Origin of the sequence: Paenibacillus shenyangensis, from assembly GCF_000346635.1 — a bacterium.
Classification (GTDB): domain Bacteria; phylum Bacillota; class Bacilli; order Paenibacillales; family Paenibacillaceae; genus Saccharibacillus; species Saccharibacillus dauci.
This window is the reverse complement of the sequence record NZ_AOIG01000003.1, coordinates 1-115,343: the sequence shown is the minus strand read 5'-3', so window position 1 is coordinate 115,343 and position 115,343 is coordinate 1. Positions and strand designations below refer to the sequence as shown.

96 protein-coding genes, 1 pseudogene and 1 riboswitch (1 of these 98 running past the window's edge) are annotated in these 115,343 nt (G+C 47.1%); of the genes and pseudogenes, 75 read left to right on the top strand and 22 right to left on the bottom strand.

The features are described from left to right. The 5 genes from aroF to H065_RS0101925 all read left to right on the top strand — a co-directional run. Positions 1-163: the 3' end of a 3-deoxy-7-phosphoheptulonate synthase gene (gene aroF / locus H065_RS0101945; protein ID WP_017811323.1), read on the top strand. The gene continues 902 nt to the left of window position 1, outside the view; only the last 163 of its 1,065 coding nucleotides appear in the window; its start codon lies off the left edge, out of view; it ends in the stop codon at positions 161-163. A gap of 519 nt (positions 164-682) precedes the next feature. Continuing rightward, a complete protein-coding gene (gene glnA, locus H065_RS0101940) occupies positions 683-2,107 on the top strand; it encodes a type I glutamate--ammonia ligase (protein WP_017811322.1) in 1,425 nt (474 codons plus the stop codon). Positions 2,108-2,362: 255 nt separating this feature from the next. Further along, the gene (serC, locus tag H065_RS0101935; protein ID WP_017811321.1) at positions 2,363-3,451 is read left to right on the top strand and encodes a 3-phosphoserine/phosphohydroxythreonine transaminase; all 1,089 of its coding nucleotides are present in this window, start codon (positions 2,363-2,365) and stop codon (positions 3,449-3,451) included. A gap of 161 nt (positions 3,452-3,612) precedes the next feature. Further along, positions 3,613-4,077, top strand: a complete 465-nt coding sequence (gene trmL, locus H065_RS0101930) for a tRNA (uridine(34)/cytosine(34)/5-carboxymethylaminomethyluridine(34)-2'-O)-methyltransferase TrmL (RefSeq protein ID WP_017811320.1) — start codon at positions 3,613-3,615, stop codon at positions 4,075-4,077. 222 nt (positions 4,078-4,299) lie between these two features. Next, positions 4,300-4,554 (top strand): AbrB/MazE/SpoVT family DNA-binding domain-containing protein, encoded by a 255-nt coding sequence (locus H065_RS0101925; RefSeq protein ID WP_017811319.1) that lies wholly within the window; start codon positions 4,300-4,302, stop codon positions 4,552-4,554. A gap of 177 nt (positions 4,555-4,731) precedes the next feature. Here H065_RS0101925 and H065_RS0101920 read toward each other — a convergent pair whose 3' ends face one another. Both H065_RS0101920 and H065_RS0101915 read right to left on the bottom strand, forming a co-directional pair. Then, the gene (locus H065_RS0101920; protein WP_017811318.1) at positions 4,732-5,799 is read right to left on the bottom strand and encodes a phosphodiester glycosidase family protein; all 1,068 of its coding nucleotides are present in this window, start codon (positions 5,797-5,799) and stop codon (positions 4,732-4,734) included. After that, a complete protein-coding gene (locus H065_RS0101915) occupies positions 5,796-6,203 on the bottom strand; it encodes a hypothetical protein (RefSeq protein WP_017811317.1) in 408 nt (135 codons plus the stop codon). Before H065_RS0101915 ends, H065_RS0101920 begins: the two co-directional genes overlap by 4 nt. A 326-nt stretch (positions 6,204-6,529) precedes the next feature. On the opposite strand from H065_RS0101915, the gene H065_RS0101910 reads away from it, so the two are divergent. Together H065_RS0101910 and H065_RS0101905 are read left to right on the top strand one after the other, a co-directional pair. Further along, positions 6,530-7,288: a response regulator transcription factor gene (locus H065_RS0101910; RefSeq protein WP_017811316.1), complete on the top strand. Its 759-nt coding sequence runs from the start codon at positions 6,530-6,532 to the stop codon at positions 7,286-7,288. Positions 7,289-7,336: 48 nt separating this feature from the next. Then, positions 7,337-8,563, top strand: a complete 1,227-nt coding sequence (locus H065_RS0101905) for an aminotransferase-like domain-containing protein (protein WP_017811315.1) — start codon at positions 7,337-7,339, stop codon at positions 8,561-8,563. Between the two features lie 32 nt (positions 8,564-8,595). Here H065_RS0101905 and H065_RS0101900 read toward each other — a convergent pair whose 3' ends face one another. After that, positions 8,596-9,336 (bottom strand): DUF2161 family putative PD-(D/E)XK-type phosphodiesterase, encoded by a 741-nt coding sequence (locus tag H065_RS0101900; protein WP_017811314.1) that lies wholly within the window; start codon positions 9,334-9,336, stop codon positions 8,596-8,598. Between the two features lie 166 nt (positions 9,337-9,502). On the opposite strand from H065_RS0101900, the gene H065_RS0101895 reads away from it, so the two are divergent. From H065_RS0101895 to H065_RS0101885, 3 genes are all read left to right on the top strand, one after another. Beyond that, positions 9,503-10,522: a globin-coupled sensor protein gene (locus H065_RS0101895; protein ID WP_017811313.1), complete on the top strand. Its 1,020-nt coding sequence runs from the start codon at positions 9,503-9,505 to the stop codon at positions 10,520-10,522. Between the two features lie 132 nt (positions 10,523-10,654). After that, positions 10,655-10,903 (top strand): type B 50S ribosomal protein L31, encoded by a 249-nt coding sequence (locus tag H065_RS0101890; protein WP_017811312.1) that lies wholly within the window; start codon positions 10,655-10,657, stop codon positions 10,901-10,903. Between the two features lie 337 nt (positions 10,904-11,240). Beyond that, entirely contained in the window at positions 11,241-12,572 is a 1,332-nt protein-coding gene (locus tag H065_RS0101885; protein ID WP_017811311.1) for an MBL fold metallo-hydrolase, read from the top strand. A 236-nt stretch (positions 12,573-12,808) separates the two neighbouring features. Here the strand turns inward: H065_RS0101885 and H065_RS0101880 are convergent, their stop codons facing one another. Beyond that, a complete protein-coding gene (locus H065_RS0101880; protein WP_017811310.1) occupies positions 12,809-13,693 on the bottom strand; it encodes a LysR substrate-binding domain-containing protein in 885 nt (294 codons plus the stop codon). Between the two features lie 282 nt (positions 13,694-13,975). On the opposite strand from H065_RS0101880, the gene H065_RS0101875 reads away from it, so the two are divergent. From H065_RS0101875 to H065_RS0101855, 5 genes are all read left to right on the top strand, one after another. Next, on the top strand, positions 13,976-14,995 hold the full coding sequence (locus tag H065_RS0101875; RefSeq protein ID WP_017811309.1) for an ABC transporter ATP-binding protein: 1,020 nt from the start codon (positions 13,976-13,978) through the stop codon (positions 14,993-14,995). Positions 14,996-15,159: 164 nt separating this feature from the next. Beyond that, on the top strand, positions 15,160-16,197 hold the full coding sequence (locus H065_RS0101870) for an ABC transporter substrate-binding protein (RefSeq protein WP_017811308.1): 1,038 nt from the start codon (positions 15,160-15,162) through the stop codon (positions 16,195-16,197). A 30-nt stretch (positions 16,198-16,227) separates the two neighbouring features. Next, positions 16,228-17,889 carry an ABC transporter permease gene (locus H065_RS0101865; RefSeq protein ID WP_017811307.1) on the top strand — a complete coding sequence of 554 codons (1,662 nt, stop codon included), beginning with the start codon at positions 16,228-16,230 and terminating at the stop codon, positions 17,887-17,889. After that, positions 17,889-19,211, top strand: a complete 1,323-nt coding sequence (locus tag H065_RS0101860; protein WP_017811306.1) for an MBL fold metallo-hydrolase — start codon at positions 17,889-17,891, stop codon at positions 19,209-19,211. The genes H065_RS0101865 and H065_RS0101860 overlap by 1 nt, the downstream gene beginning before the upstream one ends. A gap of 155 nt (positions 19,212-19,366) precedes the next feature. Continuing rightward, complete coding sequence (locus H065_RS0101855) at positions 19,367-20,242, top strand: CYTH domain-containing protein (protein WP_017811305.1); 876 nt, start codon at positions 19,367-19,369, stop codon at positions 20,240-20,242. A 101-nt stretch (positions 20,243-20,343) separates the two neighbouring features. On the opposite strand, the gene H065_RS0101850 is transcribed toward H065_RS0101855, so the two are convergent. Further along, complete coding sequence (locus H065_RS0101850) at positions 20,344-21,177, bottom strand: carbonic anhydrase (protein WP_017811304.1); 834 nt, start codon at positions 21,175-21,177, stop codon at positions 20,344-20,346. A 192-nt stretch (positions 21,178-21,369) separates the two neighbouring features. Then, positions 21,370-21,663, bottom strand: coding sequence for a hypothetical protein (locus H065_RS0101845; RefSeq protein WP_017811303.1), 294 nt, complete (start codon positions 21,661-21,663; stop codon positions 21,370-21,372). 437 nt (positions 21,664-22,100) lie between these two features. Further along, positions 22,101-22,254: riboswitch (FMN riboswitch) on the top strand. A 139-nt stretch (positions 22,255-22,393) separates the two neighbouring features. On the opposite strand from H065_RS0101845, the gene H065_RS0101840 reads away from it, so the two are divergent. Continuing rightward, a complete protein-coding gene (locus tag H065_RS0101840; RefSeq protein WP_017811302.1) occupies positions 22,394-23,374 on the top strand; it encodes a DMT family transporter in 981 nt (326 codons plus the stop codon). Between the two features lie 235 nt (positions 23,375-23,609). Here H065_RS0101840 and H065_RS0101835 read toward each other — a convergent pair whose 3' ends face one another. Continuing rightward, a complete protein-coding gene (locus H065_RS0101835) occupies positions 23,610-25,004 on the bottom strand; it encodes a family 43 glycosylhydrolase (RefSeq protein ID WP_017811301.1) in 1,395 nt (464 codons plus the stop codon). A 345-nt stretch (positions 25,005-25,349) separates the two neighbouring features. Here H065_RS0101835 and H065_RS0101830 point away from each other — a divergent pair, with 345 nt between their 5' ends. From H065_RS0101830 to H065_RS0101775, 12 genes are all read left to right on the top strand, one after another. Beyond that, positions 25,350-26,693, top strand: a complete 1,344-nt coding sequence (locus H065_RS0101830) for an extracellular solute-binding protein (protein WP_017811300.1) — start codon at positions 25,350-25,352, stop codon at positions 26,691-26,693. Positions 26,694-26,696: 3 nt separating this feature from the next. Then, a complete protein-coding gene (locus tag H065_RS0101825; RefSeq protein ID WP_017811299.1) occupies positions 26,697-28,463 on the top strand; it encodes a cache domain-containing sensor histidine kinase in 1,767 nt (588 codons plus the stop codon). A gap of 138 nt (positions 28,464-28,601) precedes the next feature. Further along, complete coding sequence (locus tag H065_RS0101820; protein WP_017811298.1) at positions 28,602-30,206, top strand: response regulator; 1,605 nt, start codon at positions 28,602-28,604, stop codon at positions 30,204-30,206. 216 nt (positions 30,207-30,422) lie between these two features. Then, the gene (locus H065_RS0101815) at positions 30,423-31,715 is read left to right on the top strand and encodes an ABC transporter substrate-binding protein (RefSeq protein ID WP_017811297.1); all 1,293 of its coding nucleotides are present in this window, start codon (positions 30,423-30,425) and stop codon (positions 31,713-31,715) included. Between the two features lie 145 nt (positions 31,716-31,860). Next, positions 31,861-32,784, top strand: a complete 924-nt coding sequence (locus H065_RS0101810) for a carbohydrate ABC transporter permease (protein ID WP_017811296.1) — start codon at positions 31,861-31,863, stop codon at positions 32,782-32,784. Between the two features lie 14 nt (positions 32,785-32,798). After that, entirely contained in the window at positions 32,799-33,617 is an 819-nt protein-coding gene (locus tag H065_RS0101805; RefSeq protein WP_017811295.1) for a carbohydrate ABC transporter permease, read from the top strand. 616 nt (positions 33,618-34,233) lie between these two features. Next, positions 34,234-36,054, top strand: a complete 1,821-nt coding sequence (locus tag H065_RS0101800) for a glycoside hydrolase family 2 protein (RefSeq protein ID WP_017811294.1) — start codon at positions 34,234-34,236, stop codon at positions 36,052-36,054. A gap of 208 nt (positions 36,055-36,262) precedes the next feature. Beyond that, on the top strand, positions 36,263-37,192 hold the full coding sequence (locus H065_RS0101795) for a copper amine oxidase N-terminal domain-containing protein (RefSeq protein WP_017811293.1): 930 nt from the start codon (positions 36,263-36,265) through the stop codon (positions 37,190-37,192). A gap of 199 nt (positions 37,193-37,391) precedes the next feature. Next, positions 37,392-37,928 carry an RNA polymerase sigma factor gene (locus H065_RS0101790; RefSeq protein ID WP_017811292.1) on the top strand — a complete coding sequence of 179 codons (537 nt, stop codon included), beginning with the start codon at positions 37,392-37,394 and terminating at the stop codon, positions 37,926-37,928. Beyond that, positions 37,912-38,925, top strand: coding sequence for a hypothetical protein (locus H065_RS0101785; RefSeq protein WP_017811291.1), 1,014 nt, complete (start codon positions 37,912-37,914; stop codon positions 38,923-38,925). Before H065_RS0101790 ends, H065_RS0101785 begins: the two co-directional genes overlap by 17 nt. Before the next feature lie 183 nt (positions 38,926-39,108). Continuing rightward, a complete protein-coding gene (locus H065_RS0101780) occupies positions 39,109-40,170 on the top strand; it encodes a Kiwa anti-phage protein KwaB-like domain-containing protein (protein ID WP_017811290.1) in 1,062 nt (353 codons plus the stop codon). A 19-nt stretch (positions 40,171-40,189) separates the two neighbouring features. Further along, positions 40,190-40,858, top strand: a complete 669-nt coding sequence (locus H065_RS0101775; protein WP_017811289.1) for a KwaA family protein — start codon at positions 40,190-40,192, stop codon at positions 40,856-40,858. A gap of 31 nt (positions 40,859-40,889) precedes the next feature. On the opposite strand, the gene H065_RS27625 is transcribed toward H065_RS0101775, so the two are convergent. Continuing rightward, entirely contained in the window at positions 40,890-41,438 is a 549-nt protein-coding gene (locus H065_RS27625) for a hypothetical protein (protein ID WP_152425777.1), read from the bottom strand. 211 nt (positions 41,439-41,649) lie between these two features. Between H065_RS27625 and H065_RS28095 the strand changes: the two genes are divergently transcribed. Beyond that, positions 41,650-41,856 carry a hypothetical protein gene (locus H065_RS28095; protein WP_238557860.1) on the top strand — a complete coding sequence of 69 codons (207 nt, stop codon included), beginning with the start codon at positions 41,650-41,652 and terminating at the stop codon, positions 41,854-41,856. 53 nt (positions 41,857-41,909) lie between these two features. On the opposite strand, the gene hepT is transcribed toward H065_RS28095, so the two are convergent. Further along, complete coding sequence (gene hepT / locus H065_RS28055; protein WP_026135983.1) at positions 41,910-42,326, bottom strand: type VII toxin-antitoxin system HepT family RNase toxin; 417 nt, start codon at positions 42,324-42,326, stop codon at positions 41,910-41,912. Between the two features lie 51 nt (positions 42,327-42,377). Beyond that, a pseudogene (mntA, locus tag H065_RS28050) lies at positions 42,378-42,731 on the bottom strand (type VII toxin-antitoxin system MntA family adenylyltransferase antitoxin); the annotation flags it as partial. Between the two features lie 319 nt (positions 42,732-43,050). On the opposite strand from mntA, the gene H065_RS24970 reads away from it, so the two are divergent. From H065_RS24970 to levB, 4 genes are all read left to right on the top strand, one after another. Further along, on the top strand, positions 43,051-44,724 hold the full coding sequence (locus H065_RS24970) for a PTS transporter subunit EIIC (protein ID WP_017811286.1): 1,674 nt from the start codon (positions 43,051-43,053) through the stop codon (positions 44,722-44,724). Continuing rightward, positions 44,696-45,544: a PRD domain-containing protein gene (locus tag H065_RS0101755; RefSeq protein ID WP_017811285.1), complete on the top strand. Its 849-nt coding sequence runs from the start codon at positions 44,696-44,698 to the stop codon at positions 45,542-45,544. Before H065_RS24970 ends, H065_RS0101755 begins: the two co-directional genes overlap by 29 nt. A gap of 485 nt (positions 45,545-46,029) precedes the next feature. After that, complete coding sequence (sacB, locus tag H065_RS0101750) at positions 46,030-47,550, top strand: levansucrase (RefSeq protein ID WP_017811284.1); 1,521 nt, start codon at positions 46,030-46,032, stop codon at positions 47,548-47,550. Positions 47,551-47,811: 261 nt separating this feature from the next. Then, entirely contained in the window at positions 47,812-49,329 is a 1,518-nt protein-coding gene (gene levB / locus H065_RS0101745) for a 2,6-beta-fructan 6-levanbiohydrolase (RefSeq protein ID WP_051058677.1), read from the top strand. Positions 49,330-49,524: 195 nt separating this feature from the next. Here levB and H065_RS0101740 read toward each other — a convergent pair whose 3' ends face one another. Beyond that, the gene (locus H065_RS0101740; protein ID WP_026135981.1) at positions 49,525-49,959 is read right to left on the bottom strand and encodes a GNAT family N-acetyltransferase; all 435 of its coding nucleotides are present in this window, start codon (positions 49,957-49,959) and stop codon (positions 49,525-49,527) included. A gap of 231 nt (positions 49,960-50,190) precedes the next feature. Here H065_RS0101740 and H065_RS0101735 point away from each other — a divergent pair, with 231 nt between their 5' ends. The 8 genes from H065_RS0101735 to H065_RS0101700 all read left to right on the top strand — a co-directional run bounded on the left by H065_RS0101735 (position 50,191) and on the right by H065_RS0101700 (position 60,745). Further along, on the top strand, positions 50,191-51,621 hold the full coding sequence (locus H065_RS0101735) for an amidase family protein (RefSeq protein WP_017811281.1): 1,431 nt from the start codon (positions 50,191-50,193) through the stop codon (positions 51,619-51,621). A gap of 372 nt (positions 51,622-51,993) precedes the next feature. Next, a complete protein-coding gene (locus H065_RS24965; protein ID WP_017811280.1) occupies positions 51,994-53,526 on the top strand; it encodes a methyl-accepting chemotaxis protein in 1,533 nt (510 codons plus the stop codon). A 437-nt stretch (positions 53,527-53,963) separates the two neighbouring features. Continuing rightward, positions 53,964-54,248 carry an acyl carrier protein gene (locus H065_RS0101725; protein ID WP_017811279.1) on the top strand — a complete coding sequence of 95 codons (285 nt, stop codon included), beginning with the start codon at positions 53,964-53,966 and terminating at the stop codon, positions 54,246-54,248. Positions 54,249-54,518: 270 nt separating this feature from the next. Continuing rightward, entirely contained in the window at positions 54,519-55,721 is a 1,203-nt protein-coding gene (locus H065_RS0101720; RefSeq protein WP_017811278.1) for a radical SAM/SPASM domain-containing protein, read from the top strand. Between the two features lie 19 nt (positions 55,722-55,740). Beyond that, positions 55,741-56,871, top strand: coding sequence for a BtrH N-terminal domain-containing protein (locus H065_RS0101715; protein ID WP_017811277.1), 1,131 nt, complete (start codon positions 55,741-55,743; stop codon positions 56,869-56,871). Positions 56,872-57,021: 150 nt separating this feature from the next. Continuing rightward, complete coding sequence (locus H065_RS0101710) at positions 57,022-58,449, top strand: ATP-grasp domain-containing protein (RefSeq protein WP_017811276.1); 1,428 nt, start codon at positions 57,022-57,024, stop codon at positions 58,447-58,449. A 65-nt stretch (positions 58,450-58,514) separates the two neighbouring features. Next, entirely contained in the window at positions 58,515-59,651 is a 1,137-nt protein-coding gene (locus tag H065_RS0101705) for a hypothetical protein (protein WP_017811275.1), read from the top strand. Further along, complete coding sequence (locus tag H065_RS0101700; protein WP_017811274.1) at positions 59,648-60,745, top strand: Gfo/Idh/MocA family oxidoreductase; 1,098 nt, start codon at positions 59,648-59,650, stop codon at positions 60,743-60,745. Before H065_RS0101705 ends, H065_RS0101700 begins: the two co-directional genes overlap by 4 nt. Before the next feature lie 92 nt (positions 60,746-60,837). Here H065_RS0101700 and H065_RS0101695 read toward each other — a convergent pair whose 3' ends face one another. Further along, positions 60,838-61,551 (bottom strand): 4'-phosphopantetheinyl transferase family protein, encoded by a 714-nt coding sequence (locus tag H065_RS0101695; protein ID WP_238557866.1) that lies wholly within the window; start codon positions 61,549-61,551, stop codon positions 60,838-60,840. 322 nt (positions 61,552-61,873) lie between these two features. On the opposite strand from H065_RS0101695, the gene H065_RS0101690 reads away from it, so the two are divergent. Together H065_RS0101690 and H065_RS24960 are read left to right on the top strand one after the other, a co-directional pair. Continuing rightward, complete coding sequence (locus H065_RS0101690; RefSeq protein WP_017811272.1) at positions 61,874-62,728, top strand: alpha/beta hydrolase; 855 nt, start codon at positions 61,874-61,876, stop codon at positions 62,726-62,728. Between the two features lie 73 nt (positions 62,729-62,801). Next, entirely contained in the window at positions 62,802-65,471 is a 2,670-nt protein-coding gene (locus H065_RS24960) for a PAS domain S-box protein (RefSeq protein ID WP_017811271.1), read from the top strand. 134 nt (positions 65,472-65,605) lie between these two features. On the opposite strand, the gene H065_RS0101680 is transcribed toward H065_RS24960, so the two are convergent. After that, positions 65,606-66,460 carry a DegV family protein gene (locus H065_RS0101680; RefSeq protein WP_017811270.1) on the bottom strand — a complete coding sequence of 285 codons (855 nt, stop codon included), beginning with the start codon at positions 66,458-66,460 and terminating at the stop codon, positions 65,606-65,608. 238 nt (positions 66,461-66,698) lie between these two features. On the opposite strand from H065_RS0101680, the gene H065_RS0101675 reads away from it, so the two are divergent. After that, positions 66,699-67,082 (top strand): DUF423 domain-containing protein, encoded by a 384-nt coding sequence (locus tag H065_RS0101675; RefSeq protein WP_017811269.1) that lies wholly within the window; start codon positions 66,699-66,701, stop codon positions 67,080-67,082. A gap of 213 nt (positions 67,083-67,295) precedes the next feature. Here H065_RS0101675 and H065_RS0101670 read toward each other — a convergent pair whose 3' ends face one another. Further along, positions 67,296-67,835 (bottom strand): hypothetical protein, encoded by a 540-nt coding sequence (locus H065_RS0101670; protein ID WP_017811268.1) that lies wholly within the window; start codon positions 67,833-67,835, stop codon positions 67,296-67,298. Between the two features lie 314 nt (positions 67,836-68,149). Beyond that, positions 68,150-69,244 carry an S-methyl-5-thioribose-1-phosphate isomerase gene (gene mtnA / locus H065_RS0101665; protein ID WP_017811267.1) on the bottom strand — a complete coding sequence of 365 codons (1,095 nt, stop codon included), beginning with the start codon at positions 69,242-69,244 and terminating at the stop codon, positions 68,150-68,152. 254 nt (positions 69,245-69,498) lie between these two features. On the opposite strand from mtnA, the gene H065_RS0101660 reads away from it, so the two are divergent. The 11 genes from H065_RS0101660 to paiA all read left to right on the top strand — a co-directional run bounded on the left by H065_RS0101660 (position 69,499) and on the right by paiA (position 79,771). Continuing rightward, positions 69,499-69,966: a Dps family protein gene (locus H065_RS0101660; RefSeq protein WP_017811266.1), complete on the top strand. Its 468-nt coding sequence runs from the start codon at positions 69,499-69,501 to the stop codon at positions 69,964-69,966. Positions 69,967-70,374: 408 nt separating this feature from the next. Next, positions 70,375-70,872: a hypothetical protein gene (locus tag H065_RS0101655; RefSeq protein WP_017811265.1), complete on the top strand. Its 498-nt coding sequence runs from the start codon at positions 70,375-70,377 to the stop codon at positions 70,870-70,872. A 264-nt stretch (positions 70,873-71,136) separates the two neighbouring features. Next, on the top strand, positions 71,137-71,397 hold the full coding sequence (locus H065_RS0101650; RefSeq protein WP_017811264.1) for a hypothetical protein: 261 nt from the start codon (positions 71,137-71,139) through the stop codon (positions 71,395-71,397). Next, positions 71,397-71,996 carry a DUF1802 family protein gene (locus tag H065_RS0101645; RefSeq protein ID WP_017811263.1) on the top strand — a complete coding sequence of 200 codons (600 nt, stop codon included), beginning with the start codon at positions 71,397-71,399 and terminating at the stop codon, positions 71,994-71,996. Before H065_RS0101650 ends, H065_RS0101645 begins: the two co-directional genes overlap by 1 nt. Before the next feature lie 1,265 nt (positions 71,997-73,261). After that, a complete protein-coding gene (sufC, locus tag H065_RS0101640) occupies positions 73,262-74,044 on the top strand; it encodes a Fe-S cluster assembly ATPase SufC (protein ID WP_017811262.1) in 783 nt (260 codons plus the stop codon). 28 nt (positions 74,045-74,072) lie between these two features. Continuing rightward, entirely contained in the window at positions 74,073-75,374 is a 1,302-nt protein-coding gene (gene sufD / locus H065_RS0101635) for a Fe-S cluster assembly protein SufD (RefSeq protein WP_017811261.1), read from the top strand. After that, positions 75,371-76,591 (top strand): cysteine desulfurase, encoded by a 1,221-nt coding sequence (locus H065_RS0101630; protein ID WP_017811260.1) that lies wholly within the window; start codon positions 75,371-75,373, stop codon positions 76,589-76,591. Before sufD ends, H065_RS0101630 begins: the two co-directional genes overlap by 4 nt. Continuing rightward, a complete protein-coding gene (sufU, locus tag H065_RS0101625; RefSeq protein ID WP_017811259.1) occupies positions 76,581-77,012 on the top strand; it encodes a Fe-S cluster assembly sulfur transfer protein SufU in 432 nt (143 codons plus the stop codon). The genes H065_RS0101630 and sufU overlap by 11 nt, the downstream gene beginning before the upstream one ends. 18 nt (positions 77,013-77,030) lie before the next feature. Next, positions 77,031-78,428 (top strand): Fe-S cluster assembly protein SufB, encoded by a 1,398-nt coding sequence (gene sufB / locus H065_RS0101620; RefSeq protein ID WP_017811258.1) that lies wholly within the window; start codon positions 77,031-77,033, stop codon positions 78,426-78,428. A 289-nt stretch (positions 78,429-78,717) separates the two neighbouring features. Next, the gene (locus H065_RS0101615) at positions 78,718-79,170 is read left to right on the top strand and encodes a MarR family winged helix-turn-helix transcriptional regulator (protein ID WP_017811257.1); all 453 of its coding nucleotides are present in this window, start codon (positions 78,718-78,720) and stop codon (positions 79,168-79,170) included. Between the two features lie 73 nt (positions 79,171-79,243). Further along, positions 79,244-79,771, top strand: a complete 528-nt coding sequence (gene paiA / locus H065_RS0101610) for a spermidine/spermine N(1)-acetyltransferase (RefSeq protein WP_017811256.1) — start codon at positions 79,244-79,246, stop codon at positions 79,769-79,771. A 139-nt stretch (positions 79,772-79,910) separates the two neighbouring features. Here the strand turns inward: paiA and H065_RS0101605 are convergent, their stop codons facing one another. The 3 genes from H065_RS0101605 to H065_RS0101595 form a co-directional block, all read right to left on the bottom strand. Beyond that, positions 79,911-81,239, bottom strand: coding sequence for a methyl-accepting chemotaxis protein (locus H065_RS0101605; RefSeq protein WP_238557859.1), 1,329 nt, complete (start codon positions 81,237-81,239; stop codon positions 79,911-79,913). A gap of 75 nt (positions 81,240-81,314) precedes the next feature. Then, on the bottom strand, positions 81,315-81,644 hold the full coding sequence (locus H065_RS0101600; protein ID WP_017811254.1) for a hypothetical protein: 330 nt from the start codon (positions 81,642-81,644) through the stop codon (positions 81,315-81,317). Positions 81,645-81,865: 221 nt separating this feature from the next. Then, positions 81,866-82,504, bottom strand: a complete 639-nt coding sequence (locus H065_RS0101595; protein ID WP_017811253.1) for a 3'-5' exonuclease — start codon at positions 82,502-82,504, stop codon at positions 81,866-81,868. A 297-nt stretch (positions 82,505-82,801) separates the two neighbouring features. Between H065_RS0101595 and H065_RS0101590 the strand changes: the two genes are divergently transcribed. Next, entirely contained in the window at positions 82,802-84,388 is a 1,587-nt protein-coding gene (locus H065_RS0101590; RefSeq protein ID WP_238557858.1) for an FAD-dependent oxidoreductase, read from the top strand. A gap of 177 nt (positions 84,389-84,565) precedes the next feature. Here H065_RS0101590 and H065_RS0101585 read toward each other — a convergent pair whose 3' ends face one another. Both H065_RS0101585 and H065_RS0101580 read right to left on the bottom strand, forming a co-directional pair. Further along, entirely contained in the window at positions 84,566-85,600 is a 1,035-nt protein-coding gene (locus tag H065_RS0101585; protein ID WP_017811251.1) for an HD-GYP domain-containing protein, read from the bottom strand. Between the two features lie 84 nt (positions 85,601-85,684). Further along, positions 85,685-86,437 (bottom strand): molybdenum cofactor biosynthesis protein, encoded by a 753-nt coding sequence (locus tag H065_RS0101580; RefSeq protein WP_017811250.1) that lies wholly within the window; start codon positions 86,435-86,437, stop codon positions 85,685-85,687. 225 nt (positions 86,438-86,662) lie between these two features. Here H065_RS0101580 and H065_RS0101575 point away from each other — a divergent pair, with 225 nt between their 5' ends. The 6 genes from H065_RS0101575 (at position 86,663) to H065_RS0101550 (ending at position 93,644) form a co-directional block, all read left to right on the top strand. Beyond that, positions 86,663-88,105, top strand: a complete 1,443-nt coding sequence (locus H065_RS0101575) for a bifunctional metallophosphatase/5'-nucleotidase (protein WP_017811249.1) — start codon at positions 86,663-86,665, stop codon at positions 88,103-88,105. 98 nt (positions 88,106-88,203) lie between these two features. Beyond that, positions 88,204-89,337, top strand: coding sequence for a radical SAM/CxCxxxxC motif protein YfkAB (gene yfkAB, locus H065_RS0101570; RefSeq protein WP_017811248.1), 1,134 nt, complete (start codon positions 88,204-88,206; stop codon positions 89,335-89,337). A gap of 89 nt (positions 89,338-89,426) precedes the next feature. Continuing rightward, complete coding sequence (locus H065_RS0101565; RefSeq protein ID WP_017811247.1) at positions 89,427-90,791, top strand: hemolysin family protein; 1,365 nt, start codon at positions 89,427-89,429, stop codon at positions 90,789-90,791. A 117-nt stretch (positions 90,792-90,908) separates the two neighbouring features. Continuing rightward, positions 90,909-91,595, top strand: coding sequence for an HAD hydrolase-like protein (locus H065_RS0101560; protein ID WP_017811246.1), 687 nt, complete (start codon positions 90,909-90,911; stop codon positions 91,593-91,595). 142 nt (positions 91,596-91,737) lie between these two features. After that, a complete protein-coding gene (locus H065_RS0101555; protein ID WP_017811245.1) occupies positions 91,738-92,085 on the top strand; it encodes a YlbF/YmcA family competence regulator in 348 nt (115 codons plus the stop codon). A gap of 218 nt (positions 92,086-92,303) precedes the next feature. Then, positions 92,304-93,644 carry a DRTGG domain-containing protein gene (locus H065_RS0101550; RefSeq protein ID WP_017811244.1) on the top strand — a complete coding sequence of 447 codons (1,341 nt, stop codon included), beginning with the start codon at positions 92,304-92,306 and terminating at the stop codon, positions 93,642-93,644. A gap of 137 nt (positions 93,645-93,781) precedes the next feature. On the opposite strand, the gene H065_RS0101545 is transcribed toward H065_RS0101550, so the two are convergent. Further along, positions 93,782-95,734, bottom strand: a complete 1,953-nt coding sequence (locus H065_RS0101545) for a methyl-accepting chemotaxis protein (RefSeq protein WP_017811243.1) — start codon at positions 95,732-95,734, stop codon at positions 93,782-93,784. Positions 95,735-95,959: 225 nt separating this feature from the next. On the opposite strand from H065_RS0101545, the gene H065_RS0101540 reads away from it, so the two are divergent. The 6 genes from H065_RS0101540 (at position 95,960) to H065_RS0101515 (ending at position 104,719) form a co-directional block, all read left to right on the top strand. Then, positions 95,960-99,742 carry a DNA polymerase III subunit alpha gene (locus H065_RS0101540; protein WP_017811242.1) on the top strand — a complete coding sequence of 1,261 codons (3,783 nt, stop codon included), beginning with the start codon at positions 95,960-95,962 and terminating at the stop codon, positions 99,740-99,742. 222 nt (positions 99,743-99,964) lie between these two features. Further along, a complete protein-coding gene (gene accD, locus H065_RS0101535) occupies positions 99,965-100,864 on the top strand; it encodes an acetyl-CoA carboxylase, carboxyltransferase subunit beta (protein ID WP_017811241.1) in 900 nt (299 codons plus the stop codon). Next, complete coding sequence (locus H065_RS0101530; protein ID WP_017811240.1) at positions 100,865-101,983, top strand: acetyl-CoA carboxylase carboxyltransferase subunit alpha; 1,119 nt, start codon at positions 100,865-100,867, stop codon at positions 101,981-101,983. Between the two features lie 238 nt (positions 101,984-102,221). After that, positions 102,222-103,646, top strand: a complete 1,425-nt coding sequence (gene pyk, locus H065_RS0101525; protein WP_017811239.1) for a pyruvate kinase — start codon at positions 102,222-102,224, stop codon at positions 103,644-103,646. Between the two features lie 145 nt (positions 103,647-103,791). Next, complete coding sequence (locus H065_RS0101520) at positions 103,792-104,310, top strand: acyl-CoA thioesterase (RefSeq protein WP_017811238.1); 519 nt, start codon at positions 103,792-103,794, stop codon at positions 104,308-104,310. A gap of 16 nt (positions 104,311-104,326) precedes the next feature. Next, the gene (locus tag H065_RS0101515; RefSeq protein ID WP_017811237.1) at positions 104,327-104,719 is read left to right on the top strand and encodes an FxsA family protein; all 393 of its coding nucleotides are present in this window, start codon (positions 104,327-104,329) and stop codon (positions 104,717-104,719) included. Positions 104,720-104,902: 183 nt separating this feature from the next. Here the strand turns inward: H065_RS0101515 and ytvI are convergent, their stop codons facing one another. Continuing rightward, positions 104,903-106,018: a sporulation integral membrane protein YtvI gene (gene ytvI, locus H065_RS0101510; protein WP_017811236.1), complete on the bottom strand. Its 1,116-nt coding sequence runs from the start codon at positions 106,016-106,018 to the stop codon at positions 104,903-104,905. Positions 106,019-106,200: 182 nt separating this feature from the next. Between ytvI and H065_RS0101505 the strand changes: the two genes are divergently transcribed. The 7 genes from H065_RS0101505 (at position 106,201) to H065_RS0101475 (ending at position 115,179) form a co-directional block, all read left to right on the top strand. Continuing rightward, positions 106,201-107,184, top strand: a complete 984-nt coding sequence (locus H065_RS0101505) for a LacI family DNA-binding transcriptional regulator (protein ID WP_017811235.1) — start codon at positions 106,201-106,203, stop codon at positions 107,182-107,184. A 205-nt stretch (positions 107,185-107,389) separates the two neighbouring features. Continuing rightward, entirely contained in the window at positions 107,390-108,631 is a 1,242-nt protein-coding gene (locus H065_RS0101500) for an MFS transporter (RefSeq protein WP_017811234.1), read from the top strand. A gap of 90 nt (positions 108,632-108,721) precedes the next feature. Beyond that, entirely contained in the window at positions 108,722-110,224 is a 1,503-nt protein-coding gene (locus H065_RS0101495) for a glycoside hydrolase family 32 protein (RefSeq protein ID WP_017811233.1), read from the top strand. 483 nt (positions 110,225-110,707) lie between these two features. Then, positions 110,708-111,820 carry a citrate synthase gene (citZ, locus tag H065_RS0101490; RefSeq protein ID WP_017811232.1) on the top strand — a complete coding sequence of 371 codons (1,113 nt, stop codon included), beginning with the start codon at positions 110,708-110,710 and terminating at the stop codon, positions 111,818-111,820. A 351-nt stretch (positions 111,821-112,171) separates the two neighbouring features. After that, positions 112,172-113,467 (top strand): NADP-dependent isocitrate dehydrogenase, encoded by a 1,296-nt coding sequence (gene icd / locus H065_RS0101485; protein WP_017811231.1) that lies wholly within the window; start codon positions 112,172-112,174, stop codon positions 113,465-113,467. Between the two features lie 27 nt (positions 113,468-113,494). Then, positions 113,495-114,439: a malate dehydrogenase gene (gene mdh, locus H065_RS0101480; protein WP_017811230.1), complete on the top strand. Its 945-nt coding sequence runs from the start codon at positions 113,495-113,497 to the stop codon at positions 114,437-114,439. A 314-nt stretch (positions 114,440-114,753) separates the two neighbouring features. Continuing rightward, a complete protein-coding gene (locus H065_RS0101475) occupies positions 114,754-115,179 on the top strand; it encodes a hypothetical protein (RefSeq protein ID WP_017811229.1) in 426 nt (141 codons plus the stop codon). The last annotated feature ends 164 nt before the right edge of the window (positions 115,180-115,343 follow it).

The window sequence follows — 115,343 nt, the reverse complement described above, 5'->3', positions numbered from 1 at the left end:
CGACCCAGATAATTCCATGACCGGAGATGGTGTACAGTCCCTGTTCCCGGATCAGTTTGCCCGTCTGCTGCGTGAGCTGGAGCAGCTGTCTCCGATTATCGGGAAAAGCTTTGCTACGCCAAAAGCGCCAGCAGAATCTTTTGCTCCACAGCTGCAGCGTTAAGCTGTATTTAGATAGACTATTTTGTGCTGCACAATATATTTGACGATCCTTTTGAAAGACCGGTCTCTACGTAGAACCGGTCTTTTTGTTATACCTTATACCGGAATTCTGCTAGGCAATAAGCAAATAATCCGCTGCTGGAATACCTGTCAAAAGTCCGCATACAGAGCGGAATGACGCCTTTATAAAGCTGGGAACGAACAGGCATTGACAAAAAAATATTCAAAAGCGGCACTTGTAGTTTCTGTGCAGATGAAGTATGATGCCATTTAAACATTGATTCGACGCGTTAAAGCATGGTGGTATTATCGTATTTCTGGAGTAGAATTGACGAGCCAATTTCTTTTTTGGTAAGCTATAATGTGTAAGCATATCTTACATTCCGATCAGAAATATCTAACATGGCTATTGACGATGTCAGGTTTTACGTTTTATAATGACGAAAGAAAAAAAACGAGAAAATGAACATTGTACATCAGAAAAGTTGTAATGTTCGGAAATTTGGGGAGGAAAGTACAAATGCCGGTAGAAAATGTATTGAAACTCGCACAAGAAAACAATATTGAGTGGTTCGATTTCCGTTTTGTGGATTTGTCTGGTCGTGCACACCATATCTCTTTGCCAGCTACTGAAGTGGATGAGGATACGTTTGTAAATGGTGTAGCTTTTGATGGTTCTTCCATTCCTGGTTTCCGTGGAATTGAAGAGTCGGATATGGTTATGATGCCAGATCCCGAGTCCGTATTCGTTGATCCGTTTACCGCTCACCCAACACTGAACGTTATGTGCAACATCTACACTCCGGACGGAGAGCGCTATGAGCGTGACCCTCGCGGTATCGCCGAGAAAGCAGAAGAATATCTGCAATCCAGCGGTGTAGGTACGGCGGCGTTCTTTGCCCCTGAATCCGAATTTTTCATCTTTGACGATGTTCGTTATCATAGCGGAATGAATGAATCCACATACTCTGTGGACTCCAACGAAGCTTTCTGGAACAGCAACCGTGCTGAAGAAGGCGGCAACATGGGCTTCAAAATCCGTAAAAAAGGCGGATATGTACCGGTAGCTCCTGTAGATTCCCAGCAAGATATCCGCAGCGAAATGTGTCGCCTGCTTGAAGAAGCCGGCCTCAAAATCGAGCGTCATCACCATGAAGTAGCAACTGCCGGTCAGGCAGAAATCAACTTCCGTTTTGATACGCTGCGCTGCACAGCGGATAATCTGCTGAAATACAAATACATCGTGCACAATACTGCACATCAATACGGCAAAACAGCAACATTCATGCCAAAACCGCTGTTTGGCGACAATGGTAGCGGAATGCACGTTCACCAATCGATCTTCGATGGTGACACACCACTGTTCTATGAAAAAGGTTCTTATGCCAACCTGAGTGAAATGGCAATGCACTATCTGGGCGGTATTCTGTACCATGCTCCAGCGCTGATCGCTCTGACCAACCCGAGCACGAACTCTTTCAAACGTTTGGTTCCTGGTTATGAAGCACCGGTTAACCTTGTATTCTCCAAAGGTAACCGTTCTGCAGCAGTTCGTATTCCAATCGCATCCGTTACACCAAAAGGCTGTCGTATCGAGTTCCGTACACCGGACTCCACAGCTAACCCTTATCTGGCATTCTCCGCAATGCTGATGGCTGGCCTAGATGGAATCAAAAAGAAAATGGACCCACGTGAACTGGGTTATGGACCTTTTGACAAAAACATCTATGAACTGTCTGACGAAGACAAAGCAGGCATCCGCAGTGTACCGGCTTCCCTCGAAGAAGCACTGGACGAGCTGGAGAAAAATCATGAATTCCTGACAGAAGGCGGCGTATTTAGCAAAGACTTTATCGCCAACTATATTGCATTCAAACGTGCTGAAGCCAAAGATGTAGCTATTCGCGTACATCCGCACGAGTTCAGCCTGTACTACGACTGCTAATCCGCTGTATACCAGCGAAGCAGATCAATCCTGTAATCCCACGATCCTCCGGAACTGCGACTCCGGAGGATTTTTTAAATGAAATTAATACTATTGAAATAAAATAAAGATAGCTGTCGACTAGATACCATAGTGACAAAAAGCACTTGCTCGTCCTGGCAATTGCTGATATCATATCGATAATTATCACAAACCTGACATCATCGTATTAACGGATTAAAGGTATAACGCTGAATTGAAAGGGTGGAGAAAGAGATGACCAAGAGAGCTTATAATTTTAATGCCGGCCCGGCAGCACTGCCGCTGGAAGTGCTGGAACGTGCCCAGAAGGAATTTGTAGACTATCAGGGTAACGGAATGTCTATTATGGAGATGTCGCACCGTGGTGCCGTCTACGAAGCTGTACATAATGAAGCACAGCAGCGTCTGTTATCCCTGCTGGGTAATCCGGAAGGATACAAGGTTCTGTTCCTGCAAGGTGGAGCAAGCACACAATTTGCCATGCTGCCCCTGAACCTGCTGGGTGAAGGCCAGGTAGCCAGTTATGTAGCGACTGGCAGCTGGGCAGATAAAGCGATCAGTGAGGCCAAGCTGATCGGTGAGGCGCACGTAGCAGCTTCCTCCGAAGCTCAGGACTTCATGCAGATTCCTGCTCTGGAAGATATCCAGATCCCGGACAATGCAGCCTACCTGCATGTGACTTCCAATGAGACGATTGGTGGTATCCAGTACAAAGAGTTCCCGGATACCGGCAATGTTCCACTCATTGTAGATATGTCCAGTGATATTCTGAGCCGTCCGCTGGATATGAGCCAGTTTGGCATGATCTATGCCGGCGCACAGAAAAATCTGGGTCCATCCGGAGTAACGGTAGTCGTAGCTCGTGAAGAGCTTCTTGCCAATTCGCCAAAAAGTATTCCGACCATTATGCGCTACAGCACCTATCTGAAAAATAATTCTCTCTATAATACACCGCCTTCATTTGCCATCTATATGGTCAACGAAGTACTCAAATGGATCGAGGAGCAAGGTGGACTTGAAGGTGTAGCCCGTAATAATGAGCGTAAGGCTGCTCTGATTTACGATGCGATTGATGAGAGTGGAGGCTTCTACAAGGGAGCTGCAGAAGTGTCCAGCCGCTCCAATATGAATATTACATTCCGCTTGTCTTCCGAGGAACTGGACAAAGCATTTGCCAAAGCGTCCGAGCAGGCCGGATTTGTCGGTCTCAAAGGTCATCGTAGCGTTGGCGGATTGCGTGCATCGATCTACAATGCTGTTCCTTATGAGAGCTGTGAAGCACTGGTCGAATTCATGAAAGATTTCCAGACAAAAAATAGCTAAACAGAGCAACTTTTACCTCTATATTAGCGTAAATATTTAAAGCCTTCCCGCAAGGGGAGGCTTTTTTAAAAAAAATTCAACTATTTTTTGTCAAAAGCTGTCGCAATTTACCGAGATAGGTTATAATCAAAAAGTACTATAAAAAAGGTGGAAACAGAACTATGGCACTACACATCGTATTGGTGGAACCAGAGATACCAGCTAACACCGGAAATATTGCCAGAACATGCGCAGCTACAGGAATTTACCTGCATCTTGTACGTCCTTTAGGCTTCAGAACAGACGATGCTACCCTAAAAAGAGCAGGACTCGATTACTGGCATGCTGTCAATATTGAGTATCATGACTCATTCGAAGAAGTACAAAAGTCCTATACTGGACATCGCTTTTTCTATGCAACTACAAAAGCTAAAAACAGATACTCTGATTTTAAGTTTCAAGATGGTGACTTTTTTGTATTTGGCAAAGAAACCAAGGGCTTACCACCCGAGCTGATCGCAGCTAATCCGGAGACAGCCATGAAAATGCCAATGACCGATAATGTACGTTCGCTGAATCTTTCTAACTCGGCAGCTATTATTGTATATGAGGCGCTTCGTCAATTGGATTTCCCTGGGATGAAATAATCATAGCTCCCGGTGAGAAAAGCACGGTTTCTAAAAGAAAGAATAGAAATTAGTAAAAGTTAGCAGGATTCGAGAAGTAAGCGGAGAATATTTAAGAAAAGCGGAATTAAGTGAATATATAGCTGATATTCCAAATTTTGTGATTCTTTTATTTTCCTTTACTTCTACAAGCAGCATTAGCAATAATGCGACAGAATGAATAACAGAGAGGTGTATATTAGTATGAAACCGGCAGGCGTTGTACGTAAAGTAGATCAATTGGGAAGAATCGTATTACCAAAATCATTGCGCAAAAGATATCAAATGAATGAAGGAGATCCTGTAGAAATCCTCGTTCAAGGCGACCATATCATTTTGGAGAGATACCGTCCAAAATGCGTGTTCTGCGGATCCATGGAAGAAGTTAGCGAATTCAAAGAACGTTATATCTGTGGTCAGTGCGTAACAGAAATGAATTTGATTCCCAAAAATGCCTAATTCATTTAATGAGTAACATTTATGGTCAGCTTGGATTGCGAGTAGAATGTGCTGCATCAGGCTGACCATAAATGAATGATTATAAGCAATAACATCAAAGCCCCCGCTTCCTTGATCTGCTGGTACGGAACCAGTAGCGAGGAAGTGGGGGCTTTTGATATGTTTATAGGATTCGGATTATTTGAAAAACAAAAAGTTGGTAGCTACCGGGCGCAGATTGCCATCCGAAGGTCTATTGACTACACGTCCGTTCAGAATAAGCGAAGTAGAACCTCCACCATCCAGATTATAGGCATCGGTCACGCCCATGTTGTACATTTTGTCCTGAAGCTCCTTGAGAGTAGCGCCGGAGCTGCCATTTTCATTATAACCGTCTGCAGTCATAATAATAATCTGATCGTCCTTGTACTTGCCAATCACTGTACGCGGAGCACGCAGCGGTGTTTTTTGCCATTTGGACGGAATAGGGGTCTTTTTGCCGTTCTGAATCAATACAGGTACAAAGGAAGCGCCAAAGGAAGGACTAAGTGCATCCAATTTGGCTTTGCTGGTGAATTTGCCGCCAATCAGCTTGCCTGAATCATTCAATCCTACAAAGAACAGATCTTTGAAGGTCGCTTCGAATCCATTCACATATCTTCCGTTCAATACCGTTGTACTAAGCGGATAACGCTTGCCACCTGCGTCTGCAAATCCACCGGCGTTAATGCCTGCGATTGCTCCGTACCGCTGTACAGCAGTCAAGGTAGTCTCTGCACCGCCGTAAGCATCTTTACCAAGAGTCATTTTCATGGCATGCGGGTCTTTGAGCTTGATCTTCATGGCGTAGGCTTTGTAGGTTCCGGGATTCAGCCGGTACAATTCGATATGAATTTTGTTGCTGTTGACCCGTTCACTCGCTGCACCCAGTTTGGAAGTAATACGCCGATTATAGATTTGCTCCGGCTTGGCCGCCTGGGTAGAGGCTGCTTTGACGATAGAAGACATGGCTGTGGTGGTCTTGTTATACAGCCGGGTTGTCTTCTCGATCGAAGCGGATGTCTGAACAGCAATCTTTTCCGCTTGATCCAGTGTGTTCAAAATCTTGCCGGATTGCGCATCCAGGCTGGCAGCAGGTGCATATTCCTCCAGATGCAGTGGTACAGTCATAGATTTGGATTGCAGCAGCATCACTAACAGCAATCCGATAAAGGGAGCAGTTGCCAGCATAAAAAAACGATTTATTCTTTTGACATTCCTGTTCATTTGAGCAGCTCCATTTTCTTTTGCAGGGTATTCAGCTGCTTTTGTACTTCATTGAGCTGGGTGTATAATTTATTGCTGTTGTCTGTTTTGCTGCTGGCGTTATCCTTGGTAAAGGTAAGCAGCTCGTTAAAGGACTCCACTTTGCTCTGAAGTGCATTCATATCCTTGGACATATCTTTGAACCGGGCATCATAATCCTGATGCAGAGCAGCAATCTGACGTTGTGTATCGGCCTGGATCGCTGTGATCATCTGCTGCTTCATATGATTGCTGTATAGGTAGGCTGCGGTAGCACCGAGCGCGATAATCAATATCCAGAACACCAAAAACCAGTTGGCAGAGGACCCTCTAGGGGGCTGGAAACGTGATCGTACACGCGGATTATTCTCTGCTTTGGACTCCATTCAGAATCACCTCAATAATACGATTATTTGTCGAACAGACTACATTCTAACATGTACGTTCCGACCCGTCTAATTTGCCAAAAAGGCAGCTTGTTCTGCGCTTTTGTAGAACTTATCGGCGGTATAGGCTGCTTTTTTATACCTGAAAAGAAAATAAAAAAAACAGTTGGGATTTGGACATTTCTATCGTCTTCTATCGGTATAAATACCAAACATAATCTGAAATAAATGCAAAATATGGCATAAAAAATTATTGGTTGCTGGCCGATATGTAACTATACGGTAATAAAAGAAACAACCATGATAAACAGGAAGGAAGTGTCCAAGTGGAGAGTATTTGGAAGGTTATCATTATCGATAATCATCCGGCATTGATGCTGGGTACCAAACTAATACTGGAAGAAACGGCTGATCTGAGTGTCGTGGCAACTGCCAGTTCCGTCAAGGAAGGTGTTCAGCTTACTGCACGTATCAAGCCGGATCTGATTCTGCTCGATGACTCACTGCCAGAGGGCAATGCCGAACATTATTTGCGTCAAGTGAAACGCAGCAGTACAGAGAGTCATGTGATTGTGCTGACAGGCGATAATAATTTATCCTTATTTGCTGGTCTGATGAGTATGGGGGCAAGCGGTGTATTATCCAAGGAATCTTCACCTGCGCAGCTGCTGCATCTTATTAATGGTCTCAGACAGGGACTGACTGTTATTCCATTATCATGGCTGAATCAGGGCGTGGTACCGGTGCCTGCCGAGATTCCGACAGATGGTTATTTTGAATTATCCCAAATCGAGCACACGATCATGATTCAAATTACACAAGGGCTTACATATGACAAGATCGCTGATGTGATCCGTGTAAGCCGGCGTTCTGTCGATAATTATTTGCGTAAAATCTATGACAAGCTGGGCGTAAACAGCCGTGCGCAAGCGATTGAGAAATATACATTATACTCCCATACCGCTTCATTCAAGGGAGCTCTGGAGTCTCATCCGAGCATTGTAGCTGTAGAATCGGCTGTAGCTATCGAACCGGTAATCAAAGTAGAACGCTCTGCTCCCGTAAAAAAGGTTGCCCTGGATTGAAGTTCAGGTGTATGATCTTGAAAAAGCATCGTACAGGAGGCTGGAACGGTGAAATTCTTATTTGCATCAAGGGTCAGCAATATGCCTGCATTCTCGGTTCGTTCGGAGGATAGTCGGCAGCGTCATGAATCGTGGATTTCACTGGCGGAAGAACTGCCGGCCGAAGAGCTGTTTCCGCTCTCTCAGCTGGGAGAAGCCGCTGGTACCGTGTTCTCTGCCGGCCCGCGTGTATTACAGTATGGAGAGGTAGCCGGATCACTGGCATTGCGTCAGTGGCTGCATGCCCGCTGGAAGCAGGATCAGCGATTGTTGGTAGATCCCGCCAATATTCTGTTAACGTCAGGCAGTCAGCAGACGATTGATTTGCTGGTACGTATCTATGTGAATAGTGGAGAGACTGTACTGGTGGAATCTCCAGCGCCGCCCGGCTGTCTGCAGGTACTTCATTTGCAGGGAGCGCGGGTTATTCATGTTGCTTGTGATGAGCAGGGGATAATCCCGGAAAGTCTGGATGAGATGATTCGTCTGCATCGCCCCAAACTGCTGTTCGTTTCGCCCAATTTTGGCAATCCGACTGGCAGAGTATGGAGTCTGGAGCGCAGACAGGCTGTGCTGGCATTATGTATGCAGCATGAACTGCTGATCGCCGAAGATGATGCCTATGGCGATCTGCATTTTGGCTCGGAGCCGGTTAGTTCTTTTCGGCAGCGTTATCCTACCCTTTTCAAGCTGGATCGGGATCAGGGTGGCAATCATGTACTGTATATTGGTTCATTCAGCAAGACCATTGTACCCGCACTGCGGATTGGATGGGCTGCCGGTGATGAACATCTGATTCAGGTGATGTCCGCTGCCAAGCAGACTGCCGACTGGCAATCCAGCACGATGAACCAGACCATACTGCTTCGTCTGCTGCAGTCGCAGCGTTTTGACTGGAGCAGTCATATCACCATGCTCAACCGTGAATATGATATCCGTCTCAAACTGATGCTCGAGCTGCTCAAGCGTCCCAACTGGCGAGGCACCGAGGTAGAGGTTCCCATCGGAGGCATGTTCCTGTGGGCCCAGCTGCCTGACCAGCTGGATGGTGAAGCGCTACTGAGCAGAGCCCTGGAAAAAGGAGTATCGTTTTTGCCGGGGGCGCGTTGTTATGCCAGCGGTGAAGGCAGTAGTTCGATCCGGCTTAACTTTACACACCCCGGCCGTGATGAGCTGCTGTTAGGGATGAATCTGATTTCCGAAGTGATCGCAGAGATGAGGCAGGATGGTAAATAAGCTCCGTATTGCTGAAGCGGTAAGTTGTCTAGTTATGATTGATGTTCGCTGGACTCGATAGCATCTATCGGCTGCAGGACATGAGCATAATCGATCAATGCCTGGCGACCTGCCGAAGTGAGGCGATAGCGTCCGCGGGAGACACGTTCAAACCAGCGGTAGTAGTTGTTTTGCAAAATATCTGCAGCTGTACCAATACCGGTCAGATCACGCAGCTGACGAGGCGATAGCGTCTCCTGTTCGCCAAAGGCATTCGCTATACGCAGTGCCTTCTCACGATAGGCAGTAATAAGGGGGACTCCGGTACTGCCACCCAGATTATAATCGCCACTGCGCTCGGCCAATTCTTTGAGCAGTCGCTGTTTTCGGCTGCCTTTGCGTGGTTGTCGTGCAGGAGCACTGCTATGGATCGGTTCACATAGTATTTCAATAAATGGGGATTTGGTTTTATATAATGTCACTGTCAGGAGGCCAAGGCCCAGACGGCGGCAAAGATCGGTCAGATCTCCCCAGCGCTGATTATGCGCGCCCTTTTTGGCGCGGTTGCGCTCGACCGCTACATAAACATTGCTACTCAGTTTGAGACGTTCAACTCCCTGCAACAGAAGCGGGAGATTGAACGTTTTTTTGATTTCGACAATTAGAGGCTCGGTGTCACCCGCTCGCAGACCCACCAGATCGCAGTGCCGGACTTCGCTCTTGATATCGTATCCCTGACGGGCAAAAAAATCCTTGATCGGTAAATATAATTCGGTCTCGTGCTGTACAGCCATGGTTCTAGTTCTCCTTCAATTAAGCTGCTGAAAGTATACCATATTTGAACTACTCTAAACTAAAACGGTTTATTCTCCGATGTAAATTACATGTTATCTGTTAGTAAATAGAAGATTAAGCAATATTTATAGCAGAATCACAATATACCGCACAGGGGGATTCATAATGATAGAGGTTTCATCTCAGCGCCGGCGGCAGCTCGAATACATCCGATTGACGGATAAAGACGTGCAGCTGCTGGCTTCATATCGCGCAATTTTTGAAAAAGTGGTTGATGAAGTAGTCGACTATTTTTATGATCATATCGATAAGTATCCGGATCTGAAGCGTGTTATCCAGAGCAATGGATCATCGGTGCATCGTCTTAAGCAGACACAGCGGGATTACTGGCTTTCGCTTGCCGGCGGCGTTATTAATGAGGAATTTATTGAGCATCGTCTCAAAATTGGAAAAATTCATTCACGGATCGGACTGAATCTGGATTATTATCTGGGTACGTACATGACCTACACGGATATTGCCACACGGGTATTGGAACGGGAACTGCCGGATCAGTGGATGCCTGTACTCAATGCACTGACACGCATGTTCAATCTGGATTCCCAGCTTGTACTGGAGGCATATGGAGAACGAGAGCAGGAGCAAATTCAGGAAATGGCAGATCAGAAGCAGCATATGCTGACATCGGTAACCGAAGTAGTCGACCGGATGAGCAGCATGATTGTAAGGCTGAATGAGAATGCGCGTGATATTTCCGATTCGGCAGGACATATTGCTGCTTCTCAGGAATTGTCCCTGCAGGAGATGAACAGTCTGGGACATGAAGTGAAGCAGATCAGTACAGTAGGATCCATCATGAGGGAGCTGTCGGATCAGACGCATCTGCTCGGTCTTAACGCTTCTATTGAAGCAGCGCATGCCGGAGAATATGGACGCGGATTCAGCATTGTCGCACAGGAAGTACGCAAGCTGGCAGGTTCCTCGCAGAATGCATTAAAAGATATTAACGGTACGCTTCAAGTCATTATGTCACGGCTGAATCAGGTAGAAGAGAGCTTCAAGCATAATGTGGAATTATCCCGTCAACAGGCAGGCAGTTCACAGGAACTGGCGACTTTTGCCCAGATGATTGAACAGGTGGCTCGTGAGCTGGAGGAACTCCAACAGGCAGAATGCAGCAGCTGATTCACCCCGGAATAGAACAGAAATAATGGGCAAAAAAAAGTTTGATAAAAAAACAGAAGTTCTTTGACTTTTTGAGGTATGAGTGTATAATAGGAAGAGCGTGATTAATTTTATGAACGAAGGTGATTACTCATGAAAAAAGAAGGACATCCTAAATTCCAACAGGCTATTTTCTTGGATCCAAGCTGCGGATATAAGTTCCTGAGTGGAACAACTAAAACTTCCGGCGAAACAATGGAATGGGAAGACGGCAACACTTATCAAGTAATTCGTGTTGATACTAGCTCTGCTTCTCATCCGTTCTACACTGGTAAACAAAGAAACGCAGACGTTGGTGGCCGCGTAGACAAGTTCAACAAAAAATATGGCTTGAAAAACTAAGACGTATCTATTGTGAGCTTATCTTCACAACCATTTGCGTTGTGAACCGTCATAAAAAGCGTACCGAGTGCATAATTATTATGCATACGGTACGCTTTTTTTGTGCTTTTTAGCAAATTCGTAAACCGGATGTACATAAGTGTATGCGTATGATTAAAACGAATACTGGTATGTGATGGAAAAGTTTATACTGCGTTTACATTAACCACACACTGCATACAAATTCGACAGATATACTGTTCAAGAAACCATTATCTCATCCGATCGAACTGGCAAAGTAAATACGAACGAAATCTGCTTCTGCTGAAAAATGGTTAAAACAGGTGGAGTGAATATCATGATGGAGCTTACTATTCTAGGTGGAGCAGGCGAGCAGAGCCGTTCCAGTTATCTGCTCCGGCAGGAAGAGCAGTATGTACTGCTGGATTGTGGAATGGATATAGCAGAGGAATCCGGGAATTCTTCAGACAAACTGACGCATATCATGTCCCGGCTGCAGGCTGTTTTTTTGTCACATGCGCATGAAGATCACAGTATCGGACTGCCGCTGCTGGAGCGTTATGGATATACCGGTGAGGTATGGACGACCCGGGCGACGATCCGGCAGCTGCCGGTTTGTCTCAAGGCGCTGGAAGAACATCAATATGCTGTTGCTGATCGTCAATCTGCTTCAATGCCGGCTGGCGAAGAGACGATATCCAGTATCCGTTTCCGCTATCTTGAGGATACCGCGCCACGCGGAGAGTGGACCTGGCTTCAGCCGAATCTGGAAATATGCTGGGGAAGAGCAGGTCATTTGCCGGGTTCTATCTGGATTGCTATCCATTGGCAGGGTAAAACGATTCTCTATACCGGCGACTACAGTGCTGAATCCAGGCTGCTGGAAGCCGATCGGCCCTTGCATCATTCTCGTATCCTGTCGCGTGCCTATCCTGCTCCAGGTCAAATCCGGGATCTGGATCTTGCTATTGTGGATGCAGCCTATGGAGTGGATACCGATCGCCAGGGCAACAAGCTGTCCCAGCTGAATCGCTATATGAAGGAAACACTGAAGCAGGGAGGGGCTATTTTACTGCCGGTTCCCGTGTACGGAAGAGGACAGGAGTTGATGATCTGGGCGAGTGAACAGTACGGAGAGATCCCGATTCTGGTCGAATCGGATCTGCTGGATGCGCTGGAATTGTTCGCAGCAGACCCACATTGGCTGCGTGCTGAAGGGATGGCGCGTATTGAGCGATTACTGCATCATCCACGGCTGCACCGGATGTATGACGATGATTCCAGAGAAGAGCTATTTCTGCGTTATCCCCGTTCGATAGTGTTTACCGACGATGGTATGATGCAATCGGTCAAAGCTCAGCAGCATTATACCCGAATGGCTGCAGGCTCGGCGAATCGTGTTATTTTCACCGGTGATCTGGCTTATGGATCATTCGGACGTGCGCTGCTTATGGATATGGAACGGCGTGGTTGCCAGATTCATCATGTACGGTACAAGGTACATCAGGGACTGCCGGATGTACGCCAGATGCTGCTCGATCTCAAAAGTCCACGCACTCTGCTGGTACATGCGACCCGGCCCCGTACAGATGGATTGGCGCTTCGGCTGCAGCAGGAAGGATTCCAGCAGGTACATGCTCTGCAGCCGGAAGACCAGCTTTACTTTTAGACCATGCAAGCAGAGGAATTGGGGAATCGGACTTGCAGATGTCTAATAGAAAGAGCTGGTAAAGACTCATAACGATAAAAGCGTACCGCAGAGAAGAGATTTCTCAGCGGTACGCTTTTTGTATATTTACTCTATTTTATTGTTCGCTCTCTAGATATCTAGACCCCTGAACCCTCTCAACCTCTGAATCCCTCATCTGCATAAGTTTGTTCTAAGCAACACCTTGTCTGTTTCGATTAGTTGGTATGGGTAAGACAGGCGGCAAAACGATGGATCAGACCGGAATAATGACGCTCCTTATTGTAGGCATAATACAGATACCGTCGCTGATCCAAGCCAGGTAGTGCTTTCATTTGCAGACGATGCTGACGTACTTCCTCTTCAACAGCCATTTTGGAAAGAAAAGCCACAGAGCCGCCCAGCATTACCGAGCGTTTGATCGCTTCGGCAGAGTCCAGCTCCATATAGTGAAGGGGTTGCAGCCCGATATCGTTCATCCAGCGATCGCTCAGCTGGCGTGTGCTGGATTCGCCGCTGTGCAGTACCAGTCGGCTCTGTTGCAGCAGGTCCAGACGAAGTTTTTCTTCTGCCGCCAGCGGATGATCCGGCGAGAAAATGGCAACCAGCTGATCTTCGCCGATCAGTCCTTTGACAAGGGCCGGATGTTCAAAAGGTTCAGTCAGCATAATCCCCAAATCGATCTCATGATTAATCAGCATCTCTCGTGTTACCGGTGACGTCTGCACTGCAATCGAGATGCTTACACCCGGATGCTGCAGGCTAAACTGGTGAATAATTTCCGGCAGCAGATAGGTAGCTGGTACATAGCTGGCTCCAATACGCAGCTGTCCACGCTCCAGCGCGCCAAATTCCTGTACGATTCGTCTGGATTCTGCCGCAAGTGCATTGATTTTGACAGCATAATGCAGCAGCGCTTTTCCCGGTTCGCGCAGGATGACTTTGCCGCCGCGCGATTCGAACAGGCTAACACCCAATTCTTTTTCCAGACTTTTCATATGAAAGGTAACTGTAGGTTGCTTGAGTCCCAGCTCATCTGCAACCGCAGTAATTTTCTGATGCCTGTTCAGCAGTTCTACAATTTGCAGCTTGATCAGATTCATGATTGATTTCCTCCATGACCCGCTTCGCTATGGAATGGGGTCTGATTTGTTATCCTCTGTTCAATCTAGCATAGATTTATTCGATGACTGTCAAAAGACAGCATAGTTAAAATTGATACTTCGTTTACATTATCCGCATATAATACATAAACTCCGTAGCTATACTGAATTCAGAGAGCAATTATCTGATTGAATGACAGGCACCATTACCTTTACAGCCTAACTGAATAATCATGAAACAAGCACAATCATGGAACAATGAGTTAAAAGGGGAATACACCAATGACACAAATTACGCTTCAGGGAGTAAGCAAGAGCTACGGGAATGTGCAGGCGCTCAAGCCTGTGGATCTAATAATTCCTGCAGGCAAATTCACCACACTGCTGGGACCTTCCGGCTGTGGTAAAACAACGTTGCTGCGTCTGATCGCCGGGCTGGAGACACCGGATACCGGGGAAGTACTCGCTGATGGCAAACCGGTCTTCTCGCAGCAAAAACGCATTAATATGCCATCGCATCGACGTGAATTTGGCATGGTATTTCAGGAGTTTGCCTTATGGCCGCATATGACCGTATATGAAAATGTTGCCTTCAGCCTGAAAGCAGCTGGCCAGAAAAAGCAGATTCGCGAGTCGGTGGAGCGGGCGCTGGAGCAGGTACGGCTGACAGGCATGGAGCAGCGGCAGCCGCATCAGCTGTCAGGTGGACAGCAGCAGCGGGTCGCTTTTGCCCGGGCTATAGTCATGCAGCCTGGACTCATTCTGTTCGATGAGCCGCTCAGTGCATTGGATGCGCTGCTGAGAGAAGAGATGCGGCATGAGCTGATGAATCTGGTACGGGAACTGGGCATTACAGCTTTGTATGTTACGCATGATCAGACAGAGGCGATGTCGATGTCCGATGAGATTATCGTCATGCAGGGAGGCAGCATTCTGCAGCGTGGTACGCCGGAAGACATTTACCGGAATCCTGCGGATTCGTTTGTCGCGAGGTTCATCGGACGCTCCAACTGGATCGAATCGGGGCAATCCCTGTTCCGGCCGGAGCATGGATGCTGGGAGACTACCCGTGAAGCTGGCGAGCATACCTATCGCGCTATAATTCGCAGGGTCAGTTATATGGGAGACCGGTATGAAATAGAGATCGACGCCGGACAGGAGAGAATCTGGACCGCCTATCATACCCAGCGGCTGCAGCCGGGCGAGGAAGTACAGATCCATGTCGCTCCTCAGCATGTATGCAGTGTAGATAGTAGAGAAGCCGCAGATACGTTGCACAGTGGTCGTCAGCATATTTCCTGAATGAAGGATTGAATACTATCGAAACGGCGAATTGATCGCCGCTTGAATGCGTGAATATCTGAATATCTGAATAGCCAAATATTTGAACGCAGCAGTAGAATCAGTAATTTATGGATAGCCGGTCATTTACCAATAATACGTTCATATACAGGAGGAATTATCAAATGAAATGGAATCAGACATGGAAAAAGGCAAGCTTACTCGCTATTACAGCAGTAATGGGAACTGCACTGGCAGGCTGCGGTACAACCGGCAGCAGTGTAAGTCAGGCCGCCAACGGCAAAACAGAAAATAGCGGGACTCTGGTCGTATATAGTGCGGGACCCGAAGGACTGGCCAAAAAGATCGAAGAAGGCTTTGAAGCGAAGACCGGTATTCAGGTCGAAATGTTCCAGGGGACAACCGGCAAGATTCTGTCCCGAATGGAAGCGGAAAAATCCAATCCAGTCGTGGACGTTGTGGTACTGGCCTCATTGCCTTCCATGCAGTCGATGGCCAAAGACGGTCTGACACTTCCTTATACAGGTGCACCCAACAGCGACAAGCTGGTCAAAGACTGGTCTGATCCGAACGGTAATTACTTTAGCTACAGTGCATCGGCACTGGGTATCGTCTACAACACCGGTCAGGTGAAGACACCGCCGACTTCCTGGGCGGATCTGGCCAAACCGGAATGGAAAGACAAAGTCAATATTCCCGATCCTTCCCTGTCCGGCTCGGCACTGGACTTTATCACCGGCTATCTGAGCGCCAAGGGAGATAACGGCTGGTCGCTATTTGAGCAGTACCGACAAAATGGTGTAGCCATGGCAGGAGCCAATCAGGAAGCACTTGATCCGGTTATTACCGGTGCTAAAGATGTAGTGGCAGCCGGTGTCGACTATATGGCTTACAAAGCCAAAGCGGATGGAGAGCCTGTCGATATCGTGTATCCGGCAGAGGGTACTGTGATCAGTCCGCGTCCGGCAGCTATTATCAAGACGACCAAGCATGAGGAGCAGGCCAAGCAGTTTATCGATTATCTGCTGTCCGATGATGGACAGAAGTTGGTAGCGGGTGCTTATCTGCTGCCAGGACGGACCGATATTCAGGCAGAGAATCGCACCAATCTGGCTGATATTCCGACCTACCCGGTGAAGTGGGACTGGATGGATGAACATGGTGAAGAAGTGGCTACTCGTTTTACCGGACTGTACCAGTAATATCTATCAATCCATCTGAGGGTGAATCTTATGATCCATTATCGTAAATGGAGTACGGCTGCAGCGTTTCTGCTGCTGACCGTACTCATTGTTTTTCCACTGCTGCTGATTTTCTATACGGCGATCGAGCGAGACGGGCATATTGATCTCGCTGCTCCGCTGGAGATCATTGCTGGCAGCAATTTGGCTTCTGTGCTTTTTAATTCACTATGGCTCGGCGTACTGGTTATTCTTGTAACGACAGCTCTTGCCCTGCCTTTGGCATGGATTATGGCACGTTCGCCGCTTGGACGACAGCGCTGGCTCGATGTGGTGCTGCTGATTCCTTTTATGACACCACCGTATATCGGCTCGATGGGCTGGATGCTGTTTATGCAGAAGAAGGGTTATATGGAACAGCTGCTGCCAGCTGCAGCTGCATGGACACCGGCCTTTTTCAGTCTGGGCGGAATGGTCATGATTATGAGTCTGCATCTGTTTCCTTTTCTGTACCTGATTCTGCGCAATACTCTGCTGCAGATCAGCGGCAGTATGGAAGAAGCGGGCGCTATCCATGGCGGTTCACCGGGCTACCGGTTCCGGCGGATTATTCTGCCGCTGCTGCTGTCCAGTTATGCGATGGGCGTCCTATTGATTTTCGTCAAAACGATTGCCGAATTCGGTACGCCGGCTACATTTGGCCGCCGGATTGGTTACTATGTAATGACTTCGGAGATTCACAAATACATTTCCAGCTGGCCGATTGATTTTGGCAAAGCTACTGCGCTGGCGTCCCTGCTGCTGAGTGCCTGTCTGGTGATGTGGTACATACAGAGCATTCTAAGCAGTCGTTATTCGTACCGATTGACCGGAGGCAAAGGCTCTCGCAAAAAGGGCTATACGCTGACCGGCTGGAAAGGGTTGCTGAGCTGGCTGTATATTGCTCTGCTGCTGCTGGTCTCGATTGGAATTCCGTATTTCTCCGTTATTACGGCTTCGCTGCTGAAGCTGCGCGGTGCGGGGATAGCTGCCGGCAACTGGACGTTCAAGCACTATGCAGAGCTGCTGCAGCCGGGATCAGACAGTCTGGAAGCGCTACTGAACAGCTTTACACTGTCCCTGGCCGCTTCGACAATCGCTGTGATCATTGGTACATTTCTGGCTTTGAAAGTAAGCCGTGGACAACGCATGTCGCAGAAGTGGATCGATCTGTTCAGTCTGATGCCCAATACTGTACCGGGTATTGTGATTGTTGTCGGTCTGATTCTGTTCTGGAATTCGCCCTGGATGCCGGTCCCTCTGTATAACTCGTACGGTATGGTGGTACTGACCTATGTTATTCTGTTTCTTCCCTATACGGTGCAATACGTCAAAGCCAATTATGGTCAGATTGATTCGGTGCTGCTTCAGGCAGGAGCGATGGCTGGCGGCAGACCGCTGTATGTATTCCGGCGTATTCTGCTGCCGCTGCTGATCCCCGGCATTATTGCCGGTTGGATGATGACATTTACTATTTCCAATCGTGAGCTAGTCGCTTCCCTGTTGATTCTTCCGCCATCCATGCAGACGTCAGCTACGTATATTTTTGCCCAGTTTGAGCAGGGAGCCGTCTCGATGGGAATGGCGATGGCTGTTGTCTCGGTCGGAATTACGACGATCCTGCTGCTTATTCTGAATGTACTGCCTTCGGCGCGTGGAGGACAAAAGGTCTGATGGAACTGACAGTACTCGGCGGCGCGGGAGAACATGGACGATCAAGCTATCTGCTGACAGCGGATCAGCAGCATGTGTTATTGGATTATGGGGTCAAAAAGGAAAACGGCGGTGTGTATCCGCTGATGGAACATATGGATGAATGGATCGGTGGACTGAAGGCGGTATTTCTGTCCCATGCTCATGAAGATCACTGTATTGCTTTGCCGGTATTGTACCGTAACGGATATCAGGGAGAGGTATGGACCACAAGAGCGACAGCGAATCAGCTGCCGACCTATTTTGAAGCCTGGAAAAGGTATACGGACAAGCATGCAGCAGCGCGTCCATATGATGATCGTGACGTGCAGAGTATCCGTTACCGTTATCTGGAAGATGTGATTCCGTCAGGGCAGTGGGGCATCCTGCTGCCGGAGCTGGAAGTATGCTGGGGACGCTCGGGCCATCTACCCGGCTCGATCTGGATCGCACTGTCCTGGAAAGGAAAACGAATCTTTTTCTCCGGCGATTACACGAGTGAATCCCAGCTGCTGGATGCCGATCGTCCGCTTCATTATGCACGAGGATCTTCGAATCCAATGGCACAGGGGATATTGCCTGATCTGGATCTGGCCATTATGGATGCAGCCTATGGTGATGATCCGGAACAGCAGCGCAGCAAGCTGTCGCACTTGCAGCAGCATATGGATCATGCTCTGGACAGAGGCGGCTCTGTATTACTGCCGGTTCCACTCTATGGAAGAGGGCAAGAGCTCATGCTGTGGGCAAGCGAACAATATCCGGGTATCCCGGTACTGGTCGAGGAAGTGTTACTGCAGGGGATCGAACTATTTGCCAATTATTCAGGCTGGCTGCATAGCAATGCTCCCCAGCGGCTGAAGCGGATACTCTGTTCTCCCAATCTGCACCGGATCAATAGTGATCAATCGGTTGAACAGTTGTATTCCCGATATCCGCAGGCGATCGTGCTGGTAACCGATGGCATGATGCAGTCCATAATTGCCCGGCAGCATTATGAATATCTGTCCAAACAGTCCCATCATACGATTATTCTAACTGGTCATCTGGCTGCAGGTTCACTTGGACGAAGACTACTGGATCAGTATAAAGTAGAGCAGACCGGCTGTGCTGTACATCATGTACGCTATAAGGTTCACCAGGGGCTGCCGGATGTACGTCAGATGCTGCACGATCTGAATGATCCGCCTACTGTACTTGTACATGCACCCAAATCCCGTACCGACCGTCTGGTGGAGAGGTTGGAACAGGAAGGATTCCGTCATATTCATTCTCTTATACCCTCTGCCAGACTGAGTATCTGACAGGTATTGAATAATTGATGGTTGGCATATAGAGATTATGGATATAATTAATCATTTGGCATAGAAAGAATGAATCCCCTTTAATCGACAGTCGATACAATGAATGGGTAAGGACATTCCTTACACCAATCCATGAATAAGGGGAGAACAACAGCGTGAACAATAATGTGTTGAAGAACTGGAAAAAGACGGTCGCAGTATGGGTAAGCAGTACAGTGATGGCAGGATCATTCATTATGATTCAGCCTTCTACACCAGTGGAAGCCGCTGCCAATATGACACCCGGTTACGAAGTGAAATTTGTACTGAATCAGAACGTGCTTGATCCCGATTCTACTCCGGATGCAGAATTGACAAGTGCCTTCGCACTGCCGGGCACTGCACAGAAAATTGCCGTCGAGTACTTTGACACAGATGAACAAAGCCTGAATGAGCAGGGCTGGAATGTACGTCTGCGCAAAAAAGAAGATAAAAAGAATTACGAAATTACTTATAAAAAGCGTTACGCTGTAGCCAATGGAGATATCAATGCTGCGCTGAACCTGGCCAATAAGGAAGGATTTGATGCAGACGATACCAACTATGAAGCAGAGATCGACTGGGGATATAGCAAACAGACACTGAGCCTGTCCAATGACAAGGATGTCAAAGCATCGGACTCCAAAGCCACGCTACCATCGGATTCCAAAGCACTGGGTATGATCCTGGATAAACTTCCGGGCAAATTGGATGATTGGAACGATCAATCCCACTGGGGGAAGCAGCAGATGGAAGATTCGCGTGCCTATGGTCCGATTATGGCCAGCAAATACAAAGGTACATGGAACGGTCTTGAGGTGGATGTAGAAGTATGGCCTATCCGCAGTGCAGACGGTTCCACTACAGAACCGGTTATCGAAATCTCCTTTAAGGCAGATGAGTATGCAGATGCTGCGACCAATCGTCAGAAGCTGATGGATTATCTGAACAAGGAAGGCTGGCTTGTGCCACAGGATTCACTCAAAACACAGCTTGTACTGGATCGTTACTGATTGTAAGCGGATGATCGTTTTATGAGAATCATATAAGTACTTAAAATAAATAAACAGGCAGGAATTCCGCATAGGAGCATCCTGCCTGTTTATTTTTATAGTTATTGTTCGGTATATAGTTGCCGGGAGCCAATGGATTGAACCGGACGGTGGTTATCGGGGAAAATAGTCGCAAAACGCTCAATCTGTTCCTTGGATAGCTGAATCGGCTGTTGCAGGACGGTCCAGCTGACATGTTCGGTACAGGGCGGGGTAGTGAGCGAGCCGGTATAATGAACCGCATGATGATCTGCAGGCAGCAGATGGGACAGCTCTATGGGCTCGGTCAAAGGAACGGCCTCTTCGCTTGCTTGCTCCGGTAGATGCTCCCACAGCTGGCGGAAGGCACTGTTATCACTGCCAGGCTGGATCAGAACCCCGAGAACTGCGCTTTGACCATCTGCGCTTTTATGTACCAGATGCAGCTCCATGGCTGCATTTTTGCCATCAATCTGATGTTCGCTTGGATGATGGAAATGGAACTGGACCAGCGTATATTTTTGACCTTCGATCGTGATATAGTTATCTGTATTCTGTACATTGACTTGAATGGTATGACCGTTATTAATCACGGTCACTGGTGTGGTGCCATAATGAATCTTGACCGGATGTACAGTAGCAGAAGGTACCAACTGGGCATCTTCGATATCAATAGGGGACTGCTGCTGACCGGTACGACAGGTGGAGAAGCCCGTCTCAAGTTCTGCCCAGTGGGCGGGTCCGTGCTCCTGATCGTAAGACCAGTGAGGAGCTGCTGTGGGAGAGATAGCTGAATGGGCAGCAGATGCAGAGGCACCGGGCGTGGTCACGGAGGAGGCAGCCTGATGAGTCTGGCCGCAGCCAGCGAGCAGCAGAACAGCTGCCGATAATGTAGTGTATTGCCATTTTCGATTCATTATGATCCTTCTTTCGAATAGAATAGTAATAGATTCACATTGTAAAATAATACATATTATGAATTAAATGAGAAATGAGAACCGTCACATTCTATAATGAATCGATAAAAATGAAAGAAAGAGGGAAGGATCAAGAAGAGAATAGACATAAAAAAAGAAGCTCCTCTGCGAAAGGAGCTTCTTTGGCTATAATTAGTAGCTGGATTCTGTAGAATATTGGCTCAGACCTGCGATTGCTGCGCCGAACAGAACAGAAAAGATAACCGACACGACGATACCGATAACTATCCAGATCAATGCTGCTTTGGCATAGTTGGATTTGGAAAGATTAGTGTTACCACCAAAAGCCCATACAAACAGCATAACAAGGTTTACGATAGGAATAGCCATCAGCAGCATAGTGATCATCCATTCCTTGAAGCTTACTACTCCTGTGTTATATCCTTGTTGACCTGGTGGATAGTTGTCTTGCGGCAAATTACTCATAAAAAAATACCCCTCTCAAATATGTATATTGTGAACTAAATCTATAGAACGTTTACCATTATACAAGAGGTTACCTAAAAATGACAACTAAGTAACTTTAAGATATTCATGGTAATACAGTTACTATATCTTAATACCACAAGCAGTGGTTTAAAAATATTTAAAAAATTTGGAATAATATTACTCGGTTTCAATATGACTACTTGTGATCATTTTCTTCCAGCTCTTTTCTTTACAAAACGAAAAGGGTAAGCGATACTATAACTAAGTTTTTTGATCGGAATTAAAAGAAAAAGCTCATATATGCCAATATCCGTATAAAAACTATTGCAAGTTACTAAAAGTATCTTTATAATGAGACATATTGAAAGATTGACTTGTGGAAATTTCAAAAAGGATTTTCAGGGTTAATAAGAAACGTATTCTACTAATCGAATAGAGATCTTCGGGGTAAGGTGAAATTCCTGACCGGCGGTGATTGCTGACAATAGTCAGCAGCAGCCCGCGACTCACTGCTTTGTTTGTGAAGCAGATGACTGATCTGGTGCAAATCCAGAGCCGACGGTAAAGTCCGGATGGGAGAAGATCAATAAATAGGCTTATGCCGGTTTCTTTACTGATGCCGCATACGTTTATTTGATCAAGCCCCTGACTGTCGAATTTTCGATATCAGGGGCTTTCCGCATTAAGATCTCCTATTCAAATTCTAATCATACGAGGAGTTTGAATTATGGAAAATGCCAATGTACGTATCCAATCTGCATCATCTGCCAAACAACGTCATATTAAAAGCGGGTTCTGGCTTGTATTTATCGGGGCAGCTTTATGGGGTATTGATCCGCTGTTCCGGATTATTCTGCTGGATTCCTTTACCTCTACCCAGATTGTTCTGCTCGAGCATCTGGTTGCACTGCTATTCGCCGCACCGATCCTGTGGATCAACCGGCATGAACTGCGCGGCCTGAAATGGCAGCATGTAGGTGCGCTACTGTTCCTTTCCTGGGGCGGCTCGGCGCTCGCCACAGTCCTGTTTACAATGGGACTTGCACATGGTGATCTGAATGCCGTGCTGCTGCTGCAAAAGCTTCAGCCGATCTTCGCGATCGTACTGGCTCGCCTGCTGCTCAAGGAAATGCTGCCGCGTGGATTTGGCTGGTTGTTCGTACTGGCACTCGGCGGTACGTATCTGTTGACATTCGGATTTGCCATTCCAATCGGTCATATGGGTGATTTTGCGCAGGTCGGTTCGCTGCTGGCACTCGGTGCAGCAGCCCTGTGGGGCGGATCGACTGTAATGGGTCGTCTGATGGTCGGCAAGATGAAATACGAAACGGTCACTTCTCTGCGCTTTATTCTGGCGATTCCATTGCTGCTGTTCATGACACTGAACGAAAATGCAGCGTGGAGCCTGCCTGCCGGTGCGCTGCCGGTTACACTGGTTATCGTCAACCTGCTCGGTCAGGCACTGCTGCCGGGTCTGCTCAGCCTGCTGATGTACTACAAAGGATTGTCTACGACCAAGGCATCGGTAGCTACACTGGCAGAACTCAGCTTCCCGATGGTAGGTGTACTGATCAACTGGATCGTCTATAAGCAGATTGTAACCTGGTCGCAGCTGCTCGGCTTCTTGCTGATCTGGGGGGTACTGTTCGTGATTTCCCGTCAACAACAGCCTTCCGAAGCGAAAAATACCGTTCCCATGGCTTCCTGAACCGCCAAGTAAAGTGGAAAGCTATGGAAGCAGCCGCTTTCTGTAGAGGATAAACATGCTTTTGCGAATATATAAAATAAAAAGCTGCTGTCTCATTCGCCTGATGCGGATGTGAGACAGCAGCTTTTTTCTGTTTTATAGACGTATTCTGCATTTCTTGTTGTGAAATAATCTGCCTTGCTATACAGCAGATAGCTCGTTAGCATAACCTGTACGCGCAAGGTTTTTCAATCCCTTATTTACGGCCGGAGACAGGTGCGATATCAAAAAAGTCGATCTCTCCATATCCGTCTCCTTTGGAGAAACGAATCGTATGCTGACCACGATCCAGTTCCAGTAGCTGAGTGGAGAGTCCCCAGTTTTCCCAGCCCTTATTGGTAATATAAAAAGGAGTGGGAGCAGCGCCATCCACCGATAGCATCAATGTGGACCAGTCCATTCCTGTCGTACCATTAGCAGTGCGGGCAGAGAGGATATACGAACCATCTGCCGGAATCTTGATCGTATATTCTGCATAGCTGTCCGGCTGATCGATATGACCGGCTTTGGAACCACGTGAGCCATTTTCGCTGGAAGAAGCATAAGCACCACCGCCGAATACAGCATTTTCCGCTTCATAACGGGTGTGCTTGGGCTCTCCGGAAGGCAAGCTGACCTGCTCGTTGGCAGCTGTCGGTTCATCCAGATCCGGTGTACCATCTCGATTCCAGTCAAATTCCTGTGCACGGATTTCGCGATTCCATCCAGAGCCGTCAAATTTGGCAGCATGGTAGATAATCCAGTCTTCACGCCCATCCGGGGAAGTGGTGAGAGAGGCATGGCCGGGACCATACACACCATTGGCAGAAGCGAATACCGGTTTGTCCCGCTTGTTCCAGGAAGCAGGTTTGAGCAGATCGCTTCGGGTATCAGCAGTGATCAGACCGAGTGAATAGTCATTGGTCCAGCTACCGCTCGCAGAGTAGAGCAGATTGATCGTGCGGCCTTTGACATAGACCTGCGGGCCTTCATTAACATTGGGTTGATGATTGGTCTCCCAGGCATATTCCGGGTGGGCAATTTCTACCCTTTCCGAACTGATCGTCCATGGATTGCTCATCCGGGCGATATACAGACGCTGGCTGACATTTTCACTGCCTTCCCAGCCGGACCAGATATAGTACAACTGGCCTTTGACTTCGAATGCGGTACCATCAATGCCCCAGCGGTTGGTAGTATCGGTGATCTGTCCTTTGTCTGTCCAGGTACCCTGCATTGGATCGGCAGAGGTATTTTCCATGACATACATGCGATGATTGGCATTGTCGCCGTCATCCTTGGCGTAATAGATATACCAGGCACCCTGCAGATAATGAATCTCGGGAGCCCATACATTTTGTCCACCGGTCGCAATCTCGCGCTTCTCGGCGTCGTCGATACCTGTAATCGTAGAGGACTTCCAGATGGTCACGTTATTGCCGGTGGTTTTGGTAAAATAATAAAATCCGTCGCTGTGTTTGTACATCCATGGATCTGCGCCATCCTGCATAATGACGGAATAGAATTTTTTGGTCGAATTGGACTTGCTCGTATGTGCTTTGTCAGCGGATGCCATGCCTGTGTAACTGCTGCTAAGTATCAATACAGCCATTATAAATAGGAAGCCCCCTTTAATAATAAGTCGATGCGATTTCATTCAGCCAACCCCTCTCTTCAATTATTAAAACGCTTACATTTAGAACTCTACAGTAGACCTCTTCCAGCGAACAGGACAATATTTTGGAAGAATGGACATTCCATTGGAGATTATTGCGCAGCACATTCCCAAAAAGGAAAGAAGAGGTTATACTTCCTTGCCAACAGGCAGATGTTGTTGAACGATATCGACATCAGTCCATCTCTCATCTACAGAATTGTACAAGAATTAGGATAACCGTTATTCAGACAGAAACAGTGTATACGATATATATATTTTATTTGATAAAGGAGGCAGCCGATGCGGCAGCAACGGAAATATTATGGAAGTCTCGGACGCAGGCTGTGGATACTGGCGGTAGCAGCAGTGCTGCTTTTGCTGCTGGCTTATAGTGTGTATGCACTGGAATCCAACCGCAGGCATGATACGATCAGCCCGTCAGCAGCAGAGGGAGAAATTGAAAAAACAATATCAATTACATTCTGGACACCATTTAGCGGCGGAGATATTTCATTTATGCAAGAGCTGGTTCAGCAGTATAACGATCAGAATCCCGATCATATCCGGGTAACGATGAAAAATAACAAGCTGGACGATTATTATACCAAGCTATCTACAGCGATTGTGACCGAGGAAGCGCCGGATGTGGCGGTCGTCCATGCTTCGATGTATGCGCAGTATGTACCTGCCCGGTTTATCACGGATATCAGCTCTGCTGCTTCATCTGCCGGTGTACAGTGGGAGCGTTATAATCCATCGATTCTGCAGCGTACAGTCATCAAGGGCAATCATTATGGTCTGCCACTGGATACTCATTTTAGCGTGCTGTATTACAACAAAAAATGGCTGCAGCAGGCAGGCGTCTACAAGGACGGACAGGTGATTATGAAGCCCGGAGAAAAAGGGTTTATGGAATTCCTGCAGACGATACAGCGTAAGGTACCTGATGATGTAGCACCGCTGGCGGTACCGAATGTGCGGATTGATTCGCTCTGGCTATGGTGGTCACTCTATGCACAGATGCAGGACGGGGGTGTATTGTATACTCCGGATGGCAGCCGGGCAGCATTGAATATGCCGGCTGCGCGCCAGTCGCTGGAGCTGGTCGCTTCCTTGTATGATCAGAAGTTGATCCCGCCGGATATTAGCAATGCGACCAGCCAGTTTGCCCAGGGACGCGCGGCACTACTATTTCTCGGTGTATGGTCGATCGGCTCGTTTGAGCAGGTAGACGGATTGGATTTTGGGGTGATGCCTTTTCCACAAATTTATGATCAGTCTGGTTCCTGGGGAGATGCGCATACACTGGCATTTCCGGCACACAGTGCACAGAATCCCGAGCGTCTTGCTGCAGCGCTGAAATTTGCACAGTGGCTGACAGAGCATGGGGCAGTATGGGGCAAGGCTGGACATGTACCTGCTGTACGCGACCAGGCAGCATCGGAAGCTTATCTATCGCTGCCTTATCGGCGGGAATATGCAGGAGCCGCGAATAGTGTGGAATATTTCCCGGAGCATCCCAAGCAGAGCGAAGTCAGCGATGCACTCGTCAATGAACTGGAGAAGCTCTGGTATGGCAAGCAGACGGTCGATCAGATGCTGAATCGGCTGGAGCCTCTGATCAATGGCATTTTAAAGGAGTAAATCATGAGAAAATGGCTGAAACGATGGAAAAATATGCGGCTGGTCAATCGCCTGATTCTGATGAATACCGTACTAATCTCTATACCACTCATTATCTCGTCCTGGATCAGCAGTATCGGATATTCCAATTCCATTCAGGCGAATGTCGGCAGATATCAGGCTGATGTGGTACGGGAATTTACAGCCAATACGGATGCTTTTATGAATGAGCTGGTTCTGCTGTCAGTAACACCGTATCAGTCGCCGGAACTGCTGAATTATCTGGAGCAGAGCGGTACAGATCATCTGAACGGGGATATATATGATCAGAGGCTGCTGCTGGAAAGCTTTGTCCGACGGATTCTGGTGAATGGACGAGTCGATGTGGCCGGAGTCTCGCTATTATCATCGCATGCCCGCTCCTATGTGGAGCTGCCGGATAGTCCAGGACGATTTGCCGAAGCTGCGGATCAAGATCGTGTCGTGCCAGCTGGAGCCGAAGTGACGGGTAAAGGGTATTTTGCCGCTCCTCATTCTCTCTTGTCGGATAATGGCTCAACCTACGAAGTGTTCTCTATTATTCGCCAGATCCGCAGTCTGGAGAATGGTCGTCCGCTTGGCACGCTGGTGATTGATGTACCGAAGGAAGCGCTGATCCAGCGTATACGCAATCTGGAGAGTTCGCAGACTTCCGCATTTGCAATGGTGGATCAGCAGGGAAATTACATTTATCGCAGTCCTTCATTTGCATTAACCAATCAGGTACTTGCCAGCTATAGAGGAGAGGGCACGCTCACGCTGGACAACAATGGTCAGCCTGTACTGTTGACCTATCAGACTTCGCCGGTCACCGGCTGGACCGTGCTGCAGGCAGTTCCCCTATCGGTACTACTGCAGGATGCGAGCCGGATCAATCAGCAAATGATCTGGCTGGGCGGCCTGTGTCTGATTCTGTCTGTACTGCTGTCGGTCATTCATTCGATGCGTATTACCCGTCCGCTCAGCCGACTGCGCGATTCGATGAAGCTAGTGGAGCGAGGGCAGTTTGATATCGAACTGCCGGCGAGAAATACGGATGAAATCGGCCACCTTAGTCGTGCCTTTAATATGATGGTCTCCCGGCTGGGACAATTAACCTACCGACTGTACGAAACAGAGATTCGGGAGAAAAATGCACAGATTGCCTCGCTGCAAAGTCAGATCAATCCGCATTTTCTGTATAATACCCTTGGATCGATCAGTATGTATGCCGAGCTGGAAGATAATCGGGAGATTGTGCAGATGACCGGTCATCTCAGTGCACTGCTGCGTTATAGTATCGGCGGCGAGCATACGGACGTGACGATTGCGCAGGAGCTGGATCATGTACAGGGTTATCTGGCGATACAGCAGATTCGCTATGGAGAACGTCTGTCTTATGAAGTGAATGCACCGGAAGAGTGGCTGAACTGTCCTATCATACGGCTGACGCTGCAGCCGGTTGTAGAAAATGCAATCGTTCACGGACTGGAAAGAGGACGCGGAGATGTGCACATCATCATCGCTGTTCGCCGGGAAGCAGGCAGCATGCAGATTATCGTGCAGGACAATGGACCAGGGATGGAAAAGCAGGAGCTTGCCGATCAGTATGACAAAATGAACAAGGGAGTACTGCCGGAAGGGCCGGGTGGACATGGACTGGTCAATGTACATCGCCGGATTGTGCTGCGCTATGGCCAGGAATATGGGCTGCGTCTGTACAATCTGGAGCAAGGCGGTCTGCAGGTGAAGATATGCATTCCATTTTCCTGATACGAGCAGTAAAGGGACGGCATCCAACGTGATAAATCCAGTGGATAGATAAATAGATATAAAATAAATAAGTATATAAATCGGTCACTCGAATAGTAGAGAAAGATTACGAGTTATCAAGAGAAAGGGGCATATGTAATGTATAAAGTACTCGTTGTAGACGATGAGATGATTTTCCGTAAAGGAATACGCCATCTGATTCAGGGATTTGATCTGAAATGGGAAGTATGCGGCGAAGCCAGGGATGGTATGGAAGCATTGGAGATGATCCGGGAGCACCAACCCGAGCTGGTCATTACCGATATTCGTATGCCGCGTATGGATGGTATACAGCTGCAAGCCGCAGTAGCCGAACAGTATCCGGATATCTGCTGTATCGTACTCAGCGGATATAATGATTTTGAATATGCACGCAGTTCCATTCGCAGTGGTGCGCGTGATTATTTACTGAAGCCGGTGCAAAAGGATGAACTGTATGCAGCGCTGATCCGAATTGATACAGAGCTGGCTTCCCGTGAGTCTGTACGTCCGGTTAGTCGGCCGGCAGAGCAGTTGATGCGGCAACAGCTGTTATCGGGCATTGTACATGGCCGGGTAGCTTATGATGCAGCAGAACTGCTGGAAGAAGCCGGATTGTCTTTTGACGGCAAAAAGGTATACTGCCTGATCGCTCAACTGGATCGAAGCTCTGTTGCCGAGCAGCGTTATCATCAGACCGACCCGGAGCTGTTTTTGTTGTATATTCAGCAGTTGGTACGGGAGATTATTTTGGCAGACGGAAACGGCTATACCTTTATGGAACAGCACCGTGTAGTGACGCTGATTCAGGCGGAGCATACGGAGGATGCCGAAGCCCGTATACGTCAGCAGGCCGGTCAGCTGGTTCGTACGATCAAGCGTCTCTCCCAGCTCACGATTACCGTCGGCATTGGGCGGGAAGCGGCAGATCTGGAGTGGGTTCCGCGTTCTTATCGTGAAGCGGAAGTTGCACTGCTATACCGGCTGACCACTGGCGGCGACCGGGTTCTGATCTATCCATCTTCAGCCGAGAGTGGGCAATCGGTACATCCGGTTCGTTTGCCGGCAGCGGACAGGCATTTTCTGGAGCAGCTGTTGTCCCAGGCAGATGTCGGTCAACTGAATCGGCAGGTTCAGGAATTTATCGATCGGCTGTGCCGCCAGATCAGTCAGCCGCAGATCGTACAGCAGCAGATCAGCCGGATCATGATGGAATGTTACGAGATTGCACTGGATTATGGTATCGTGGAAAACTGGCTGCAGGGCGGCGATATTGGTCATACGCTGCAGGAAGTATGGATGATCAATGATCGCCGGGAGCTGGCCAATTACTGTAGTGGACAGCTCTATGCGCTGTACCAATTGATCCGGCATCGTGAAGGGCATGTAACCCATGCGGTGGATCAGGTTGTCGAATATATGGAAGAGCATTATGCAGAACCGATTACACTCGGTCTGATGGCAGAAAAGGTATATCTCAATGCTTCGTATTTGAGCAGTCTGTTCAAGACGCGTCTGGGAAGATCCTTTATTGAAGTGTTAACTGATATACGTATCCGCGAAGCGATTCGCAGACTGGTGCATACGGATGAGAAAATATCTGGTATTGCGATCGAGACCGGCTTTGTGAATATCCGGCATTTTAACCGCGTATTCAAAGCCGAGACCCAGATGACACCCAAACAGTACCGTGAGCACAGGCGTAGCCTTTCGAATCCGGTCTAGTTTTTTTGAATTGTTATATCTATCGTTATGCTGTTAGTGGCTGCTATCTAAGCAAACATGAACATCTATCAAAAGACAGAACCCAAATATATGTCCATACTATCGAAAAAAGCGTCATGGTTCAGGACCTCCTTGTATTTTAAGATAAGTAATGTAAGCGTTAGCAATTAAGAAACGGCGCATCATCCATCTTAAAACATACAGGGAGGTCTTGTAATGAGAAGAAATAAATTTATATCGACTGGCATACTGCTGCTGTCTATCATGCTCGTATTATCCGCCTGCGCAGGAGGCAGCCAGCCTTCACAAAGTACCGAAGGCAAAGAGACCGGAGGCAAGACCAAAATCACGTTCTGGACACCATTCAGTGGTGGTGATGGTGAATTCATGACCGCTATGATTGATAAGTTCAATCAGGAAAATAAAGATATTCAGGTAGAGCAGCTGAGTAATCGTTCGGAAGATTATTATACCAAGCTGCAGACGTCCCTGGCTTCGGATCAGGCTCCTGATCTGGCCGTACTTCACTCCTCACGGATGCCGCAGTTCGTTCCATCCGGCTATGTGACACCGCTTGACGATCTGGCATCATCTGCCGGCGTTAAATGGGAAGATTTTAACCCGACAATTCTGGAATCGACCATCTACGATAACAAGCATTATTCCATTCCACTGGATACTCATGCGATTGTTATGTATTACAACAAAAAATATCTGGAACAAGCCGGTGTACTCAAAGACGGGAAGCCTTCCTTTGAGCAGTCTCCCGAAGGATTCACCGAATTCCTGACCAAGATCAAAAATGCGGTTCCGGCAGATGTAGCTCCGCTCGCACAGCCAAGCGTACGTATTGATGCCTACTGGATGTTCTGGGGATTCTATAACCAGCTGACCGGTGGAGGCAAGTTCTATGATGCCAACGGCAAAGCAGAACTGAATAACCCGGAAGCTCTCAAGGCACTAGAGTATGTGAACAGCCTGTATACATCCAAGCTGATTCCGCCAAATGTCAATGATGCCGTCAAACTGTTCCAGGATCAGAAAGCTGCAGTAGTCATCACTGGTGTATGGAGTACAGGTGCTTTTGAAAATATCAAAGGTCTGGACTTTGGCGTCGTGCCGATGCCGCAAATCTATGATCAACCGGCAACATGGGGAGATTCCCATACGCTGGCTCTTCCGAAACATAGCAAAGAAGATCCTGCCAAGCAACAGGCTGCACTAACGTTCGCCAACTGGCTCGCCCAGAATGGTGAGATGTGGGCCAAAGCCGGTCATATCCCGAGTGTAACCAAAGTACTGGATTCACCAGAATTCAAGGATATGCCATACCGCAGTGACTATGCGCAGTCTGCTGATTTCGTCAAATACTGGCCTCGTAACGAAAAGCAGGGTCAGGTGAACGATAATGTGATCAAAGAATTCGAGAAAATGATGGCAGGCAAGCAGGACCCAGCTACTACGCTGGAAAAATCAAATGCCGTTATTGACAAAACGATAGGCCAGTAAGCCTGAAGGAGAAACAGAGCGGAAAAGGCAGCTGCCGATTCCGCTTTCTCCATCTGTACGGACATTTTGCTGAGACAACGATACCGGTGCCACGCTGAACAAGCATAAGGTACCGGATTATATCTAAATAGAAGGGGGCATTATAATGGCTGTCAAATCCATTGCGCAGAAAAAAAGCATGACTATGGGCAGCAGAGGGCTGGCCCGCCAAGGCTGGGTCACCGGTGTCATGATGGTACTGCCCTATACCCTGTTCTTTCTACTGTTCTCGCTATTCCCGATTTTGTACGGACTGCGGGTCAGCTTTTATGACTGGTCTTTGCTGGGAGATAAGGAGTTCATTGGATTCCTCAACTATACAACACTGCTTCAGGATGAAGAATTCCGCGACAATCTGCTGCATACCGTATTGTTCACCCTCGTCAGTGTGCCTCTGATCTGTGGTGTCGGCTTGCTACTGGCAGTGCTGATCCATGGTATCCGGCGCGGACAGGCTTTTTTTCGGGCTGCTGTATTTATGCCATACGTATTATCCGTCTCGGTGATCTCCAGTATCTGGGTTATTTTTCTGCAGCCGTATAGTGGTCTGTTCAATCAGATTCTGCGTACGCTGGGTATTATCAATAGCGAGATTTTCTGGTTGTCCGAGCCGATGCTTGCCTGGGCTTCGATCATCATGTCCACGATCTGGTGGACAGTAGGTTTTGTATTTGTACTGTTCCTGGCAGGATTGCAGGATATTCCTGCTTCTTTCTATGAAGCCGGACAGATTGAAGGCGCCAATCGCTGGCAGACATTCTGGCATATTACTTTTCCGTCCCTATCCCGGATTACGATCCTGGTCGTGGTACTGCAGACGATTGCTTCTTTCAAGATCTTCGGACAATCCAAGCTGATCACTGGCGGCGGACCGGCAGGCGCTACCAAGACAGTCGTGTTTTCCATTTATGAGAACGGATTTCAGACGTTCCAGATGGGTTATGCATCAGCGATCGCCTTTGTGCTGATGATTGTTATTCTGGTTATCTCTGTACTGCAGACACTGATTCTACGCAAATTTGAATCCTAAGGAGGGACAGGCCAATGACAACAATGGACCGGGCGTATATGTATGTAAGCCGGATTGTAGCACTGCTGCTGGCTGTGTTTTTCCTGATCCCGATCGTCTGGATGCTGCTACTATCCTTCACTCCCGAAGGTCAGCCGATCTTCGGCGGCGGTTTTCATTTCTCGTTTGCCAATTATGCCAAAGTACTCAGTCAGGCACCAATCTTCGGCTGGATGGGCAACAGTCTAATTGTATCGGTTATCACTACAGCGATGGTATTACTGCTGTCTTCCATGGCAGCCTATGCCTTTTCGCGGATTCGCTTTCCCGGCAGCAAAGTACTCTTTTTCCTTTTCCTGTCGGCGATGATGATTCCGGCTGAAGCCACATTGATTCCACTGTACCTGTTTATGAGAGATATCGGTCTGCTGGGTACGCGCACATCGCTTATTCTGCCTGCGGTTGCAGGCCCGATGGGGATATTCATCATGAAGCAGTTCTTTGACGGATTACCCAAGGATCTGGAAGAAGCTGCCCGTATCGATGGTGCCGGTTTCTTCAAAATCTGGTATCGCATCTTCCTGCCGCTATCTCGTCCGGCACTCGCTGCACTGGGAATCTTCACATTTATAGGGGCGTGGAATGATTATGTATGGCCGCTGATCTCGATCTCGGATAAGGCATTCATGACGATTACCCTGGGACTGCCGATGTTCCAAAGCTCCTACGTGCAGCAGTATGCGCTGCCCATGACTGCCAATGCACTCGCCGCCGTACCGGTTCTGCTCATTTTCCTGCTGTTCCAGAAGCAGATTATCAAAGGGATTGCGTTCACTGGCGGGAAAGAAATGTAAAGGGGGTATCGGGTGCAGAAGTGCAGCCACTGCGGTTTGGGTGACGCAGATGGGGAGTCTTGGTGGACCGCTGCGCAAAGAGATTTGGTCACGTCCTCCGGTGGAGCCTGGAAATCTACGAATAGAGAGAGGCAGTCGATTTCCAGGCTCCAATGTCGTCCTTTGACCAAATTCTCTTTGCTTCGCTCCGTGCTAGATGTTTCCATTATTGCTATCTAGAGGGCGGGTGTCTGCACTTCTGCAGATAGGGGAGGGGCGGGTAGTAAGAGATAACAGACAAGAAATAACAGATAAGAGATACAAGATGATTTATAGTCTACTGTTCAGGAGAGCGAGGGAATGTTTGTTTGCTGAAAAAAATAAAATGGTTCGTATGTGGATTTACTAAAAAAGAACGAAGTTGGTTCATGTGCGGAGCGGAGGAAAGGGAATTCTGCCGATGACCGACATTTAAGAATGGAGATTTACCGCTGGAAGCGGTAGTTCAAAATCTCCATTCTTAACAGGAGGGAGTGGCAGAATCCCTTTTCGCAGCAAATGACCTGTACACCGCCCGCTCCTGTGCAGCATAACCAACACCACCCAACAATGATTTAAACCGAGGAGGCTATATGTAATGAACGTATCTGCTGAACAATCGACTACACATCATAATGAACTACCTATCGTCCCAAGACCGGAGTATCCGAGACCGCAGCTGGTTCGTGAACAGTGGATGAATCTGAATGGAAGCTGGGCATTTGCGTTTGATGATGAGCGCCGGGGAGACAGGGAGCGCTGGTATATGTCCGGTCAAGGAACATTCGATCGGCAGATTCAGGTGCCGTTTACTTTTCAGAGTGAACTGAGCGAGATTGGGGATACCGGGTTTCATGATCTGGTATGGTATCGCAGACAACTGGATATTTCGGCAGATTGGAATGGCAAAAGGGTGCTGCTACATTTTGGAGCCGTGGACTACAAGGCAACGGTCTGGGTGAATGGGAAATGGGCAGCATCGCATGAAGGTGGGCATACTCCATTTACAGCGGATATTACAGATCTGCTGGAAGAGCATAACGAAGTTGTTGTGCGTGCTGAGGATTATAGCCAGGATGTAACGTTGCCGCGAGGCAAGCAGTATTGGAAAGAAGATTCGGCCAGTATATTCTATACTCGGACGACAGGTATCTGGCAGACGGTGTGGCTGGAGCCGGTAGAAGCTGCATATCTTCAGCAGGTTAAATTCACGCCGGATATTGATACGAACGAAGTACGGATTCGATTGTTTTATCCAGAGACTGTACTGCAGCAGTCTGCCGTCTCAGCATTGACCGCGCGGCTAACTATTTCCTTTGCTGGAGAGCAGGTGACGCAAGATGAATTCCTGGTGAGCCATCCGGAGCATTTTCGTTCAATCGGACTTCATGATTTTAATGATCATGGATTGGGGCGGTGGTGGACACCGGAATCGCCGAATCTGTATGATATCCGTCTGGAGCTGCTGCAGGATGGAGCCATACTGGATCGGGTAGATAGCTATTTTGGCATGCGCAAGGTCTCAATTGAAAATGGCAAGCTCAACCTGAACAATCGTCCGTATTTCCTTCGTCTGGTACTGGATCAAGGATATTTCCCCGATGGTATTCTGACGGCGCCAACCGACGAGGCGTTGGTACGGGATATCGAGCTGACCCAGGCGATGGGCTTTAATGGAGTACGCAAGCATCAGAAGATGGAGGACCCGCGTTTTCTGTACTGGTGTGATCGCAAAGGGCTGTTGGTCTGGGGAGAGGCTGCCAATGCCTATAGTTACTCGGAGCAGTATGTTCGCCGTTTCCTGAACGAGTGGCAGGAGGTTATTGAGCGGGATTATAATCATCCTTCGATCATTGTCTGGGTACCGATGAATGAGAGCTGGGGGATTCCAAATGTACAGGTAGATCCGCGTCAGCAGCAGCACGGGCTGACTCTATATCATTTGACCCGTTCCCTCGATCCGACACGTCCGGTTATTTATAATGATGGCTGGGAGATGATGGATACCGATCTGGTGGCGATCCATGATTATGAATGGCGCGAAGAAGTGCTGACCGAGCGGTATGCGGATGTAGATACGGCTGTGAATGCGATGCCGGGCAGCCGCCGCATCTTCGTAGGTGGTGCCTCGTATCAGGGCCAGCCGATACTGGTGACCGAGTTTGGCGGTATCGCTTACAAGAAAAGTGATTGGGAAGGCTGGGGTTATTCGGGTGCAGACAATGATGAGGATTATCTCGACCGTCTGCAGGCGGTGATTCGGCCGATGCACCTGTCACCGATTGTACAGGGATTCTGCTATACCCAACTGACTGATGTAGAGCAGGAAATTAACGGTCTGCTCACGTACGACCGCGAGCCGAAAGTGCCGGTAGAGCAGATTCGGGCGATCGTGATGAATCAGCCGATGGAATCCTAAACCATCTAAAATAAAAAATCCTGCGGTACCTGCCTAATCAGGGTACTGCAGGATTTTATTTTGTCCAGTTCAATTGTCATTAGAGATAAGGAAGAAATAGTGAATAATGTATCATGTAAATACTGTCTTACTGGAAAGAGCACAACTTTTATTCATCTGCCGGAGTATATAGTAACGAAATCAAATTCATGACAAAGAAGGGATAAGATTGAAAAAGATTATCGCAGCTTCTATTGCAGCAAGTCTGCTGCTTAGCTCCACGTCTACATATGCGTCACCTGTTACGATTACTACCCCGGATCAGAAAACCATCTCTGGATCGGATGTACAGATTCGAAAAGGTAAAATGATGATTCCGATCCATGACCTTGCGAGAGCGATTGGGGCCACACTTTCCACAGATCCGGTTCACCACAAGGTTGCTCTGAAGAAATGGGGAGAGCGGTATGTATTCACTATTGGAAAAGCTCAGTATCGTATAAATAATCGGAATTCTGTCTCTGAGCTGAATGTAGTGGTACAGCAAATCAATGGACGCACGTATATCCCATCGGATTTTCTGGGATCGCTTGGATATGAGATTAACAGTAGTAACAAAGTACTTCGTATAGAATCTCCTCTGAGTACACAGGATAGCAAAACACTGTATCATGGGGATTTGGCTTCAGCCAGAGAACTAGTGATGCAACTGATAATGCAGATCCCAACGCATGGTGAACAACAACTGTTGGAGAATCATGAAGAATCCGAGGCAGTTGATAACCAATTTTTATTTCCCAAAGGGGAAGTTTTGCGAATGTACCATATCTATGGAGATGTCATATCTTTGATCGAATTCAAGGAGGACTTTCCGGTCATCACCTGGCAAGCTCGTCTTCCAAAACAATCCACAGATCATGTGAAAGATTTTCTGTCTTACAAGTTAAAGGAGAAGTGGGGAAGTGTCCCGTTAAAAAATAAAGATTATGTTTCTATAGAGAGTGGTTATTTTGGAGATAGCACTTCTATCGAGACTGGAATAATACAAGCTGGTAAAGGATATTACAGCACTGGACATGAGTATACAGTAGGCGGATCAGTAACAAGCATGGCGGGTAAGATCTCTTTTGTCATGCCAGAAGAAAAGCGTATAGATTGAAAATTAAAAACATGATAAAAATAGACAAGAAATTATTTTGAAAAATAATATGTAAGTCTGAAGATCTGCAGAGCTATTCATTAGCGAGCGATTTTCAGACTTATTTTAATTTATTCATTAAAAGATACAAAAAAGGGAACGGATAAGTACAGTTATTCGTCCTAAAAGGGAACGCATGATATAGAAGAGGGAAGGGGATATGTTGGACGACCGCCAATTGTTTGAAAGTTATAAAGAAAATGTATACTGCTATTGTCTCTATATGACCGGCAGCAAAGCCGATGCAGAAGATGTATGTCAGGAAGTCTTTGTCAAAGCCCTGCTTGCCAAACGAAGCGAGATCGAGAATGAAAAGGCATGGCTGATGCGTATTGCAGCCAATGAATGTTATTCCATGTTTCGTCGCCGCAGCAAAGGAAGGGATAAGGAAAGCAAAGCGTTCTGGTTGGGCTGGCCGCTACGGTCTAATCCTTCGGTGGAGAAATCATATGAGCGTCAGGAGACTGCAAGCGAGTTTGTAAAGCTGCTGGAACAGCTTCCCGGGAAATTACGGCAGGTACTGCTGCTGCATTACATAGGCGAATTAAGTCATACGGAAATAGCTGATGTGCTGAAAATTCCTGTGGGTACAGTAAAGTCCAGATTAAGCCGGGCTATAGCTAAATTGAAAAAGCTGGCGAAGCATACTGAAGTAACGCTGGAAAGAGGGAGTGATATACATGCGACCCGAGGATAAGGAAAAAGATGATTCACTGATCCGACATCAAATGAGTAAGCTCCGCGATGATTCACTAGATTATGAGTCCATATGGCAAAAAGTAGAACTTGAAACAAGAAGACGACAATCCAAATGGAATCCAGCAGAGGAAAAAACAATACGTTATAAACATAAATGGAAAGTGGTTGTCATGGGGCTAATAGGAGTATGTTGTATAGGGATCGTAGCTATTCAAATGGGTGGAGTACCATCAATCATGAATACTGTTTTGTCGACCCCATCTGTAGTACAAAAGATTGGAGCAACAGCAGAAGATAAAGGGATACAATATACAGTTGATACCGTTACATTCAAAAAATATACGGATCAGACGAATTATATTCAGCTAAAATCAAGCCTTAATGGAATAAAAAGATCGGACTTTAAATACGCTAAATTCAAGAAAAGTGTATTAACTGATCTTGAGAGTGGCAAGAAATTCAGCATTGCTGCTGACCAATTTACCAGCGCAGACGGATTGCAAGCTTCTACCGATATCATACTGGATAATATGAAACCAGGAGAACACCATTTTCGCCTGCAGTTAAGAGACCTTTATCTGATCGATAAGAAAGAAATTCCAATTGAAGGCACCATCGCACCCGGTAAAAATTATAAAATACCAGTCAATCCCCCACTATCTATCAAAGTAAAACAATTTGATTGGTCGAACGCTAATCAGAAGTTGATTTTCAAGTATGCTATGCTGCCAGATACTCCAGCAAATAATACGATTAAGCTAATGAGTGGGAGTATGGATGAAGCCAGTTATGTAATAGTAAAGTCGAAAGATGCAAGACCCGAGATAAATTCAATGAATGCAGAGCCAGATGGAATTAGGCAGGAATTCCACTTTTCTCCCATGACCGACCAGCAGCGTAACCAAGTGAAACTCTCCTATATTCAAGGCAGTATCGTGCAGCAAGTCAGTGGTTACTGGTATATGGATTTTTCTATTACGATTCCAGAGTACTAAGCATATTTTCTTTTGCAGAGCCCGGATGATGCAATTCCCCACATCCGGGCTTTTTCCTGTTACCCAAAATTTATTTTCGTTAAAAAAGGAAATTACAGGGATATTTTGGTAAAATATAAGTAGCCAGCTATCTTACTTTCACATGTACTTGATTACCAACTCATTCAAAGGAATGGTGAATAGATGAACATTAATGATCAGGATCATCCGGTCAATCGTCTGTCTGGGATGGAGACATCGGCTGAAGCAATGGAGCAGATAGGCTTGACCTTCTTTACGGTGCGCAAGCAAAAAGAAGCCGATCATTATTACCGTGCACGTGAAAGTGCCATATCGGCAGATGTACAAAACTGGCTGAAAAAGCAGATTATCTATGCTTTCCGTTCCTTTCAGCGGGAAAATGGCCAGGGTGAGGATGAATTTATGGTAAGCGATTACAATTTTGAGGTTCAGAAAAATGATACCCTGGCGATGTTGGAGCTGGATTCTTCCGAAGGTACTGTCTCCGAACGCAAGGAAGGATTGCTTTTTGCGCTGGAGCATCCCGACAGCAGCCTGGAAGATGCCAGTACCCATTTCCAGATGATTCAGATCCAGCTGGATAACGAGAATATCTACTGCTGCTTTTATCGCAAGCCCAAACGAAATATTGGCAAAAAGAAATTTGCCTTCAAAAATTCGGGTGAGCTCCAGTTTGCCGATAGTGAACTGCTGGAAATTGGTGGCCCAATCGACTTTTTCATTGTAAATAATACGATTTATATTTCCAGTCTGCGTCCATTCGAGTATGCTTTTGATTATCAGGATCATATTAACGAACTGCGGGATGAGAATCTGGAGCGAATTACGGCGCTGCCTTTTTTTGACGGAGAGGAATCGAACAAGGAAGAGTTTGAGGACAGCTGCCGTCAGTACTTTTATTCTCGCAGTCTGGCACAGATTCAGCCAGAGACCATCGAGGTACTGCAGCGTAATTTTGAAGACCGGTGCGAAGAACTCAAGCTGATCCGCCGCAAAATGCCCCCCAATGCCAAGCAGGCGGAAGCCTATCAGCGAAAATACCGGGCACTGTGGGAGCTCTATGATTTTATTGATCTGGACAAGTGCAAAATTGTCTTCCACAAAGATCAGGAACCCAAGACGCTGATCCAGTTCTTTTCCGACAAGATTGTTCAGTCTTTCCTGACCGGGGATTACGGGGTTGCTGTAAGTTATGAGAATGCGGCTGATGAGCCGAATGCATGAACGATAAGGAGGGAGCCATATGATGTGGACCAAAAGAGAGCAGGTGCTGATGTGGATTACCGCATATATCCCGCTCCTGATCGTCATGTTCAGCGGATTTATTTATCATAATGATCTGCTGCCTGCCGGACTGACCAAGGAGAAGCTCGAAGAGATGTTTACCCGCTGGTGGATCGTGGAGCTTGTCTTTCTCGTGACAGTGCTCCTGATATCGCTCGCATTGTATCGTCTCGTAATCTGGTGGTTGCTGCGCGGACTGGAAGAACGCCTGGCTGACCGGACGATTGGCCGGGAAGTATCGATTCGCCAATATGAGAAAATTAGTGTAAATGATTATACTTTTTTCCTGCTGACTCTGCTGCTGCCACAGATTGTGGTCGACTATTCATCGGTAGTGAACCTGACGGTGTCGATGTTTATTATTATTTTCATCATTACGGTGTATGTAAAAACCGATAGTATCGCAACCTGTCCACTGTTCTTTGTATCAGGCAGACAGGTATACCAGGGCGTTATCTCTAACCGCAGTCGCGATGAAGAAGAAGCTAACCCCGATGTACGGCTTAAGGCTGTATTGATCGTCCGTGAAAAAGATATGAATCTGGATATCAAATACCGGGCACAGGTGCTGGTCAGTAATGTATATATGATTCGGCCGGTATATAAAGGGGAGCAAGAAGATGTATAGTCTCCTGCTCCCGGTCTGTTCGCTAGTAGAGCTAACGAATCTCGATAGCGAATACAGCAGAGGTATCACCGTCAGAGTGTTGCGTATTTTTCTCCCTCCAGTGAGCTTCCAGTAAGTAGTAATAGGTGCCTGGAGCGGTCGGAGCAGTAAATTTACCGTCTTGCAAAGGAACGCTTACAAGATCATTATAATTGGATTGATTCTTTTCATTATCCAGCTGGTTCAGTACAAGAATCGCAGGAGCAGGTTCATAATTATAGTTGGCTTGAATACGGGTTCCCGCTGGCACAATTGCAGGTACCTTTCCATCCATCATTTGCGTGCCGCCTATATAATCAGCGCAGCCTCTGGACCAGCAGTAACTACTCTGTACCCAGGAAATAACGGTATCCCCAGCCATAATCGTTGGTGCCGGAGGCGTTCGGGTATTCCGATCAAGTGGAACACGTGTCGGCAACGTGTGGCTACCCGGCTCAAGAGGGATAGAGACTGGCGACATCCATAATCGTGATACCACTATCACACCCACAACAAGAATTATCAAAATACCTGCAAGGATCGGTATGCGTCTTTTTCTCATTATGCTCACCTCAACCTATCTGACGAATAAAATGGAAAAAAGTTACATAATCGAGCAAAGTACCTTATCACTAGAATCCGACTTGAAAAGCCAACTTCAATTTTCTCCATCTATTGTAGACTTCTGCCCATAGACATTATGAAGTTGAATACCATATATCCTGCACAGTATGCAGTATAAAACAGCATTTGAATAGAACATCATTCCTGCAATGAGAACAAATCGCACGGAACGCAGTAAAGGAAATAAGGGCAAAGGACGACATTGGAGCCAGGGAATCTACCGTCACTCCTATTTCGTAGATTCCCCGGCTCCACCGGAGGACGTGCCCTTATTCCTTTACGGAGTGGATGATGCCTACCCGTCTAACGATGATAAAACGATGTATACTTACAACTTCAGCCGCTTAGTCGCTTAGTCAAATCGTTGAATTCCCCTGTGCCTCTGTTCAACCATGCTACTGATACAACTTCAGCCCATTTGAGCCTTGTTCTTTACCTGCTCCAGATAACGCTCCAGATCCGGCAGCTGATGCTCGATCATTTCCTCCAGAATCTCCACTTGTACCGCCTGATAATCATGCATTGCAATATTGCGGAAGCCGACCATTGCTTTGAGACTGCGGCTTAGCTCACGGTCGATCCAGCCGCTGCGATGCAGCAGATCAAAAGCATCCCGGCTGCTCTGGGGAACGCCCAGCTGCTGTTCGGCAATGATATGCATCGCCAGATCCAGACATGCTTCACAGGCACGCTGCAGATTCAGAATAATCGAATCCTGCCGGGTAAAATTGTACAAATTGTCTGCGCTCCCCGCATACTCTTCATGAATGCGCTCGCTGCAGCGCCGAATCGTGGCGCTTTTATTTAAAAATATATCCTGGTTCATCGTTGTTCCTCCTGATCGATCGTATTGAATAATAGGCTGCCGCTGCTCATTCAGCAGGGCATAGTCCGTATAGGCTCTCATCCAGGCTAGCTGCCTGTGCAGCAGGTGTACTTCATATATAATCTGACCGGTCGAAGTGATCTGCATCTGAAATACAGTGCTCGCTTCCCGGAAGTCGATCAGATCCACATCCCGTCCGAGTAGATCTGCCAGATCCTGAGCCAGCATGAATCGCTGGTAGACCGATAGCCGTGTATTGGATAAATAGGCGATATCTACATCGCTGTCCGGCCGCATCTTTTCGCGTGCCGCCGATCCGAGCAGAATGATAGTGTCCGCCTCACATTGGTCTTTCAGGAAATGAATAATACAATTACGCTGCTCTTTGGTTAATCCGGTTAACATTCGAGTCCTCCTTTGCCATTCATCAGACTCTGCATATTCTGTGACAATATACCACGAAGGCTGTTCCGATCACAAACCAGTATAGGAGTGCCCGGCTAAACATATAACTCTGATATCCAAAAAATATATCATTGTATATACTCTGAAAAATACAAAGCGAAAGTTTGCAAGGATTGTCAGAAGCAGCAATCTAGCCTATACTACAAAGTTATTACTTTGTAACTCTTATGAAATTTTCAGAATATAGAAAATCGATTTGTGATCGAAAAATAAAAGACACATCTTATTCAGCGTCCTGAACAGTAAAGGAGGAATGGAGTTGCCCGACGAACCAAACCCATCGCCCTCCGCCAGGAGACGCGACAAAGGGAAACAAACGCGCGAGCTTGCCTCACTTCTGATAGAGCGATCCGGTGGACCGGATAACGTGCTGGATGTGGTTCACTGCACGACGCGTATTCGTTTTAAATTGAAAAACAATAATCTGATAGATGAAGCCGGACTTCATCAGATCCGGGAAGTACAAAATATAAACCGGCAGGCCGGACAGCTCCAGATCATTGTTGGTCCTGAACTGGTCTACAAAGTACACCGCCAGATCACACGACTGCTTCAAGAAAACCAGCAAAACTCACCTGTTACAGGTCAAACTTTAGCGCATGATATAACAGATTCATCGGAACATGGCATACCAGTCAAAGCACTGCAACCCTCCGATGACTCCGTCGCAAAAAATCAATCCGTATCGACTTCGCCTGTAGAGAAGCAGCCGATGGCAGCTGTTCATTATGAACCTAAAAATTCCGAAGTATCGGCGATGCAACCACCGCGTTCATGGACGGGGAGAATGGTACAGGGAGCCGCTGTGTTCTCAGATATTTTACTGCCGATCCTCCCACTGTTTATTGCAGCTGGTATTCTGCTTGGACTTGTAAGCATTGTTCAATCATCCGATACCGTCGCACCAGATGCTGTCTGGTTGCGGCTGTTACAGCTGTTGACCAGTTCTGCTTTTCAGGTTATCAGTGCACTATTTGGATATCATGCTGCCAAAAGGTTCGGCGGTACTCCGGCGATCGGCGCTGTGCTCGGGATTGCCATGTCCCGTCCGGATCTGGGGCTGCTCGTTGGTTCCTACAGCAGCACGATGCAGACAGCAGGTACACTCGCTTCACCGCAGTTCAGCTACCAGGGCTCCATGATTCCGATTATTGTCGCTGCACTGGTAATGGCCTTAATTGAGAAAGGGCTGCGTCGTATACTCCCGGCAGCGGCAGCTACATTGCTCGCACCAGGCATTAGCCTGATCACCGGCGGAGCGCTGGCGATTCTCGTTATTGGTCCGGCTGCCGTTTGGCTAGGCGAATGGGTCGGTCAGCTGCTGGAATATCTATTCATGTATGGAGGAACCGTATTCGGGTTTATTCTCGGCGGCATCTACAGCACGATTGTATTGACCGGTTTGCATCAGGGAATACAGGCGATTGAGGTGGGATTAATCTCCGATCCCCATGTAGGCGTGAATTTCCTGCTGCCGATCTGGTCGATGGCCAACATGGCGCAGGGTGGAGCAGGACTGGCTGTGTATCTGATGTCCCGCAGCAGTGAACTCCGGAAAATAGCCTTGTCCGGTTCCATTACAGCCTTTCTCGGCATTACCGAGCCGATTGCGCTGGGAGTCAATCTCAAGCTGGGTCGCCCTTTTCTGGGAGCGGCTATTGGAGGGGCTGTAGGTGGAGCTTATGTAGGATTTCATCATGTCGTCGCCAATTCGTTTGGACTGACGGGTATCCCGATGCTGGCGTATATTATTCCTTTTGGCGAAGTTAACTTTGTTCATTATATGATCGGCTTTTTGCTGGCAGCAGGGACAGCCTTTGTCGCTGCACTGCTGCTCGGTGTAGAGAAGCCGGCTTTCCGTTATCATCTTTCACACTTCATTCGTAAAGTCACAGGAGGACCTTATGAAAATCAAAAAGATTCTCAACAATAACGCCGTGGTCGTCGACGATCACGGACAGGAGAAGATCGTAATGGGCGGCGGCATCTCCTTTGAAAAAGGAAAAAATGATATCGTAGACGCCCAGCGTATCGAGAAAGTATTTATTCTGGAAGATCAGGAGCGCTATGGCTATCTTCAGGAAATGCTGCAAAAGCTGCCTGAAGAAGAAATAGCCGTCTCCGAAAGTATTATTTCCTATGCAGAACAAGAGCTGCAGGTATCTTTTAACGAGCATATTCATATTGCGCTGACTGATCATTTGTCATTTGCTCTGGAGCGGCTGCGCAGTGGGATGGTTATTCACAATACGTTATTGGAAGAGATTCGTCTTCTGTATCCAGCCGAATTCCAGATTGGCCTACATGCGAGACAATTAATAGCCCGCCGTCTGCAGGTTGATATTCCTGAAGACGAGGTCGGATATATTGCGATGCATATTCATACTGCCCGCATGAATGCGGGAGCCCAGGCAACGGCTGCAGGCATGGCAGCCATTATGAAGGATATTGTAGAAGAGATCGAAGACGTGATCGATCAGCCGCTAGATCGCAAATCATCTGCGTACGAACGATTAATGAGCCAGTTGAAAAGTATCCTCCAGGATCATCAACAGGATCAGCCAGGCAGTGAATTGGACCCAGAGATTATTCGAATCGCCATAGAGCGGTACAGCAGCATCTATGCACAGGTAGAAGAGATGTCGGCGCAGATTGAAGATGAATACGGCTATGTGTTGACCGAGAGTCAACGCGTATTAATCGCTATTGAAGTGAATCGTCTGCTGGACAGACTGGGACATTCTGCCCGTTAACTGCGCTGCCAATCAAATCAAAATCCTCTGTAAAACGATTGATTTCAAGATTGGAACTCATCCTGATACCAAATAAAGAATAACGTGCAGGTCTATTGCCCCATGATAATAGTATAAGATAGTTTGTGTTTTTCACCATAATATGGATAAAAAGTAGCGAGTAACCAAGCATGATTACAAAAATGTAAACTTTGAAACAGTGAAAATAAGACCAATTCGTGCAGAAAAACATGAAAAATTACAGAAATATCCTTTTTCGTCGATTTTTAAATTGGTTAATTCAGTCTATAGTGTCCTGAAGATCTGCCCTATAGAATAAATGTCAGCAACAGAATATCCGGGTGTGTTACTGGTAAAGCAGGCAAGACCTAAAAAACTCCGTGAGGAATCCGTACGGCAATCGCCGTCCGTTCCTTATAGGGATTTTTAGGTCTTTTTTCTGTGCCATCACAGCCCTATCTTCGATTCAGAAAGGGAGAAGGAACATGAAAATCAAGAATTTTTCCAGAAAGGCCGCTGTCGTTACGATGGCAGCAGCTATGCTTACAGGGGGAACTTCCGCTTTTGCAAGTGGATCAGGCCAGGATTATAATGGCGGCAATGATGGTGTTCAGCCGACTCCACCGGCACCCGTTGTTCAACCGGTATCACCTGTTTTTGAAGATACCTATGGATTCACGCATCTGACACGTTTTGATGCACAGCAAATTGCCAAGCAGCAGGGTCAGTCCCGTTTTGAGGTGCCAGGCTTTGACGCTTCTACTATTCGCAATATCCCATCTGCCAAAGGCAAAGATGCAAACGGCAATATCATTGATCTGGATGTATGGGACACTTGGCCGCTGCAAAATGCCGATGGTACAGTAGCCAACTATAACGGCTACGAAGTAGTCTTCGGTCTGGCGGGCGATCCCAAAGTATCTTCTGATACATTCATCTACCTGTTCTATAAAAAAGCTGGCGACCAATCGCTGGATGCCTGGAAAAATGCAGGCCGCGTCTTCAAGGATACCGACAAAATGGTGCCAAATGACCCGATTCTGAATAATCAGTCCGAAGAATGGTCCGGTTCTGCGACCCTGACCAAAGATGGCAAAGTGCGCTTGTTCTATACGAATCGTCAGCCATGGGATGCCGATAAAGGATTCTTCGGCAAGCAGACCCTGACTACGGCTCAGGTCAATGTATCCGAGCCTTCCAATGATACGCTGCAAGTAAATGGTGTAGAAGATTTCAAATCGATTTTTGATGGCGATGGCAAAATGTATCAGACTGTCGATCAGGCATTCCGTGCAGGCGACTATTCAGATAACCATACGCTGAGAGATCCGCACTATGTAGAGGATAACGGTCACAAATATCTGGTGTTCGAAGCCAATACCGGTTCGGAGACGGGGTATCAAGGTCAATCGATGCTCTCTAACAAAGCTTATTACGGCGGAGATGACAAGTTCTTCGAGAGCGAACGCGAGAAACTGCTGAACAGCCCGGATCGCAATTTCATTACGATTGCAAATGGTGCACTTGGTATTATCGAGCTGAATGATGATTATTCCCTCAAAAAAGTCATGAAGCCACTGATTGCTTCGAATACCGTAACCGATGAAATTGAACGCGCCAATATTTTCAAAATGAATGGTAAATGGTATCTGTTCACCGATACACGCGGCGCCAAAATGTTCGTGGATGGTGTGGATGCAGAAGATATCTACATGCTCGGTTATGTAGCCGATTCAATCGATGGTCCATACAAGCCACTGAACGGCAGTGGACTGGTACTGCACCAGGATCTGAATAAACGTGATATTACCTGGAATTATGCACACTTTGCGATTCCACAGGTCAAAGGCAACAAAGTAGTTATTACCAGCTATATGACCAACAGAGGATTCTATAATGATCATCACTCTACCTTTGCACCAAGCTTTGAAGTGATGATCAACGGCAATCGTACCAAAGTAATGCCAAACAGCACGCTGGAACAGGGACAGGTAACATCCAAATAAGATATTATATTGATAATCATATCGAAAGATCTGATAGTACAGTAAGGCAGGAAAGGCAAGCAGACAAGTAATGCAACAGGAAAAGAAAATGTCCGGGTAGGAGCGGCATTTTCTTTTCCTTTATTACTTTTAACGACAGCAAGTTAGCCGGCTTGATAGGCGGTAATAGGGGGAAGATAACCAACACGAGGAGGTGCCCACTTGAATAACAACATCCCGACATCCAGACGTCGTCGTACACTGGTCATTCTCGGTGTCATTATGCTCATTATACTGGGCGCATTGTTATATTATTTTACACAGAATCATGCGGAAGGCAGCAGTCAGGCTAGCCCACCCGGTACCGCACATCTGAACAATCAGCGGGCCAATTATCATTTTACGGTTCCGGACAAGTGGATGAATGATCCGCAGCGTCCTGTTTATTTCAAAGGCAAATATCATTACTATTATCTCTATAACAAAGACTATCCGAATGGTAATGGCACCGAATGGCGCCATGCTACCTCCACCGATCTGGTGCACTGGCAGGATCAGGGAGTAGCCATTCCCAAATATACAAATAAAAATGGAGACCCGTGGTCAGGCTCTGTGGTCGTGGATACCCATAACACCGCCGGTTTTGGCAAAAATGCGTTTATCGCGATTCTGACCCAGCCATCTGCCAATGGCGGAGCACAGGAGCAGTATCTCTGGTATTCCAAAAATGGAGGCAAAACATTCACCTCCTACAGCAAAAAGCCTGTTCTGGCGAATCCGGGTACTGCCGATTTCCGGGATCCCAAAATCATCTGGGATCCCCAGTCGAAACACTGGGTTATGCTCATGGCAGAAGGTAAAAAGATCGGCTTCTATACGTCAACCAATCTCAAAAAGTGGACCTATACCAGTGGATTCCTGACCGATAATGTGGGTACACTGGAATGTCCGGATCTGTACCGGATGCAGGCGGCGAACGGCGCCTACAAATGGGTGCTGGGAGCCAGTGCCAATGGCCGTGGAGCAGGTAATCCCAATACCTATGCCTACTGGACCGGCAGCTTTAACGGCAAGAAATTTATCGCCGATCGGCAGGAGCCCAAGTGGCTGGATCATGGATTTGACTGGTATGCAGCAGTGACCTTCGATATCGTCGGAGCTTCCAATCCATATGAGCAGCGTTATGCACTGGGCTGGATGAACAACTGGGATTATGCCAACAATACGCCTACTCTTCAGGAAGGATTCAATGGCATGAATTCTATCGTTCGCAAAATACGGCTTCGTTTTAATGGACAATCCTATGTGCTGTCCTCACAGCCGATTGGAGCGATCAGCCTGTTGCCTGCCTCGACCCAGAAATTTCAGCGAATGGAGGTAGATGGCTCCAAGACGCTGAATGCCAGCGGAGCCTCTTACCAGCTGGATGCCGATATCTCCTGGTCCCAGCTGAAAAATGCAGGACTGCGACTACGGGAATCAGCAGATCACAGTCGCCATGTCGATGTGGGCGTGTTCACCGAAGGGGAAGGGTACACATACGTGAACAGAGCGTACACCAACCAACCGGATACGGACGGTAACAGTCTGGAGAGCCGGGCACCGTTCAACACTGCCAATCACAAAGTACACCTCAAGATTCTCGTCGATAAGAACAGCATCGAAGTATTTGTGGATGACGGCACAGTAGCCTATTCCAGTCTGATTTTCCCGAATAAAGATGATCAGGGAATCAGCCTGTTCTCGGAAGGCGGTCAAGCCGTGTTCGAAAATGTAGTGATTCGACATTTTGATCAGTAGGCTCACAGATACAAGGAAGAATGCAGGGTACGCTGCAATATAATGTACTTGATACCCAATCAAGTTATTCCTATCAGAAACAACTATAGAAGAAAAGTATTTTTATAAAAAAAAGGATGGACTTCTCCACTATGAAATTCTACGTGGGGAGTCCATCCTTTTTGCTGCTGTACGAGTCAGCGAAGTATAGCTATATTATTGGAGTTCCTTGATCATGCGGATATGCGGAATGCCATCTTCCAGAAATTCATCCGAATCGGCTGTATATCCAAGACGTTCATAAAATCCGCGTGCCTGAGTCTGCCCGTGCAGCTTGGCGCGTGTCAGTCCATGACTTTTGGACATCTCTTCCAGTTTTTGAACGAGCATCTGTCCGATTCCGTATTTGCGGTGGGTATCAACTACACAGATCCGCTCCAGCTTGGCGATTCCATCGACTTCGCGCAAACGTGCCGTGCCTACGGGTTGTTCCCCATCGTAAGCGATAATATGCGGAATACCGGCACTGTAGTTATCCCACTCATCATATTCGTCTGCGAGCGGTACACCCTGCTCATTAACAAATACGATTTTGCGGATAAACAGACAATGGTCCAGTTCGTATTCATTTTCTACCTGCTTGATTTGGATATTGGGCATGTGATCACCTGTCCTTGTTCATTTGAAATGGAATGTGTAATAGAGCTATCATTATATCTAACCCGTATGTACATATCAAAACATGGAGCATAGTTGTAACGCTTCTGACTTATAAGGGAACAGTTCAAAATGTGGATTCTTTTTTGGGCTGCTTTGCCGTATATTGATTAGAGGTGTACATACGTCACAGGAATCAACGGATAAACAGGAAGGTGTGAAAAGATGGAGTTTATGCTTCAGGAAGCGACGATTCGCCAGCTTCAGCAGGCGATGGAGTTAGGAGAGCAGACCGCTGTCTCTCTGACAACAGCCTATATGCAGCGTATAGCTGAGATTGATCAGGACGGACCGCTGCTGCGTTCTGTGATTGAACTCAATCCCGATGCGATTTATATTGCTATGCAGATGGATCAGGAAAGAGCAGCAGGACAGGTTCGCAGCGAACTGCACGGAATTCCGGTGCTGATCAAGGATAATATCAATACCGGGGATCATATGCATACAACAGCTGGTTCACTGGCACTGGCCGATTCTTTTGCACAGGAAGATGCTTTTCTGGTGAAAAAATTGCGAGCGGCAGGAGCAGTCATTCTGGGCAAGACCAATCTGACGGAAATGGCGAACTTTATGGCAATAGATATGAAGAATGGCTATAGCTCACGAGGAGGGCAGACATTGAACCCTTACGGACCTGGGCAACTCGATGTAGGAGGTTCCAGTGCGGGCTCCGGAGCAGCTGTAGCCGCCAATCTCTGCGTCGTCGCTGTAGGTACAGAGACTAACGGTTCGATTATGAGTCCGTCGGCGAACAATAGTCTGGTCGGAATCAAGCCGACGCTTGGTCTGATCAGCCGCACAGGTATTATTCCGATCACGTACACCCAGGATACCGCCGGACCGATGGCACGGACAGTCACCGATGCAGCAATCCTGCTCGGCATTCTGGCAGGGCAGGACGAGCAGGACATAGCGACTCTTGCTTCTCCTGCGGACACAATAGATTACACAACCAGCCTCGATCCAGAAGGTCTGCGGGGAGCACGTATCGGCATTAACCGATATTATATGAAAGATCTGACTGAAGAAGAGCGGACGATTATGGAAGCTTCGATCGAAGCCATGCGTCACGCCGGTGCGGTAATTGTAGAGGGGACCAATCTTGCCGAAAGTGCCGAAGAACCAACCGTACTGCTGTACGAGTTCAAATCGGCGCTGAATCGCTATCTGTCTACACTTGGTCCAGGTGCACCGGTACGTACGCTCAAGGAAATGATCGATTACAATCATTTGCATCATCGGGAGACACTGAAATACGGACAGGATATACTGCTGGCAGCGGAATATGAGACCTCCGGCAGAATGACGGAATCCAAATACATTCAGCACCGCCTGCAGTATCTGAAAAATGCGCGTGAAGATGGTATTGATCGACTGCTGCGCGAGCATCAGCTGGATGCTATTTTCAGTCCACGATTTACCGATACGCCTGCAGTGGCTGGGTACCCATGTATTATTGTGCCAGCCGGTTACCGCCGGGATGGTCTGCCGTTTGGAATCAATTTTATGGGTACGGCATACAGCGAACCGGAATTGATTCGTATCGCCTATGCTTTTGAGCAGGTGGTACCGGCACGTCGCAGCCCTGTTTTATAGAGAATCCTTAAGATCCAAATGTATAATCTGATGTGCTCAGCGTGAAAAAGAGATCAGGACCGTCCTTGAGGGACGGTCTTTTTTGTTCTTCAAAAGTATGTAAGCAAGCAGATAAAAGTTGGTATATTACTTTTAAAAAAAAGCAGAAAATCACATGTGTTTTTATTGATAAATACAAAATATTTCCAGGATAAAAACCGATATGTACAGTAGATGTATCTATTGCCAGGATGGAAAGTAAAATTACATGTTAATCAAGCTCTGTGTATAACTATACAAATTGTTACAGCTATAACCATTTTTCTATGATTTACCGACAAAGTAATATAGTTATTTAGCTAAAATTTAGAGAACAGACATCAAGGAGGCACTATGAACCCATCTACAGTCACCACCGAAAAAATCCATGCTGATCCCTATGAGAAGCTGGCATCCAAGCTCCTTTTGTATACATTGCTCGGTATTCTGATTTCCTGTATTCCGATCTTTGTCGGAATCTATTTAACAGGACTGGCATCCCTCGGTATTATGCTGGGTATGCTGGTTATTGTTTTTGTAATGTGTCCGTCTCTTATTTTGCTTTACCGCAAACTTCATCATTTGTCGGTCGGAAAATACTGGATTTCCGGATTCTCATTCATCGTTATTTTCTGTATTTTGTGGGTTATTCCTTCACAGGTAGGCTGGGCAGCTATCTATATTTATATTGCACTATCCCTGCTGTACCTGGATCGCAAGACCAGCATACTGAGTATTATTTATGCCGTTGTTATTGAGATTATCCATGTTATTTTCAATCCATTTATCAGTTCTTCTTCTCCTATGGATCTTGTTGTTATGTTCGCAGTTACCTTGATGGTCGGCGCGGTCGTCGTATCGATCTGTATTGTTGGCGAGAAGATGACCGAGCATCTGGAAGAGCAGCGTGGACAGCTGGATGAGCTGTTGCAGGAAATTGAACAATCGGCGGAGAAGCTGACTGCTTTTGGTACACAGCTGCAGCGCAATGTGGATGATACGGATCGGCTTGGTCGCGAGCTGACCACCGGATTTGGCGAGATTGCCAGCGGTATTGAATCCCAGGCAGGCAGTATCGGTGAGATTAACACATCGATTCAGCAATCCGAGAGTTTTATCAACAGTATTGGCCAGACTGCAGGAGACATGACCGAGCTGGCAGAGCGTGCAGCATCCCTTACACGTACAGGCAGTGATCAGGTAGAGAATCTGCGTGGCAGTGTCGCCGAAGTAGGACATGTGATCGATAATACGTACAGCGCGATGGGAACATTGCGAGCCTATGCAGAAGAGATCTCGAATGTACTGCAATCTATTGAGAATATCGCGAGACAGACCAATATGCTTTCCTTTAATGCAGGTATTGAAGCAGCTCGTGCTGGTGAACACGGCAAAGGATTCGCCGTCGTCGCCGAGGAAATTCGCAAGCTGGCAAGTGACTCCCAGCAGGCAACCGTTGATATCACCGATATCCTGACACGGATTCATCAGCAGACCGAGATTGTATCCGGCGGAATTGGACAGGGTAAAGATGCTATTGGCAGTATTCGTGTAGCCGCCGAACAGACCGAGCAGCTATTCACCAGTATTCTGGATGAGACTGTAGTCGTCTCCAGACGTTCGGTAGATATCGGATCATCGATCAAGGAACTGATCGAATCCACTCGTCATTCTGTGATGGAAATGGGTACGATCTCTGCCGTTACCGAACAGTCCAGTGCGGCAGCCAGACAGATCTCCTCCAGTCTGGAACAGCAGACCGGACGTGTCACCACGATTGCAGGCAGCTTTGGTGAACTGCAGCGCTTGATTGATGCACTGAATGCATCCCTAGAGAGAACCGTACAAATGGAACAGAGCATAACAACAGTGCCAGACGAAATTTAAAAACGTATAATAATTAAGAAATCTGGTTAATGATTAGTTGACGCTATTGTGTCATACGCTTCAAAAAAAGAAATATGTGTAATGAAATGATTTTCGACAAATATAGATTTTATCCTTATTACTAATCTGTAAAGTCCACAATAATCCTGCACAGTATGGCTAATCAAAAAGCACAAATCATTGTTTTCCCAAATGATTTGTGCTTTTTTGTTATCTTAAAGTTGCGTTTTTACGTATTGGGTCTTTTGTCCAGTTTCTTATCTGGAGGATTGACTAAATACTAATCATGAATGAAGATGAATATATATCCACTTAATACCATTATATGGTTACTTTTTACATATAGTGGTCCCCCTCTTGATGGTTTTGCCAGATTAGAACGCTTGTCTGAACTGATTCTCTGCCGTATGGTCACCCAATCCAAAGGAGGAATTAGCATGCAGCAATCCGGTGTTTCTGTAGAGCAAATCATTGCCATGATCAGCGAAGTAAAGGAAGATCCTGCCTGTCTTACCCGTCTTGATAGCGATTCCGATATTATTCATGATGCCGGTCTCGACTCTCTCCAGCTTATCCATTTTATCCTGCGTGTAGAAGAGAATTTCGATGTGGAAATTGATTTTGAAGAGTTTGATATGGATCATCTCGGTTCCATTGCAATGTTCTGTGATTTTGTAAATAAAGCCCAATCCGACGAAACAGTCCATCCGTTGGAAGCTTGACCCTACATAGCTGTAGGGATGGGGATACAGCATAGAGCTGATATCATAATGCAGCAATCAAGAATACTTTATCCAGCCTGGAGACACTACCATATATAAAAATTAAAACGCTATTATTTTTGATTATTTGCTTGTTTATTGATTTTGCTTAATTATTAATCCTCTGTTGTATACACACAACTGTTATTTTGTATGCGTTAACAATTGAATAGGACTGTCTTTCGGTATCAGGCACTTGGTAACAACGAATCCGGGGAAGAGGTGTTTTCCGTGCAACCAAGAAGTGAAGTGACAATCGACCGCGAAGCCTTTAAGCTGATCAAACGAACTGTCCGTAATGCCGCCGTATCTTACCGTAATAAGGTGAAGGACCCTACCTACAAAACGCCTATACCGCAGTCGCTCGGCATCAAGCTGACCAACCGCTGCAATCTGCGCTGTACACACTGTTTTCAGTGGAATGAAGACGGCTATCACCACAATATGGAGAAAGCCGAGCAGAATATGGATCTGGATCCAGCCATTTTCAAACAGCTGCTGGATGATACCAAGAGCGCCAAATCACGCCTTTACTTATGGGGTGGAGAACCAATGTTCCACCGTCAGTTCAGTCAGATTCTCGAACATATTCAAAATGACCGGCGTGAAATGACCATCTGTACCAACGGACTGCTGATCAGCAAGCATCTGGATCAGATTCTGGATCTCTCGGAAAATCTGGAACTGCTGATCGCTGTAGAGGGATTTGAGCGCGAGCATGATCTGATCCGCGGCAAAGGAACATTCCAGAAAACAATGAAAGAAATCGACCACCTCGTCGAGCTGCGTGACCAGGGCATCTACAAAGGCCGGATCTCGGTGCATGCTGTAATCAACGATAATATGATCGGACGCATGTCGGAGCTGCTGGAATTTTTCGAATCAAAAAAGCTGGATCTCGTTATGCTGTGCTTCCCTTGGTATATCTCCAGGGAGACATCGGTCAAAATGGATCACTATTTCGCCGACAAGTTCAGCTGGCTGCGCCAACTGGATGAGCGTCATATCAGCAGCTGGCATGCTTTTAAATACAAAATCAATCCTGAAAAAATGGAAGCGCTGATGGACGATCTACACCAGATCAATGACCGTGTCTGGAAAATCCGGGTGCGTTATCAGCCGGGACTGGACTACGATGAGATCGACAAGTTTATCCATGGCGATGAAATGACAAGTCGTTGTTCCAACAACTGTCTGGCGCTTACTTCACGTACGGATATTATTCCGGATGGCAGTGTAATGCCTTGCAAATTCTTCGCTGAATTTACGGTCGGGAATCTCAAGGAGAAGAGTCTCAAGGAAATCTGGGATTCCGAAGAATATGAGCAGATCCGCAAAACGATTAATGAAGGCGGTCTGACCCCGGCTTGTTCCAAGTGCAGTGTGCTCTATCTGCATGGTGCAGGTGCCCTGCAGTCGCTCAATTATATCTGATCGGACAGGAGGCGAGAGTATGAGCGTAAGTGACAAGACGATTCTGCCCCTGCTGAGCGAAGTTCACAATATGCAGCCGGAGCATCTGGAGCTGATGCTGGGTTCCGAACCGTCGGTAGCGGGAGCTGCTACAACAGCCCGGATATTAACGCGGGCAGATGATCATTTTGTGATCAATCATTGCTACTACGGTGCCAAGCAGGCGATGCTGGAACAGTGCAGTATTCATATGGATGAGACGGATATTTATTTTCTCAGTAATGGAATTTCATTTAACTATGCTGGTGATATTCATACATTCGGTCTGCGTCCGATCAGGGAGATGCTGCAGGAATGGATCACCCATACCGGGATTGCACTCGCGTATACGGATACAACGCAGGAGCAGCAGGAACATCATGCCATGCTGCAGGAATGGCATGATGTATTGAGTCGTGGCAATACACTGCTGCTGCATGTCAAAACCGAGAATCTGGTCTACAATCCCCTATATACCGACAACCCCGGCAAGACACATATGATCCAGCTGTATGGTCTGCATTCACAGGAGAATATTGCTTATGTAGGCGATCACTTCCTGCTTGATTCGTCCGGATCGGTACTGGGCTACAGCGGTCCGACCAGCTTGTCCGATCTGCTGGAAGGAACGGTAGAATACGCCTATATGAATCATACCGGAGACGCTGTTATGGACGAGCAGCAGATTATAGCCGTCTGTACGGCTCATCTGGATGAATTCCTGAATGGACAGGATCAGGGTACGGCAGGAGCATGGGGAATTGCTGCCTATCGCAGGCTTGTTCGTGATATGGAGCAGATGAGTCTGCTGGAAGGCGAGGCATTCGCGGAAGCCTGTGATACTGTGTATTACCATCTGCGGATTGAAAGTCTTAGTCATCTGATGCGTTATACCGATCATTTTATCCGTAAATACCGGGATAAACTGGGTATACCGGGTGAGCAGCTTCAAGCGGAGATTACAGCGCTGAATCAGGATACCAAGCGTCATCTGCTGCAGCTGTACAAAATGGGACTGCAAAACAGTCCTCATAAGATGGATGCCTATATCCAGCGCAGCACAGAGCTGCTTGACCGGATAGAGCTGCATTTATCGAGCCTGCAGCAAGCATTATCCCGTGTTGCTGTCTGACCTTGTCAAGAACATGAAGTCAATCCGATGAACCGATATTAACCAGTTATTTGTGCAGCCTGCTTACGGATCTTACCTGCATCGCATCATGGATCACAGGTGACCGGGAGCAGGCTGTCTATTACGATAGCCGGAAAGGAAGGGATAAGGATGCAGGAACTACAATCAGGTGCATCAAGATCACCTGTACTACATATGGGCACCTTTGAAGCGGAACTGCACTGGCGAGAACATAATCTGGCAATTTTACCTGCGCTGCCGGACAGGGAAGCGGAGAAGATTGTCACCGCGATGGATGAACTGCTGTTCAGCTTTTGCCAGCCGGGTGATCTACTGCTGACACGTTATGCGATAGATCCTGCCCAGCGTAATTATACACGCCAACTGGGCTTTGATTTTATGAGCAATACCGTGCATCTGCAGCCGGATGAAGCGGCAATACCCGCGCCGATTGCTGCCGCAGCAGGATATCGACAGGCAGCAAGTCCGCAGCGTACAGCCAAAGAAATCACCCATCCGATCTCCGTCTTTCAGCTGCTCTATGATCATGGCAGTATGCTGGCAGACCAGCTGCCGCTGTCAGGAACTCAATTGTCACCATTTGCCTGGGTGCCGTATATCAAGGAAGCCAGTCAGCGGTTCGGTATTCACAGTCAGCATCCACCGCTGGAGATTGTACGCCGGGTGAATACCAAGCGGTATTCCGCAGAGATCAAGCAGCGGATTGGTCTGGAGAATCCGGGAATCTACGTAACCGGTACAGATCAACTGGAAACAGTAGGCCGGAAGCTGCTGGAACATGGAACCTTTATGATCAAGGATAATTACGGTGTATCCGGCAAAGGAAACATCCATATCGAATCACCTAATATGCTGGCGCGCATCGCGGGCAGTATCCGCAAGCAGGAAGACAAAGGACGCAATGTAGAGTTTGTACTGGAACGCTATCTGGACAAGACACGGGACTTTTCCTGCCAGTTTTATATTACGGAACAGGGTGATATCGAGATTATATCTGTACAATGGCTTGCGAACTCACAGTTTGCCTACCGGGAATCGCTGTCTCCGGATGCCGATTTTATGGATCAGCTGGAACGTTATCACTATTTTGAGACCATGGAACAGATTAGCCGGGAGCTCTATCAGGATGGCTATTATGGACATGTATGTATTGACTCGATGGTGCTGCAGGATGGAACGCTGGAACCGATGGTAGAAATCAATGCCCGTCAATCAATGAGCCTGATCAAAAATAATATCGACCAGTATCTGCGCCAGCAAGGGCTTCAGGGGAATATGACCAATTACACAGTGTCCCATGACGGTTCACTATCTCATGAGCAGCTGCTGGGCGAGCTCCAGCGTACCAATCTGCTTTTCCTGCCGGAAACCGGGCAGGGTATCTTTCCATTAACCTCAGCTGCCCTATCCGTCAACCATCCATCCCAACCCGACGGCAAAAAACACAAAGGACGCCTGTACCTGTCTGTAGTCACCGATCAGGAAGAGACCAAAAAGCATTTGCTGCGCCGCCTGGAACAACTTTTAACTGCAAATAACTTTCAAATCCTGAACTGATCAGCGCTTAGTGTCTGGCAGTATAAGCGTTGCCTGCTTTCCATTAAAAGAAAAGGATGATCCATATGACCGTCACCATTTTGTGTTCGGGTTTTGGACTGGGGTTCTATACACCGGGATTACTTGTAGAAGCGGGGTTCAGGCGCCGCGGGATTCCGGCGGAAGTGCTTGTTTTTGAGAATGTCATGGATGAAGATCAGCGTCACAAGGTCGATAACAGCCGTAGAGCCTATCACCAGGATTTCTCGGTAGCCCTGATGTCCCAGCGTATTCCGCAGGATATTCGCAAAAGCATGAATGAAGAGCAGATGGAGCAGCTGCTGCACAGCTGGGAAGCGGAAGGAAGAAGGCATTTTATCGTTCTGTCCGGACACTGGATTTATCTGCTGGATATGTACAGAGAGCGCATCGGAGCAGAGCAGCTGCATGTCGATCTGCTCTATCTGGATGTCTCCGACTCCCCATCCTGGCGCAATGTCAAAAAGCGTCTGGGTCAGCTTCATGATCGCTACCGGGAAGTATGGCTGTTCGGCGAACCGCAGAAGCCAATGCAGACATATATCGATATCGCTGGTTCCGATCCTGTTCTACCTTATGAACAGAGGGAACGCAGACTGTTGGTACATGGCGGCGGGTGGGGAATGGGAACCTATCGGGAACATCTGCAGCATCTGGAACAGTCAGGCTATGGGCTGGATATCGTCCTGTATGAAGGCGATGAGGCAGGTCATACAGACAGAGGACAGCGGTATTACCGGATGGATCCGCAGTGGCGTACCTGGAACCGGAATGAGCAGGGGAGACATACGTTTCCACCTTTTGCCGAATATATTCCTGATGCAGCTGCAACAGCGTATCGCATACATGAAGACTATCATCTGCTGTGTGAAGTAGAGCGTCGTGTTATGGCAATAGTAAGCAAGCCGGGCGGAGGGACGCTGGCAGATTCTTTTGCTTCCGGTACGCCTGTAATATTCCTGGACCCATTCGGGGAACATGAGCGTCATAATGCAGAGCAGTGGGAACAATACGGATATGGTATTACTTATCAGCGCTGGATGAGTGAGTACGGTGGTGATCATCAGATTCTGGAACAGCTGCACCGTAATCTGATACAGGGCCGCAGCAGGCTGCCTGGTTATGTGGATCAATACAGCGAACGTAATACATTGGAGCCAGCAGCGATCAGGAGGAATCTATGAAAGAAAATCACAATATCGTTCAGCTGCCAGTGCGCATGGATGAATACCTGATGTCGCTTCAGTCTATTCCCCGGATCGAAGTTCCTGTTCGAATGGGCATTCTGGGCTGTTCGGGGATCGTACCGCGTGCCGTATTGGAACCGTCCGCTCACGTATCTACTATTGAGATTGCCGGAGCTGTCAATCGTACGTATGACAAAGCCAGACAAATGGCCGACCAATATGGGATTCCAACTGTATATAATAGCCTTGATGAACTGCTGGCGGATGAGCAGCTGGATGCTGTCTATATTGGTCTTGGCAATCGTCTGCATGCCCCATGGATTCGGCGTGCACTCGCTGCCGGCAAGCATGTGCTGGTAGAGAAGCCTCTTTGTCTGGACCCTGCGGAACTGGACGGACTGGAGGAGACTGCCCGGCGATCCGGCGTTCATCTGACAGAAGGCATTATGATTGCTCATCATCCCTGGCAGCAGGAGCTGCGCAGCTGTATACAATCCGGCCAGTATGGAGAGTTGCAGCGTATACAGACCCGTATTACGATTCCGGCCCGTGATGGTCATGCCGGCAATTATCGCAGCCAGCCTCAGCAAGGCGGAGGCTGCTTCTGGGATCTGGGCTGTTATTGGCTGCAATTTCTGCAGGCTGTAACGGGTATTGAGCAGGCGCAGTTTGAAGGGAAGTCCGATTTCGATGGACCGAACGGCTGCGATTGGACCTTTGAAGCGCAGGCAAGGCTGCAAAACGGCATTATCGCCGATGCTATATTTTCGTTTGAACAGCCCTATGCTTCGAGGCATATTCTTCATTTTGAACATGCAACGCTGACAATTAATGATTTCTTCCGCTGCAATCTGGGATTTTACCGAATCAAATTCAAGGTAGCCTTGCTTCAAAATGGAGCCGGGACGGGCGAAGTGCATCAGCATGTATTTGATCCGGTCAATTATTATGTCAATCAGCTGCGTTTTTTCAGCGATGTCGTGCGTGGTCAGCAGACTAATCTGTCTTTTGCCGAATCTGCGGAGCGCATTCGCTTATTGTCCAGTATCTATGCAGCCGCTCGCAAAAGTATGATGATGCCCGAGCTGTAAAATACAGGTGTATAACATCATTATGCCAAAAACCGCCTGTCCGCTTTCTGGTTGGAAAGCAGGCAGACGGTTTTTGGCATGTAAACTAATAATCAGGCATCAGGCAAAAGCTCCTGCCAATCCAGCATAACCAGCGGTTTGGGACCGAGCGCTTCGGCAGCGCAGATAGCCAGCTGGTAATTAGCATCGACCATAATTTTGCGGAAATAACAGATCTGACCGGCATGATCTTCCCAGCTGCCGGAGGAGTCCTCGTCCGGACGTGGTGGACATAGCTGTGCTGTCCCATTATGGGCAATATCAATAGCAAATGAATCCAGCGGAACAGAAAGCCCTTTGCCTATATATTTGATGTAGCTTTCTTTCAATGTCCACAACGTGTAAAATAATTGAAGTTGTTGCTGTGGAGAGGCTTTCATCAGCAGCTGATACTCGGATGCAGTAAAGAAGCGTTCGGCAATTGCAAAATCAATAGGACGTACCTGTTCAATATCGATTCCGACAGGAACGGTACCATCTGCACATACAACCCAATCTCCTGCATGTGAAATATTAAAATAAATATCCGGATATTCATCCAGATAAGGCTTGCCATACGCATTTTTGGAAAAGGACACCGAATTGGCGGACAGATGATAACGTTGGCGCAAAATCTGCAGCAGCAGGGCTTCACCGATCAGACTGCGCTGTGCATCCTGCTGTCTGTGAAATTTGAGCGAAGCTTGCTTTCTTTCTTCGGATACTGCTTCACGCAGACGTTCCATGCCATCTTCCGGAATCAAATCGGGCACATATACACCGGTCACAGTAATCAATAGAAGATCCTCACTTTCGGGCAAGCGATTGCTTGTTCTGGTCTGCAGATCAGGGAAGTACTCCTAGTCAGACTACTTTGCTGCAGAATACGCATAACCATATATTGACGAATAATCCAGTGAACGTCAACATACGCAGAATACGCATGAGGGAGAAGCAATCTACATACATCTGTTTTAATTAAAATTTAAATGTATTAATATGAAAAGGATGACTATGAGGTTATCTGCTTATTTCGTAAAAAGAAGCTAAAGCGATTATGATAGAGACAGTAGAATAGATAGATGTAATCCGCAACGAGGAGGAAATACCGTGTCAGAAATCAAACATTTACCTTACCAAAGTGAAGATAACTATTTTGTACAATTGATTCCCGATGTACAATTTACCCGTTTCCCGAATGGATCGTCCCTCAAAATGAACATTTTGCGTCCGGTCTCGCATATTCCATTGCCGCTGATCGTCTGGATCGTGGGAGGTTCATGGGTCGATGTGGATAATTACAAGCATGTACCTGTATTGTCCGAACTGGCTGCACAGGGATATGTGATTGCCTGCATTGAGTATCGTACGGTTAACAAAGCGCCTTTCCCGGCACAGCTGGAAGATGTAAAAACAGCGATTCGATTCCTGCGTACTCATGCAGATGAATATGGTATTGATGCGGAACATGTCGGCGTATGGGGTCATTCAGCAGGCGGACACCTCGCGGCTCTGGCTGGCGTTACCGGCAGTCAGCCGGAATGGGACACCCGTGGAGACTGGCAGGGGGTATCGAGTCAGGTAACCGCTGTGGTGGACTTCTGCGGACCTATCGATGTACAGGCTGACTTTCAGACCGAATACGAATTACCGGTTATTTCACTGCTGATGGGCGGACCGATCCGGCATATGGCAGATAATGCGGCACAGTCCAATCCGGTCAGTCATATTCAGACAGGAACTGCTTCCGGAATTCCGCCATTTCTCATTATGCACGGCGATCAGGATGAGATGGTACCACTTCGTCAAAGTCGTTTTCTGTATGATGCTCTGCTGGAAGCAGGGGCCGAAGCAGATATGTATATCCTCGAAGGAGCACGGCACTCCTCTACAGGTCTGATGACCCGTCAGGATGTAATGGAGGCAGTTAGCCGATTTTTCGCAGTTCATCTCAAAGGATCCTGAATGAAATTACACAGATGCATGATAAATGACGATATAAGACCATGGCATATGAAAGATTGAGAGGGATCATTAATTGGATAATCACGAATATGACGTTCTCCAGAATTTAATTGCCGAAAATGGAGTCTACCGTCCTCTGTTTGAACATCATCCCGATGCTATCTATGTAATGGATCTGGACGGTAATTATATTTATACAAATCCTGCAGTGATGCGAATGAGCGGATATTCGCTGGAAGAGCTGCGTTATATTGATAAAAGGCTGATTTTTGGAGAATCGCGCCTTCACTTTCGGTCGCCTTATTTTCAGCAGGTACTGCAGGGCGGGTCCGTTCAATATGAGACCGAAATTTATCATAAGGACGGACACGCTATTTATCTGGATGTTACCTATGCACCGGTAATGAAAGAAGAGCAGGTAATCGGTATTTTTGGTGCTGCCAAGGATATTACTTCTCGCAAGCAGGCGAGTGAACAGCTCAAAGCGAGCGAAGAACGTCTCGCCCTGGCCCAGGATATTGCCGGTTTTGGTTGCTGGGACTGGAACCTGGATACCCAGGAGCTAACCTGCACAGACAAGTTTTTCGAGATTCTGCGTCTGAATCATGATTCTCCGCAGATCATGTATCGTCGCTTTCTGGCAAGAGTGCATCCCGAAGATCGCAGTGACGTCAGTGAAGCTTTTCGAAAAGCGATTGATGAAGGAAATATTCATGTGGAATGCCGGTTGACCGGCCAGTATCATGAGGTGCGCAATGTTTCTATTCGCGGACGGCTGGTAGAAGTAATGCCAGGAGAATCGCAGCGTATCCTGGGTACGATTCAGGATGTAACCGAACAGCGGCTGATGGAGAATCTGATCCGTGAGAGCGAAAGGCAGTACCGGATGCTCTCGGATAATACAATGGATCTGATCTCGACACATACTGCTGATGCACAGCTCAATTTTCTGTTTGCGTCGCCATCCCTCAAAAAGCTGCTGGGCTATGAAGTAGAAGAGATAGTCGGTACGAGTGCGAGCAGCTATTATCATCCCGAGGATTATGAAGTGGTACAGATTTATCTGCAGTCTATCCTGTATTCCCGAGATCAACATACCGTATCCTTTCGCTTTCGGCACAAACAGGGGCATTATGTATGGTTGGAGACGAGCGGTACCTATACGCCAAGCAGAATGGAAGGAATCAGCGGTACTATCGTAGCAGTATCCCGTGATGTGTCGGATCGCAAATTTGCGGAGCAGCAGCTGTTGGAGAGTGAGCAGCGCTACAAATCGCTGGTCGAATATAATCCATCGGGTGTGTATTCATTTGATCTGGCAGGAAGATTGTTTACCCTGAATCCGGTAGCCGAGATTCAGAGCGGTTATGCAGCAGACCGATTGTTGCAGACTCATTTTACCGATCTGATCGATGGCGATTACCAGATTGCAGCACAGGAGCATTTTAATAAAGCCCGTATGGGCATGCCGCAAAATTATGATACGGTACTGGTGCATTCTTCCGGTAACCGGATGGAAGTGAATTTTACCAATGTACCGATTATTGTTGGTGGGCAGGTCACCGGAGTCTTCGGCATTGCTACGGACGTAACGGAGAACAAACGTTATCTGGAGCAGATTCAGACGATCAGCAAAGAGTATAATCTGATTCTCAGTTCGGTATCGGAAGGGATCTTCGGCGTGGATACCCAGGGGAATGGAATCTTTATCAATGCGGCGGCAGCGAGAATGCTGCAGCTCCCGAGAGAGCAGTTTATCGGTGTACCGGTACAGCAATCGCTGGTGCAGGCACGTGCAGATGGAGAAGCCTATGCTGCCGGTCAGAATCCGGTAGGTCTGACGATGAGCGATGGAATCTCCCGCAGGGTGACAGAAGATGTATTTTTCCGCAGAGATGGCTCGAGCTTCTTTGTTTCTTATCAGACGAGTGCGCTATATGACCGTGAGCAGATTATTGGAGTTGTTGTGGTATTCAGCGACCGTACGAATGAAAAGGCCATTATCGAAGCCAAGGAGTCTGCTGAACGTGCAGCCTATGCCAAGTCACAGTTCATCTCACTAATTAGTCATGAACTTCGTACACCAATGAATGCTATTATCGGTATGTCCGAGCTGGTACAGGATTCTCCGCTAAATGAAGATCAGCAGTTTTATATGGAGATTATCCGCCAAAACAGTGAAGAATTGATGAGAATGATGGATGATGTAACCGATGTGCACCGGTTGGAAAATGGGAATATCCGGCTGGAAGAGCGCATATTCGATCTGCATGAGCTGGTGGGATCGGTGTATGAATTGTTTTTGCCGGTCGCGCAGGAGAAACAGCTAGTGCTTGAGAAGCGTGTCGATCAGGAAGTGCCGCGTCAGGCCCGGGGCGATATGATGCGCATCAAGCAGGTATTGGTCAATATTATCGGCAATGCACTTAAATTTACCGATCGCGGAACCGTGGAGATTGTGGTAGGGGTCTCGCATATCTCCAGAGAGCATGGCATGCTGATTCATTTCCGGATTATAGATACGGGGATAGGCATCCCCGCAGATCGTCTGGGGGAACTGTTCCAGTCCTTTTCCCAGGTACATCAGGTGATGAACCGCCAATATGGCGGTACAGGACTGGGACTGTTTATCAGCAAAAATCTGATTGAGCTGATGAATGGTACGATCGGAGTAGAGAGCAGGGAACATGCCGGTTCAACATTCTATTTTACGATTCCGCTTAAGCTTGTGGATAATGAATAATAATCAAAAAAGCGCTGCTGCAGATTCTTGGATGATCTGCAGTAGCGCTTTTTGGTATACAGCCGTTTCCCGAAACCCGAACCGCTATGTGGTAGTGTCGTACCTGTTGCTAGAGCAACAGAAGCAGTTGCTAGTTATGCCTGCGTTGCATACATAATGGCGATCGTCTGTGGACCGCAGTGACTGGAGATTACGCAGCCTGCCTCTGTGATCATAACCTGGCGTGCATTCGTCTGTTCCCTGAGTACAGCCTGCATCATTTTTGCTTCTTCTTCGGCAAAGGAATGGACGACAAAAATGACTTCTTCGTCCAATCGGTCTGCATTGGCGATCGCATTACGGAGCAGCTGTTCGACAGCCTTTTCCCGCTTGCCACGGACTTTGTAAGCAGGTACCAGTGTGCCCTGTGGAGTCACTTCGATCACCGGCCGGATTTTGAGCAGACTGCCGATTAGATTCTGCATACCCGAGCAGCGTCCGCCCTTATATAGGTACTCCAAAGAATCGATAGCAAATTCTGTCTCAATCCGCCCACGCATATCGGTTAGCAGACGGATAATCTCTTGTACGGAGGCACCCGCTGCAGCGGCATGAACAGCCTTCATCACGAGCAGACCAATCGAGCTGGATAAATTCAATGAATCCAGTACATTGACCCGGCCCTCTTCCCATTCCTCTGCAGCGATGCGTGCATTGGCATATGTCGAGGATAAAGCAGAAGAAAGGCTGATATAGATAATATCCTGTCCGGCTTCGATAACAGGTGCAAAAGCTTGTATGAAATCAGCGGGTGAGGGTGCTGACGTCTTGGGCAGCTGTCCCTGCTGCTGAACACGTTGGTACAAATCGGCAGGCTTGATATCAACACCGTCCCGGTAGACCTGTTCTCCAAAAGTAACATAGAGTGGTACGATGCCCACCTGATGCTCATCCAGCCAGGAGGCTGGCAGATCGCAGGTACTGTCTGCAAAAATACGAATGGAATTCATAATATTCTCCTGTCTTCCTGGTTCATTATCATAATAAAATAGACTGTGATATCACACAGCTGGGGTTATTATACCATGACTTGCATTTTGCCAAAATATACGGCAGAATTCGGGCAAAAAGTACTTCCGACATGCTTTCATGATTTCCTCACAAAATAATCGCTATAGATACGCTATAATAAAAAGGATTGTGTTTATCTGCGGGATCTACTCGCAATGATCTGACAGGAGGTTTAACATGCAACGTACGTATATTATAATCGGCTCCATTCTAGGCATGATTGGGGTAGGCATTGGAGCATTCGGTTCGCATATTCTGGAACCGATTATTGGAGCGAGAATAGAGACATTTCGCACTGGAGTCGAATATCATTTTGTCCATGCGATTGCCGTGTTGATTACAGCTGTGCTGGCCGGTGTATTCGGTGAATCGGCGCTGCTTCGCTGGGCGGCACGCCTGTTTACCGCTGGAGTCATTTTGTTCTCGGGAAGTCTGTATGTGTTATGTATTACCGGCGTAAAAGTATTGGGTGCTATTACACCACTAGGCGGGTTATGCTTTATTGCAGGCTGGATTCTGCTGGCTGTAGCTGGTGCCAAATACGGTAAAAAAACAGTGTGAATAGGGTAGAAGATCGATTGAAGTAAATGGATAGCTGTAAAGTTATGATCAAAGTGCATCTCTTTTTTGCGCATATGCACCAATAGAAGAGTATAAATTAGGAATATGTTTATACTTACACAAATGTGCAATATATGTTGCGGAAAATATCCAAAGCGCCTGTGGCTTCTGCCACAGGCGCTTTGGATATTTTTGCTGTTCTATTAAGCCGGTTTATACATGCTGGAAATCATCAATCTCATTAAGTTTGAAAGTATATACCTGCTTCTCATCCACATGGTATACGCTGATCGTCTGATCTTCATTATCGAATTTCAAAATCCGACAGGGGATCGAGAAGCGTTCGCCTCTACGGTTAATCGTCAGTCGAATAAGTTGATTTCCCTGAATATAGAGAGACAGCCAGCTGGACATGTCATTCTCAATTTTTTGCTGAAGAGCAGCAGCTGATTCGGCATCGGTACGCTGTTTTACAGGAGCAGGAGCTTCCTGTTGACGCAATGCTGCTTTGGCACGTACTTTTTGCGCGATTTCTACATTTACAGAGCTGCTTAGTTTGTCCGGTGATTGTTCGACAGCCTTGATTTTTTGTCCCCATTTAATGCCGGAGACAATTCGGAAGTCTGCCAGTTCCTCCTGATTATTAAGGATTTCCAGCAGCTTTTGAAGGGCAACCGCGTTGCTTGGTCCGGTAATCATAAGGTCGACATTGAATAAAAATTCGGTGTCATCATTAGTCTGCTGTTTCGTCATATTTCTCCCATCTCGCTTACTTTATCAGATTGGCAATCCCATTCCAAAATAAACTATATCATTTTAAGTAAAATATTCATAGGTCTTTAGAGATAGTTCTTAGGACTGGATGGATTTGGTGATATGCCTGGATGTTATGTTCATTTGTCCTGTCGACTACTCAATATATTTATCGGCTAAGTGTCGAAAAATGTTAGACAAATCATAGGCAAAAACACAAAAATACCGGGGTCTGATGCAACCCCGGCTGTGATCAAAATGATATCGGAATATCTATAGTATTGCCCTCTTATAACTGCCTATAACAACGTTTTTCAGCTCTGAAAAAGCTTTGGAAGGTTTTCGTTATAGGAAGGATATACCAGACCTTTTTCAGTAATAATAGCAGTTACATATTCACTCGGTGTAACATCAAAAGCCGGATTGAATACTTTGATATCTTCAGGTGCCGTACGTTTGCCAAAGCTCTCGGTTACTTCTTCTGCAGAACGTTCTTCAATTGGAATTTCGGCTCCTGTAGCGGTAGATAGATCAATCGTCGACAGCGGGCAGGCCACATAAAAAGGAATATTATGCGCTTTGGCGAGCACGGCTACACTATAGGTACCAATTTTGTTGGCTACATCGCCATTAGCGGCTACGCGGTCAGCGCCGACGATGACTGCTTGAATCCAGCCTTTGGACATAACCATGCCTGCCATATTGTCGCAAAGCAGTGTTACATCAATACCGGCTTGCTGAAGCTCAAATGCAGTCAGACGTGCACCCTGCAGTACCGGACGGGTCTCATCGGCATATACTTTCAGATGAATACCCTGTTCGTGAGCCAGATACATGGGAGCCAGCGCAGTACCGTATTTCGCTGTAGCGAGTCCGCCAGCATTACAGTGGGTGAGAACGCCCATGCCATCCTTGAACAGAGGCAGTGCATGTTCTCCGATCATGCGGCATACTTCTTCATCTTCCTCATGGATGGCTACAGCTTCAGCGAGCAGTCCGGCATTGCGGGATTCCGTTGTGCCTTCTTGTTCGGCAAGTTGATGAGCACACTTGTTCATACGATCGAGTGCCCAGAACAGATTAACAGCAGTTGGACGGGATTCTGCGAGATAGGCAGCTGTTTTGAGTACGTGCTTGAGCCAGGCAGCTGCATCTTCGCCTGAATACTCCCATGCGCCAAGTACAACACCATAAGCTGCCGAAATACCGATAGCCGGAGCTCCGCGTACTTTCATAGAACGAATGCCTTCGAATACCTGTTCAGCCGTGAACAGCTCCAGCATAACAATTTCATCCGGCAAGAGACGCTGATCCAGCATCAGCAGTTTATCTTCAGCCCAGCGAAGGGAAAGCAGCGGTTCAAAGGGGGCTTTAACGGGAACTTCATTGGATGGAATCTGATTATTCATAATAGAGAATCACTCCCTTGGATAATTACAAACATTAGAATATAGGATATCGGAAAACAATGTTTTTGCACAGTCTTTTTTCTGTTTTATTTCCTGTAGAGCCCCCGTTTTTTTGGTCTTCCGATGACCCTGGGCAAGGGCTGATTTCACATAGTGATTGTTTCGTCAATTGCTCACACGGGTAAGATGTATGCAGATGAGCCTGACATGTTTATCAATTTCACCAAAATTTATAGAAGTGAGGGATAAGAGCTATGTCTAACATTACAAATGAAAACTCTACTCAAACCAAACGCGTCGAAGAACTGTTGAATCTGCAGGTGGCTAACCTGAATGTATTGTATGTGAAAATCCACAACTTCCATTGGTATGTAAAAGGTGAGAACTTCTACACCCTGCATATCAAATTCGAAGAACTATACAATGAAGTAACGCTGAAAATGGACGAAATCGCTGAGCGTCTGCTGACACTCAAAGGTTCTCCGGCAGCGACAATGAAAGAATATCTGGAAATGTCCAGTATTCAAGAAGCTAACGGTAGCGAAGACGCTCGTACAATGGTACAGACCATTATCGAAGACTTTGCTACAGTATGCGAGCAGTTCCAGGAAACAATTGAACTGGCTGACGAGTCCGGTGACCAACCGACAGCAGATATGCTGATCGCGTTTAAAGCGGATCTGGAGAAACACATGTGGATGCTGCGCTCTTTCCTGGGCTGAGTTATCTCCACTTGATCATCAAATCAATTATTAACAACAAACCGCAATCTGTCTTAATGGACAGGTTGCGGTTTTATTTATGTAGACTTCTATAAAATACGATTTGATAATTAATCCAGGCTAATTATTTGATACATAATAGTAAAAATATGGTAATATGAAAAGGTAATATCTTATTACTAAAAACAGAAGGAGGTAAATAAGGATAAGCTCCTGTTCTGAAAATGAGCCTAGTTTGTTAAGCCGTAGTTCCGGAAACTTCAATACGAGAAAATCATCCTAACAAGGAAAACTCAAAAGAAGAGTAATAATTCAAAAGAAAAGAAACAAACTAAAATTAATTGTAAGCGTAATCATTTATGGATTTGCTTGGTTGATAGTTATTAATAACGTAAAGGGGAAATGAAAATGAGAGCAGCTACATGGTTGAAGAATATTTCATTTATACTCTTATTACCTTTGATTTTTAGTCTGGTACTGCCCGCTGGTTCTGCAAATGCCAAACCCTCCATTTCACCTCAAACCGAACCACCACCGGAATATTTCCATCATAACTGGTTTGAACCGATTTATCTTGGAGGCAATGCACGCGATTCTTCTTCCGAATGGACAACAAATAACAAAACAGATGTATCGGTTTCTTTTAGTATGGAAGGTGAAGGCGAACTGACGGTTTCTTACGAAGTATATAGTTATTATAGTGGGTGGATTCCTATGCACTCTGTAACCTTTACGGAATCCGGTAACTATGATTACAAAATGGGCTACTATCCTACGTTCCCGGATGATTTCTACCGATATCGTGTTGCTTACTATTTAAAAGAAACAAACGGACCATTTAGTGTATTTGGTGATGTGACGATTGATTATTACGACCGCTGGATTCCAACCGGCGGAGGCTGGTAATTCATATCGTCTATTTGGAATTTCCCTGTACCAATCAAAGATGCTGCTTGTCTTCTGGTAGGGGACGGAACACTCTTAGATAGAATACTAATGGAGTGTAATACACTGCTAATTATTCGCCGATGCCTAATTTATTCAAGCCATAGTTTGCAGAAATCGCAAACGGTGGCTTGAATTTGTTATGGATGCATTCATTTGCTTTTATTTCTTTTATAATAAAGAAAAATAGGGTAATGAAAAATCATGATGGGAGGCTTGCAGAAGATGTATATGAATGACGGACGTTTTATCGTAGAAGACAAAGACATTTCTGCAATCTGGTGTTACCGGGATCGGGATGGCATTCATTTTGAAGATGGATTTCGATTTGAAATGCAGCTGCAGGATATTGTCATCTATCCAGGCAGTATACAAGCTGTCGAACTCCCTCACGAATTGGCTTTTTCTTCAGATGAAGGCATTGAAGAAAGCATACGGTTGGCTATTTACCAAAGTATTGGATTTATAAAGGAGGAGATTATCTAATGAATGAACAAGTTATTGCCCTCAAAGAATGGGCATCCGCTATTCGTGCCCTGGAACAGGGGCAACAGATCCTGTTAATGCGCAAAGGTGGAATCATCGAAGAAACACGTGATTTCGAGCTAAAAGAAAATGCCTTTTATCTGTATCCAACCTATGAGCACCAGCGCCGCGAGCTGCTCAAGCCAGAGCATCAACATCTGGTAGACGAATCCATGCAGGACTGGTCTCCTGAGCAAAATACAGCTACGCTCCGCCTCTATGCCGAGGTCACGGATGATCTGGAAATCTACGATCAACAGCAGCTGGATCGGCTGAGAGAAATGCACATCTGGACCGATACATTTGCCGAAGAACGTCTTCGCTGGAAAAAGAAAAATCCGCTTCATGTACTAATCCTGCGGGTATATATAATTGAACGACCGGTGGACATCCCAATAGAAGAGCAGTATATCGGCTGCAAATCGTGGATATCCATACCAAGTGGTTCGGTGACGAGCGAATTGACGCCGGTGCTGGACGCTGCGGAGTTTGAGAGAATGAGATCTGCTCTATTGCAATCGCTGCAAGAACAGAACATTCCGGACACAAAGCTTGACTGAGTCGATCGGTCAGGCTTTTTATTTTGGGTTTGGGGTTGGTGGAGGCGAGGGGTTGAGGTGGAGCAGGGGCCGCTGCGGCAAGGGATTGTCCGGCTGTCCTCCGGTTAAGAATGGATATTCTGAAAAGGGTACAGCGGGAATATCCATTCTTAAATGTCGTCCTGCCGGACAATTCCCTCCGCTCCGTGCTGCTACCCTCAAACGTCGCCTCCTCCAACAAAGGGAGTGGGTAATGGGAGTTATTGAACATTTTCTGCATTCGCTTTGTTTTTTCTTTTATATAGAAATATGAAAAAAACAAAAATGAAATTACAAAAATACAATGGATTATTAAAGTCTTAGCAGACAGACAAATGATCACTACGTTCTTAGCGGAGCAATTGGAATTGGACTTCAGCAGCGGAGCGGCCTCATTTAAGAATGGATATCTTCCGCGAAAGCGGAAATTCAGGATATCCGATTCTTAACGGAGGGCAGAAGACCAATCCAATTGTGCAGCGGATCCCCTAGGAAACATCTTGTTTAATTTCTATATCTCCTAAATAATCTTGTAAGAGAGACATGGATAATGAAGTCGCACACATAGATAATCATAAACAAATGACCACGCATAAATAACCCCAAACATCATATGTTTTCTGTATTCTCCATATCCCTGGAATTCACATTGAAAGTCTCTGTCTACACGATCAACCAGGCAAATGTTTTGAAGTTGTAGCTCCTCTTGCTCTGGCATGTTCCTGATATTCACGTTAAGATAAGGTGAAAGATATCCGTAGTTCATTGCGGCTATATTGAAATTATTATAAAATACTTGAGAATCGTTGAGAATCAGTTTAGAATAGTTCTAAGGAAGATTTATTCTTAGACTTTATCTAAATGAATCGGATACCTGATACTCTGTAGGTACGGTTCTTCAGAAAAGGATATTTGCTTCGCAAAAGATCCGGCTATTGGACAATGAGGGATTTTTCCCTGTTGAGATAAATGGGGGGCAGATCAAAGCCGTGAATTGGCTGGATGTCCACAGGAAAGTCATTCATATGCAGCTTGTTGATCCTGATACCGGAAAAGAGTGAATGCTGGAGAATAGAAGGCAGCTTATGGTTTTGCTGCTTGTCTTTTTTTGCGGACGACACAGTTTTACTGGTATGATTTAACAAGTGAAATGGTATTACGATCATTCTTATGAAGCAAGCTGATAGACGATATATTAAAATTGATCTATTTGGCTGCTTACTTACTTATTTGGAGGGACGACTATTATGGCAACAAATTTCGTCATTGAAGGTCTGAAAGCAACAATCGAGAACAAGGAAATCCTTAAAGGTGTTAACCTGTCGATGAAAGGCGGAGAAATCCACGCAATCATGGGACCTAACGGTACCGGTAAAAGTACGCTGGCATCCGCATTGATGGGACATCCCAAATATGAAGTAACCGAAGGCGCTGTAACGCTTGACGGTGAAGATGTACTGGAGATGGAAGTAGACGAGCGCGCACGCGCAGGTCTGTTCCTCGCTATGCAATATCCAAGTGAAATCACAGGGGTAACCAACTCCGACTTCCTGCGCAGTGCAATCAATGCACGCCGCGAAGAAGGTAAAGAAATTTCCCTGATCAAGTTCATTCGCCAGATGGAAGGCACGATGAAAGAACTGGAAATGAACCCTGAATTCGCTCACCGTTACCTGAACGAAGGCTTCTCCGGTGGTGAGAAAAAACGTAATGAAATCCTGCAAATGATGATGCTGGATCCAAAAATCGTTATTCTTGATGAAATTGACTCCGGTCTCGATATTGATGCTCTGCGCATCGTAGCAGACGGTGTAAATAAAATGCGCAGTGAAGATCGCGGTTTCCTGATCATCACTCACTATCAGCGTCTCCTGAACTACATTACGCCTGACCATGTACACGTTATGATGCAAGGCCGTATCGTGAAATCCGGCGGACCGGAACTGGCAGCCCGTCTGGAAGCGGAAGGTTATGACTGGGTTAAAGAAGAACTCGGTATTACTGACGAAACTGTAGGTCTAGAAGCGTAAATTACTGTACGGAAGGAGGAGCTACACAATGACATTGCAGACGATACTTCCGCTCAATACGGAAGCTCTCAAATCACTATCCCAACAAAAAAACGAACCGGCTTGGCTGACTGACAGCCGTCTGGGCGCTCTGGAACTTGCTTCCCGGCTCGAACTGCCCAAACCGGACAAAACGAAAATTGATAAATGGAATCTTGCAGACTACGGTACCTACCAGCCTGTAAGTGCGGTTGCTTCTCTGCAGGAACTGCCACCCGTGGTAAGCCAGCTGGTAAAAGAAGAAGAATCGGCGAATCTGCTTGTACAAAAAGATTCCGGCGTAATCTACGCGGTTCTGTCTGATGAACTCAAAGCACAGGGGGTTATTTTCACCGATCTGGAGACAGCAGCACGTGAGCATGGTGACCTGGTACAGGCGCATCTGTCTACTGTTGTCAAAAACGATGAAAATCAGCTAACTGCACTGAGTGCAGCCCTCTGGAACGGTGGAGCATTCCTCTACGTTCCCAAAAACGTAGAAGTGTCCATCCCGCTGCAGGCTGTATTTGTAACGGAAAATGCAGATGCGACATTCGCGCCACGTGTACTTGTTGTTGCAGATACCAATAGTTCTGTAACGTATGTAGACAACTATGTATCGACTGGCGATGCCAGCCGTGTGCATAACGGTATTGTTGAGATCGTAGCCAAAGATGGTGCCAAAGTACGTTATGCAACAGTTCATCAGCTGGGTACGAATGTAACGGATATGAGCTATCGCCGTGCAGTAACCGGTAACGATGCATCGATCGAATGGATCATCGGTGAAATGAACGACGGTAATACCGTAACGGATACATCAACTGTATTGCGAGGCAATGGTTCCACTTCCGATGCGAAAATCATCGCAGTCGGTTCCGGCGTACAGCGTCTGAACTATACAACCCGTGCCATTCACTTTGGTAAAGATTCCACCAGCCAAATGACAACACGTGCTGTTATGCGTGAAGAAGCCAATGCGATCATCAACGGTATTACCAAAATCGAACACGGCGCAACCCGTTCGAACGGTGAGCAGGCAGAGAAAGTGCTGATGCTTAGCCCGAAAGCACGCGGTGATGCTAACCCGATTCTGCTGATTGATGAAGATGATGTTATGGCAGGTCACGCAGCATCGGTAGGTCAGGTTAACCCTGAGCAAGTTCATTACCTAATGTCTCGCGGTATCTCCCGTGCACAGGCAGAACGACTGATTATTTATGGCTTCCTGGCTCCGGTCGTATCTGATATTCCACTGGAACAGCTGCGGGTTCGCCTGCAGGAACTGGTGGAAAGGAAAGTCGGACAGTGAACGAGCTCATCCGCGAGCAGTTTCCGATTTTACACCAGGAAGTAAACGGACATCCGCTTGTGTATCTGGATAATGCAGCGACTTCCCAGAAGCCGCGTGTCGTTCTGGATGCGCTGCGTCACTATTATGAATACGACAATTCCAATGTGCACCGTGGTGTGCATACATTGGGAACACGTGCGACCGACGCTTACGAAGGCGCACGCGAGAAGATTGCCCGTTTCATTAATGCGTCACGCAGTGAAGAGATTGTCTTTACCCGTGGTACAACAACAGCGCTTAACCTGGTTGCTTCTTCTTATGGCGGCCCTCGTCTCCAGCCCGGAGACGAGATCGTCGTTACACCGATGGAGCATCACAGCAACCTGATTCCGTGGCAGCAGCTCGCGCTGCGGACAGGAGCGACGCTGAAATATATCCCACTTCAGCCGGATGGCAATATCGATCTGGCTGATGTGGAAAAAGTCATTAACGATAATACCAAAATCGTCTCGGTTGTCTATGTATCGAACGTACTCGGTGTGGTCAATCCGGTGAAGGAAATTGCCGAGATTGCCCATCGTCACGGTGCGATCATGGTCGTCGATGGCGCACAAAGTACTCCTCATATGAAAGTGGATATGCAGGATCTGGATTGTGACTTCTATGCACTATCCAGTCACAAAATGTGCGGCCCGACCGGATTTGGTGCCCTGTACGGCAAGCGCAAGCTGCTCGCACAGATGGAACCGATCGAATTCGGAGGCGAGATGATTAATGATGTAGGATTGTATGAATCCGACTGGAAAGACGCTCCATGGAGATTTGAAGGCGGTACGCCGATCATTTCCGGTGCAGTCGGTCTGGGTGCAGCGATCGATTTCCTGTCCGAAATCGGTATGGACAAGATCGAAGCGCATGAAGCTCACCTGGCCAACTATGCCATGGAGCGCATGTCCCAGATTGAGGGTATTAAAATATATGGTCCAGCCAAGCGCAAAGTGGGTATTGTTACTTTCAATCTTGAAGGTGTACATCCTCATGATCTGGCGACGGTACTGGACACTTATGGGGTCGCTATTCGCGCCGGACATCACTGCTGTCAGCCATTAATGAGATGGCTTGAAGCAAGTTCTACGGCACGCGCAAGCTTTTACCTGTATAATAATGAACAAGACGTGGATAGACTCATTGAAGCGTTGGTTCTGACAAAGGAGTATTTTGGCGATGCAACTTGATGATCTTTACCGCCGCGTGATTATGGATCACTACAAAAATCAACGCAACCGCGGTACATTTGAAGACGGAGCGATGACGGTTGAATTGAATAACCCTACCTGTGGTGACCGCATATCTTTGCAGCTTCAGGTGGAAGACAACAAGGTAGTGGACGCCAAGTTCTCGGGAGATGGCTGTTCAATCAGTATGTCATCCGCCTCCATGATGACGGAAGCGATTAAAGGCAAGACGTATGCAGAAGCACTTGATCTGGCAGACCGTTTCTCTTCCCTGATGAAGGGCGAAGAAGTGGAATTTGTAGAATATGAAGAGATCGAAGCCCTATCCGGAGTAAATAAATTCCCTGCTCGCATTAAGTGTGCCACTCTGGCCTGGAATGCCCTGCGCAAAGGAATCGGAGAAGACAGCTTGGACAATTAAGATAGGGAGGCTACAACAATGGCTAAAAAAGCACCAGAAATGGAAGAATATAAATATGGTTTCCGCGACGAGCACAAATCCATTTTCCAATCCGGTAAAGGTCTTAACAAGGAAATCGTAATGGAGATTTCCCGCATGAAGGACGAACCGCAATGGATGCTGGATTTTCGTCTCAAATCACTGGAACAATTTGAGAAAATGCCTATGCCTGAATGGGGCGGCGATCTGAGTGGACTGGATTTCAACGATATCCAGTACTACGTGAAGCCATCCGAAGGACAAGGTAAAACATGGGAAGAAGTACCGACAGAAATCAAAGAAACGTTTGACAAACTCGGTATCCCGGAAGCAGAACAAAAATTCCTGGCTGGTGTATCCGCTCAGTACGAATCTGAAGTGGTATACCACAGCATGCAAAAAGAACTGGAAGACCAGGGCGTAATCTTCATGGATACGGATACTGCACTGCGTGAGCATCCAGAGATCCTGAGAGAATATTTCTCTACCGTTATTCCTCCAGCAGATAACAAATTCGCAGCACTGAACAGTGCGGTATGGTCCGGCGGAAGCTTTATCTATGTGCCACCAGGCGTACAATGTGATGTACCTCTGCAGGCGTACTTCCGTATTAACTCCGAGAACATGGGTCAGTTCGAGCGTACACTGATCATTGCGGATGAAGGCAGCTTTGTACACTATGTAGAAGGCTGTACAGCGCCAATTTACAGCACCAACTCCCTGCACAGTGCAGTTGTTGAGATCATCTGTAAAAAAGATGCTCGTGTGCGTTATACAACAATCCAGAACTGGGCACCAAACATCTACAACCTCGTTACCAAACGTGCGGTTGCAGAAGAAAATGCCACGATGGAATGGGTCGATGGTAACATCGGTTCCAAGATAACGATGAAATATCCAGCTGTTGTACTGAAAGGTCGCGGTGCCAAAGGTTCCGTACTGTCTATCGCTGTAGCAGGTAAAGGCCAGCTGCAGGATGCAGGCGCGAAAATGATTCACCTGGCTCCGGATACAACATCTACAATCGTATCCAAATCGATCAGTAAACACGGCGGTAAAGTAACGTACCGTGGTCTGGCATCATTCGGACGCAACTCCGAAGGTTCCAAGTCCAACATCAAGTGCGATACGCTGATTCTGGATAACCAATCCACTTCCGATACCATTCCGTACAACGAGATCAAGAATGATAACATCACTCTTGAACACGAAGCAACGGTATCCAAAGTATCCGAAGATCAGCTGTTCTACCTGATGAGCCGCGGTCTGACTGAAGACGAAGCGACTCAGATGATCGTAATGGGCTTTATCGAGCCATTTACGAAAGAACTGCCGATGGAGTATGCAGTTGAGATGAATAGATTGATCAAGTTCGAGATGGAAGGTTCTATCGGTTAATAGAACGTTTTAAATAAAAGAGGCACCTGTATTTTCAACTACAGGTGCCTCTTTTTGACTTTACTAATAAAAGATGTGATTTTGTTAGGATGAGGTATTTACTATAGAGGTCGCGGAAGTATTCTGCGGCCTCTTTTTCAGTTGGGAAAGATCTATATAATAAATCCCAATCATTATTTAATTCAATAATATTATATTTTGTTGCAAATACAACATAAATGAATTAAATTTAAATTACAATTTTATTGCATTTACAATAAAATTCAACGTTTTTAAAGGAGAATGTATTATGAAAGAAATTCTGCGCGAAATCGGAATGATTGCAAGAGCGCTGGATTCAATCAGTAATATCGAATTCAAGGAATATGACCTGACCAAAGGACAGTATCTGTACCTTGTACGTATCTGCGAACAGCCTGGTATTATTCAGGAAAAACTGGCGGAGATGATCAAGGTAGATCGGACGACTGCCTCGCGTGCCATCCAAAAGCTGGAGACAAACGGCTTTATCGAGAAGAGAGAAGACCCGCACAACAAAAAGGTCAAAAGGCTGTTTCCTACTGCGAGAGGCGAGCAGGTGTATCCTTTTATCAAGCGAGAAAATGACTATTCCAATTCGGTTGCTCTGGAAGGGCTGTCAGAGCAGGAAACCGAGCTAATTCATGATCTTCTCCGTAAAGTCAGAAAAAATGTAGAGAAAGATTGGGAAACCGTGAAAAAAGGCCATAAACGGAGCTATTAAGAAGGGGATGAGCCCGTGAGCTCATAAACCAATAAGTTAATACATTATTAGTTAGAGGAGTGTAAAGGGTAATATGGATATCCGTATCAGAAAATGCACGATAGATGACGCGCAGCAGCTGCAGCAGATTGGATATGAGACGTTTGACGAGACATTCAGGGATCAGAATTCACCTGAAAATATGAAGGCTTATCTGGAAAAGGCATTTGAGCGGAATCAAGTACAGCAGGAGCTATCCAACATGCTCTCCCAGTTCTTTTTCATGTATGTGGAAGATCACCTTGCCGGCTATCTAAAGGTGAATACCGGAGAAGCCCAGTCCGAACCGATGGGTGAGGATACACTTGAGATTGAGCGCATCTACGTACGAAGCCAGTTCCAGAAACGTGGAATAGGGAAGTATGTATTCGACAAAGCCATAGAAATTGCCATGCAAAGCGGTAAAAAGCAAGTATGGCTGGGTGTATGGGAGAAAAATCAGAATGCGATCATGTTCTATCAGAAGCTGGGGTTTGTCCAGACAGGAGCGCATTCCTTTTATATGGGGGATGAAGAGCAGATTGATTTGATTATGGTTAGACCGCTCTCTATCAGCCAATGAGTTGCAGTAATAATCCTAATGGACAAAATAAACCCGCACTTTGCGAGAACAATGGCAAAGTACGGGTTTATTTTTATATGATTCTTTAGCTATAAACATGAATGATTCAGTCAGACCATAAAGGTCCAATATTAACAGATTAAATCTTGAACTTGGCAATCAATTCGTTCAGTTCCTCTGCCATGACTCGCAGATCTTCGGAAGACGAAGAGATGCCGCCCAGCGCTTCGCGCTGTCTGTGGGAGATATCAGTCACTTCTACAGCACCTTTTCTGGAGACACTCGCAATCTCGGACAGTTCGGATACAGAGGAGGAGACTTCTTCGGAGCTTGCGGACATCTGCTCGGTTACAGCCGACATATCTTCGGTTTGTGAAGAGACTTCGCTGATCGCTGTCTCGATTTGGTGGAAAGCTTTGCCTGTTTCCTGGGACAGCTGGATACCAGCGTTTACTTCTCGTATACCTTCTTCCATCAGAGAGACGGCTTGATCGGTATCCTGTCTCATCAGGCCCAGGGTACCGGAGATCTGACCCGCTGACTGAGCCGACTGATCGGCCAATTTGCGGACTTCTTCAGCTACAACAGCAAAGCCTTTTCCGTGCTCACCGGCGCGTGCTGCTTCAATAGCAGCATTGAGTGCCAGCAGATTGGTCTGTGAAGCAATACCCGAGATCAACTCCGCCATGCCTTCGACTTCGCGTGAGCGTTGCTGCAGCTGGCGAATGCATGTTGCCGAGCGATCGACCGCTGCGCTGATAGAAGTCATCTGGGTACCAATTTGGCTGATGGTTGTACCGCCGCCTGCTGCTTTATATTTCATATCTGCTGCAGCTTCGGATACTTGATAAGCCGTTTGGGCAATTTCCTGAATGGCGCGTGCCATTTCTTCCATGACTCTGGCTGTTTCTCCCGCCGCGTGTTCCTGCGTTTCAGCACCCTGACTGACCTGCTCGGCGGTGTGTAGTACTTCAGCTTGCATCTGGACATTTTGCTCTACGCTGCTAGTTAGGGAAGAAGAAGCTTCTGCTGCCTGCATTGCTTTATGCTGAACACCTGCAATTACATTTTTGAGTTCGCCGGCCATTTCGCCAAAGTTACGATTCAGTTCACCAAAATCGTCATTGCGATCCGCCCGCAGCTGTACATTCAGGTCTCCTGTGCTCATCTGCTTGATCGCTGCAAACAGATCCCGAACAGGCTGCATCATATGACGCATAACAAAAAATTGAATAAGCAGCACAACAAGGACACAGCCTGCCAGAATAAGCAGGGAGTTACGCAGTAGAGTAGCGGTATTGCTCTCAATATCGGATGCACTGATATCCATACCGAACACAGCAACGACTTTGCCGGAACTATCTGTCACCGGTTGTAATACGCTGGACCAGCTTCCATATATATCTGTATAGACTTCAGTGCCAATCGGTTTGCCTTGATTGGCTACTTGTTGCATGGCGGCATACATAATTGGAGGGTTTTCATACAGTGTTCCTGGTACCATACCTGCTTCAATCAGATGGGATGGAGAAGCGATAACAGTCTATTGATTATTTACGATCGCCGCACTGAATACATAAGCCTGGGCAATATTAGGATTGGTTTTGGAGACTTGATCGAGCTTTGCAGTCAGTTCTTTTTCGACTGCACTGCCTGCCACAGGATTTGCTGTCGCTTTGAGGATAATTTCGTTTCCGATTTGTTCCTGCATATAGGCAGATACACCAATATACTGCTTGTGCAGATCATCCAAAGACATTTTTTTCTGAATAATGACATTGAAAGTCGTCAGCAGTACACCGACCAACAAGATACCCATCGACATAAGCAGGATATTTTTTGCGAAAAAAGTAAGCCGTATTTTCTTTTTCATTAGTTGCTCCTTTGGTCCGAATGTAGGATGAAGTCTATTTATGATCTTTTCGGTAAAATAAATTCATTTATAAAGAGCAGATTGAAAATGAATGGATAATATGGAAAATAAAAAAGGACCCGTAATATTCGCGGGTCCTGCTGAAGTGAAAACTTATAACTTACATGGTATAAGGGAAGATAGATGACTATAGTAATTTCCTGTCTGGCTATATTCTCTGTTCAACTGTAATGGCTGAAGTTTTTCCTTTTCCATCCGCCTGGCTTCTTGGTCTTGGAGGCTGATGCAGAGAATGGGGTATAACCACCTGCATACAGCGTACCAGGCTTGTATCCAAGCGCTGCTGACAGTTCCGCCGGAGTTGGCTGCTGCTTATGCTCTAGCAGTTTGACGAGCACCAGTGCAGCGGCACGGGCATCTTCGAGGGCATCATGATGATTAAGTTCAATGCCATAGTAGGCAGCCAGATTGTTCAGACGGTGGGAAGGTAGCTCATTCAGAATCTTTTTGCTGAGCAGATAGGTGCAGTAATATTGAAATGCCGGATAGCCTGTACGGGCAGCATCCAGACTGTGACGCAGTACACTCATATCAAAAGCCGCATTGTGGGCGACTACATGTTTGTTATTCATATAAGGCAGCAGTTCCGGCCACAGTTCACCGAAAGTCGGAGCATCCTGTACCATAGAGGGTGTAATTTTGTGAATACTGATATTCATCGGATCAAAATGCTGCTCCGGATTGATCAGCCATGAACGTTCATCCGTAATCTCGCCGCCGCTGATCTCCACGATACCAATCGAGCAGGCACTGGAGCGACTGGAGTTGGCTGTCTCAAAGTCTATAGTTACAAAATCCATTCTTTTATTCATCCTTTCGGAGTTGGTCACCTGGTATCTATACGAATCATTACAAAACCGTTGTTGACGGGAGGGTATATGCACCTGTAACCTTTGTTAGGGTAGGATAATGAATCAATGCCGAGATACAGCAGCATGTTACTGGTATATTCTGTAGTGATTCACTTTATCTTTGCCGACCTCATGTACTGGCATACGGACAGGTACAATTATTCCCTGAACTATCTATTTTAGTACATAAGTATTCCATATACCAGTCAGTTACAGACAAATTAAATGCAAGGTGGTTAACAGCAATTGAAGAGCAGACGAAGTGAAAAGCATGGCAGAAGAAAACGTAAATCGGTAAGAATCCCAATCATCACGGCAGTAGTGGCACTCATTCTTATCGCAGCAGGAGCAGTATGGTATATGCAGCATCAGGCAATTCGGATTGCTGGACAGGGATCGACCGTTTCCGGGCAGAGTAACAATGAATCCAATACGGTACAAAATGGCAACAATGGAACGAATACAGCCAATGGACAGGCAGATCAAGCAAATGTTCCTGCGCCGTCTGCAGACGAGCATTATGATCTCGTGCTAATTGGGAGCGAAGTAGAGGGGATCCTTATGGCCAAAGCCGCTCATGATGAAGGGCTGAATGTATTGATTCTCGACCCAAGGGAAAAACCGGGCGGGCAGTTGATCCAGGGACAGATGCTTGTACTGGATGAGCCGAACAACAATAAGAAGATCAGCCTGGTGCAGGGTGAGATGAAAAAGCTGTACAATGCCTATAATCATGGTGAAATCCGCAAGGAATCCGATTTTATCAAGTATTATAACAGCCTGATCCAGGATATCCCGCTCAAAAGTGGTATAGATATCAAGCAGATTCAGCAAAAGGAAGAAAATGGACAGTATGCAATCGCCAGCCTGACCTATACGGAAAAGGATGGTGCCGAGCATACGGTGGATGCGCGTTATTTTGTGGAAAATACCGACTATGCAGCGCTATCTTCGCAGCTGCATACTACCCGCATTCCCGGCGTGGAATCGATCTTTGGCGGCGGCGACAAGCCTGAATATATGGCAGCCACTTATATGCTGAAATTCAAAAATGTAGACTGGCTCGCTTTGCACAGTGCTACGCTGAGGGATTATCCACTGTCCAATCTGGAAGCCAAATATGGTACCAATACGTACGTGGATTATGATTTTGGTACTGGCTACAGCAAAGTGACCGACAAATTCAAAATCGCCGATTCCCAGCTCAAGCTGCGCGGTATCAATTCCACCTATCAAAAAGACGGCGAAGTGATTATCAATGCGCTGCTGATCTATGATGTGGACCCTTCCGATCCCGAGTCTGTCCGCACAGCTATTGCCAAAGGCAAAGCCGAAGCACCTCATGTGCTGGAATTCCTGCGTGAAAATATCCCCGGCTACAAAAATGCCGAGTTGAACGGTTATCCGGAATATCTGTATATCCGTGACTATAACCGGTATGAGACCGACTATGTACTGCAATATGAAGATGCGATCAACAGCAAGATGTTCTGGGATGATGTCAGCATTGGCGGATATCCGCTGGATATTCAGGGTACGCGGGAAGTGCCGACCGGCAAAGGTTATGGCAAACCGGATGCTTACGGCATTCCGCTGCGGTCCTTTGAACTCAAAAATTATGACAATGTACTCGTTGCAGGCAAAAATATCGGAGCTTCGATCAAAGCTTATGGTAGTGCCAGAATCACACCAACTACGGCACTTGCAGCAGAAGTTATAGGTATTATTCTGGGGCATGAGAAAGATGGAAAGCGGCTCCGGGATCTGACCGAAGACGATTTCCGTACGATTCATGCATATCTGAAAAAAGATTATCATATTTCGCTGAACTAGAATAACCTGCTGTGATTCATAGACAGATGGCCTTCACTGCTGACGATCCGGTGGTAGAGGTGCAGTAGGCATATAGCCTGCTTAATGAAATAAGACATGTACGAATACATGCAACACAACAAAACGGGTCCTCTTCGGTAGAGAACCCGTTTTTTCGTGACTTTATTTCTTTGATCATCAGATGAAAATTTCTTCGATTTCCAGTGCAGACTGCATAGACAGATCTTTGAATCCCTGCTCCGTCTCAATCAGCGGGCGGAAATAGTCCGTTGGATTGGTCATAATGATTCGCCCGGTCTCGCCGGAATTCAGGCGCACTTTTTTGCCAATCATATTAGGCAGCATATTGCGGATAAAGGTCTGTGCGGCCTCGGCATACAGTTGTCCGAAGCTCATACGATGAATTTCCTTGAGCACACGAAGCAGTTCCTGCTTGGATTGATAAACCCGGTGTGTGGTCATGGCACTGTATATATCTGCAACCGCGGTAATACGTGCGTACGGATGAATATCATCAAGTGTGATACCGTTTGGATAGCCTTTGCCATCTGCCCGTTCGTGATGCTGCAGTGCCACAGTAGCGCTTAGCTCATCTCCGGTCGACTCCATAATAATGTCATAGCCGTATTGAGCATGCTTTTTCATGATTTCATATTCTTCAGGCGTCAGTTTGCCCGGTTTGTTGAGGATTTCGGGCGGGACTTTGGCTTTGCCGACGTCATGCAGATATCCGGCGCGACCGGCAGCGTAGGCTTCCTGTTCCGTATATCCCATCCAGATGGCCAGATAATAAGATAGCATGCCGACTTGAAGGGAGTGTGTGTACGTGTAGTTATTAGTATCGTTGAGTACAAATAGAACGGAGACAACGTCTTTTTGGGTATGAAGTTCATCCATCAGGGGTTCTAGCATTGCATCCACCTGGCTCCCGTCAAATTCGCCACGGGAAGCCGCATTCAGGAACAGATTCTCAAATCCAACCAGTGCGGTATCGAACTGAACCTTTGCTTCTATAAGTGAATGATGGGGTTCATTATCATCGGTAATTACGATTTCTTCAATATCAACATAATCCAGACCATGCTTAAGCAGCTTGCTAATGTCATCAGGTTGGAGAATGTGGCCCTTTTGCATCATATGAATACCGAATGTATTGAACGTATCACTGGAAAGCGTGTCTCCCGGCTTCAAATCTGTAACATGCACTCTCAATATGGGCACCTCCATAATCTAAAAATTTAAACTTATCATAACAGGAAAAAAAGCGTACAACAATCCTGATATAGGTAATTTTACTCAGGATTTAGGTTCTGTGGGGTTCCAGGGACCTGTCTGTGCACCTTTCCATTCTGATCCATCTGCCCAGATTTCCTTTTTCCAGATCGGTACGGTTTCTTTGAGCCGTTCAATGGCAAACCGACTGGCTGCATAGGCATCATCACGATGAGCAGAGGAGACAGCGATAATCACACTTGTCTCTGCAATACCGACACTGCCGATACGATGACTGATCGCACAGCGTGCACCGGACCATGTATTTGCGATATGCTTGCCTATTTTTTGTAGCTGGGATAATGCCATGGGAATATAGGCTTCATATTCCAGGTATACCGTCTGCATTTCACCGGTCATTTCACGAGTCGTACCTATAAAAGCGATCGTTGCCCCGTGATTATTATCGGTAACTTTGGTAATGATTTCTTCTGCTAAGAGGGGAGCACTGGTAATGACATAGAGACCATCAGGGGTTTGTTCGGATGTAGTCGGTCCGGAGCCTCCGGACACGGGAGGGATCAGAGCCAGTTCATCGCTTTCCTTAATAATAGTATCGACAGTTGCATACTCTTGATTAACAGCTGCGAACGAATGACGGATAGAAATTTCGGCATCCGGGTATAATGTAGATAAAATATCTTTGATATGCTGTACAGTAACAGAATTTTTGCCCTCTTCAGAGCCGGTATCCGTGGTTGAAGGTACTTCTACGATAATTTGGGATTCACCAATTTTTTCGGCAAGCCCGGCGAATAATTTAATGGTATACTGCATAAAATAAGCCCTCCATATAGGTATTATTAAAGCCCGGTACAGGCAGGTAATCATAAATGACCTGATTATTATGGACAAAACAGGTTGCTGGAACAATAGATTGTTACAGCCAGCAGACCAGTGATCTTCATCCTTTTAATATACCAGTATTTGCTTGAAATCCAAACGGTTTATTCAATTAGCATTTGATATAGTACACAGAGAAACAAGGAGAGGAACAAAACCATGAATACAGAAACAGCACACGATGTCCTTACCATACTGCATACCAATGATCTACACAGCCATTTTGAAAATATGGGTATCCTCGCAGCCATTGCCGGAGATTATACGGATCAGTTGGGACGTGATCATGTACTGCTCGTTGATATCGGAGATCATATGGACCGTATGTCCCCGGAGACCGAAGGCTCGGAAGGTGGCGCCAATATTGATATTATCAATATGACCGGATATGATGCTGTGACAATTGGCAACAATGAAGGACTTACTTATACATCGCCCATACTGAACCAGGCTTATGCGGGTATTATCTGTCCGGTCGTATGCAGTAATGTAATCGAGCATGAGAGCGGTATACCGCCAGTATGGATGCGAACCCATCAGGTTATCCAAAAAGGTACCTGGAAAATTGGTTTGATTGGTGCGACGGCTCCCTATGGTGATTTCTATGACCTGCTGGGCTGGGATGTCAGCGAGCCGGTCAGCAGTCTGCGTCCATTGATCGATCAGCTGCGCAGTGAAGTTGATCTGCTGGTGATGCTCTCGCATCTGGGACTGTCGGCGGATCAGAAGCTTGCAGAGCAGCTGCCTGAAATTGATGTGATCCTGGGCGGACACAGTCATCATGTACTGGATCGTCCGCTCTGGGTGGGATCAACGGTGCTTGGTGCAGCCGGCAAGTTCGGACAGTATATGGGACAGATGACCTGGCAAAAGGATACACTCGGCGGAAGGGCACATTTACTAGCCGGAGGTCTGATTGCCATTACGGAAAATATGCCGCGTGAAGAAGCGGTGGAAGCGGCCATTGTACTCCATCGACAGCGGGCAGAGGAGCGAATGAGCCGCACGGTAGCGATGTTGGAAGCTCCACTAAAGATTGATTATGAGCGGGAATCACCGCTTGGCAATCTGCTTGCACAGGCGGTACGGCGTTATACCGGTGCAGAGCTGTCGATCGTAAATGCAGGACAGCTGCTGGATGAACTGCCTGCTGGCGAGATTACAGAATCGCTTCTGCATCGTCTGTGTCCATCTCCGATCAATCCGTGCATTACCCTGCTTCGCGGAAGCAGTATTCGACGGGCACTGGAGCAGTCACTGCTGTCCGAATTTACACACAAGGCTATTATGGGTTACGGATTCCGTGGCAAGATTCTGGGTTGTCTTTGTGTGGACGGACTGAAGATTACCTGTGACCTGGCCAGACCGGCTTATCAGCGTATTACCGGTCTGGAAATTAACGGACAGCCGCTGCAGGACGATCAGGAATACAGCGTCGGATCACTCGATATGTTCACTTTCCGGATCGGTTATGATTCACTCAGCGAGAGTGGAGGGGTGACTTACATGCTGTCGGAATTTATCCGTGATCTGCTGCGCAGCGAACTGCAGACGCCGGGAACAGTGCAGTCCTGTGCCGGACCTCGCTGGTTTATGGTATGATAAACAGGACCTTGTATCCATAATTGCATACTGCCCTTATGGCAGCGTTAGGATTATGCGAATTCAGGGTTAATACATGAGATAAGGTGAAGATACAAATGACAGTAATACACAGAAGTGAATGGCCGCTGAAAGAATTATCCCCGAGTTACGACCCGTGGGACCCGCTGCTGTCGCTTCGCCAGTATGGCAAACATACGCTTACCAGTGTAGAGATGACCGTCACCAATTTGTGCAATATGCGCTGTGAGCACTGCGCGGTAGGTGATTCGCTGGTGATGCGTGAGCCGGACATGATTCCGCTGCCGCTGATGCTGAAGCGGCTGGATGAGGTAGAGAACCTCCAGACGATCAGTATTACCGGAGGAGAGCCTACATTCCGCAAGCAAACTGTGGATGAAGTCATTGTGCCTTTGCTTCGATATGCGCGTGAGCGTGGGATCCGTTCACAGATCAACTCCAATCTGACGCTGGATATTGGCCGCTATGAGAAACTGCTGCCGTATCTGGATGTAATGCATATTTCGTTTAACTACACATCACCCGATGACTTCCACGAGGTGGGATTTGCCAATAGCGGACATCCGGTTCCGCGTGAGGCAGCTGTACGCATGTACGACAAAATGATGGAGAATACCCGTCGGCTGAGTGAAGCAGGCATGTTTATTTCCGCAGAATCCATGATTAACTATCGAACACATCGCAAACTGCCCGAGATTCATCGTATTATTGGTGAAATGGGCTGCAAGCGTCATGAAGTGCATCCGATGTATGCGGCTGATTTTGCAGCAAGCCTGCCGGTCCTGTCTCTGGGCGATTTCCGTGCAGCGATTCATGATCTGCTGGATCACCGGGATCAGGACATGTGGATGCTGTTTGGTACGCTGCCGTTCTTCAGTTGTAATCCGGATACTGCTGATCGTGAACTGGTATCCCGTTTGTATCGTGAACGGAATGTAACGGTGCGCAATGATCCGGATGGACGTAACCGGGTCAATGTGAATATGTTTACCGGTGACGTATTTGTAACGGATTTTGCTGCGATTCCTGCTTTTGGCAATATTCATAATCGTAAGCTGGATGATGTGTTCGGCGAGTGGAGCAATAATCATCCACTGAATCAGCAAGTGAACTGTCATTGTGATGCGGCAGCCTGCTGCGGACCGAATCTGCTTGTAGCGGATATGTATTACAAAGACACGGATTTCAAATCACGCAAGGCGTTGTTGTAAAACTGCCATATGCCGGTGATGTGAAACTTCTCTCTTAGGTTAGACGACCCGGCGAAGGTACCATATATCCGAGAAAAGGGGCGTTCCGGTTGGGGCATGAGTTTGACTTAGGCACTTTATTGCTTAATTTGGCACTGGTATTTGTGCTTGTATTTTTGAATGGATTCTTTGTGGCGGCGGAGTTCTCACTCGTCAAAGTGAGACATTCACGCCTGACCCAGCTGCAAAGTGAAGGGAATCGTCTGGCAGGATATGCACTCAAGGTAAACAGCAAACTGGATGCTTATCTGTCGGCGACCCAGTTCGGGATTACCCTGGCTTCTCTGGGGCTCGGTTGGATCGGGGAGCCTGCCATTTCGGAGCTGCTCGTTGAACCGATCATGTACAAGCTGGGATTTGGTGATCCGACTATTATTGCGACGGTGTCGGTCGTTATCGGATTTGCCGTTATTACATTTCTCCATATCGTACTGGGCGAGCTGGCCCCCAAGTCACTGGCGATTCAGCGCACGGATGGCGTGTCTCTGGCGTTATCAGGACCTCTGTTATTCTTTTACCGGGTATTTTTCCCATTCATCTGGTTACTCAATATGGCTGCCAACGCGGTACTGCGCCTGGTAGGAATTGAGCCCGCGAGTGAAGCGGATGGGGCACACTCGGAAGAAGAAATTCGTATTCTGATGAATCAGAGTGCCAAAAGTGGCGTGATGGACGAAGGCGAGATTGAGCTGGTTAACAATATTTTTGAATTTTCCGATCGACTGGCTCGTGAAGTCATGCTTCCCCGTACGGATATGACCTGTCTTTATGCCAACTTGTCCCGGGAAGAGAACCTGGCGATTATCAATGATACCAAGCATTCACGCTATCCGGTAGCGGTGGAAGACAAGGACAGAATTATCGGATTCGTACATATTACGGATGTTCTGCTGTCTCCGGTAAATCAGCCTTATGATCTGGCTGCGCTTGCCCGTCCTATTCTGAATGTACCGGAATCGATGGAAATCAGTCATGTGCTGCAGCTGATGCAGAAAAATCACGCCCAGCTTACATTGGTTGTGGATGAGTACGGTGGAACCGCCGGATTGCTCACTGCTGAAGAGATTCTGGAAGAAATCGTCGGTGATCTATATGATGAATTCGAGGATGAGCGACCGGAGATGGAGATGGTAGGAGATATTATTTCCGTGGATGGCCGGATGCTGATCGAGGATGTAAACGAATTGGCCGGAGTAGAGATCGATGATGACGAAGTCGATTCAATTGGCGGCTGGATGTTCAAGGAACTTGAAGGTGTGCCGGAAGTAGGCAAGACCGTCGAAGTGGATGGAGTCGTATTCGAAGTCGCAGAATCGGAACGTCTGCGCATTATGCGGGTTCATGTCCATCCTCTTCCCAAGGAAGAAAATGCAGATGCTGAGGAAAATCATCAGGACAAGAATTCCCATTCCTAAATAACAAATATAAGCAGTACCATAACGGCAGCCGCAAGGTGGAGGTGCACGATTCAATCAGCATAATCCCAATTGCGGCTGCCGTTAAATTTACATATAAACAAGGAGTGCTGGATGATGACGGATAGAACTGTACTGAACAAGCCGCAAGCGATGATGTTTGATATGGATGGAACACTGTTCGAGACGGAGACCGTACTGCTGCCTGCCTATCACAATACATTCGAGATTCTGCGTGAAGAAGGACTGTATCATGGAGAAACGCCACCGGACGAGATTATTCTAAGCTGTCTGGGCATGCTGCTGGAAGATATCTGGGCTCGTGTGATTCCGGGTGCCGAGTCGCGTACAGTTGCCAGAGCGAACCAGTTGCTGCTGGATCTTCAGGTTGATGGCATGAAAGCCGGTATATCCCGTCTGTATCCGCAGGTTATGGAGACACTGACCTATTTGCACGATCATGGCGTGCGTCTGTTTATTGCCAGCAACGGTCTGGAAGGTTATGTAAAAGGAATTGTAGAGGTACATCAGATGGGTTCCCTGTTGGAAGGGGTATACAGTGCAGGCGAATATCAGACCGCATCCAAAGTAGATCTGGTCCGGCTGCTGCTCGATACTCATGATATTACCTCTGCCTGGATGGTCGGTGATCGTTCTTCGGATGTAGAAGCAGGCCTTAAGAATGGACAAACCGTGATTGGCTGCAATTATGCAGATTTTGGTGATACGAGTGAGCTGGATGGATCGGATGTCACTATTACTTCATTTGATCAGCTGCGTCATCTGTATGATGAAGCACAGTAGAATGATCGAAACCACACATTTTACATCAGAGCTCAAATCAGTTACCCTGTATAGGACGTGTTAAAATAGTGCTGCCGTACAGGACATCTCCTGATTGGCAGACAGGAAATACAATACTGATTGGGAAAGTGGGAAATTGACAATGAATATTTACGATAAGGCACATGAACTATCCACAGCTATTCGCGATAGCAAAGAAGTATCTGATATTACAGCTGCTCTGAAATTGATCGAAAGCGATCCAGAAAGCCAGCGTATGCTGGATGACTTCCGTACGCGTCAGATGGAAGTACAGCAGCGCATGATGTCCGGCGATATGCCGAACCCGGAAGAGATGGAGCAAATGGAGAAACTGTTCGAGGTGCTGAACCTGAACCTGAATATCCGCCGCCTGTTCGATGCCGAGCAGCGTCTAAGCACCATCATTGAAGATATCAACAAAATTATCACGGACAGCCTGAGCCATCTGTATGGCGGAGCTGCTGAATAATCTGTTGTAATCTGTCGACATATAAAGGTATAACAGAAGTCTGATGAGAGCTTGCGGCGCTGTAACCAATGCTTGATGGCGACGTGAATTCATCAGACAATCGATCAAGAAAACAAAAGCGGCGAGCGTCATCTCCCATAAGTACATGGTGAGATACGCTCGTTTTTTGTGCTATAATAAATGCACATTGATACAGATGCTGGAAGGTGGTGTTACAGTTGCAGGAACATGAGGAATCGATTACAAAGCACGAACAACTTTTGCAGCATATTGAGAAGCTCAAAATCGGGTCCAAAATCTCTGTCCGCAAGCTGGCCCGGCAGATGGGTGTAAGCGAAGGTACCGCCTATCGTGCGGTTAAGGAAGCGGAGAATATGGGGATCGTAGTAACCCGCGAACGGATTGGCACGGTACGGATCGAGAAACGTCCACGGGGAATCTCTGATCAGTTGACTTTTGCCGATGTGGCAGAGATTGTAGAGGGCAAAGTGCTGGGCGGCGGCAGCGGTCTGGACAAAACGCTGGTTAAATATGCGATTGGTGCAATGAAGATGGACGCGATGATGCGTTACGTGGAAGCAGGCAGCCTGCTGATCGTCGGTAACCGTGAGGATGCTCATTCTCTTGCACTGGAACACGGAGCAGCCGTACTGATAACGGGCGGATTTGGCACCAGCCTGGAGGTCAAGGCGCTTGCGGATGAACGGGGACTGCCCATCATTTCTTCTCGCCATGATACATTTACAGTGGCTTCCATGATTAACCGGGCACTGTTTGACCGGATGATCAAAAAGAAGATCATGCTTGTTGAGGATATTATTGCAGGCAAGCCCAAGCCTGGTGTGCTCAAGGCTTCCAGCATGGCAACTGATTTTTACGAAGTGGCGGAGAAGACCGGATACTTGCGTCTCGCCGTCGTGGATGAATGGAATCGGGTGATCGGGATTGTCGGACGCAAGGAAATCGAGGAGCTGGAGGGTGATCAGCCCATTGAAAAAGTGCTGATACGCAGACCGATAACGGCAACGCTACAGACTTCACTGGCTTCGGCAGCCCAGACGATGATGTGGGAAGGCATTGACTTCCTGCCTATCGTGGACCGTAACCGTAAACTGATCGGTACCGTCACCCGGCGTGAAGTGCTGCAGGCTATGCGGGATGCCCAGCTTGAGCCGCAGGCAGGTAACGTGGAGACATTTGATCATCTGATCTGGAATGGTTTTGCCGAAGAGCGGGATGAAGACGGAGGTATTGTCTATCATGGATTTATTACGCCGCAGATGGCGACAGACCTTGGTAATATTTCCGAAGGCATTCTGATCTCGGTCATGATCCAGGCGGCGATCCGCACTGCACGGTTGCTGAGTGGCCATGATTATGTAATTGATAATATTTCGACTTACTTCTTGCGCCCGGTGCAGATCGAGGATGCGATTGTGATCCGTCCAATTGTGCTGGAATCGAGCCGGCGTACCTACAAGCTGGAGATTGAGATCATTTATGAAAATATGCCTGTCTCCAAATCGGTGCTGACACTGCAGTCTATCGATCACGGATAAAAAAGCTGTGCGGAATAGAGATCCGCACAGCTTTTTTATATCCATAGGGTCGTTTTCTTGTAAATAGTGTGGGCAGTTATAACGTTGTTTGACTGGAATAGAATGTATGATTCCTGCAAATATTTATAGCCATGTCATTACACTTTGAACTTCTCAACCATAACTTTGAGTTCCTGAGCGACATTGGATAACACCGCAGAAGAAGCAGCAATTTCTTCCATAGTGGCAAGTTGCTGCTCGGTAGCAGCAGATACAGATTCAATCTCGCCTACAGAAGTGCTGGTGATATCAGACATCTGGTTAACCGACTGGATCACCTGTTGGGTACCGCTGGACAGATTGGATGAAGCAGAGGAGACGCTTTGAATACTCTGCGCGACTTCCTGTACATACTGGCGAATCAATCCAAAAGATTGACCGGCGGTATCTACTGCCTGGATACTTTGCTCGACTTCCTGGGAGCCTGCTTCTGTTTTGTTGACAACGGTATGAATTTCTTTTTGGATGCTGTCGATCAGGTTGCTGATCTGACTAGCCGAAGTGGAAGCTTCGTCTGCCAGATTGCTGATTTCTTTGGCGACCACGCTGAATCCTTTGCCATGTTCACCTGCACGAGCGGCTTCGATACCTGCATTCAGGGATAACAGATTGGTCTGTTTGGCAATCTGGGCAATAACACTGACAATTTGATTGATAGTCTGGGAATTTTTATCCAGATTACCTACCGAACCGGATAGTTCGCCAAAAATGGATTTCAGTTTGGTGATTTCATGACCGGCAGCCCGGAGCGCTTCGTCTCCTTCCGTGACTTTGGTAGAAGTCAGGACAGCCGTAGATGCGACTTCCTGGGCGCTACCGGCGATATTCTGTATTCCATCAGCCATCTGATGAACCGTGGAAGAAGTATAATTCACATGTTCGGCCTGTCGATCAGAACCGGCTGCCATTTCCTGAATGGACTCGGCAATATGCTGAGAGGCATAAGAGGTCTCGCCAGCGCTCGCTGTGAGTTCTTCGGAAGAAGAGGCCAGATGAAGAGAAGTATCCTTGAGATGAGAGACGATATCCCGCAAATTACCGGTCATCTGTGCGAGTGCATCGGACAGGGCCCCCACTTCATTTTTGGAGCGGATAGTCCAGGTAGATGTCAGATCGCCATCTGCTACAGCACGGGTGACTTCTACCAGCTGCATAATCGGACGTGTCAGACGGGTAGAGAAAATATATCCGGCAGCAATAGCAACCAGTAGTGAAACAGCAAGAATAATAATGCTGTTATAGAGCAGGGTATAATAGTCTTCCATGATGAGGTTATATGACTTTTCACTGAAGACCGTCCAGCCAGTTACCGGATCAGGTACATAAGAAACGAGCTTCTTATCATTTCCTTCTCCATAGGTTAGAGTGCCTGATTGACCGGCAGCGCCCTGTTGAAAGGATGGAGTGGATTTGATATCTGTATCAAGCGAAGCGGCGACAGGATGAGCCAGAATAACTCCTGTACGATCAGCGATGTAAGCTGTCTGTCCATTAATGGAAAATTCCTTGGCGTAGGTGCTCATGCTGTCGAGTGGCAGCGAACACTGAATCATACCTGTCAATGTATTAGTGTTATCAAAAACAGGATAAACGATATTAATGATTTTTTTGCCAGTGGATTTACTCACGAGGACATCGGAGACGACCTGCTTTTGGGTGGAGATCAGCTGTTTGAAATAATCACGGTCGCTGACATTATCAAGATCGGCATCGGTATTTTTGGCGAGCTGCTGGCCATCCTTATTGCTGAATACGATGGTTTGCAGCTCCGGATGCAGTTGGGAAGTCTGGACGAGCAGGTTTTTGACCTGTGGTAATTGAGCGGGAGTGAATTCCTTGAATTCCGGATTGGTGGCAAGCTGCTGCAGCATAGCGAGTTCCGTATTTACCAGTGTTTGCGCTTTCTGAAGTACCAGTTCAACATTCTGCTCATTCATGTTGTACGCATCTTTTTGAATTTTGTGGGTAGTGCTGATCAGACTGAATGCACCGAATACAATCATTGGGATGATCGTTATCAGACACATCATCAGGATTAACTGCTTTTTCATAAATTCATATCCCCTGTCTATTTAATCAATAGTGATTATTATTCTGAATGATAGATTTATCGGTGACCTGATCGGGGAAGTTTAGAAAAGAATAGTAACCTCTGTTCATCGCATTCATTTTTTTGCAAACTCTGACGGTCTATAGGCTGAATATGATAAAATAGTATAGATGAGAGTATAGATTCATCAGTTGTCTGATATTACACAAGGAAAGCAGGGAAGCGTATGACCCCATTTGTACATTTGCATGTGCATAGTGAATACAGTCTGCTGGACGGGGCTGCGCGTATCCAGGATCTGGTCGCCAGTGCAGCGGCAGCAGGAATGACTTCGCTGGCATTGACGGATCATGGCGTAATGTACGGTGCCATCCCGTTCTACAAAGCATGCCTGCAGCATGGTATTAAGCCGATTATTGGCTGCGAGGCGTATTACACGGCCGGATCACGCAAGGAAAAGGCAGCACGCAAAGACCAGCCGATTCACCACTTGTTACTGCTGGCCAAAAATGAAACAGGCTACCGGAATCTGATGAAGCTCTGCTCTGTCGGCCATCTGGAAGGTTTTCACTATAAACCGCGTATTGATGCGGAAGCACTGCAGCAGTATCACGAAGGCATTATTTGTCTCAGCGCCTGTCTGGGCGGGGAGATTCCGCAGCATCTGCTGCATGGACAGCTGGACGAAGCGAGAAAGGCAGCTTTGCGTTACCAGCAGATTTTTGGAGAAGACTTCTATATCGAACTGCAGGATCATGGTCTGGCCGAACAGAAAAAGGTCACGCCACTGCTGATCGAATTGGCACGCGAACTGAGTATACCGCTTGTTGCGACCAATGATGTGCATTATCTGACCGAAGAGGATGCCAAGACGCAGGATGTGCTGATCTGTATCGGAACCGGCAAGACGGTAGAAGATGAGAGCCGTCTGCGTATTCCGACCAATCAGCTTTATCTCAAAAATGAAGAGCAAATGGAAGCTCTGTTCCGCTATGTACCGGAAGCGATCGATAATACTACTGTTATTGCAGATAAATGCCATTTGGAGCTTACCTTTGGTACTTCGCTGCTGCCTGCCTATCATCCGCTGCCGGAAGGCATGAATGCAGGAACTTATCTGGCTCAGCTGTGTCAGGAAGGGCTAGTACAACGCTACGAAGGAACCGAGCTATGGAATGATCCCGAGGAGCGCCGAGTGCTGGATGAACGGCTCGCTTATGAACTCTCGGTTATTGGCAATATGGGATTTGACGATTACTTCCTGATTGTATGGGATTTCATGAATTATGCTCATCGCCAGGGAATCGCTACCGGACCGGGGCGGGGATCGTCTGCCGGCAGTCTGGTTGCTTATGTGCTGCAAATTACGAATGTAGATCCGATTCGATACAAGCTGTTGTTTGAGCGTTTTCTGAATCCGGCACGTGTATCCATGCCTGATATCGATATTGATTTCAGCGATCTGCGCCGGGATGAAATGATTGATTATGTGGTGGAGAAATATGGTCGTGACCGGGTTGCGCAGATTATTACCTTTGGTACACTGGCTGCGCGGGCTGCGGTACGCGATGTAGGACGGGCACTGAATGTACCTTATGCCGATACCGACAAAGCAGCCAAGCTGATTCCGGCACAGATTGGTGTAACGATTCAGCGTGCACTTGATCAGGTACCGGAATTGAAAGAAAGATACGTCAAATCCGCACCTGTGCGCGAGATGATCGATACCGCACTCAAGGTCGAAGGTATGCCGCGTCATGCGTCTACACACGCGGCAGGCGTTGTTATTTCCAGTGGTCCATTGACCGATGTCGTTCCTCTGCAGGAAGGCAGTGAGCATGCGGTGCTGACACAATACACGATGGAAAATCTGGAAGCTATCGGTATGCTCAAAATGGACTTCCTGGGTCTGCGAACGCTATCCATTATTGAGCGTTGTCTGGAGTGGGTGGAAGAGCAAACGGGTGAGAAGATTGACTTTGACCGGATTCCATTCGATGATCCCGATACCTATCAGATGCTTAGCCAGGGCGATACCATGGGGGTATTTCAATTGGAATCCCCGGGTATCCGCAGAGTACTGCGTGATCTGAAGCCAAGTGAATTTGAAGATATTGTCTCGGTCAATGCGCTGTATCGTCCGGGTCCGATGGATTTTATTCCACGTTACATTGAGGCCAAACACGGCCGTTCTGTACCGGAATATCCACATAATGACCTGAAGCCGATCCTGCAGGATACGTACGGCATTATCGTCTATCAGGAACAGATTATGCAGATTGCTTCCACAATGGCAGGATTTTCGCTGGGGGAAGCGGATTTACTGCGGCGAGCCGTATCCAAGAAAAAGCGGGAAGTGCTCGATCAGGAACGAGAACACTTTGTACAGGGCAGTCTGCAGCAAGGATATACCGAGCAGGATGCCAATACGGTCTATGACATGATCGTGCGTTTTGCCGATTATGGATTCCCGCGGGCACATGCCACGGCTTATGGTGTGCTGGCTTTCCAGACCGCCTATCTCAAAGCTCATTATCCGGTGCAATTTATTGCTTCCATGCTGACGGCAGTAATGGGAACGCATCGTAAAGTAGCCGAATATGTACTGGAATGCCAGCGTGTCGGTGTCGAAGTGCTACCGCCAGATGTGAACACGAGCGGAATTACCTTCACACCAGTTCTGGAAGATTTGGCTTTACCACATCAGTCAGGGGAGAATCCTGCTGAAGATGTGACGGGACATGCGCAGCTATCCCAGGAAAATTCGGATAGCAACCTGGATAAAGTAGAAGCTAATTCGACTGGTGAGCAAGCAGCGGAAACAGCACAAATCACCGGACATATCCGCTTTGGACTCGGCGCGGTCAAAAATGTCGGTACCCAGGCCATTAACAGCATTATCAAGGAACGTGCAGAACGTCCATTTGATAGTCTGGTTGATTTCTGTCGCCGTGTAGACCCAAAAGCCTGCAACAAGCGGGTAATCGAATCCCTGATCCAGGCCGGAGCATTTGACACGTTGCCAGGACATCGCGCCCAGCTGCTGCAGATGCTGGATGAGACGATCAAGGAAGCGGCGAAATGGCGCAAGGAACGCGAGGAACTGCAGATCGAGATGTTCGATTTCGATCTTGGAGAGAAACCTAACTGGGAAGTCTCTTACCCGGATATTCCGCCATTTACAGCCGGAGAGCAGCTGGAGTTCGAGCGCGAGCTGCTGGGTCTGTATTTGTCTGGTCATCCGCTGGATGATTATGAGCGGGTGATTGAAGAGTCCGGCCTGTCACGACTGATGAATCTGCATGAAGCCGAGGATGACAGTATGGTGGCGGTCGCAGGAATGGTTGTTTCACTCAAAGCGATCACAACCAAACAGGGTAAATCCATGGCCTTTATGGAAATGGAAGACCAGATCGAGAAATGCGAAGTGGTCATGTTCCCCGAAGTATGGCGCAAATATAATGAGCTTGTGGACAAAGGGGTACTGCTCGTCATTCGAGGGAGACTCCAGAAACAGGAAGAAGAAGGATTCAAACTGCTTGCCGAGGAAGCTGTACCATTGACACCGGCAGCAGCCGGAGAAATGGCAGAGAAAGCTCGCCAGCGGCGCAGCAAAACTTCTACAGGTGCTCCAGCAGCACGCCGTCCGTCACCGGTAGCGAAAAGCAAGACACAGCCGGCAGCAGCAGGAAAGGCATCTTCCACTGTGGCATCGACTTCTTCGGCGCCAGCTTCTTCGAGCGGCAAAGCGGCTGCTGAGCAGGACAATGCAGGCAAACCAAGCCAAACCGTATATATCAAAATTACTCGTGAAGCCCAGCAGGCAGGGCGACTGGAACAGCTCAAGCAGCTGCTTTCCAGTCATCCAGGTCAGCTTGGCACCGTACTTTTTTACGAGGAAAGTCAAAAACTGCTGGATCTGAGCGACAGCTACCGGATCAAACCGTCGCCTGCACTGTTCAAGGAAATGGAACAAATGCTTGGCGAAGGGACAGTAAAAGTCAAGTGAAAAAGCACCCTGCGGTCCACCGGTTATGATCGACCGGTGGATTGATTTATTGTCTATGCTCTTTGTTACGGCAAAAAAATGTGGTATGGTATCATTATCCCATGATGTGGGCTTAAGTATGCCTATTTTTTGTAATCACTAAGTCCAGCTTGTGTTCGTTATAAATAATGATGATTTATTCAATAAGCAGGGGAATAAGTATACGTCTGAAGAGGTGTAGTTGTGTTTAGAGATTTATTCCAGAAGAAGAAAAAATATGCGACCATTCCTTCACAGCGCTGGAGCAATGAGTCCGCATCAGATGAGCCGTCGCAGGAACGCCCAAAACGGGAAATTCCGGAAGGGCTGATGAACAAGTGCAGCAAATGTGGCACGATTCATTACAGCAAAGAACTGGAAAAGAACCTGAAAGTATGCAGCAATTGCGGCTATCATATGCGCCTGAATGCGATTGAACGAATCGTTATGACGGTGGATGAAGGTCAGTTTACGGAGATGGATGCCGGTATGGAATCTATTGATCCGCTGAACTTCCCGGGTTATGCCAAAAAGCTGGAGCAGCAAAAAATGAACTCCGGCCTGCGTGATGCCGTGATTACAGGCGAAGGCGTGATCGAAGGGCATCGTGCGATGCTCGCGGTGATGAGCTTTGACTTTTTCAGCGGTAGTATGGGTTCGGTTGTCGGGGAGAAAATCACCCGTGCGATCGAAGCAGCGGATGAGCGCAATCTGCCGCTGATCATGTTCTCCACATCCGGCGGTGCCCGTATGCAGGAGAGTATTATCAGTCTGATGCAGATGGCCAAGACGAGTGCGGCACTGTCGCGCTTCCAGGATAACGGCGGTCTGTACATATCCGTCATCACAGATCCGACGATGGGCGGAGTATCTGCGAGCTTTGCGACACTGGGCGATGTGATTATCGCTGAACCAGGTGCGCTGTTTGGGTTCGCCGGACGTATCGTTATTGAACAGACGATCCGTCAGAAGCTGCCTGATAATTTCCAGACAGCCGAGTTCAACCTGGAGCATGGACAGCTGGATATGGTTGTTCATCGCAAAGACATGAAGACTATGTTGTCCGATCTATTGGACTATCATAGCGGGAAAGGGGGATTTTAAGTGGCAGGAGAGATGCCTTTTGAAATGCCTCTCGTTGAATTGCGCAAAAAGATCGACGAGCTGAAGCAGTTCGGTCAGGAAAAAGGAATCGATTTCGCTGATGAAATCAACCGTCTGGAAGAGCGTTACCGCCAGATGGAGAGCGAGATCTATACACATATCAGCCCGGCGCAGAAAATGCATCTGGCCCGGAATCAGCAGCGTCCTACGACGCTGGAGCTGATTCCGCTCATTTTTACAGACTTTATCGAACTGCATGGTGATCGCATGTTCGGTGATGATCTGGCAATCGTTGGAGGACTTGCACGTCTGGAAGGCCAGCCGGTCACGGTTATCGGTCATCAGCGCGGTAAGGATACCAAGGATAATATCGCGCGCTTCTTTGGTAGTCCTCACCCCGAAGGCTACCGTAAATCGATCCGTCTGATGAAGCAGGCTGAGAAATTTGGACGTCCAATTGTGACATTTATTGATACCAAGGGTGCGTATCCGGGTAATACAGCAGAAGAGCGCGGTCAGTCTGAAGCAATCGCCCGCAGCCTGTGGGAGATGGCCAGATTGCGTGTGCCTGTCATCTGCGTAGTCATTGGCGAAGGCGGAAGCGGTGGTGCGCTGGCGATCGGTGTAGGCAACCGTGTACTCATGATGGAAAATGCTATTTATTCGGCGATTTCACCGAATGGTGCAGCCTCCATCCTGTGGAAAGATGCATCCAAAGCCGATCAGGCTGCCGAAGCGATGAAAATCACGGCAGATGATCTGCTGCAAATGGAAATCATCGAAGGGATTGTTCCCGAGCCTCGTGGTGGTGCCCATAAGGATTACGAAGCAACTGGAGCCGCTCTCAAGGAGCATCTGCTGATTCATTTGCAGGAATTGTCCGGCATGGACGGCGATGCACTGGTCGAACAGCGTTATCAGAAATTCCGCAAGATCGGTGAATTTGCGGAAAAACGGGTAAGCAGCAATGTCTTTGGAAGTTCAAGCGAGAGCGAACAGGGAAAAGTCGAGAAGGCAGCAGATGAGTCCATGCAGCCGATAGATCATACGATCAAACATCTTTCTTCATTGGCAGAACAGCCGGGAGATGAGGATGCTCCGCGCACTCCACATCATTAATTCGGAATGTTTCCGGCGGAATTTATATGTAATTTACAAGAGTAACGTATAATTTACTACAGAGTCTCGAAGATAGCTTATGAAGATTCCGGAGCTTCCGCCGACCGGCTTCTTCAACAAGCTGTATACAAAAGCGAGAATTTGTAGTAAATTTGTTTGTTGGGGCTTGTTGTTACCAAACAATGAGCTATGTTGGAAAAAGAAAATAGAGAGACCTTGAAAACGGAGGAAATCAATTATGCGTAAAACGAAAATTGTATGTACGATTGGACCGGCAAGTGAGTCCTTGGAGAACACGAAAAAACTGATCATGGCAGGTATGAATGTATCCCGCCTGAACTTCTCTCATGGTGACTTTGAAGAGCACGGCAACCGTATCAAAAACATCAAACAAGCCAGCAAAGAACTGGGTAAAACAGTAGCAATCCTGCTGGATACCAAAGGTCCGGAGATCCGTATCGGCAAACTGAAAGAAGAGCCGATTGATCTGGTTCAAGATGAGTACATCACGCTGACTACCGAAGAAATCCTCGGTGACCAGCATCGTCTGACTGTATCTTACCAGGATCTGCCGGGAGATGTGGAAGTAGGTTCCACAATTCTGATCGACGATGGTCTGATTGGTCTGAGCGTAGTACAGGTTCTGGGTACTGAAATCAAATGCCGTATCGTTAACGGTGGACAAATCAAAGGCCGCAAAGGCGTTAACGTACCGGGCGTGAATATTTCCCTGCCAGGTATTACTGAAAAAGATGCGAACGATATTATCTTCGGTATTGAGCAGGGTGTAGATTTCATCGCTGCTTCCTTCGTACGTAAAGCAAGTGACGTACTGGAAATCCGTAAATTGCTCGAAGAAAAAGGTGCTCCGCACATCCAAATCATCTCCAAAATCGAGAACCAGCAGGGCGTGGACAACCTGGACGAAATCCTGAAAGTATCCGACGGTCTGATGGTAGCCCGTGGTGACCTTGGTGTAGAAATTCCTGCCGAAGAAGTACCACTGGTACAAAAACGCATGATCGAAAAATGTAATCGTGCAGGCAAACCGGTTATCACAGCAACTCAAATGCTGGATTCCATGCAACGTAACCCGCGTCCGACTCGTGCGGAAGCGAGTGACGTAGCCAACGCAATCTTCGACGGAACAGATGCAATCATGCTGTCCGGCGAAACAGCTGCTGGTAAATATCCGGTAGAATCCGTACTGACGATGTCCCGCATCGCAGAAAAAGCGGAATCTGCACTGGATTACCGTGAAATCTTCCTGAAGCAAAGCCATGCACAACAAACTACAGTAACTGAAGCAATCAGCCAATCTGTAGCTAGCTGCGCAATGGATCTGAATGCAACAGCGATCATTTCTTCTACCGAATCCGGTCATACTGCACGTGTAGTATCCAAATATCGTCCGCAGGCACCAATCATTGCGGTAACGACTAAGGAACAAACGATGCGTCGTCTGGCTCTGACTTGGGGCGTACTGCCGGTTAAAGGCACAGAAGCTCATTCTACAGATGAACTGTTCGATATCGCCCTGCAGGGTGGTAAAGATTCCGGTCTGCTCAAAGAAGGCGATCTGGTTGTTATCACAGCTGGTATCCCACTGGGCAAATCAGGTTCTACAAACCTTATCAAAGTAGCACAAATGTCCGCGAAATAATCCGGCATAGTGCTTATATAATACGATGCAAAGAAAGCAGTGGAGTCTTCCATTGCTTTTTTTGCTGATTTGCTGTGTATCTATATAGAAAAATAAACGTAATATACAGAGGAATGACAAAAGAGAAGAGTGGAGGAAGAGAGCAATGGCAAGAGAACAACTGCAGCTGCCAAGTGAATGGCATGGAATTTCGTTTCGGGTACGTTATCAGGAGAATGACCCGATGGGGGTCGTCTATCACACCAATTATTTGAACTGGTTCGAACTGGGACGGACCGAAATGATCCGCGATCTGGGATTTCGGTACCGGGATATGGAAGCGGCAGGGGTGCTGCTCCCTCTGATAGATGCTTCACTGAGTTACGGTCGTCCGGCGCGATATGATGATCGGGTGGCTGTGTATACGCGGATTGTCAATTTCTCCAGGCTGCGTATTGATTATGAATACAAAATTCATCTGCTTGCTGATGAGGACCGTAATCTAGTAGGTGATGCTTCGGCTGTAGGACCACGTATTACCTTCCCTGATGGCGCAGAGCTGCCTGGAGAGCCGCTGACAGGCGGTTCTACCAAGCATGTATGGGTAAGCAGGGAGTTTACGCCAGTGCGGCTTGATAAAGTTCTGCCGCAGCTGTATGATTCACTTGTACGGTCTTTGCAATAGAGAGGAGAGGTACGGGTTGAAAAAGTGGATTGCTGCATTAATTATTATTGTGCCGCTCCTGGAATGGTACATTTTTCTTCAGATGATTGAATGGATTGGCGGCTGGAATACGCTGATTCTGCTCATATTGACCTCGCTGATCGGCATTGTCATGATGAGGTTCGAAGGACGCAAAGTACTCGAAGATACCAAAGCCCTTATCAATGCCAATCAGCCGCCCGGCCGTAAAATGCTGGATGGATTATGTGTGTTTATCGGCGGTATCATGCTCGTTTTGCCAGGCTTTGTACTCGATGTGATCGGTTTTACAATTGTATTTCCGCTGACTCGTCCACTATATCGGAATCTGTTGCTCAAATGGATTGAGAAGCGGATGAAAAAAGGTTCAATTACGATATACCGTCCCTAATCGGTCAGCACTGAAAAAGACTTCCCTTGGCATAAAGGAAGTCTTTTTTATTTGTTGTATAAGATGATAGTAGATGCTGCGGGCAGAAGGATAGATAACTAATAAACGAATTTCTGCTTATAATGTAGTAAAGCGCGGTGTATTATGGAGCAGCAAACGGAAGCAGTAAGGCTCGATTCTTGCCTACCGGACTCTTCCGTTGACAATATAATTGCGCAGATCGCGAAATACATTAGCGCGGTTCAGTGCCGATACGAATACCAGAGTGACTGGTCCAATCAATAGTCCGAGGGCACCGAATAGCTTCAGACCGACGAACATGCTGATTAGCGTAGCCAGCGGGTCGAGCCCTACATTGCTGGCGAGTATTTTGGGTTCCATCATCTGACGGACAATCAGTACAATGACATATAGAACGCTAAGACCAATCCCCAGCTTCAGATCTCCGCTCATAAAGTTGTATAGTGCCCATGGAATCATAACGATGCCTACACCCAGATATGGCAGCAGATCCACCATACCGATCAACAGCCCGATTAATAAAGCCGACTCCACATTAAGAATAAATAGTCCGATAATCACGATAATGCCGGTAATGGAAATGAGGATAAATTGGGCTTTGATATAGCCGAACAGGGCTTTTTGCAAATCGCTCCAGATCGCGGTTGCAGGTTGGCGGATACTTGATGGAAACCAGCCAGCGACAATACGGGTATGCCGCTCCCAGCTATTACTGATAAAGAAAGCAGAAAGGACGACCACGACAATAATCCAGGCGAAATTAGGCAGCGCAGTCAGAAAATCAAGCACCATATTGAGTAGACTGGTCACAATGCCGCTGACTACCCCAGATACGCTCTGGGTAGTCTTATTCAGATTATCATTGATCGTATCCTGATAAGGATTTTGCTGCAAAAAGGTACTGATTTCGTCGGTAATGGATTGAATCCGGTCATTCTGTGTCCAGCCGATCAACACCTGCCGCCAGCTGTCCACATGCTCATTAAACGTTTCGGTCAGATTAATGGTCTCCTGCACGAGCCGTGTCACCAGTAGTGACAATAAAGTAAGTAATCCGCCAAAATACAGCAGCAGCGATACCGATACCGCGAGCCAGCGTGGAAAGCGCAGACGGCGCTGCAATACACGAATCAGCGGATTCATCGCATAGGCGAACAGCCAGGCAAGCAGCAGTGGATAGAGCAGTGGGAACAAATAACGTACAGCGATAGCCGTAATGATAATAGCTACCAGTACCCATACTCCTCTAAGAATCCGGTTGCGGATCGTAGTATTCAAAATGGTCAATCTCCTCACTGCACAGTGTATGTAATCAGGTATATATCATGATGTTAAACGGCGAGCCTGAGTTTTGAAACGACTGTAATTGCCTGAATGGCAGAATATTTGTCGGAAGAGCACGATTTCTTTTTTTGCCCTTTGGCAAATGGTATACTAAAAGGAAAAAGGGAGGCTGCCGCATGAAAGCCAAACTGGAAGATGTTGCAAAATTAGCCGGCGTCTCGCCGACAACAGTGTCGCGTATGATGAACAATAGGGGATACGTCAGCGAAGCAACAAAACAGAAAGTACGCAGTGCCATGGAGGAGCTTCATTATTTCCCTAATGATATTGCACGGTCGTTGTTTAACAAACGCACTAATCTGATCGGACTTATTTTGCCGACAACAGCCAATCCTTTTTTTGGGGAACTGACTTTTCATATTGAAAATCTTTGTGCAGCACATGGACTTAAGGTGCTGCTATGTAATAGTCTGAACCGGATTGATAAAGAAGAACAATACGCCGAAATGCTAATGCGTAATCAGGTAGACGGTATTATTGTCGGGACGCATAACCGGGGGATACTTAATTATAAACGCACCAATCTCGCTGTAGTGGCGATCGATCGCTATTTGTCCGAGACTATTCCTGTTGTTAGCTCCGACAACTATGAGGGCGGCCGATTGGCAACGCAGCGGTTGATTGGGCGTGGATGCGAATACATCCTTCATTTTAATGGACCAGCTGAATTGGAGACGCCTGCCCAGCTCCGCCGGCAAGCGTTTGAGGATATGATGCAGCAGCGAGGATTACCGCATTATACATACGAGATGGAGATGCCATTGGATCGCGAAGATCAGCTTGCTGTGATACGGCGCGCCTTGGATGAGCATCCTCAAGCAGACGGTATATTTGCGAGTAATGATATGATTGCAGCCTCCGTAATCTACGAAGCCGGTAGACGCAGTATATCTATTCCGGAGGATCTGAAAGTAGTCGGTTATGATGGAACCGCCGTAACTTCTTCGCTCATGCCACAGCTGACGACCATACGCCAGCCGATTGAAGCTATTGCAAATGCAGCCATAACTATGCTGCTGCGAGAAATTGAAGGGGAATTTGAGGAGAAAGCACAGCAAATTGTACTGCCTGTCGAGCTGTATGAGGGCACCACAGCCTGAGAGGCTTGATGGTACAAGTGACGAGTGGCTAGTATAGATAAAATCCAAACGCCTTTATATATAAAGGCGTTTTTTGATGCAGTAATATCTTTCGCCTATTTTTGCAACCTTAAATTATTTTTTTATGTCATCCGGTTGACATATGAAACCGGTTGACATACAATTCTTGCAAGAAAGCACTTACATGAATAAAGGAGCGAGCCCTATGCCTGTATCAAAAAGCCTGTACTGGAAGCTGAGTCTTTACTTTTTCTTCTTTTTCGTTTGCTGGTCTTCCAGCTATTCCTTGTTCTCGATCTGGCTTGGACAGGAAATGAAGCTGACAGGAGCACAAAATGGTCTTATTTTCTCTGTAAACGCTATCTTTGCTCTTTGTGCGCAGCCGCTGTATGGCTATATTTCCGACAAGATTGGGTTAAAAAGAAACATTCTGCTTTTTATTAGCTTACTGCTTGTATTTACAGGGCCCTTTTTTGTTTTTGTTTATGGTCCTTTACTGCAGGTGAACGTGTGGCTGGGAGCGATTGTAGGCGGATTGTTTCTGAGTGTCGGATTTTTGGCAGGGGTTGGTGCAATTGAGACATATGTCGAAAAAGTCAGCCGCAAGTATGGTTTTGAATACGGACGTTCCCGGATGTGGGGCTCGCTTGGCTGGGCAGCAGCTACCTTTTTCGCAGGGCAGCTGTTCAACCTGAATCCGAATATCAATTTCTGGATTTCTTCGGTGTCCGCCGTAATTCTTGTTGGTATCATTTTGTCGGTACGGATTGATGTATCGGAACGTGAACTTGAAAAGGCGGCTTCTGTTACGCTGAAGGATATCGGCAACCTATTTACACTTCGCTCATTCTGGTACTTTATGCTGTATGTAATCGGTGTAGCATGCGTGTACGGTGTATATGATCAGCAATTCCCGATTTATTATTCTTCATTGTTCCCATCCCATGAGGTGGGCAACCAGGTATATGGTTACTTGAATTCCTTTCAGGTATTTCTGGAAGCAGGCATGATGTTTATGGCACCCTTTATTGTTAACAAACTGGGTGCCAAAAAATCACTTATTTTTGCCGGTTTGCTGATGGCTGTACGTATTGTAGGCTCCGGACTTGTTTTCGAGCCGATCGGTATTTCGGCGGTCAAGCTCATTCACGCGCTGGAATTGCCAATTATGTTGATTGCCATTTTCAAATATCTGGCTGCACATTTTGATACAAGGCTATCTTCGATTTTGTATCTGGTTGGATTTCAGTTCGCGTCCCAGGTCGGCCAGGCTGTACTGTCTCCGATTGCCGGCTCGCTGTACGATGATATTGGATTCCGTGCTACTTATCTGGTTATGGGGGCGCTTGTTCTATTGTTTACGGTAATCTCGATCTTCACACTTTTCAACGACAAACATCCCAAACCACAGCTCAAAGGAAAGCTGGAAACACAGCAAATCACCTAACATATTACACAAACACTCGTATACCTGTTACATATAGCTATTAAGGCTGTATGTACCGGTATTATTGAGTACATTCAAGGAGGAACATCCATGTCTACACTTCATTCTATCCAGCAAGCCGCCGAAGCATTACAACTCTCCGGCCAAAAAATCAACCCACAGTATCGTCCAGGCTATCATATTGCAGCTCCAGCTAACTGGATTAATGATCCGAACGGTCTGGTGCAGTTCAATGGAGAATATCATGTCTTTTACCAGCATCATCCGTACGATGAGAATTGGGGACCGATGCACTGGGGACATGTCAAGAGCAGTGATCTTGTTCATTGGGAGCACTGTCCGATTGCATTGGCACCAGGCGATGATTGTGATCGGGACGGTTGCTTTTCTGGTAGTGCGGTAGACGATAATGGTGTGATGACACTTATTTATACGGGACATCACTATACAGACCGGGATAAGGATTTATTTACGCAGAACCAGAATATTGCGGTTAGTCATGATGGGATTACTTTTGAAAAATATGAGTCCAATCCGGTTATTGCCGAGCCTCCGGCAGACAGTGCCCATCATTTCCGTGATCCGAAAGTTTGGAAGCATAATGATACATGGTACATGGTACTGGGTAACGCTACTCCGGATGGTCACGGGCGTGTTATCCTATATCATTCATCGGATTTACGAGCATGGACGTATAGTGGTGTACTGGCTGCAAGCGATGGAACGCTAGGGTTTATGTGGGAATGTCCTGACTTTTTCGAATTGGATGGACGGTATGTACTGCTGTTCTCACCGCAGGGGATGGAGCGTGAAGAGGAACGTTACTTGAATCTGTTCCAGACCGGTTATCTGGTAGGTGACTATGATTATGCAAGCAATGATTTCCGGCATGGTGAATTCCGGGAGATGGATCATGGACATGATTTTTATGCTGTGCAAACTCTGCTGGATAACAAAGGGCGCCGCATAGCGATTGGCTGGATGGATATGTGGGAATCCGATATGCCGACCAAGGCTCATGGCTGGGCAGGCGCACTGACTTTGCCCCGTGTACTAAATCTGGATGAAGATGGACGCTTGCTTATGAACCCTGTCGAAGAAATCAAATTGCTGCGCCGCGAGCAGTACCGATTGGGTGAAAGTTTCACTGTAACAGAGCGTCGTCATGAGACAGTGACTGAATCATTGCTGGAAATCCTCGTAGTATTTGATTTGAATAATAGTCAGTCCAATAAGGTTGGATTGACTCTGTACAGTGGAGCAGTCGATAAGACGGTTATTACGTATGATATCGCTGAAGGCAAGTTAACACTCGATGCTTCCAAATCGGGCAAGCCACAGGATGGAATCCGTATGGCGCCGCTGCAGCATGACGGCCTGCTGACCTTACGCCTATTCCTTGATCGTTCTTCTATAGAAGTGTTTGCCAATGAGGGACGGGCCACTCTAACCAGTCGCATTTATCCGACTGGAGCGATGACCGGAATAGAACTTTTTGCAGCAGGCGGTAAGACCGATGTGAAGGAATGGACTTGTTGGACATTGGAGGATGTATGGAATAGTGTCTACAATATGAATGAAGATGATAAGTAAGGAGTAGCTCCATCAAACAGGCTGTAATTCATCTTTTATGCAGCATACAGTATACGGACTGAGTAGACTATTGGATTGGATATTGTATGCAGGTTGATAGGCAATACTGAATTTAATATATTCTAAGCGAGCCGATAGGGTATTACATGTCGGCTTGCTCACAATTCTATTGGAGGAAAAGATACATAAAAGCGTATAATCAATCATTGTAAATGCTTACAAAAAAATGTTATCTTTGCGATAAAACAATTTGATACCCCGTCGGAAGACTACTTTTGTTCACAACTCCGTCAAAATAAAGTATGATGATATAAGGTTCTTGGAAGGTTAATGGCAGATGTTTCTATAACTTGTCGGCCAGGTGACCCTGTATCCCTGCATCTTATCATCTTCATATTTTTTACATTTTTTAAAATGTAAATGTTTTCATTTTATCGAATGAACAAAAAACTTCAAGAATCGTTCTGCAAAGGAGAGAGTAATATGACAGCTACCAAAGGTTTGGAAGGCGTTGTAGCAGCAAGTTCATCGATCAGCTCGATCGTTGATGGTGTTTTAACTTATCGCGGTTATGACATTGATGATCTGGCCGTTAACGCTAGCTTTGAGGAAGTCGCCTATTTGCTCTGGTTTGGTAAGCTGCCAAATCAGAACGAGCTTGACCAGTTGCAAAAGGATCTGGATAAATATGCAGTATTGCCGGATGCCTTGATTGAGCAAATGAAACTCTATCCTAAAGATATGAATCGTATGGCTGCTTTGCGCAGTGCGATATCTGCTCTGGCTCTATATGATGAGCAAGCTGATGATATGAGCCGTGAGGCCAATGAACTGAAAGTAATCAAATTACAGGCGCAGCTGCCTGCTATTGTAGCTGCACTGGGCCGTATTGCCGAAGGACAGGAACCTGTTGCTCCGCTGCAGGGTGTATCGATTGCACATAATTTCCTGTATATGCTGACCGGCAAGCAGCCGGAAGATACAGCGATCAAGGCACTGGATCAGGCACTTGTACTGCATGCCGATCATGAACTGAATGCTTCCACATTTGCTGCCCGTGTGACTGTAGCGACGCTGTCCGATATCTATTCCGGTATTACTTCCGCAATCGGAGCGCTCAAAGGTCCCCTGCATGGTGGAGCCAATGAAGCCGTAATGAAAATGCTGGAAGAAATCGGTTCGGAAGATCGTGTAGAGAGCTACATTCAGGAACAACTGAGCAATAAAGTCAAAATTATGGGCTTTGGTCACCGTGTATACAAAAACGGCGATCCGCGTGCCAAGCATCTCCAGAAAATGTCCCGCGAACTGGGCGAAATGAACAATAATCTGAGTCTGTATAACATGTCTGTACAGATTGAAGATATTGTAACCGGTAGCAAAGGACTGAAGCCAAACGTAGATTTCTACTCTGCTTCGGTGTACACCATGCTGGGCATTCCTCGTAATCTGTTTACGCCGATTTTTGCAATCAGCCGCGTATCCGGATGGGCTGCACACATTCTGGAACAGTACGAAAACAACCGCATTATTCGCCCTCGCGCCGAGTATGTTGGACCGAACAATCAGGAATATCGTCCGGTTACAGAACGTTAATTATACCCGCCGGATTTTATCTGTTGAAACCGGGTTTCCAAATTCTTGTGGCGTCTGCTAAAATAAAGACAACCGTTAATAACTGCACGTCAAGGAAAAGAATCACAAAGCCAGGATGAGGGTCGATACCATAATGTACACGGACGTCTGTGTATACAGATGACAGATGGCCGTTTATGGATAGGTCCAGGTTGTTGAGCGATCCATGCCAACAGCCTTACCGGAATGTGCTCTGAATCCTGTACTGTGCAGTATACCAACGGATGGCTGACAAAGGGCTGACGCCCGCACTACTTTGCAGTACCGATTGAATGATGTGGATCAACCATAATACTGAGGAGGAGCTTAATCATGCCGAACTTTGAAAAATACGAACTGCCGACTGCTGGTGAGCAGATCAAGATTGAAAATGGAAATTTGCAGGTGCCTAACAACCCGATCATTCCTTTTATCGAAGGTGACGGTACAGGACGCGACATCTGGAAAGCTTCTGTACGCGTGCTGGATGCAGCCGTAGAAAAAGCTTATGGCGGCTCCAAAAAAATCGCCTGGTACGAAGTATTTGCCGGTGAGAAAGCGTTTAATACATACGGAGAATGGCTGCCAGCCGATACGCTGGAAGCAATCCGTGAATATACTGTAGCAATCAAGGGACCACTGACTACGCCTATCGGCGGTGGTATTCGTTCCCTGAACGTTGCTCTGCGTCAGGAACTGGATCTGTACGTATGTCTGCGTCCTGTTCGTTACTTTGACGGTGTACCTTCTCCGGTAAAACGTCCTGAACTCGTAGACATGGTTATCTTCCGTGAGAACACTGAGGATATCTATGCAGGTATCGAGTATCAAGAAGGTACGGAAGAAGTGAAAAAAGTACTGGAATTCCTGAAAAACGAAATGGGCGTTAACAAAATCCGCTTCCCGGAAACTTCCGGTATTGGTATCAAACCAGTATCCGAAGAAGGTTCCAAGCGTCTGGTTCGTGCTGCGGTACAATATGCAGTCGATCATGGCCGTAAGAGCGTAACGCTGGTACACAAAGGTAACATCATGAAATTTACTGAAGGTGCTTTCAAAAACTGGGGTTACGAAGTGGCTGAAGCTGAATTCGGCGACAAAGTATTCACTTGGGCACAATACGATAAAATCAAAGACGAGCAAGGCGCAGACGCTGCCAATGCAGCACAAAAAGCAGCTGAAGATGCTGGCAAAATCATCGTAAAAGATGCGATTGCCGATATCGCGCTGCAGCAGGTCCTGACACGTCCAGCCGAGTTCGATGTAATCGCTACGCTGAACCTGAACGGTGACTATCTGTCCGATGCACTGGCAGCACAGGTTGGTGGTATCGGTATCGCTCCGGGCGCCAACATTAACTATGTAACAGGTCATGCAATCTTCGAAGCTACGCACGGTACAGCTCCAAAATATGCAGACAAAGACGTAGTTAACCCAGGTTCCGTTATTCTGTCCGGGGTTATGATGCTTGAGCATCTGGGCTGGCAGGAAGCGGCTGACCTGATCTACAAAGGTCTGGAAACATCGATCAACAACAAAACGGTAACTTACGATTTCGCACGTCTGATGGATCAGGCGACAGAAGTGAAATGCTCCGAGTTTGCCGATAAAGTTATCGAAAACATGTAAATTGAAAACATGTAGGGAGATGAACCGATGACAGCGATTAAGCGCAAAAAAATTACCGTGGTGGGCGCCGGATTTACCGGTGCCACAACGGCTCTCATGCTCGCCCAAAAAGAGCTGGGAGACGTTGTACTGGTAGATATTCCACAGCTGGAGAATCCGACTAAGGGAAAAGCGCTTGACATGATGGAGGCCAGCCCTGTTCAGGGGTTTGACAGCCAGATCAAAGGGACTTCTGACTATAACGATACCAAAGACTCCGATGTAGTCATTATTACGGCAGGGGTAGCACGCAAGCCCGGCATGAGCCGCGACGATCTGGTCAATACCAATGCAGGTATTGTCCGGTCGGTCTGCGAGCAGGTCAAGCAGCAGGCTCCCGAGTCCATTGTGATTATTCTGAGCAATCCGGTCGATGCGATGACCCATGTTGCCTATCAGGCACTGGGCTTCCCCAAAAACCGGGTGATTGGTCAATCGGGTGTACTCGATACGGCACGTTATTGTACCTTTATCGCCGAGGAACTGAATGTATCGGTAGAAGATGTACGCGGCTTTGTGCTTGGTGGTCATGGAGACGATATGGTACCGCTCGTACGCTATTCCAGCGTAGGCGGGATTCCGATCGATACTCTCATTTCCAGCGAACGGATCGAAGCCATAGTACAACGTACCCGTGTAGGTGGCGGCGAGATCGTCAACCTGCTTGGTAACGGCAGCGCCTACTATGCGCCTGCAGCTTCTCTCGTACAGATGACCGAAGCGGTGCTTAAGGACAAGAAGCGTATTTTGCCAGTGATTGCTTATCTCGAAGGAGAATATGGCTATGAGAATCTGTTCATGGGCGTACCGGCTATTCTGGGCGGCGACGGCATTGAAAAGATTTTTGAACTGGAGCTTACCTCTGAGGAGAAAGCAGCACTGGACAAGTCTGCCGAATCCGTACGCAGCGTGATCAAGGTGGTAACAGGCTGATGATCTATAGAGAGAACATTATCTTCTGATGTAACCTCCTGGATACAGACAGGTAGCAATCAGAGAAAGTGTATCCATCTCTGTTGGTCATCATACTGTTGGGTAATTCCATCGTCATGATTTTATAAAAAAGGCTGGTTCTTCGTCATAGGGCGGAGAACCAGCCTTTTTGTATGGAGGGAGAAAGGGAACTTGTTCATCGTTTGGACACAACCTGAATCCAAAACAGTATATTTTTCACAGATCATTCGTTAAAATAATAATGCAGCAACAAGGAAATGAAATCATATCAACACAGATGGGGAGGATATGCAGTGATTCAAATTCTCGTATTTTTACACATTTTGGGAGCTCTCTCAACAGGGTTCTATCTGGTATTGCCGATTGTGGCAGGCAAACTGGGCAGCTGGGATGCCCAGGCGCAGTCAGGTGCCATTTCAATCGTGCGTACGCTTAATCGTGTGGCACAGTTTGGTCTGATTGTACAGCTGCTGACTGGTGGCTATCTGATGACGCAAGGTACATACAGTATTGCTTGGATGATCGTAGTCGTTGTACTACTGCTGGCAATTGCAGCTTTTGGCGGTATCATGGGCAAGCCCCTGCGGCTCGCACTGGCTGATATTCAGCAGAAAAGAGATATCTCTGCTCATGCTGCCAAGATCCGTTCGCTCAGCATCGGACTGGCCGTATGTGTAGCTGTAATCAGCTTCTTTATGGTGTATCGCGATATTATTTAATTTGCAAGTGATCTGGTGAAGCCTCTATTGCACAAACAAGATCAATCATGGTTGCATGCTGCATCTGACAATGTTATCAATTAGGATAAGGATGCAGCCAGCAGTTATACTTACCGGAACAAAAGAGCCTCTATCCGTCTATGAACTGCACCCCTTAAAATGGA

What these genes read in the sequence shown, in the direction of transcription:
- glnA (WP_017811322.1), top strand. Translation starts at nt 683, where the DNA reads ATGCCGGTAGAAAATGTATTGAAACTCGCACAAGAAAACAATATTGAG.
- serC (WP_017811321.1), top strand. Translation starts at nt 2,363, where the DNA reads ATGACCAAGAGAGCTTATAATTTTAATGCCGGCCCGGCAGCACTGCCG.
- trmL (WP_017811320.1), top strand. Translation starts at nt 3,613, where the DNA reads ATGGCACTACACATCGTATTGGTGGAACCAGAGATACCAGCTAACACC.
- H065_RS0101925 (WP_017811319.1), top strand. Translation starts at nt 4,300, where the DNA reads ATGAAACCGGCAGGCGTTGTACGTAAAGTAGATCAATTGGGAAGAATC.
- H065_RS0101920 (WP_017811318.1), bottom strand. Translation starts at nt 5,799, where the DNA reads ATGAACAGGAATGTCAAAAGAATAAATCGTTTTTTTATGCTGGCAACT.
- H065_RS0101915 (WP_017811317.1), bottom strand. Translation starts at nt 6,203, where the DNA reads ATGGAGTCCAAAGCAGAGAATAATCCGCGTGTACGATCACGTTTCCAG.
- H065_RS0101900 (WP_017811314.1), bottom strand. Translation starts at nt 9,336, where the DNA reads ATGGCTGTACAGCACGAGACCGAATTATATTTACCGATCAAGGATTTT.
- H065_RS0101895 (WP_017811313.1), top strand. Translation starts at nt 9,503, where the DNA reads ATGATAGAGGTTTCATCTCAGCGCCGGCGGCAGCTCGAATACATCCGA.
- H065_RS0101890 (WP_017811312.1), top strand. Translation starts at nt 10,655, where the DNA reads ATGAAAAAAGAAGGACATCCTAAATTCCAACAGGCTATTTTCTTGGAT.
- H065_RS0101885 (WP_017811311.1), top strand. Translation starts at nt 11,241, where the DNA reads ATGATGGAGCTTACTATTCTAGGTGGAGCAGGCGAGCAGAGCCGTTCC.
- H065_RS0101880 (WP_017811310.1), bottom strand. Translation starts at nt 13,693, where the DNA reads ATGAATCTGATCAAGCTGCAAATTGTAGAACTGCTGAACAGGCATCAG.
- H065_RS0101875 (WP_017811309.1), top strand. Translation starts at nt 13,976, where the DNA reads ATGACACAAATTACGCTTCAGGGAGTAAGCAAGAGCTACGGGAATGTG.
- H065_RS0101870 (WP_017811308.1), top strand. Translation starts at nt 15,160, where the DNA reads ATGAAATGGAATCAGACATGGAAAAAGGCAAGCTTACTCGCTATTACA.
- H065_RS0101865 (WP_017811307.1), top strand. Translation starts at nt 16,228, where the DNA reads ATGATCCATTATCGTAAATGGAGTACGGCTGCAGCGTTTCTGCTGCTG.
- H065_RS0101860 (WP_017811306.1), top strand. Translation starts at nt 17,889, where the DNA reads ATGGAACTGACAGTACTCGGCGGCGCGGGAGAACATGGACGATCAAGC.
- H065_RS0101850 (WP_017811304.1), bottom strand. Translation starts at nt 21,177, where the DNA reads ATGAATCGAAAATGGCAATACACTACATTATCGGCAGCTGTTCTGCTG.
- H065_RS0101845 (WP_017811303.1), bottom strand. Translation starts at nt 21,663, where the DNA reads ATGAGTAATTTGCCGCAAGACAACTATCCACCAGGTCAACAAGGATAT.
- H065_RS0101840 (WP_017811302.1), top strand. Translation starts at nt 22,394, where the DNA reads ATGGAAAATGCCAATGTACGTATCCAATCTGCATCATCTGCCAAACAA.
- H065_RS0101835 (WP_017811301.1), bottom strand. Translation starts at nt 25,004, where the DNA reads ATGGCTGTATTGATACTTAGCAGCAGTTACACAGGCATGGCATCCGCT.
- H065_RS0101830 (WP_017811300.1), top strand. Translation starts at nt 25,350, where the DNA reads ATGCGGCAGCAACGGAAATATTATGGAAGTCTCGGACGCAGGCTGTGG.
- H065_RS0101825 (WP_017811299.1), top strand. Translation starts at nt 26,697, where the DNA reads ATGAGAAAATGGCTGAAACGATGGAAAAATATGCGGCTGGTCAATCGC.
- H065_RS0101820 (WP_017811298.1), top strand. Translation starts at nt 28,602, where the DNA reads ATGTATAAAGTACTCGTTGTAGACGATGAGATGATTTTCCGTAAAGGA.
- H065_RS0101815 (WP_017811297.1), top strand. Translation starts at nt 30,423, where the DNA reads ATGAGAAGAAATAAATTTATATCGACTGGCATACTGCTGCTGTCTATC.
- H065_RS0101810 (WP_017811296.1), top strand. Translation starts at nt 31,861, where the DNA reads ATGGCTGTCAAATCCATTGCGCAGAAAAAAAGCATGACTATGGGCAGC.
- H065_RS0101805 (WP_017811295.1), top strand. Translation starts at nt 32,799, where the DNA reads ATGACAACAATGGACCGGGCGTATATGTATGTAAGCCGGATTGTAGCA.
- H065_RS0101800 (WP_017811294.1), top strand. Translation starts at nt 34,234, where the DNA reads ATGAACGTATCTGCTGAACAATCGACTACACATCATAATGAACTACCT.
- H065_RS0101790 (WP_017811292.1), top strand. Translation starts at nt 37,392, where the DNA reads ATGTTGGACGACCGCCAATTGTTTGAAAGTTATAAAGAAAATGTATAC.
- H065_RS0101785 (WP_017811291.1), top strand. Translation starts at nt 37,912, where the DNA reads ATGCGACCCGAGGATAAGGAAAAAGATGATTCACTGATCCGACATCAA.
- H065_RS0101780 (WP_017811290.1), top strand. Translation starts at nt 39,109, where the DNA reads ATGAACATTAATGATCAGGATCATCCGGTCAATCGTCTGTCTGGGATG.
- H065_RS0101775 (WP_017811289.1), top strand. Translation starts at nt 40,190, where the DNA reads ATGATGTGGACCAAAAGAGAGCAGGTGCTGATGTGGATTACCGCATAT.
- H065_RS27625 (WP_152425777.1), bottom strand. Translation starts at nt 41,438, where the DNA reads ATGAGAAAAAGACGCATACCGATCCTTGCAGGTATTTTGATAATTCTT.
- H065_RS28095 (WP_238557860.1), top strand. Translation starts at nt 41,650, where the DNA reads ATGAGAACAAATCGCACGGAACGCAGTAAAGGAAATAAGGGCAAAGGA.
- hepT (WP_026135983.1), bottom strand. Translation starts at nt 42,326, where the DNA reads ATGAACCAGGATATATTTTTAAATAAAAGCGCCACGATTCGGCGCTGC.
- H065_RS0101755 (WP_017811285.1), top strand. Translation starts at nt 44,696, where the DNA reads ATGAAAATCAAAAAGATTCTCAACAATAACGCCGTGGTCGTCGACGAT.
- sacB (WP_017811284.1), top strand. Translation starts at nt 46,030, where the DNA reads ATGAAAATCAAGAATTTTTCCAGAAAGGCCGCTGTCGTTACGATGGCA.
- levB (WP_051058677.1), top strand. Translation starts at nt 47,812, where the DNA reads ATGCTCATTATACTGGGCGCATTGTTATATTATTTTACACAGAATCAT.
- H065_RS0101735 (WP_017811281.1), top strand. Translation starts at nt 50,191, where the DNA reads ATGGAGTTTATGCTTCAGGAAGCGACGATTCGCCAGCTTCAGCAGGCG.
- H065_RS24965 (WP_017811280.1), top strand. Translation starts at nt 51,994, where the DNA reads ATGAACCCATCTACAGTCACCACCGAAAAAATCCATGCTGATCCCTAT.
- H065_RS0101725 (WP_017811279.1), top strand. Translation starts at nt 53,964, where the DNA reads ATGCAGCAATCCGGTGTTTCTGTAGAGCAAATCATTGCCATGATCAGC.
- H065_RS0101715 (WP_017811277.1), top strand. Translation starts at nt 55,741, where the DNA reads ATGAGCGTAAGTGACAAGACGATTCTGCCCCTGCTGAGCGAAGTTCAC.
- H065_RS0101710 (WP_017811276.1), top strand. Translation starts at nt 57,022, where the DNA reads ATGCAGGAACTACAATCAGGTGCATCAAGATCACCTGTACTACATATG.
- H065_RS0101705 (WP_017811275.1), top strand. Translation starts at nt 58,515, where the DNA reads ATGACCGTCACCATTTTGTGTTCGGGTTTTGGACTGGGGTTCTATACA.
- H065_RS0101700 (WP_017811274.1), top strand. Translation starts at nt 59,648, where the DNA reads ATGAAAGAAAATCACAATATCGTTCAGCTGCCAGTGCGCATGGATGAA.
- H065_RS0101680 (WP_017811270.1), bottom strand. Translation starts at nt 66,460, where the DNA reads ATGAATTCCATTCGTATTTTTGCAGACAGTACCTGCGATCTGCCAGCC.
- H065_RS0101675 (WP_017811269.1), top strand. Translation starts at nt 66,699, where the DNA reads ATGCAACGTACGTATATTATAATCGGCTCCATTCTAGGCATGATTGGG.
- H065_RS0101670 (WP_017811268.1), bottom strand. Translation starts at nt 67,835, where the DNA reads ATGACGAAACAGCAGACTAATGATGACACCGAATTTTTATTCAATGTC.
- mtnA (WP_017811267.1), bottom strand. Translation starts at nt 69,244, where the DNA reads ATGAATAATCAGATTCCATCCAATGAAGTTCCCGTTAAAGCCCCCTTT.
- H065_RS0101660 (WP_017811266.1), top strand. Translation starts at nt 69,499, where the DNA reads ATGTCTAACATTACAAATGAAAACTCTACTCAAACCAAACGCGTCGAA.
- H065_RS0101655 (WP_017811265.1), top strand. Translation starts at nt 70,375, where the DNA reads ATGAGAGCAGCTACATGGTTGAAGAATATTTCATTTATACTCTTATTA.
- H065_RS0101650 (WP_017811264.1), top strand. Translation starts at nt 71,137, where the DNA reads ATGTATATGAATGACGGACGTTTTATCGTAGAAGACAAAGACATTTCT.
- H065_RS0101645 (WP_017811263.1), top strand. Translation starts at nt 71,397, where the DNA reads ATGAATGAACAAGTTATTGCCCTCAAAGAATGGGCATCCGCTATTCGT.
- sufC (WP_017811262.1), top strand. Translation starts at nt 73,262, where the DNA reads ATGGCAACAAATTTCGTCATTGAAGGTCTGAAAGCAACAATCGAGAAC.
- sufD (WP_017811261.1), top strand. Translation starts at nt 74,073, where the DNA reads ATGACATTGCAGACGATACTTCCGCTCAATACGGAAGCTCTCAAATCA.
- sufU (WP_017811259.1), top strand. Translation starts at nt 76,581, where the DNA reads ATGCAACTTGATGATCTTTACCGCCGCGTGATTATGGATCACTACAAA.
- sufB (WP_017811258.1), top strand. Translation starts at nt 77,031, where the DNA reads ATGGCTAAAAAAGCACCAGAAATGGAAGAATATAAATATGGTTTCCGC.
- H065_RS0101615 (WP_017811257.1), top strand. Translation starts at nt 78,718, where the DNA reads ATGAAAGAAATTCTGCGCGAAATCGGAATGATTGCAAGAGCGCTGGAT.
- paiA (WP_017811256.1), top strand. Translation starts at nt 79,244, where the DNA reads ATGGATATCCGTATCAGAAAATGCACGATAGATGACGCGCAGCAGCTG.
- H065_RS0101605 (WP_238557859.1), bottom strand. Translation starts at nt 81,239, where the DNA reads ATGTATGCCGCCATGCAACAAGTAGCCAATCAAGGCAAACCGATTGGC.
- H065_RS0101600 (WP_017811254.1), bottom strand. Translation starts at nt 81,644, where the DNA reads ATGAAAAAGAAAATACGGCTTACTTTTTTCGCAAAAAATATCCTGCTT.
- H065_RS0101595 (WP_017811253.1), bottom strand. Translation starts at nt 82,504, where the DNA reads ATGGATTTTGTAACTATAGACTTTGAGACAGCCAACTCCAGTCGCTCC.
- H065_RS0101580 (WP_017811250.1), bottom strand. Translation starts at nt 86,437, where the DNA reads ATGCAGTATACCATTAAATTATTCGCCGGGCTTGCCGAAAAAATTGGT.
- H065_RS0101575 (WP_017811249.1), top strand. Translation starts at nt 86,663, where the DNA reads ATGAATACAGAAACAGCACACGATGTCCTTACCATACTGCATACCAAT.
- yfkAB (WP_017811248.1), top strand. Translation starts at nt 88,204, where the DNA reads ATGACAGTAATACACAGAAGTGAATGGCCGCTGAAAGAATTATCCCCG.
- H065_RS0101560 (WP_017811246.1), top strand. Translation starts at nt 90,909, where the DNA reads ATGACGGATAGAACTGTACTGAACAAGCCGCAAGCGATGATGTTTGAT.
- H065_RS0101555 (WP_017811245.1), top strand. Translation starts at nt 91,738, where the DNA reads ATGAATATTTACGATAAGGCACATGAACTATCCACAGCTATTCGCGAT.
- H065_RS0101545 (WP_017811243.1), bottom strand. Translation starts at nt 95,734, where the DNA reads ATGAAAAAGCAGTTAATCCTGATGATGTGTCTGATAACGATCATCCCA.
- H065_RS0101540 (WP_017811242.1), top strand. Translation starts at nt 95,960, where the DNA reads ATGACCCCATTTGTACATTTGCATGTGCATAGTGAATACAGTCTGCTG.
- pyk (WP_017811239.1), top strand. Translation starts at nt 102,222, where the DNA reads ATGCGTAAAACGAAAATTGTATGTACGATTGGACCGGCAAGTGAGTCC.
- H065_RS0101520 (WP_017811238.1), top strand. Translation starts at nt 103,792, where the DNA reads ATGGCAAGAGAACAACTGCAGCTGCCAAGTGAATGGCATGGAATTTCG.
- H065_RS0101505 (WP_017811235.1), top strand. Translation starts at nt 106,201, where the DNA reads ATGAAAGCCAAACTGGAAGATGTTGCAAAATTAGCCGGCGTCTCGCCG.
- H065_RS0101500 (WP_017811234.1), top strand. Translation starts at nt 107,390, where the DNA reads ATGCCTGTATCAAAAAGCCTGTACTGGAAGCTGAGTCTTTACTTTTTC.
- H065_RS0101495 (WP_017811233.1), top strand. Translation starts at nt 108,722, where the DNA reads ATGTCTACACTTCATTCTATCCAGCAAGCCGCCGAAGCATTACAACTC.
- citZ (WP_017811232.1), top strand. Translation starts at nt 110,708, where the DNA reads ATGACAGCTACCAAAGGTTTGGAAGGCGTTGTAGCAGCAAGTTCATCG.
- icd (WP_017811231.1), top strand. Translation starts at nt 112,172, where the DNA reads ATGCCGAACTTTGAAAAATACGAACTGCCGACTGCTGGTGAGCAGATC.
- mdh (WP_017811230.1), top strand. Translation starts at nt 113,495, where the DNA reads ATGACAGCGATTAAGCGCAAAAAAATTACCGTGGTGGGCGCCGGATTT.